Annotated in this window: 108 protein-coding genes, 3 tRNA genes and 2 riboswitches (2 of these 113 only partly in view); of the genes, 58 read left to right on the top strand and 53 right to left on the bottom strand. The window is 60.0% G+C overall.

From position 1 onward, the window contains the following. The 7 genes from DSM14862_RS01350 to DSM14862_RS01320 all read right to left on the bottom strand — a co-directional run. On the bottom strand, positions 1-503 hold the 5' portion of the coding sequence (locus DSM14862_RS01350; RefSeq protein ID WP_007118605.1) for a hypothetical protein. Its footprint begins 223 nt before the window's first position; the window shows 503 of its 726 coding nt (coding positions 1-503); it begins with the start codon at positions 501-503; its stop codon lies beyond the left edge, outside the window. A 732-nt stretch (positions 504-1,235) separates the two neighbouring features. Continuing rightward, positions 1,236-1,919 (bottom strand): recombination protein NinG, encoded by a 684-nt coding sequence (locus DSM14862_RS01345; RefSeq protein ID WP_040700426.1) that lies wholly within the window; start codon positions 1,917-1,919, stop codon positions 1,236-1,238. Positions 1,920-2,281: 362 nt separating this feature from the next. Further along, complete coding sequence (locus tag DSM14862_RS01340; protein ID WP_007118602.1) at positions 2,282-2,920, bottom strand: recombinase family protein; 639 nt, start codon at positions 2,918-2,920, stop codon at positions 2,282-2,284. Between the two features lie 1,545 nt (positions 2,921-4,465). Then, positions 4,466-4,873, bottom strand: coding sequence for a hypothetical protein (locus DSM14862_RS01335; RefSeq protein ID WP_007118600.1), 408 nt, complete (start codon positions 4,871-4,873; stop codon positions 4,466-4,468). Then, positions 4,860-5,375: a hypothetical protein gene (locus DSM14862_RS01330; RefSeq protein ID WP_007118599.1), complete on the bottom strand. Its 516-nt coding sequence runs from the start codon at positions 5,373-5,375 to the stop codon at positions 4,860-4,862. Before DSM14862_RS01330 ends, DSM14862_RS01335 begins: the two co-directional genes overlap by 14 nt. A 100-nt stretch (positions 5,376-5,475) precedes the next feature. After that, positions 5,476-6,837, bottom strand: coding sequence for a tyrosine-type recombinase/integrase (locus DSM14862_RS01325; RefSeq protein ID WP_007118598.1), 1,362 nt, complete (start codon positions 6,835-6,837; stop codon positions 5,476-5,478). A gap of 97 nt (positions 6,838-6,934) precedes the next feature. Next, positions 6,935-7,011 (bottom strand) — tRNA-Arg (locus DSM14862_RS01320). A gap of 146 nt (positions 7,012-7,157) precedes the next feature. Here DSM14862_RS01320 and DSM14862_RS01315 point away from each other — a divergent pair. Further along, positions 7,158-8,195 carry a LacI family DNA-binding transcriptional regulator gene (locus DSM14862_RS01315; RefSeq protein ID WP_007118597.1) on the top strand — a complete coding sequence of 346 codons (1,038 nt, stop codon included), beginning with the start codon at positions 7,158-7,160 and terminating at the stop codon, positions 8,193-8,195. Then, a complete protein-coding gene (locus DSM14862_RS01310) occupies positions 8,192-9,406 on the top strand; it encodes a winged helix-turn-helix domain-containing protein (protein WP_007118596.1) in 1,215 nt (404 codons plus the stop codon). Before DSM14862_RS01315 ends, DSM14862_RS01310 begins: the two co-directional genes overlap by 4 nt. On the opposite strand, the gene DSM14862_RS01305 is transcribed toward DSM14862_RS01310, so the two are convergent. Then, positions 9,403-10,098: an aspartate/glutamate racemase family protein gene (locus DSM14862_RS01305; protein ID WP_007118595.1), complete on the bottom strand. Its 696-nt coding sequence runs from the start codon at positions 10,096-10,098 to the stop codon at positions 9,403-9,405. The two genes, DSM14862_RS01310 and DSM14862_RS01305, sit on opposite strands and share 4 nt — an antisense overlap. A 163-nt stretch (positions 10,099-10,261) precedes the next feature. Here DSM14862_RS01305 and DSM14862_RS01300 point away from each other — a divergent pair, with 163 nt between their 5' ends. From DSM14862_RS01300 to DSM14862_RS01265, 8 genes are all read left to right on the top strand, one after another. Continuing rightward, the gene (locus DSM14862_RS01300; protein ID WP_007118593.1) at positions 10,262-11,500 is read left to right on the top strand and encodes an NAD(P)/FAD-dependent oxidoreductase; all 1,239 of its coding nucleotides are present in this window, start codon (positions 10,262-10,264) and stop codon (positions 11,498-11,500) included. A 41-nt stretch (positions 11,501-11,541) separates the two neighbouring features. Further along, on the top strand, positions 11,542-12,531 hold the full coding sequence (locus DSM14862_RS01295; RefSeq protein ID WP_083804536.1) for a TRAP transporter substrate-binding protein: 990 nt from the start codon (positions 11,542-11,544) through the stop codon (positions 12,529-12,531). A gap of 71 nt (positions 12,532-12,602) precedes the next feature. Next, positions 12,603-13,127: a TRAP transporter small permease gene (locus tag DSM14862_RS01290; protein ID WP_007118591.1), complete on the top strand. Its 525-nt coding sequence runs from the start codon at positions 12,603-12,605 to the stop codon at positions 13,125-13,127. Between the two features lie 4 nt (positions 13,128-13,131). Next, positions 13,132-14,442, top strand: coding sequence for a TRAP transporter large permease (locus tag DSM14862_RS01285; RefSeq protein WP_007118590.1), 1,311 nt, complete (start codon positions 13,132-13,134; stop codon positions 14,440-14,442). A gap of 12 nt (positions 14,443-14,454) precedes the next feature. After that, complete coding sequence (locus DSM14862_RS01280) at positions 14,455-15,387, top strand: hypothetical protein (RefSeq protein WP_007118589.1); 933 nt, start codon at positions 14,455-14,457, stop codon at positions 15,385-15,387. Next, complete coding sequence (locus DSM14862_RS01275) at positions 15,380-16,108, top strand: 5-oxoprolinase subunit B family protein (protein WP_007118588.1); 729 nt, start codon at positions 15,380-15,382, stop codon at positions 16,106-16,108. The genes DSM14862_RS01280 and DSM14862_RS01275 overlap by 8 nt, the downstream gene beginning before the upstream one ends. Beyond that, positions 16,105-17,136, top strand: coding sequence for a 5-oxoprolinase subunit C family protein (locus DSM14862_RS01270; RefSeq protein ID WP_007118587.1), 1,032 nt, complete (start codon positions 16,105-16,107; stop codon positions 17,134-17,136). The genes DSM14862_RS01275 and DSM14862_RS01270 overlap by 4 nt, the downstream gene beginning before the upstream one ends. Continuing rightward, positions 17,133-17,900, top strand: a complete 768-nt coding sequence (locus DSM14862_RS01265) for a LamB/YcsF family protein (RefSeq protein ID WP_007118586.1) — start codon at positions 17,133-17,135, stop codon at positions 17,898-17,900. Before DSM14862_RS01270 ends, DSM14862_RS01265 begins: the two co-directional genes overlap by 4 nt. Here DSM14862_RS01265 and DSM14862_RS01260 read toward each other — a convergent pair. Beyond that, positions 17,897-18,766, bottom strand: a complete 870-nt coding sequence (locus DSM14862_RS01260; RefSeq protein WP_007118585.1) for a branched-chain amino acid aminotransferase — start codon at positions 18,764-18,766, stop codon at positions 17,897-17,899. The genes DSM14862_RS01265 and DSM14862_RS01260 overlap by 4 nt on opposite strands. Positions 18,767-18,937: 171 nt before the next feature. Between DSM14862_RS01260 and DSM14862_RS01255 the strand changes: the two genes are divergently transcribed. The 5 genes from DSM14862_RS01255 (at position 18,938) to dxs (ending at position 23,361) form a co-directional block, all read left to right on the top strand. Continuing rightward, positions 18,938-19,450, top strand: coding sequence for a MarR family winged helix-turn-helix transcriptional regulator (locus tag DSM14862_RS01255; protein ID WP_007118584.1), 513 nt, complete (start codon positions 18,938-18,940; stop codon positions 19,448-19,450). Next, complete coding sequence (locus DSM14862_RS01250; protein WP_007118583.1) at positions 19,447-20,148, top strand: response regulator; 702 nt, start codon at positions 19,447-19,449, stop codon at positions 20,146-20,148. The genes DSM14862_RS01255 and DSM14862_RS01250 overlap by 4 nt, the downstream gene beginning before the upstream one ends. Positions 20,149-20,255: 107 nt before the next feature. Then, complete coding sequence (locus DSM14862_RS01245) at positions 20,256-20,498, top strand: exodeoxyribonuclease VII small subunit (protein ID WP_007118582.1); 243 nt, start codon at positions 20,256-20,258, stop codon at positions 20,496-20,498. 8 nt (positions 20,499-20,506) lie between these two features. Then, entirely contained in the window at positions 20,507-21,391 is an 885-nt protein-coding gene (locus tag DSM14862_RS01240; RefSeq protein ID WP_007118581.1) for a polyprenyl synthetase family protein, read from the top strand. 41 nt (positions 21,392-21,432) lie between these two features. Continuing rightward, positions 21,433-23,361 carry a 1-deoxy-D-xylulose-5-phosphate synthase gene (gene dxs / locus DSM14862_RS01235; protein WP_007118580.1) on the top strand — a complete coding sequence of 643 codons (1,929 nt, stop codon included), beginning with the start codon at positions 21,433-21,435 and terminating at the stop codon, positions 23,359-23,361. Here dxs and DSM14862_RS01230 read toward each other — a convergent pair. The 6 genes from DSM14862_RS01230 to DSM14862_RS01205 form a co-directional block, all read right to left on the bottom strand. Next, on the bottom strand, positions 23,358-23,951 hold the full coding sequence (locus DSM14862_RS01230; protein WP_007118579.1) for an exopolysaccharide biosynthesis protein: 594 nt from the start codon (positions 23,949-23,951) through the stop codon (positions 23,358-23,360). The genes dxs and DSM14862_RS01230 overlap by 4 nt on opposite strands. Before the next feature lie 14 nt (positions 23,952-23,965). Continuing rightward, positions 23,966-24,820, bottom strand: a complete 855-nt coding sequence (locus DSM14862_RS01225) for an SDR family oxidoreductase (RefSeq protein ID WP_040700801.1) — start codon at positions 24,818-24,820, stop codon at positions 23,966-23,968. A gap of 51 nt (positions 24,821-24,871) precedes the next feature. Continuing rightward, positions 24,872-25,030 (bottom strand): YjbH domain-containing protein, encoded by a 159-nt coding sequence (locus DSM14862_RS01220; protein ID WP_007118577.1) that lies wholly within the window; start codon positions 25,028-25,030, stop codon positions 24,872-24,874. A 262-nt stretch (positions 25,031-25,292) separates the two neighbouring features. Next, the gene (locus tag DSM14862_RS01215; RefSeq protein ID WP_007118576.1) at positions 25,293-27,176 is read right to left on the bottom strand and encodes a polysaccharide biosynthesis protein; all 1,884 of its coding nucleotides are present in this window, start codon (positions 27,174-27,176) and stop codon (positions 25,293-25,295) included. Positions 27,177-27,420: 244 nt separating this feature from the next. Then, a complete protein-coding gene (locus DSM14862_RS01210) occupies positions 27,421-28,032 on the bottom strand; it encodes a sugar transferase (protein ID WP_007118575.1) in 612 nt (203 codons plus the stop codon). 10 nt (positions 28,033-28,042) lie between these two features. Then, a complete protein-coding gene (locus DSM14862_RS01205; protein ID WP_050770329.1) occupies positions 28,043-28,936 on the bottom strand; it encodes an NAD-dependent epimerase/dehydratase family protein in 894 nt (297 codons plus the stop codon). Between the two features lie 143 nt (positions 28,937-29,079). Here DSM14862_RS01205 and DSM14862_RS01200 point away from each other — a divergent pair, with 143 nt between their 5' ends. Then, positions 29,080-30,192, top strand: a complete 1,113-nt coding sequence (locus DSM14862_RS01200) for a polysaccharide biosynthesis/export family protein (protein WP_007118573.1) — start codon at positions 29,080-29,082, stop codon at positions 30,190-30,192. Positions 30,193-30,201: 9 nt separating this feature from the next. On the opposite strand, the gene DSM14862_RS01195 is transcribed toward DSM14862_RS01200, so the two are convergent. Continuing rightward, entirely contained in the window at positions 30,202-31,446 is a 1,245-nt protein-coding gene (locus DSM14862_RS01195) for a glycosyltransferase family 4 protein (RefSeq protein WP_007118572.1), read from the bottom strand. A 123-nt stretch (positions 31,447-31,569) separates the two neighbouring features. Between DSM14862_RS01195 and ade the strand changes: the two genes are divergently transcribed. The 6 genes from ade (at position 31,570) to msrA (ending at position 37,629) form a co-directional block, all read left to right on the top strand. After that, on the top strand, positions 31,570-33,372 hold the full coding sequence (ade, locus tag DSM14862_RS01190; protein ID WP_040700797.1) for an adenine deaminase: 1,803 nt from the start codon (positions 31,570-31,572) through the stop codon (positions 33,370-33,372). Continuing rightward, positions 33,369-34,832 (top strand): AMP nucleosidase, encoded by a 1,464-nt coding sequence (locus tag DSM14862_RS01185; RefSeq protein WP_007118570.1) that lies wholly within the window; start codon positions 33,369-33,371, stop codon positions 34,830-34,832. The genes ade and DSM14862_RS01185 overlap by 4 nt, the downstream gene beginning before the upstream one ends. A 127-nt stretch (positions 34,833-34,959) precedes the next feature. Continuing rightward, on the top strand, positions 34,960-35,247 hold the full coding sequence (locus tag DSM14862_RS01180; RefSeq protein WP_007118569.1) for an HU family DNA-binding protein: 288 nt from the start codon (positions 34,960-34,962) through the stop codon (positions 35,245-35,247). A 477-nt stretch (positions 35,248-35,724) separates the two neighbouring features. Next, a complete protein-coding gene (locus DSM14862_RS01175; protein ID WP_007118568.1) occupies positions 35,725-36,594 on the top strand; it encodes a DMT family transporter in 870 nt (289 codons plus the stop codon). A 79-nt stretch (positions 36,595-36,673) separates the two neighbouring features. After that, on the top strand, positions 36,674-37,123 hold the full coding sequence (gene msrB / locus DSM14862_RS01170) for a peptide-methionine (R)-S-oxide reductase MsrB (RefSeq protein ID WP_007118567.1): 450 nt from the start codon (positions 36,674-36,676) through the stop codon (positions 37,121-37,123). After that, complete coding sequence (gene msrA / locus DSM14862_RS01165; RefSeq protein WP_007118566.1) at positions 37,120-37,629, top strand: peptide-methionine (S)-S-oxide reductase MsrA; 510 nt, start codon at positions 37,120-37,122, stop codon at positions 37,627-37,629. The genes msrB and msrA overlap by 4 nt, the downstream gene beginning before the upstream one ends. Positions 37,630-37,658: 29 nt before the next feature. Here msrA and DSM14862_RS01160 read toward each other — a convergent pair whose 3' ends face one another. The 11 genes from DSM14862_RS01160 to DSM14862_RS01110 form a co-directional block, all read right to left on the bottom strand. Continuing rightward, positions 37,659-39,665: a hydantoinase/oxoprolinase N-terminal domain-containing protein gene (locus DSM14862_RS01160; RefSeq protein WP_007118565.1), complete on the bottom strand. Its 2,007-nt coding sequence runs from the start codon at positions 39,663-39,665 to the stop codon at positions 37,659-37,661. 11 nt (positions 39,666-39,676) lie between these two features. Further along, complete coding sequence (queG, locus tag DSM14862_RS01155; RefSeq protein WP_007118564.1) at positions 39,677-40,723, bottom strand: tRNA epoxyqueuosine(34) reductase QueG; 1,047 nt, start codon at positions 40,721-40,723, stop codon at positions 39,677-39,679. Between the two features lie 22 nt (positions 40,724-40,745). Further along, entirely contained in the window at positions 40,746-41,414 is a 669-nt protein-coding gene (gene fzlA / locus DSM14862_RS01150; protein WP_040700419.1) for an FtsZ-binding protein FzlA, read from the bottom strand. Between the two features lie 58 nt (positions 41,415-41,472). Continuing rightward, entirely contained in the window at positions 41,473-42,201 is a 729-nt protein-coding gene (mtgA, locus tag DSM14862_RS01145) for a monofunctional biosynthetic peptidoglycan transglycosylase (RefSeq protein WP_040700417.1), read from the bottom strand. Between the two features lie 7 nt (positions 42,202-42,208). Then, positions 42,209-42,913 carry an SGNH/GDSL hydrolase family protein gene (locus DSM14862_RS01140; RefSeq protein WP_007118561.1) on the bottom strand — a complete coding sequence of 235 codons (705 nt, stop codon included), beginning with the start codon at positions 42,911-42,913 and terminating at the stop codon, positions 42,209-42,211. A 271-nt stretch (positions 42,914-43,184) separates the two neighbouring features. Then, entirely contained in the window at positions 43,185-47,717 is a 4,533-nt protein-coding gene (gene gltB, locus DSM14862_RS01135; protein WP_007118560.1) for a glutamate synthase large subunit, read from the bottom strand. Beyond that, entirely contained in the window at positions 47,714-48,148 is a 435-nt protein-coding gene (locus DSM14862_RS01130; protein WP_040700415.1) for a GFA family protein, read from the bottom strand. The genes gltB and DSM14862_RS01130 overlap by 4 nt, the downstream gene beginning before the upstream one ends. Then, positions 48,145-48,582 (bottom strand): GFA family protein, encoded by a 438-nt coding sequence (locus DSM14862_RS01125; RefSeq protein WP_040700795.1) that lies wholly within the window; start codon positions 48,580-48,582, stop codon positions 48,145-48,147. Before DSM14862_RS01125 ends, DSM14862_RS01130 begins: the two co-directional genes overlap by 4 nt. A gap of 37 nt (positions 48,583-48,619) precedes the next feature. Then, positions 48,620-50,053 (bottom strand): NAD(P)-dependent oxidoreductase, encoded by a 1,434-nt coding sequence (locus tag DSM14862_RS01120; protein WP_007118557.1) that lies wholly within the window; start codon positions 50,051-50,053, stop codon positions 48,620-48,622. A gap of 160 nt (positions 50,054-50,213) precedes the next feature. Then, complete coding sequence (locus DSM14862_RS01115) at positions 50,214-51,020, bottom strand: undecaprenyl-diphosphate phosphatase (protein WP_007118556.1); 807 nt, start codon at positions 51,018-51,020, stop codon at positions 50,214-50,216. Further along, positions 51,020-52,006, bottom strand: a complete 987-nt coding sequence (locus DSM14862_RS01110; RefSeq protein WP_007118555.1) for a complex I NDUFA9 subunit family protein — start codon at positions 52,004-52,006, stop codon at positions 51,020-51,022. The genes DSM14862_RS01115 and DSM14862_RS01110 overlap by 1 nt, the downstream gene beginning before the upstream one ends. Before the next feature lie 168 nt (positions 52,007-52,174). Here DSM14862_RS01110 and DSM14862_RS01105 point away from each other — a divergent pair. Further along, positions 52,175-52,260 (top strand) — tRNA-Leu (locus tag DSM14862_RS01105). Between the two features lie 334 nt (positions 52,261-52,594). On the opposite strand, the gene DSM14862_RS01100 is transcribed toward DSM14862_RS01105, so the two are convergent. Next, entirely contained in the window at positions 52,595-52,873 is a 279-nt protein-coding gene (locus DSM14862_RS01100; protein WP_007118554.1) for a metal-sensitive transcriptional regulator, read from the bottom strand. Between the two features lie 199 nt (positions 52,874-53,072). Here DSM14862_RS01100 and DSM14862_RS01095 point away from each other — a divergent pair, with 199 nt between their 5' ends. From DSM14862_RS01095 to DSM14862_RS01055, 9 genes are all read left to right on the top strand, one after another. Continuing rightward, on the top strand, positions 53,073-53,975 hold the full coding sequence (locus DSM14862_RS01095) for a DUF305 domain-containing protein (RefSeq protein WP_007118553.1): 903 nt from the start codon (positions 53,073-53,075) through the stop codon (positions 53,973-53,975). 605 nt (positions 53,976-54,580) lie between these two features. Then, positions 54,581-54,874 carry a hypothetical protein gene (locus tag DSM14862_RS01090; RefSeq protein WP_007118552.1) on the top strand — a complete coding sequence of 98 codons (294 nt, stop codon included), beginning with the start codon at positions 54,581-54,583 and terminating at the stop codon, positions 54,872-54,874. Then, positions 54,874-56,337, top strand: a complete 1,464-nt coding sequence (locus DSM14862_RS01085; RefSeq protein WP_007118551.1) for a TolC family protein — start codon at positions 54,874-54,876, stop codon at positions 56,335-56,337. The genes DSM14862_RS01090 and DSM14862_RS01085 overlap by 1 nt, the downstream gene beginning before the upstream one ends. 17 nt (positions 56,338-56,354) lie before the next feature. Continuing rightward, complete coding sequence (locus DSM14862_RS01080; RefSeq protein WP_007118550.1) at positions 56,355-57,713, top strand: multicopper oxidase family protein; 1,359 nt, start codon at positions 56,355-56,357, stop codon at positions 57,711-57,713. Positions 57,714-57,759: 46 nt separating this feature from the next. Then, positions 57,760-58,494, top strand: coding sequence for a copper-binding protein (locus DSM14862_RS01075; protein WP_007118549.1), 735 nt, complete (start codon positions 57,760-57,762; stop codon positions 58,492-58,494). Positions 58,495-58,565: 71 nt separating this feature from the next. After that, positions 58,566-59,132: a helix-turn-helix transcriptional regulator gene (locus tag DSM14862_RS01070; protein ID WP_007118548.1), complete on the top strand. Its 567-nt coding sequence runs from the start codon at positions 58,566-58,568 to the stop codon at positions 59,130-59,132. A gap of 43 nt (positions 59,133-59,175) precedes the next feature. Continuing rightward, complete coding sequence (locus tag DSM14862_RS01065; protein ID WP_007118547.1) at positions 59,176-59,625, top strand: ion channel; 450 nt, start codon at positions 59,176-59,178, stop codon at positions 59,623-59,625. 175 nt (positions 59,626-59,800) lie between these two features. Next, positions 59,801-61,099, top strand: coding sequence for a multicopper oxidase family protein (locus DSM14862_RS01060; protein WP_040700410.1), 1,299 nt, complete (start codon positions 59,801-59,803; stop codon positions 61,097-61,099). After that, on the top strand, positions 61,081-61,521 hold the full coding sequence (locus DSM14862_RS01055; protein WP_113075658.1) for a c-type cytochrome: 441 nt from the start codon (positions 61,081-61,083) through the stop codon (positions 61,519-61,521). Before DSM14862_RS01060 ends, DSM14862_RS01055 begins: the two co-directional genes overlap by 19 nt. A gap of 216 nt (positions 61,522-61,737) precedes the next feature. On the opposite strand, the gene DSM14862_RS01050 is transcribed toward DSM14862_RS01055, so the two are convergent. Further along, positions 61,738-61,917, bottom strand: coding sequence for a hypothetical protein (locus DSM14862_RS01050; RefSeq protein ID WP_007118544.1), 180 nt, complete (start codon positions 61,915-61,917; stop codon positions 61,738-61,740). A gap of 165 nt (positions 61,918-62,082) precedes the next feature. After that, complete coding sequence (locus DSM14862_RS01045) at positions 62,083-63,165, bottom strand: NAD(P)/FAD-dependent oxidoreductase (protein ID WP_007118543.1); 1,083 nt, start codon at positions 63,163-63,165, stop codon at positions 62,083-62,085. A gap of 253 nt (positions 63,166-63,418) precedes the next feature. On the opposite strand from DSM14862_RS01045, the gene DSM14862_RS01040 reads away from it, so the two are divergent. From DSM14862_RS01040 to DSM14862_RS01025, 4 genes are all read left to right on the top strand, one after another. Continuing rightward, on the top strand, positions 63,419-64,510 hold the full coding sequence (locus DSM14862_RS01040) for an ABC transporter ATP-binding protein (RefSeq protein ID WP_007118542.1): 1,092 nt from the start codon (positions 63,419-63,421) through the stop codon (positions 64,508-64,510). A gap of 60 nt (positions 64,511-64,570) precedes the next feature. Further along, a complete protein-coding gene (locus DSM14862_RS01035; RefSeq protein ID WP_007118541.1) occupies positions 64,571-65,614 on the top strand; it encodes an ABC transporter substrate-binding protein in 1,044 nt (347 codons plus the stop codon). Positions 65,615-65,675: 61 nt separating this feature from the next. Next, a complete protein-coding gene (locus tag DSM14862_RS01030) occupies positions 65,676-66,905 on the top strand; it encodes an ABC transporter permease (protein WP_007118540.1) in 1,230 nt (409 codons plus the stop codon). Positions 66,906-66,908: 3 nt separating this feature from the next. Beyond that, positions 66,909-67,757: an ABC transporter permease gene (locus DSM14862_RS01025; RefSeq protein WP_007118539.1), complete on the top strand. Its 849-nt coding sequence runs from the start codon at positions 66,909-66,911 to the stop codon at positions 67,755-67,757. Positions 67,758-67,816: 59 nt separating this feature from the next. Here DSM14862_RS01025 and DSM14862_RS01020 read toward each other — a convergent pair. Next, positions 67,817-67,892, bottom strand: a tRNA-Lys gene (locus DSM14862_RS01020). Between the two features lie 104 nt (positions 67,893-67,996). Here DSM14862_RS01020 and dapF point away from each other — a divergent pair. Next, complete coding sequence (dapF, locus tag DSM14862_RS01015) at positions 67,997-68,830, top strand: diaminopimelate epimerase (protein WP_007118538.1); 834 nt, start codon at positions 67,997-67,999, stop codon at positions 68,828-68,830. Continuing rightward, entirely contained in the window at positions 68,827-70,080 is a 1,254-nt protein-coding gene (mtaB, locus tag DSM14862_RS01010) for a tRNA (N(6)-L-threonylcarbamoyladenosine(37)-C(2))-methylthiotransferase MtaB (protein WP_007118537.1), read from the top strand. Before dapF ends, mtaB begins: the two co-directional genes overlap by 4 nt. Positions 70,081-70,416: 336 nt before the next feature. Here mtaB and DSM14862_RS01005 read toward each other — a convergent pair whose 3' ends face one another. From DSM14862_RS01005 to DSM14862_RS00985, 5 genes are all read right to left on the bottom strand, one after another. Next, positions 70,417-71,721 (bottom strand): cytochrome c1, encoded by a 1,305-nt coding sequence (locus tag DSM14862_RS01005; RefSeq protein WP_243254295.1) that lies wholly within the window; start codon positions 71,719-71,721, stop codon positions 70,417-70,419. An 11-nt stretch (positions 71,722-71,732) separates the two neighbouring features. Beyond that, positions 71,733-73,076 (bottom strand): cytochrome b, encoded by a 1,344-nt coding sequence (gene petB / locus DSM14862_RS01000; protein ID WP_007118535.1) that lies wholly within the window; start codon positions 73,074-73,076, stop codon positions 71,733-71,735. A gap of 15 nt (positions 73,077-73,091) precedes the next feature. Beyond that, positions 73,092-73,652, bottom strand: a complete 561-nt coding sequence (gene petA / locus DSM14862_RS00995) for a ubiquinol-cytochrome c reductase iron-sulfur subunit (RefSeq protein ID WP_007118534.1) — start codon at positions 73,650-73,652, stop codon at positions 73,092-73,094. Positions 73,653-73,842: 190 nt separating this feature from the next. Continuing rightward, positions 73,843-74,451 carry a glutathione S-transferase gene (locus tag DSM14862_RS00990; RefSeq protein WP_007118533.1) on the bottom strand — a complete coding sequence of 203 codons (609 nt, stop codon included), beginning with the start codon at positions 74,449-74,451 and terminating at the stop codon, positions 73,843-73,845. Between the two features lie 60 nt (positions 74,452-74,511). Then, the gene (locus tag DSM14862_RS00985) at positions 74,512-75,126 is read right to left on the bottom strand and encodes an FMN-binding negative transcriptional regulator (protein ID WP_007118532.1); all 615 of its coding nucleotides are present in this window, start codon (positions 75,124-75,126) and stop codon (positions 74,512-74,514) included. Positions 75,127-75,184: 58 nt separating this feature from the next. Then, positions 75,185-75,325, top strand: a riboswitch (FMN riboswitch). Positions 75,326-75,401: 76 nt separating this feature from the next. Here DSM14862_RS00985 and DSM14862_RS00980 point away from each other — a divergent pair. Beyond that, positions 75,402-75,884 carry a 6,7-dimethyl-8-ribityllumazine synthase gene (locus DSM14862_RS00980; protein WP_007118531.1) on the top strand — a complete coding sequence of 161 codons (483 nt, stop codon included), beginning with the start codon at positions 75,402-75,404 and terminating at the stop codon, positions 75,882-75,884. Here DSM14862_RS00980 and DSM14862_RS00975 read toward each other — a convergent pair. The 3 genes from DSM14862_RS00975 to thiB are packed head-to-tail and all read right to left on the bottom strand — an operon-like array spanning position 75,881 to position 79,069. Continuing rightward, positions 75,881-76,573, bottom strand: coding sequence for a thiamine ABC transporter ATP-binding protein (locus DSM14862_RS00975; protein ID WP_007118530.1), 693 nt, complete (start codon positions 76,571-76,573; stop codon positions 75,881-75,883). The genes DSM14862_RS00980 and DSM14862_RS00975 overlap by 4 nt on opposite strands. Further along, entirely contained in the window at positions 76,560-78,116 is a 1,557-nt protein-coding gene (locus DSM14862_RS00970; RefSeq protein WP_007118529.1) for a thiamine/thiamine pyrophosphate ABC transporter permease ThiP, read from the bottom strand. The genes DSM14862_RS00975 and DSM14862_RS00970 overlap by 14 nt, the downstream gene beginning before the upstream one ends. Beyond that, complete coding sequence (thiB, locus tag DSM14862_RS00965; RefSeq protein WP_007118528.1) at positions 78,092-79,069, bottom strand: thiamine ABC transporter substrate binding subunit; 978 nt, start codon at positions 79,067-79,069, stop codon at positions 78,092-78,094. The genes DSM14862_RS00970 and thiB overlap by 25 nt, the downstream gene beginning before the upstream one ends. Positions 79,070-79,103: 34 nt before the next feature. After that, a riboswitch (TPP riboswitch) is annotated at positions 79,104-79,205 on the bottom strand. 92 nt (positions 79,206-79,297) lie between these two features. On the opposite strand from thiB, the gene aroC reads away from it, so the two are divergent. From aroC to DSM14862_RS00875, 18 genes are all read left to right on the top strand, one after another. Beyond that, entirely contained in the window at positions 79,298-80,407 is a 1,110-nt protein-coding gene (gene aroC / locus DSM14862_RS00960; RefSeq protein WP_007118527.1) for a chorismate synthase, read from the top strand. A 24-nt stretch (positions 80,408-80,431) separates the two neighbouring features. Then, positions 80,432-81,370 (top strand): DMT family transporter, encoded by a 939-nt coding sequence (locus DSM14862_RS00955; RefSeq protein ID WP_007118526.1) that lies wholly within the window; start codon positions 80,432-80,434, stop codon positions 81,368-81,370. A gap of 70 nt (positions 81,371-81,440) precedes the next feature. Further along, positions 81,441-82,046 (top strand): cob(I)yrinic acid a,c-diamide adenosyltransferase, encoded by a 606-nt coding sequence (cobO, locus tag DSM14862_RS00950; protein ID WP_007118525.1) that lies wholly within the window; start codon positions 81,441-81,443, stop codon positions 82,044-82,046. Between the two features lie 243 nt (positions 82,047-82,289). After that, positions 82,290-83,495: a 3-oxoadipyl-CoA thiolase gene (gene pcaF, locus DSM14862_RS00945; protein ID WP_007118524.1), complete on the top strand. Its 1,206-nt coding sequence runs from the start codon at positions 82,290-82,292 to the stop codon at positions 83,493-83,495. A gap of 28 nt (positions 83,496-83,523) precedes the next feature. Continuing rightward, positions 83,524-84,516, top strand: a complete 993-nt coding sequence (paaA, locus tag DSM14862_RS00940; RefSeq protein ID WP_007118523.1) for a 1,2-phenylacetyl-CoA epoxidase subunit PaaA — start codon at positions 83,524-83,526, stop codon at positions 84,514-84,516. 252 nt (positions 84,517-84,768) lie between these two features. After that, entirely contained in the window at positions 84,769-85,113 is a 345-nt protein-coding gene (gene paaB, locus DSM14862_RS00935) for a 1,2-phenylacetyl-CoA epoxidase subunit PaaB (RefSeq protein ID WP_083804547.1), read from the top strand. Between the two features lie 35 nt (positions 85,114-85,148). Further along, on the top strand, positions 85,149-85,871 hold the full coding sequence (gene paaC, locus DSM14862_RS00930) for a 1,2-phenylacetyl-CoA epoxidase subunit PaaC (RefSeq protein WP_040700407.1): 723 nt from the start codon (positions 85,149-85,151) through the stop codon (positions 85,869-85,871). After that, positions 85,865-86,416: a 1,2-phenylacetyl-CoA epoxidase subunit PaaD gene (gene paaD / locus DSM14862_RS00925; RefSeq protein ID WP_007118520.1), complete on the top strand. Its 552-nt coding sequence runs from the start codon at positions 85,865-85,867 to the stop codon at positions 86,414-86,416. Before paaC ends, paaD begins: the two co-directional genes overlap by 7 nt. Positions 86,417-86,423: 7 nt before the next feature. Continuing rightward, the gene (locus DSM14862_RS00920) at positions 86,424-87,488 is read left to right on the top strand and encodes a 2Fe-2S iron-sulfur cluster-binding protein (protein ID WP_007118519.1); all 1,065 of its coding nucleotides are present in this window, start codon (positions 86,424-86,426) and stop codon (positions 87,486-87,488) included. A gap of 10 nt (positions 87,489-87,498) precedes the next feature. Then, on the top strand, positions 87,499-89,523 hold the full coding sequence (gene paaZ, locus DSM14862_RS00915) for a phenylacetic acid degradation bifunctional protein PaaZ (RefSeq protein WP_007118518.1): 2,025 nt from the start codon (positions 87,499-87,501) through the stop codon (positions 89,521-89,523). Beyond that, complete coding sequence (locus DSM14862_RS00910) at positions 89,513-90,304, top strand: PaaX family transcriptional regulator C-terminal domain-containing protein (RefSeq protein WP_007118517.1); 792 nt, start codon at positions 89,513-89,515, stop codon at positions 90,302-90,304. Before paaZ ends, DSM14862_RS00910 begins: the two co-directional genes overlap by 11 nt. A 54-nt stretch (positions 90,305-90,358) precedes the next feature. Continuing rightward, positions 90,359-90,973, top strand: coding sequence for a ribonuclease D (locus DSM14862_RS00905; RefSeq protein WP_007118516.1), 615 nt, complete (start codon positions 90,359-90,361; stop codon positions 90,971-90,973). Then, entirely contained in the window at positions 90,970-91,938 is a 969-nt protein-coding gene (locus tag DSM14862_RS00900) for a KpsF/GutQ family sugar-phosphate isomerase (protein ID WP_007118515.1), read from the top strand. Before DSM14862_RS00905 ends, DSM14862_RS00900 begins: the two co-directional genes overlap by 4 nt. A gap of 6 nt (positions 91,939-91,944) precedes the next feature. Further along, a complete protein-coding gene (gene lptC / locus DSM14862_RS00895; RefSeq protein WP_007118514.1) occupies positions 91,945-92,553 on the top strand; it encodes an LPS export ABC transporter periplasmic protein LptC in 609 nt (202 codons plus the stop codon). 26 nt (positions 92,554-92,579) lie between these two features. Then, positions 92,580-93,053, top strand: a complete 474-nt coding sequence (lptA, locus tag DSM14862_RS00890) for a lipopolysaccharide transport periplasmic protein LptA (RefSeq protein WP_040700780.1) — start codon at positions 92,580-92,582, stop codon at positions 93,051-93,053. Then, entirely contained in the window at positions 93,050-93,808 is a 759-nt protein-coding gene (lptB, locus tag DSM14862_RS00885; RefSeq protein WP_113075657.1) for an LPS export ABC transporter ATP-binding protein, read from the top strand. The genes lptA and lptB overlap by 4 nt, the downstream gene beginning before the upstream one ends. Before the next feature lie 308 nt (positions 93,809-94,116). Next, positions 94,117-94,683: a ribosome hibernation-promoting factor, HPF/YfiA family gene (gene hpf / locus DSM14862_RS00880; protein WP_007118511.1), complete on the top strand. Its 567-nt coding sequence runs from the start codon at positions 94,117-94,119 to the stop codon at positions 94,681-94,683. A gap of 40 nt (positions 94,684-94,723) precedes the next feature. Further along, positions 94,724-95,188: a PTS sugar transporter subunit IIA gene (locus DSM14862_RS00875; RefSeq protein ID WP_007118510.1), complete on the top strand. Its 465-nt coding sequence runs from the start codon at positions 94,724-94,726 to the stop codon at positions 95,186-95,188. Between the two features lie 7 nt (positions 95,189-95,195). Here DSM14862_RS00875 and DSM14862_RS00870 read toward each other — a convergent pair whose 3' ends face one another. From DSM14862_RS00870 to DSM14862_RS00840, 7 genes are all read right to left on the bottom strand, one after another. Beyond that, on the bottom strand, positions 95,196-98,327 hold the full coding sequence (locus DSM14862_RS00870; protein ID WP_007118509.1) for an efflux RND transporter permease subunit: 3,132 nt from the start codon (positions 98,325-98,327) through the stop codon (positions 95,196-95,198). Then, on the bottom strand, positions 98,324-99,565 hold the full coding sequence (locus DSM14862_RS00865) for an efflux RND transporter periplasmic adaptor subunit (RefSeq protein WP_007118508.1): 1,242 nt from the start codon (positions 99,563-99,565) through the stop codon (positions 98,324-98,326). Before DSM14862_RS00865 ends, DSM14862_RS00870 begins: the two co-directional genes overlap by 4 nt. A gap of 44 nt (positions 99,566-99,609) precedes the next feature. Further along, a complete protein-coding gene (locus DSM14862_RS00860) occupies positions 99,610-100,080 on the bottom strand; it encodes a GbsR/MarR family transcriptional regulator (protein ID WP_083804534.1) in 471 nt (156 codons plus the stop codon). Positions 100,081-100,208: 128 nt separating this feature from the next. Next, positions 100,209-100,775: a PqiC family protein gene (locus DSM14862_RS00855; protein WP_007118506.1), complete on the bottom strand. Its 567-nt coding sequence runs from the start codon at positions 100,773-100,775 to the stop codon at positions 100,209-100,211. A 3-nt stretch (positions 100,776-100,778) separates the two neighbouring features. Next, positions 100,779-102,863, bottom strand: coding sequence for a PqiB family protein (locus DSM14862_RS00850; RefSeq protein WP_007118505.1), 2,085 nt, complete (start codon positions 102,861-102,863; stop codon positions 100,779-100,781). Next, complete coding sequence (locus tag DSM14862_RS00845; protein WP_208855102.1) at positions 102,856-103,515, bottom strand: paraquat-inducible protein A; 660 nt, start codon at positions 103,513-103,515, stop codon at positions 102,856-102,858. The genes DSM14862_RS00850 and DSM14862_RS00845 overlap by 8 nt, the downstream gene beginning before the upstream one ends. Beyond that, on the bottom strand, positions 103,473-104,120 hold the full coding sequence (locus DSM14862_RS00840; RefSeq protein ID WP_007118503.1) for a paraquat-inducible protein A: 648 nt from the start codon (positions 104,118-104,120) through the stop codon (positions 103,473-103,475). The genes DSM14862_RS00845 and DSM14862_RS00840 overlap by 43 nt, the downstream gene beginning before the upstream one ends. Positions 104,121-104,277: 157 nt before the next feature. Here DSM14862_RS00840 and DSM14862_RS00835 point away from each other — a divergent pair, with 157 nt between their 5' ends. Next, a complete protein-coding gene (locus DSM14862_RS00835; protein WP_007118502.1) occupies positions 104,278-104,838 on the top strand; it encodes a type 1 glutamine amidotransferase domain-containing protein in 561 nt (186 codons plus the stop codon). Between the two features lie 50 nt (positions 104,839-104,888). Here DSM14862_RS00835 and DSM14862_RS00830 read toward each other — a convergent pair whose 3' ends face one another. The 7 genes from DSM14862_RS00830 to DSM14862_RS00800 all read right to left on the bottom strand — a co-directional run. Next, positions 104,889-105,992, bottom strand: coding sequence for a CaiB/BaiF CoA transferase family protein (locus DSM14862_RS00830; RefSeq protein WP_007118501.1), 1,104 nt, complete (start codon positions 105,990-105,992; stop codon positions 104,889-104,891). Further along, entirely contained in the window at positions 105,989-106,960 is a 972-nt protein-coding gene (locus tag DSM14862_RS00825) for a C45 family autoproteolytic acyltransferase/hydolase (protein WP_007118500.1), read from the bottom strand. Before DSM14862_RS00825 ends, DSM14862_RS00830 begins: the two co-directional genes overlap by 4 nt. A 17-nt stretch (positions 106,961-106,977) precedes the next feature. Further along, a complete protein-coding gene (locus tag DSM14862_RS00820) occupies positions 106,978-108,435 on the bottom strand; it encodes a biotin carboxylase (RefSeq protein ID WP_007118499.1) in 1,458 nt (485 codons plus the stop codon). A 17-nt stretch (positions 108,436-108,452) separates the two neighbouring features. After that, complete coding sequence (locus DSM14862_RS00815) at positions 108,453-111,188, bottom strand: aminotransferase class I/II-fold pyridoxal phosphate-dependent enzyme (protein ID WP_007118498.1); 2,736 nt, start codon at positions 111,186-111,188, stop codon at positions 108,453-108,455. A gap of 66 nt (positions 111,189-111,254) precedes the next feature. Beyond that, entirely contained in the window at positions 111,255-112,337 is a 1,083-nt protein-coding gene (locus tag DSM14862_RS00810; protein WP_007118497.1) for a carbon-nitrogen hydrolase family protein, read from the bottom strand. A 67-nt stretch (positions 112,338-112,404) separates the two neighbouring features. Beyond that, positions 112,405-112,836: a universal stress protein gene (locus DSM14862_RS00805; RefSeq protein ID WP_007118496.1), complete on the bottom strand. Its 432-nt coding sequence runs from the start codon at positions 112,834-112,836 to the stop codon at positions 112,405-112,407. Positions 112,837-112,848: 12 nt separating this feature from the next. Beyond that, positions 112,849-115,343, bottom strand: partial view of a TRAP transporter permease gene (locus DSM14862_RS00800; protein WP_007118495.1) — the 3' portion only. Its footprint extends 259 nt past the window's final position; only the last 2,495 of its 2,754 coding nucleotides appear in the window; its start codon lies off the right edge, out of view — the gene reads right to left on this strand; its stop codon occupies positions 112,849-112,851.

Below are 115,343 nucleotides of genomic sequence, written 5' to 3'. Positions count from 1 at the left end.
ACGTCAGGCTTCAATGTCACCCACTCCAATTCGACCAAAGGACTCTGCCAACGCCCTACTTCTAAACGTGTTGTTCCAAAATTGTCAGCGTAGAGGGGTTTTCCTGCGCTAAGCGAATAGCTGCCGTTAACCTCTTCAATACGCTGTACTCGACAGACATTTGAATAAGCTATTGCTTCTCGACCAATTAGTCCTAGGCCCTCTGCAATCCAGTCGAACTGCCTCCAAAATGGTGTACTGTACTTTTTACCAACCACGCGCTTTTGGAAGAAGCATTCCTTCCAATTAAGACGATCATTTGCCGTCTTGTTGATTTCGGCGTCGGAAAGGGACTGCCCACCTCCATAAGCCTCCGCTCCAGCGAACAAGACACGGATAGGCGAAGCAAGATATTCTGGGGGTGCGTAAATCGCTTCCGGCACAGTGATATTTTCTACTATCTCAGGGGGTAAATTCTTTGCGTCTCTAATGACGTTATTATAAGTCTCGACATAGCTATTCATTTTCTAGCACTCTTTGATTCTCCAAGAGCTATACTGAAACATTTTTTATCAGCCTCATAGGCTTGACGGACAGATACAGGCATGTGGCTGGAATTATTTCAATAATTGGGACTGCCATCAAATGAACGGCCTCAACCCCCTTCAGTCACTGATGTTCCGATGATGCCCCATGGTAGTCGTTGTGGGCCCTGTGAGTATTCTTGGTTCTCATCTAAACGTGCTTGCTATCATCTAGGGGCCGGGCAGCCCCTCGAGTCTGCTCGAATATAACGAAGTGCACTTCGCGGAATGCGCGTCGGCGATCGTGAATCGATGTTCGGTTGGTCGCCATGAATGCATCGGGAGCTTCCTATATTTTTCTGGGGATGTGGAGTGCCCCCCCCTTTTTCGGTACCGTCAGCGAAGTGCGAAAGCCGTTGATCGGGGGGGGGGCTATGCTTGGGTAGACCCAAGACGGAGGTGCCAACCTATCGGTCAACCTGAAGCTGGTGTTAGAGGCTGCCCGATGGTGAATATCTCCTTCATGGGTCTCCCAAGGCGAAGCCGAATTTAGAGTTTCCCATTCAAGTTGCCTGATGTTGAACCCTGCGAAGCAGGACTGATGATCAAGTCCTCATGAAGGTGCGGCGTTGAAAGATGATCTTGATCTTGGCACAGCCAAGACGGAGTAAAACCCTAAGGCCCCATTAAGGTGTTCTCTATTAGATATACGGAGGGACGTTCGGGGCCACTTCACGCAGCTTCAAGAAGACCTTCTGCACGAACCTGCGCATCATCCACAGCGCGCTGCACTCGTTCCATGTCGGAGGCAAGTTGCGCAGATGCTTCCGCGTTCTTGTCGTCAGACAGAGGCCGATGCCAGCATTTTGGCTTTCTGATCTTTGTCAGCATCGGCACCGCACCGAAATCCACTTTTCGGCTGACCTCGTGATATTCTTTCAGTGTCCCCGAACGGGTATCCTTGAGGTAGGTTTGGATAGAAATGCCGTGGAACTTCTGGGTGTAGGCGTTCGCTGCTTGGCTGATGGTCTTGTAGGTACCCGGTGCGCGCCGGTGAAACAAATGGGGTGTCTCTGGGGAGGCCTTGAGGAAGGTTGGGTCTGTCAATATTCGGCGCAACCCGCTGTCGTGCTCTGTTGCTGCGTCCAGCATCGCTTTCATGATGCCAAGTCGTGCAGTGACGGGGGCGGTGTAAAGCATGTCGGCGAGGTCACGGGCGCGGCAGTAGTGGATTTCATTCGTCACCTTCTGCTCTAATGATCTGCCACCCCGCGATGCATTGCGTGTCGCCGCCTTGGCGCATTTAGGTGAACAGTACTTCTTGTCTTTCCTCTTGGGGTGAAATTCTTCGTTGCACTGCGGGCAGCACAATGGGGCCGCGCTGGGCGAGCCAGCCGGTTTCTTGGTGGTCGTCATGTGGGTGGTCCTTACGATCTATGAATGATGTTACTGGGAGATGCCAAACGGGAAACCCCGCTGAAGCGTCTAGGCTGTTGACCTTGTCTCGTGAAAAGAACTGGTCGCCCTATCTCGAAGGTGCGCGCGGAACAAAGACGCCCGCACCTGACGCGATGGTCAAGGCGGGGGCAGCTTTTGGACTGAACATGATAGATGAGATGTGGCGACTGGAAGCGCGGTTGACAGAGCTATTCGTGTCGAATGCTAACGCTTCCTATGGCTAGGGGGTGGGTCAATCGATTGGGGGTGGGTTAATCCTCAGACGCCTCATTTGGGCAAGGATGCGGGCTAATCGATAGGTTGCGGGTTTATTGCTCGCCTTACATCCCCCATCGGGTCAACGTCGCGTCCACCTTCAAAGGGTCGCCTGTAATCCGAATGACTGCGTTGCGCTGTAGACCAGTTGCTTTGGCGATGGCGGACTGACCCTGTCCTGCCTGATGTAAGGCCATAACTTGGTCATACGCTGCCCTGTCGAAGGTGGGCTTGCGTCCCTTGAACTTCTCAGGGGATGCTTCTTTGTGGAACGCTATGCCTGCCTTCTGGGCCTCTTTAGTGGCTTCCGCTTGGGCCTGTGCAGTTGCGGCCATGAAGGCGATGAGAGCATCCCTGACGGCCTGCTGAGTGGGGTCTGTGGTCGAACCGTCGAAGGTCATGCGATTGATCACCGTCTTAATGATCACGCCCCGCCGCATGAACTCCCTGATGGTGTCCGTAACGTCCTGATAATTGCGCCCCAAACGATCAACCCAACGGACCACCAGAACGTCACCTTCGCGCAGCATATCAAACAACCGCTTGCCGTTGGGTCTGTCCGCCAAATTGGTGGTGACGCCTGAGGTGCCATGATCGGCAACAACTTCGTCAATATCAAACCCTGCCAACCGCGCCTGATTTTCTTGGTGGTCGCTGGTCTGTTCACTGGTGGAAACGCGGGCATAGAAGATCGTCTTGGACATGGTGCTTACCTGTTCACTTGAGTTGTGTTCAAATGAATGGGGTGTTCACAGGGATAAGTCAACCCTCTTGAACAGGTTAAACGCCTTACCCTGACGTGTTCGCCAGCCTATGCCCATGTGAACAACTGCGTAATATTGCCCACCTAAGGTTGAGACCTATCTTTGTGAGAGATTTTCACGCCGTAGAGGAGGCCACCATGAAATTCCATTTAGCATTAGTCGCAGCACTTAGTTTTTTATTGGCAGGGTGCGGGGGCACTATGCAAGGCGTAGTACGTGGAGAGGGCACACCAGTCCAAATCCATTATGAACAAGGTATTGATCGTGATACGTACCGAACTAACATCGACGGAGAGAGTTTTGCGGGGCAGGCTGTAAACGCCGGAGCGACCACCGGTGTGGGCACTGTGTTTGGAGGCGGGAACACTGCCACGGTGATTTCCTCGACTACCAGCGGGAATTTCGTAGCCGTGCTATTGGGCAATCGCGGTTCAACTATGCGCTGTCAGATGAACTACGCCGACAGCTCCGGGCTCACCTCGCTGGGCGGAGTGGGTGTATGCCACCATAGTGACGGAAGGGTTATCGACATCACTTGGTAGCAGAAGACAACAGCACGGTTTCTTTGGTCTGGAAAGGCCCCCTAGGTAGGGGGGGGTGCGCTGGTGCGGTAGTGCCTATTATGGGCTGACAGATTTTCCCGTTGAATTAAATTGCAATTACGCGGACAGTTGCACTGCTCCGATAGCATTGAACCAAGACTACCTATTCTTCGCTTTTGCAGGCCAAATAACTTAGGACTTCAGCTATGAAATGCATTGGACTTAGGGTGATTACTCTCGGATTGGTCGCCTTATCGCTTCAGCCAGCGGACGCGTCTGCCGATGTGCCAATTATTCCTGAAGGTCAGGCTTTCGTCTGCACGCCAACCCATGTTTGGGATGGTGATGGCCCTATTTGGTGCGCGGAAGGTCCAAGGGTCCGGCTGTCGGGCATCGCAGCTCGAGAAATCGACGGCTCGTGTCGGTCTGGCCACCCGTGCCCCCAGGCAGACGGTGTAGATGCTCGAGATGCACTGGTGGCATTTCTTGGGGATGCTAGAGGGGTGGGCCGTCATGGGCACATATTGGTCACCGGGCCGACAGTTCGTTGCCGTTCGGACGGTTCTGCTGGAGGCAACCGAACAGCTGCTTGGTGCAATTCGCCGGTCGTGGGCGACATCAATTGCGCGATGGTAAGAGAAGGCTGGGCACTTCGGTGGAAGCGATTTTGGCGTGACCACAACTGTTAGACAAGGTTTTTAGAGCGCTTAATGGACCATGGTGCACCATGGAAAGGAATTGTCGGCTCTAGACCGTGGGTAACTATTCAACGGCGGCTTGCTGTGAAGCTGAGAAAGGTACTATCTCGCGCATCATTTTATAAATAGTGTAGCGCGGTACCGGAGAGGGTACTGAACAAAAAATGCGCTACCTTAGTTGAAAGTGCACTGCCCTAAGTAAGGAGCTTCGAACTCTTCGCTGCAAGAAACAGAACCCCGAAACCTCATACTTCCTTTGCGAAGTCTCCAATTTCCGCGTTGCTAAACGGAATTAAGGCCTTCTCGGGTTCTTCGATCACCTCTTCAGAAGGCCCTTCGATGCCCCCCCCGATAGCCCCCCATAGGGAACTGGGATTTTTCGGAAACTTTCGCACAATCTTTCTGCCTGAATCTTTAATTTCCGAAGACTCGAGTGTGCTAATGCGGTCTTGGACGTGAGTAATAACTCCTCGCCCGATTATTTGCTCATACGCACCGAGAGATTCACCAGTGTCTGGGTCCAGAATATCTTCACCGACCCTGTAAAGTATATACTCACTCCCAATATCTACGCCGTCCTGCTCGCCGACGTTCAAAACAACCTTGTATCTGCTGACTACCTTCGCGACCTTCGCCTGCTTATTCGTCGACATCTGCTGGCATCCCTATCTTCACTCTAACTTTTGACAACTGGTCGGTTTCGCCATCGTCTAGACGTTTCCATATTTCGGCCCCTCCGGAGGCTCTTGCAAGTGTAATGAGCTGAATAAGGCCATTATTTTGCATCATCACGTATTTCGCGACACCGAGCAGTTGCTCGTAGCCGTCTTCCTGCTCCAAAACTATCGCATAACTTAGATTTTGGCTGAGCCATTTGGAGGGTTTCACTACGAAACCGCCGTTAGGAAAGTGCTCGGGAGGAATAAACCTAACGACTTTCGGTTCAGGGATTTCAACCTCTCTGGGTGCGAGATGGTGCACCAAGCCTTGACCAGTCACAATTACGGTTGAGACAAAAAATAATATCAAGAAATATTCTTTAGATAGAGAAAATTGGTTCGGTAGAATTTGGCCGAGCATCCAGACTACTGCACCTGCGAACGCCAATGCAAAGCCCCAACCTACAATTCGTGCGTGCAACAATTCTCGGTTCATTAAATTGGCTTCTTGATAATTCGATATTCTATGAAAGCAGGGTTGCTGATATATGTACAACCGTAAGCTATCTTGCCGAAGCTCACTACGCTATACTTTATTAAAAGCCTTCAAGGTGGCCCTCATGATTCAGAAGTGCTGCTACCTTTTCTTGCGCAAGAGCAAGTTCACCTTCATTCAACCCGTGATCGTATGGGTTTGACGTTCTATTGACCCCGGCCCATCCGCCAAGGTCGTGAGCATCGTCAATAGATAGCCCGGCCCTGCGTGAGATCGTCTTCCACGTATGGCGGAGTGAATGGAACGCGAGACGCTCATCAGACTCCCTGCCGAGCACCTTTCGCCGCAACCCTGTGAATGCCTTGGAAGCCGATTTGGCTGTGCCCGTCGCCGCATTGAGAGGAAATGCGTGAAATAGCCGGTCGTGGTTTCCCTCCAAGGCAGCGGCACGAAGGCGCTGAACCATTGGTTGTGCGACCTTGGGCACGGGGACCACGCGCTTCGCATTCTCGGACTTCCCACCTGCGATGAGGAATACCGAGCCATCTTCTTTGGTTTCCGAAACGGTCACTTTAGCGATCTCCGTCACCCGCGCACCGGTCACCAGACCCAACCGAAAGAGATCACCCATGCGGTCGCCCTGCGACGCCGCAGCAAGCAACCTTCGGGTCTCCTCTGGTTTGAACTGGTCCCGCTTTGGCTCATTCTGCTTCCTTACTCTCGGCACATCGTCATCGGGCCGATTAAACGGATTAATGTCTAGCTTCACTTTTCGTCTGGCCAGCGCCCAGCGCCAGAGGCCCCTAAGCATGGTGATCAGCTTCTCTGTGGTAGCTGGCGTGAGTGGCCTGCCCGTCTTCCTGGACGTCTGCGCGGGGAGGAATTCGTGCTGGAAGTCCGAGACCAGATCGGGGGTGATTTCATCGAGGAACAGAGCATCCGATGTCGTGCCCATAAAGGCGCAGAGGTAGTTCACTGCCGTTACCACCTCGTTCGCCGACGTTTTGCCAAGAGGTTTGTTCCCGTAGGAATTGCCCGGTGCCCTTGCCTCAAGATACTGCTCTTTTGCCTTAGACAACGGTAGCGTTGTCGCCGTAGCCACCTTGAGAAACGCCCTGCGGTCGCTCTCGGGTGCTCTCTCAGCTTCGTCGTAGATAAGGTCGCGCACGAAGGTGGCGTCACGGTCAGCCCGCAGCGCGTCCGCCCACAGCTCTGCCTTCTCCAGACTGAACTTTTGCCGTGCCCGATATTCGACCTCCAGCTTCCTGACCTCAGCCAAGTAGATGTCCCGTAGTCTCTTGGCGCTGGGCAGATGTCTTTCACCTGCCATAGGCCTGATGATCCACGTTCCAAAAGGCTTGCCTTCTGCCCACGGATTTGACGTGCCCCGCAAAGTCAGAGGAGTCTTCATTCTGAAGCGATAGGCAGTTCCCGGCCCCTTTGGTTGTTCGATGTATTTCATGGCAAGGCTCCGGTAGTGTCCCTTTGTGGTGTCCCTAACACCACAATCCGGTTCCCACCAGCTCTCAAGTCTACTGTTTTAATTGATTTTTAGAATGTGGCGACCCCGGCAGGATTCGAACCTGCAACCTGCCCCTTAGGAGGGGGCTGCTCTATCCAGTTGAGCCACGGGGCCGACAGGGGCGGTTTATCCCAAGCTGAGGATGATGTCATCGGCAGAATGGCAACCGTTTGGCACGGCGTCGCAGCACGGCGCCGGCAGCGCTTGATCGCGTATCCTGCTTCGCGCTAACTATAGAAAAGGCAAACAGGAACACCAAATTGACCACACCCCCAAAACGCCCGTTGACCCTGCGCGATGTTTCCGATGCTTGTGGCGTTTCCGAGATGACGGTCAGCCGTGTGCTGCGCAAGCGCGGTGACGTGTCAGAGGCCACCCGCAACCGCGTGCTCGCCGCGGCTAAGGCGCTTGGCTATGTGCCCAACCAGATCGCCGGATCGCTGGCCAGCCAGCGGGTGAACCTCGTGGCGGTGGTAATCCCTTCGCTGGGCAATATGGTGTTCCCCGAAGTGCTGAACGGCATCAATCAGGTGCTTGAAGATACACCGCTGCAGCCGGTTGTGGGGGTCACAGACTACCTCCCCGAGAAGGAAGAGCGGGTGCTCTATGAGATGCTGTCGTGGCGGCCTTCGGGCGTAATCATCGCGGGGCTTGAGCATTCCGAGGCCACCCGCGCCATGCTGCGCAATGCGGGCATTCCGGTGGTTGAGATTATGGACACCGATGGCAAACCCATCGACGCGATGGTGGGTATTTCGCACCGCCGCGCGGGGCGGGAGATGGCGCAGGCGATCCTGCGCGAAGGCTATGAGCGGATCGGTTTCATGGGCACGAAAATGCCGCTCGACCACCGCGCGCGCAAACGGTTCGAAGGCTTCACCGAAGGGCTGGCGAAAGCGGGGGTCGAGATTGAAGACCGCGCCTTTTATTCGGGCGGTTCCGCCTTAGCCAAAGGGCGCGAGATGACGCAAGAGATGCTTGAGCGCTCCCCAGACCTCGATTTCCTTTATTACTCCAATGACATGATCGGCGCGGGCGGGTTGCTGCACCTGATCGATCAGGGCATCGACATCCCTGGGCAGATCGGCCTCGCCGGGTTTAACAATGTCGAATTGCTGCAAGGTCTGCCGCGTCAATTGGCCACGATGGACGCTTGCCGGAACGAAATCGGCCAAGCCGCGGCGCGGATCATCCTGAACCAGACGATCCCTGACCCGGACCCTGAAGTGCCGTCCCAGGTTACCCTCACCCCGACCCTATCGCTGGGCGATACGCTGCGCCGCCGCCGTCCTAGGTGAGCCGCCCGACGCTCGGCAATGGCGCCGCGCGGCGGTTGTTTCTGGCGCGACACCTGCTGTCTGATCCGCCGCAGGGTCCGGCCAAAGGCGCGGCGCTGCTCAAGGTGATCCATGATCTGGGGTTCGTACAGCTCGACAGTATCAACACCGTGGCGCGGGCGCATGACCTGATCCTCTTTGCCCGCCGCCCTCGCTATCGCCCGGCGGCGCTCAAGCGGCTTTACGAAAAAGACCGCGCGCTGTTTGAGCATTGGACCCATGATGCCGCCGTCATCCCGATGCAATTCTATCCGCAGTGGCACCTGCGACGGACCCGCGATGCGGCCAAGCTTTTGAACCGCTGGAAGGATTGGCAGCGCCATGATTTCGAAGCGCAGATGCAAAGCGTGCTGGCGCAGGTCCGCGCGGAAGGCACCGTCACTTCCTCAGACGTGGGCCGGGACGAGCCGCGCAGCAGCGGGGGCTGGTGGGAATGGCATCCGTCAAAAACCGCGCTGGAGTATCTCTGGCGCAGCGGCGCGTTGGCGGTGGCCGGGCGCGAGAACTTTCGCAAACGCTATGATCTGACCGAACGGGTGGTGCCAGCGGCGTTGCACGACCCCGCCAATGCGCCGGATACCACTCAGACGATTGACTGGTGTTGCGATCAAGCACTAACGCGATTGGGCTTTGCCACCGCGGGCGAATTGGAGGCCTTTTGGGCGCATATTTCTCCCGCCGAGGCGCGGGGCTGGTGTGCTGTCGAACAGACCGCAGGACGGCTGGAAGAAATCAACATTGAGGCCGCCGACAGCAGCCTGCGGCCCGCCTTTGTCCGGCCCGGCTGGGCAAATGATCCTGCCCTCACCCGCGAGCCTCCCAAGCGTCTTCGCGTCCTCAGCCCCTTCGACCCGGCCTTGCGCGACCGCAAACGCGCCGCGCGGCTTTTCGGTTTTGACTACCGGATTGAGGTTTTCGTGCCCGAAGCGCAACGCAAATACGGCTATTATGTCTTTCCCCTGCTACAGGGCGACCGGATGGTGGGCCGCGTCGATATGAAGGCGCATCGCGATGTGGATGAGTTGCGCATCACCGCGCTTTGGCCCGAGCGTGGCACAGGTTGGGGCAAGGGGCGGCAGGCGGCGTTTGAGGCTGAGTTACAGCGGCTCTTACCGCTCGCGGGGGTGAGCCAACTGCGCTTTGTCGACGGCTGGCTGCGCGATCCGGTCTAGGCGAAACGGGGCGGCTGCAACCCTGCGTGAAACCAATTAAGATAGCTGTGGATCGAATGCACGGGCCGCCCCGTGGCCGCCGCGATATCGGGCGCATAGGGCACCATATTAGTGCATTCCAACAGGATCGCGCCAACATCCGGATTGGTGGCGACCAGTTGGTTTGCGGCCTGAACCATGTCTGCCCGCGCCTGTGCGACGTCCAGTTCAGGAGCATTTCCAAGGATCGTCTGTGCAAAACTGCTGCCCTCCAGCCCGGCCACCGGGCTGCCGTCAGGAACACCAGCCGCGCGCAGATGGGCGGGCGAAAGCGTGCCCGCTGAGATCGTCAAAATCCCCACCTTTTGCCCAGGCGGCAGACAGGCCGCGATCTGCCCCGCCTGCTCAAGCGCTGACGCGGCAACCGGAACGCCAAGCGCTTTGGCCAGTCGGGGCCGGATCAATGCTAAGAACCCGCACGTGGTAGCGATGCCGGTGCAGCCTTCCGCAACCAGCGCCCGCCCCGCCGCGATGAAGGCTACCACGAAGGGTTCGATATCATCGCAGACAATCGCTTCGGGCGTGGCGCCGGGCACAACTGCATAGCGCACCGGAAAGGGCCAACTGCCCGCATTGCCGACATCGCCCAGAATGCGGGGGAACCGCGTGTCGAGCATGAGTATCCCCAGCCGCGCGTCTGTATCTTTCACCATCTGCCCTCCATTTAGGCGCAAGGTGCCTCTGATGATCACGCAGGACAAGAGAAACGACAACGATGACATTTTATCAACATTTTATTGACGTGGTGATTTTTTATGCAAAGATGCCCGAAAGGAACCAAGCCATCATGCGACGTAAAATCGAAAGCCTCACCTCATGAGCCAGCATGTCGTTGTCATCGGCGCCGGGATCGTCGGCGTCTCTGCCGCGATCTGGCTGCGTCGCGCCGGGGCGAAGGTAACGTTGGTTGACCGGTCCGAGCCGGGCCGCGGCACGTCCCATGGTAATGGCGGTGTGCTGGCAGCATGCGGGGTGGCCCCTGTCACCGGGCCGGGCCTGCTGCGCAAAGCGCCGGGCATGTTGCGCGATCCGGAATTTCCGTTGTTCCTGCGCTGGCCCTATGTGCCACGTCTGCTGCCGTGGCTGCGCCGCTACATGAGCAACGCGAATGACACCGACACCCGCCGCATCTCTCGCGGGTTGGCGCCTATCGTCAGCGACAGTGTGGCTCAGCACAAAGCCCTTTGTGCCGATCTGGGGTTGGAAGATTGGGTTCACGACAGCGACTATTGCTTTGCCTATACAAGCCGGGCGGCCTTTGATGCCGAAGCCTATACATGGGCGCTGCGCAAAGACGCCGGTTTCGTGCCCGAGATCATCGAAGGTGGCGCGGTGCAGGAATTCGACCCCGCCTATGGCCCGCAGATTACCTGCGTTGCCCAGCTGGCCGACCACGGTTTCATCGCCGACCCCGGCGGCTATGTCCGCGCTCTGGCCAAAGCGTTCGAGGGGATGGGCGGCACGATCAAACGCGCCGAGGTTCAGGACATTACGCTCCTTGATGAAGAGGTCACTTCGGTCCTGACGGACCAAGGCCCGTTGCCCTGCGACGACGTGCTGTTGGCCACCGGCGTCTGGTCGAAACCGCTGATGCGCAAGCTGGGGATCAACGTGCCGCTGGAATCCGAACGCGGCTATCATATCGTGTTCAAAGATGCACAAGGCGGCCCGTCGCGCCCCACCATGATGGCGGCGGGCAAATTCGTCGCCACGCCGATGGCCGACGGGCTGCGCTGCGCCGGGATCGTTGAATTCGGCGGGCTCGAGGCAGGCGCGTCTAAAGCACCGCTCGCCCTGCTGCGCCGCCAAGCCAAAGCCGCTTTTCCCGGCCTCACCGCCGAAGATGAGATCGAATGGCTGGGGCACCGACCCGCCCCCAGCGACTCGCTGCCCCTGATTGGGCAGATTGGGACGAGCCGGGTCTATACTGCCTTCGGGCATCACCACATCGGGTTGACGGGCGGGCCAAAAACGGGCCGACTGATCGCCGGATTGATCACGGGGCAGCCGCCAAACACGGATCTTGCCCCGTATCACCCCCAGCGCTTCGACTGATAACGCCAAGCGCGACTATGAAAAAACTAGGGAGAAACCACATGACACTTACAGCAAGACTGATGGCCGGCGCGGCGATGACCGCCCTGACACTGGGCACCGCCATGCCCGCTTTCGCCGCCGAGAAATGGGACATGCCGATGGCCTATTCGGCGTCGAACTTCCACTCCGAGAACGGCGTGCAATTCGCTGAATGCGTGACCGAAGCGACCGGCGGCGAGATCGAGATCACCGTGCATCCGGGCGGCGCGCTCTTTGCCGGGGCCGATATCAAACGCGCCATCCAGACCGGTCAGGTCCAGCTGGGCGAGCGTCTGCTTTCCGGCCACCAGAACGAGAACGCAGTCTTCGGGTTCGACTCCATCCCGTTCCTCGCCCCATCTTTCGAAGCCAGCGCGAAACTGTGGGAAGCCGCCAAGCCCAAGGTCGAAGCCGTGCTCGAAGAGCAAAACCTCGTCCTGCTTTATAACGTGCCATGGCCGCCCCAGGGTCTCTACTTCAAGAAAGAGGTCGGCTCGGTCGAAGACATGAAGGGCGTGAAGTTCCGCTCCTACAACAACACCACCGCGCGTTTGGCCGAACTGACCGGCATGTCGCCCGTCACCATTGAGGCCGCTGAAGTCAGCCAAGCCTTTGCTACCGGCGTGGCGGAATCGATGATCTCCTCAGGGGCCACCGGTTATGACCAGAAAGTCTGGGAAAGCCTGACGCATTTCTACGAAGTCGACGCATGGCTGCCGCGCAACTACGTGATGGTGAACGCTGACGTTTGGGCAGATGTCTCTGACGCCAACAAAGAAGCGGTCACCACCTGCGCGACCGAAGCCGAAGAGCGCGGCCTTCAAGCGGCCAAGGACTACACCCAGTTCACCTATGACGGGTTGCGCGAAGGCGGCATGAACGTTGAACCTGCGAGCGAAGAGCTGATGTCCGGCTTGCGCGAAGTGGGTGAGACAATGACGCAAGAGTGGCTTGAAGCCGCTGGCGAAGACGGCGCAGCAATCGTCGATGACTATAAGGCGATGCAATAATCGCACAACTTGCGGCGGCCCTGTTTCGGGGCCGCCGTTCTCATGCCGGGGCATGAACTAGGGAGGGTCGGATGAAGACGCTGCGCAATATATTGGACGGGCTTTACACCGGGGCGGGGGCGCTGGCGGCGGTCTGTCTTGTCGCCATCCTAACGCTGATCGTTGCCCAAATGGTCGCCCGCTGGACCGGCAATGTCTTTCCGGGCGCTGCCAGCTATGCGGGCTATGCCATGGCCGGGGCCAGTTTCCTTGCCTTTGCAAACGCGCTCAACCGTGGCTCACATATCCGCGTGTCGATCCTTGTGAATGCGCTCAGCGATAAGGGCCGTCGGCTGCTGGATATCTGGTGTTTCGCCGTGGCCGCTGCGGTGGCTTGGTACTTCACCTATTACGCCTATTGGTTCGTCTACTGGTCGTGGAAGTTCAACGAGGTCAGCCAAGACCAAGACGCCACTGCGCTGTGGATGCCGCAATCCGTCATGGTGATCGGCGGCGGGATTCTGGCCATCGCACTGACAGACAACCTTTTGCATCTCATCTTTAAGGGCGACCACCGCGTCACCCGTGATCTTGTCGATCAAAGCTTCGGGGAATGACGCCATGACCGAGATTTACGCCATCGCCCTATTTCTGATCGTCCTGTTTTTCCTGCTCGGCACTGGTGTCTGGGTCGGGCTGGCCCTGATGGGCGTTGCTTGGGTCGGGATGGAATTGTTCACCACGCGCCCTGTTGGCGACGCGATGATCACCACCATCTGGGCCAGCTCGTCTAGCTGGACCCTGACCGCATTGCCGCTTTTTGTCTGGATGGGTGAAATCCTCTACCGCACGCGCCTATCGCAAGACATGTTTCGCGGACTGTCGCCGTGGCTGGCCAAGCTGCCGGGCGGCTTGGTGCATACCAATATCGTCGGCTGCACGGTCTTTGCTGCTGTCTCTGGCTCCTCCGCCGCGACGCTGACAACGGTGGGCAAGATGTCGATCCCTGAACTTCGGGCGCGCAACTATCCTGAGAAGATGATCATCGGTACGCTGGCGGGCGCCGCCACGCTGGGCCTGATGATCCCGCCTTCGCTGGCGCTGATCGTCTATGGCGTCACGGTGAACGAAAGCATCACCAAGCTGTTCTTTGCAGGTGTCATGCCCGGCTTGCTGCTGGCGCTGATGTTCATGGGCTATGTCGCGATCACCAGCATGCTGTCGAAAGACTGGAACCCCGACGTTGAGACAGACATGACCTTTGCCGAGAAGCTCCGCAATTCGCGCTTCCTGCTGCCGGTCTTTGCGCTGATCTCGGTCGTGATCGGGTCGATGTATCTGGGTTTCGCCACCGCAACCGAGGCCGCCGCCATTGGCGTGATCGGCTCACTGACGCTGGCGCTGTTCCAAGGGTCGCTGAATTGGTACAGCTTCCGCGAGAGCCTCATGGGCGCGATGCGCACCTCTGCGATGATCGCGTTGATCCTTGCGGGGGCGGCTTTCCTGAAACTGTCGATGGGCTTTACCGGCCTGCCCCGCGCGCTGGCGGATGGGATCGCAGCGATGGAGCTTTCGCGGTTTGAACTGCTGATGGCGCTCTTGGTCTTCTACATCGTGCTGGGCATGTTCCTTGATGGTATCTCTTCGGTCGTGCTGACCATGGCCGTGGTTGAGCCGATGGTGCGCGGGGCCGGGATTGATCTGATCTGGTTCGGTATCTTCGTGGTCGTCGTGGTTGAGATGGCCCAGATCACGCCGCCAATTGGCTTCAACCTCTTTGTGTTGCAGGGCATGACCAATCACGAGATGGGCTATATCACCAAGGCCGCGCTGCCGATGTTTGCGATCATGGTCTTTATGGTCTTCGTGCTGATCTGGTTCCCCGAAGTGGCCACATGGCTGCCCGAGAACCTGCGCAGCGCGCCCGTTTAGCGGTGACAGCCCATGTATCTCCTGAGGGTGGCGTCGCGCCATGCGCGGGCCTGTCTGATCGTCGGGCTGCTGGCTGGCTTGACCCTGCCCAGCCTCGCGGCGGCGCTGGCGGACTGGCTGCCGCAGATGGTGGCAGCACTGCTGACGATCACCGCGCTCAGGATCGGGCACCGCGCCGCAACCGGTGCGGCGCGCGATTTGCGGTGGGGGTTGGCGTCGGTGCTGGCGCTGCAGACGGCGCTGCCGCTGATGCTGCTTGGGGGCTTTGCGCTGGCTGGGCTGGGCCAAACGCCCGCCGCGCTGGCGGTGACACTGGCCTCAGCCGCGCCGGCGCTGACGGGCAGCGTCAACCTCGCCCTGTTGCTGCGGCTCGATGCTGGGCGCATGATGCAATTGATGGTCTTGGGCACCGCCGCCTTTCCGCTGACCGTGTTACCAGTGCTGGCCCTTTTGCCGCAACTTGGCCCCACGTCCGAAGTCGCCTTGGCCGCGCTGCGCCTGCTGGCCGTAATCCTTGCTGCGACGGGGCTGGGCTTTGTCCTGCGTCACGTTCTGCTGCCGCGCCCCACGGCACGCCAGATCGAAGCGCTCGACGGGGCGTCGGTGCTGGCGTTTTGTATCATCGTTGTTGGGTTGATGGCCGCGCTGAACCCGGCGCTGCGCAGCGATCCTTGGGCCGTGGCGGTCTGGACGGTGCTGGCCTTCGCCCTAAGCTATCTGTTGCAGGCCGCAGCGCTTTTATTGCTGCGCCGTGGCCCGCTGCATGCCGTGGCCGGGCCGCTGGCGATCGGCGCGGGCAACCGCAACATCGCGCTTTTCCTCGTCGCACTCCCGCCCGAGGTTCTGGCCCCGCTGATGGTCTTTATCGGCTGCTGGCAACTGCCGATGTACCTGACCCCGGTGCTGCTACCGCGCCTCTACGAAAGGATGCTTTGCAATGACTGACTGGCCCCGCATCCGCAGCGTTGGCCTCTCTGGCCTGCTGATCACCTTTGCTGAAAGGATGTCCGAACCCGCCAACCGCGCCGCGCTGGCATTTCGCGCGGCGGTAGAGGAACAGGGTTGGCCCGAAGTGACCGAGACCAGCACCTCGCTCGTGTCGACCTTTGTGCAGTTCGAAGTCTCCCAAGACGCCATTGCAAAGATGACCAACCGGCTGCGTGATCTGCTCCAAACACGCGATTGGTTCGCCGAAGCCCTCCCCGCCGGGCGCAGCTTGTGGCATGTGCCTACCGTCTATGGTACCGACCTCGCCCCCCAGCTGGAGGAAGCAGCCGACGCGGCTGGCCTCGATCCTGACGCGGCAATCGCAGAGCTGTCGCAGTCCCGCGTGCGCGTGCTCACCATCGGCTTCGCCCCCGGCCAGCCCTATATGGGTGAACTGGCCCCGCATTGGGATATCCCCCGCCAGCAGGGGCTGACAAAATCCGTGCCGCCGGGGTCACTGGTCATGGCGATCCGGCAGTTGATCATTTTCACCAATGCCTCCCCCACCGGCTGGCGGCACATCGGCCAGACGGCCTTTCGCACCTTCCGCCCCGGCAGCGAGATGCCCTTCCCGCTGTCCCCCGGTGATGAGCTGGTTTTCCCGTCGATCACACGACAAGAATTCGACCGCATCGCCCGTGATCCCACCGGCGGTGCCGAGCGGGAGGCGCTGACATGAGTGCCGCGCTGACCATCCTTCAAGCAGGGCCCGCCATGACCATCCAAGACCTTGGCCGTCCCGGCTACCGCGCCTTGGGTCTGACCCATGGCGGCGCTGCGGACCCGACCGCCCTGCACGAAGGGGCAGCCCTGCTGGGCCAAGACCCAAACTGTGCCGCGTTGGAAATGGCGGGCAGTGGCGGCAGCTTTGAAGCCGATCAAGACATCCGTATCGCCCTCACCGGCGCGCAGATGCAGGTCAACATCGACGGAGAGCCGATTGCGTGGAACGCCAGTCACCTATTGCCTGCCGGGGCCAAACTCACCATCGGCGGCGCTCGGGACGGGGCATATGGCTACCTCCATGTGGGGGGCGGCTTTGATGTTAAGCCGGTGATGGAGTCGCGTTCAAGCCATCTTGCCGCTGGCATCGGCGCTTTGCTTCAAAGCGGAGAGACCCTGCCGCTGGGGACGGATAAGGGCGGCGAGACGAACCTCACCCTGCCCCGCGACAGCCGTTTCGGCGCGGAGCGGGTGCGCATCGTGGCGTCCATGCAGACCGACGCATTTGACGATGCAACCCGCGCGCGCTTTACCGAAACCACCTTCCGCCGCGATGCCCGCGCCAACCGCATGGGCGCGCGGATGGACCATGACGGCGAGGGTTTCGCGACCGGCGGGCAACTCACCATCGTCTCCGAAGTCATTACCCCCGGCGACATCCAGATCACCGGCGATGGCGCGCCCTTCGTGCTGATGTGCGAATGCCAGACCACTGGCGGCTACCCCCGTATCGGGACCGTGATCCCCTGCGACCTGCCCATCGTGGCGCAGGCCCAACCCGGTGCGGCGCTGCAATTCGAATTCATCGACCTTGACGAAGCCCTCGCGGCCGAAACCCGCCACCGCGACACCCTCGCCGCCCTGCCAAAACAACGCCAGCCGCTGCTGCGCGATCCCGCACGCATCCGCGACTTGCTGGCCTATCAACTGATCTCCGGCGTGGTTTCGGCCACCGCTGACCCTTTTAAGGAGGACAAGACATGACCACCGTCGATCTCAACGCCGACATGGGCGAAAGCTTTGGGCCATGGAAAATGGGCGACGACGCGGCGCTGTTGAAGGTCGTAACCTCGGCCAATATCGCCTGCGGTGGCCATGCGGGCGACGCGGATGTGATGGCAGCCACCATGCGCATGGCGCATGACAATGGTGTCGGCATCGGCGCGCATCCGGGGTTCATGGATTTGGCTGGGTTTGGCCGCAACCGTATGGCGCTGCCGCGCGGGACGTTGCAGAACCAGATCCGCTATCAGGTCGCGGCAAGCGTCGGCATGGCGCGCAGCGTCGGCGCGGAGGTGCGGCATCTGAAACTGCATGGGGCGCTGGCGAATATGGCGTCCGAAGATGAGGGCTTGGCTCGTGATCTTTATGAGGCGGCGCTCAGCGTCGCCCCTGACCTCATCGTTATGGTTCTGGCCGCCACGGCGCAGGAACGGGCAGTGAAATCACTGGGCTGCAAATGGGCCGGAGAAATCTTCGCCGACCGCGCCTATAACGACGACGCCACTCTGGTCGATCGCAGCAAACCGGGTGCTGTAATCCATGACGCCGATCACGCCGCCGCGCGGATGGTCGAGATGGTCAAAGCCGGGGCAATCATCACCGAAAGCGGCAAACATATCCCCACGCGGATCGACACGATCTGCCTACATGGTGACACCGCAGAGGCCGTTCAAATTGCAACCGCCGTCCGCAAGGGTTTGCAGGACGGCGGCGTGACTTTGGCAAAGTTCAGCGGCAGCGTTTAGCTGCGCACCAGCTTTTCATAGTCGGTGGCGATCTCGCGGGTCAGCGCGCCGACCTCAAACTTCCAGTCGCCGATCTGGCCCACCGGGGTCACTTCGGCGGCGGTGCCGGTCAGCCAGCACTGCTCAAAACCTTCGAGTTCTTCGGGCATGATGTGACGCTCGTGGACGGTGATGCCCTTGTCTTTCAACATGCCGATCACGGTCTGACGGGTGATGCCGTTGAGGAAGCAATCGGGCGTCGGCGTGTGCACTTCGCCATCTTTGACGAAGAAGATATTGGCACCCGTCGCCTCGGCCACATAGCCGCGATAGTCGTACATCATGGCGTCGGAACAGCCTTTGGCTTCAGCCGCATGCTTGGACATGGTGCAGATCATATAAAGACCGGCGGCTTTGGCGTGGCTTGGGATCGTCTCAGGGCTGGGGCGCTTCCACTTGGAGATGTCGAGCTTGGCGCCCTTCATCTTGGCGTCACCGTAATAGGCACCCCATTCCCATGCCGCGATGGCCAAGCGCACCGGGTTGCGGGCAGAGGCGACGCCCATGTCTTCGCCCACACCGCGCCAAGCAACTGCGCGCACATAGGCGTCTTGCAAACCAGATGCGGCGAGAACTTCGGCCTTGGCGGCTTCGATCTCGTCAATCGTGTAGGGGATCTCAAAGTCGATCATTTCAGCCGAACGCTTCAGACGCTCAGAATGCTCGCGGCTTTTGAAGATCTTGCCGTTGTAGGCGCGTTCGCCCTCGAAAACCGAAGACGCATAATGCATCGCGTGGGTCAGGATATGGACATTGGCCTCGCGCCAATCCACCATTTTGCCATCCATCCAGATGTGCCCATCTCGGTTGTCATATCCGCCTGCCATGGTATTTCCCTCCCAAATGACGCGCTATCTTTTCAAAAATTGCGCAAAAATCGGCAAATGCAGACATTTAATTGCGCAAAACACGAGATTCGATAGCCTTTCACTATTGGAATGTCAACAAGGCTGACGTAAACTGATCCTCAACAGGCCCGAGAGAGATTGAGACATACTATGGCTGACGGGCGGATGATGGCCCCTAGCAGCGGCGACAGCCTGCTGTTTTTGACCGATGAACAACTGCGGCAGGGGATCGAGGCGATGTTCTTTGCCTATCGCGGTTTCACGGCCGATCCCGACCGGATTCTGGCCGATATGGCCTATGGCCGCGCGCATCACCGCGCCATCCACTTTATCAACCGCGCACCGGGCACGACCGTGAACAACCTGCTCAACATCCTTGGGGTCACGAAACAATCGCTCAACCGTGTCTTGCGCACGCTGATCGCCGATGGTCTGGTGCAAAGCAAGGTTGGCCGCAATGACAAGCGCGAGCGCCATTTGTTCCTGACCGACGCAGGCCGGGCACTGGAACAGGAGCTTTCAGACGCGCAGCGCGCGCGCATGCGGCTGGCCTTTCGCACCGCCGGACCCGAAGCTGTGGCCGGTTTCAGAACGGTATTGGAGGCCATGATGGATCCCGAAATGCGCCAAAGCTTTGACCGGCTCCGCGAAAGCGCTTCATGAACGAGTTGGACGCTCACCTGCTGGTCGTTGATGATGACGAGCGGATTCGCAGCCTGCTGCGCAAATTTCTGATGCGGCACGGTTTTCTGGTCAGCACCGCACGCGATGCCGCCCATGCGCGGCGGGTGCTGGCGGGGTTGGAATTCGATCTCATTGTACTCGACGTGATGATGCCCGGCGAAGACGGCATGGAACTGACCCGATCGTTGCGCGAAACCCTGCAAACGCCGATTCTGCTGCTGACCGCCAAGGGCGAGACCGATAACCGCATCGAAGGGCTTGAGGCCGGGGCGGACGACTATCTGCCCAAACCCTTCGAGCCTAAGGAGCTGCTGCTGCGCATCAACGCGATCCTGCGCCGTATGCCTGACACCTCTGCCGCCGATACCGCGCCAAAAGTGCTGTCGCTCGGCGTGATCCGCTATGACATGGAGCGCGGCGAGATGTGGCAGGGCGACGAACTGGTGCGCCTCACCGCCACCGAAGTGCACCTGATGAAGATTTTCTCTGCCCAACCCGGAGTCGCGCTCAGCCGTGCGAAACTGGTCGAAGAACTGGGCCGCGACCGGGGCCAAGCGCAGGAACGCGCGGTGGATGTGCAGATTACCCGGTTAAGACGCAAGATCGAGAGCGATCCGAAACAGCCGCAATACCTGCAAACCGTGCGCGGTGCGGGCTATATGCTGGCTCCGGACTGACCCGCCCGTCTGCGGAACAGATAGGTAAAATTCATGAGGCCAGCCCGCTGGCAAAGCGCGGCGCGAAGTTCTATTGTCGCGCGAAATTCTGACACATGAGGCGCGCAATGTCTGACACACCCGTAGAAGAGATGAATTTTGAGACCGCCATGGCCGAGCTTGAAAAAGTGCTGAGCCAGCTCGAAAACGGCAATGTCGCGCTCGACGAAAGCATCGCGCTTTATGAGCGGGGGGCCAAGCTGAAGGCGCGCTGCGAGGCCAAGCTGAAAGAGGCCGAAGAAAAGGTCGCCGCGATCACCCTTGATGGCGATGGCAACCCAAATGGGCTGAAACCCGTCGAAGGACTTTGACAGCCCGCATGACCTTACAGTCCACCCCCCGTCCCTTGGCCGAGGCACTGACCCACGCCCGCGACCTCGCTCAGGCGCAGATCGAAGCGGCGCTGAGCGCGCATAAAGGCCCGGTGGCCGAGGCGATGCGCTATGCCTGCACAGGCGGCAAAGGACTGCGTGGCTTTCTGGTGATCGAATCCGCTCGGCTCCACGGTATCGCCCCCGGCATGGCCGCCCCGGCAGCGGGCGCGATCGAGGCGCTGCACGCCTATTCGCTGGTGCATGACGATCTGCCCTGTATGGACGACGACGACCTGCGCCGCGGCCAGCCGACGGTGCACCGCAAATGGGACGAGGCGACCGCCGTGTTGGCGGGAGACGCATTGCAGACTTTGACTTTCGAACTGATCGGGCATCTGCCTTGCTCCGCCGAAGCGCGCCTGAGCCTGATGACCAGCCTTGCCGGGGCCGCAGGGGTTGGCGGTATGGTTGGCGGCCAAGCGCTCGACATTGCTGCGGAAACTGCGCCCGCGCCGCTGTCGCTGGCCGAGATTACGGCGCTTCAAGCCGGCAAAACCGGCGCGCTGATCGAATGGTCCGCCATGGCCGGGCCGCGCATGGCCGGGGCAGATGCCACGGCGCTTGGCCAATATGCCAAACACCTTGGCCTCGCCTTTCAGATTGCTGATGATATTCTCGATGTCGAAGGCGACGCAGAAACCGTTGGCAAGGCCGTGGGCAAAGACGATGCAGCGGGCAAAGCGACTTTCGTGTCCCTCCTCGGGCTGGATGGGGCCAAGACCCGCGCCGCCGAATTGGTGGACATGGCCTGTGACGCCCTATCTGATTATGGACAAGAGGCGCAGAGCTTGCGAGCCGCTGCCGCCTTCGTTATTGCCCGCGACAGCTAGCCGGGCGGCACATGCGCCAATGCGGCACCAGAGAGGCCCCGATGAGTGACACAACCGCCACCCCCCTGCTTGATCAGGTCACCCGCCCCGCGGACCTGAAACACCTGTCCGATGCCCAGCTGACCCAAGTCGCCCGTGAATTGCGGACCGAGACGATCTCGGCCGTGTCGGAAACGGGCGGGCATCTGGGCGCGGGCCTTGGCGTGGTGGAACTGACCGTGGCGCTGCATGCGGTCTTTGACACCCCGCGCGACAAGATCATCTGGGACGTCAGCCACCAGTGCTACCCCCACAAAATCCTGACCGAACGCCGCGACCGCATCCGCAGTCTGCGCATGAAGGACGGGCTGAGCGGGTTTACCAAACGCAGCGAGTCGCCCTATGACCCGTTTGGTGCAGCGCATAGTTCGACGTCGATCTCTGCGGCTCTGGGTTTTGCCGTGGGCCGCGACCTCGGCGGCGTAATCCCCGAAGGTTTGGGCGATGCGATTGCCGTGATCGGTGATGGCGCGATGAGCGCGGGCATGGCCTATGAAGCGCTCAACAATGCGGGCGACCTCAAAAAGCGTCTGATCGTGATCCTCAACGATAATGAGATGTCCATCGCTCCGCCTGTTGGCGCGATGTCGAGCTACCTCAGCCGCCTCTACGCCGAAGCGCCGTTCCAAGATTTCAAAGCCGCCGCCAAAGGCGCGGTGAGCCTGCTGCCCGAACCCTTCCGCGAAGGCGCGAAACGCGCCAAAGACATGCTTAAAGGCATGGCCGTTGGCGGCACGCTGTTTGAGAACCTTGGGTTTTCCTATCTCGGGCCAATCAACGGCCATGACATGGACCAGCTTCTGCCGGTGCTGCGCACTGTCCAACAACGCGCCACTGGGCCGATCTTGATCCACATCCAGACTCAAAAGGGCAAGGGCTATGGCCCCGCCGAAGCGGCACGCGACCGGGGCCATGCCACGGCCAAGTTCAACGTCGTGACGGGCGAGCAAAAGAAATCGCCCTCCAACGCGCCCAGCTACACCCGCGTTTTCGCCGACAGCCTGCTGACTGAGGCCGCCGAGGACGACAAAATCTGCGCCGTGACCGCCGCGATGCCCGACGGCACTGGGCTCGACCTTTTTGCCGAACGCTACCCCAGCCGCTGCTTTGACGTGGGCATCGCCGAGCAGCACGGCGTGACCTTCTGCGCGGGGCTTGCGGCGGCGGGGATGAAACCCTTCTGCGCGATGTATTCGACCTTCCTGCAGCGCGGCTATGACCAAGTCGTGCATGACGTCGCGATCCAGCGCCTCCCGGTGCGCTTCGCCATCGACCGCGCCGGATTGGTCGGCGCTGACGGGCCAACCCACGCAGGCGCATTTGATGTGGCTTTCCTCGCCAACTTGCCCGGTTTCGTGGTCATGGCCGCCGCCGATGAGGCCGAGTTGCGCCACATGGTCGCCACCGCCGCTGCGCATGACGAGGGTCCCATCGCCTTCCGCTATCCGCGTGGCGAAGGTCGGGGTGTTGAGATGCCTGAGCGCGGCACGCCGCTGGAAATCGGCAAGGGCCGGATCATCCGTGAGGGCAGCAAGGTCGCGCTTCTGTCTTTCGGCACACGGTTAGAGGAAGTCGAAAAAGCCGCCGAAGCCCTCAGCGCCAAAGGTATCACCCCCACCATCGCTGACGCCCGTTTCGCCAAGCCGTTGGACCGGGACATGATCCTGAAACTGGCCGAGGATCACGAAGCGCTGATCACCATCGAAGAGGGCGCCGTGGGCGGCTTTGGCAGCCATGTGGCGCAACTGCTTGCCGATGAGGCCGTCTTTGATAAGGGTCTTAAATTCCGCTCCATGGTGTTGCCTGACATCTTTATTGATCAGGCCAATCCGGCGGATATGTACGCGGTTGCGGGCATGAACGCGGAACAGATCACCGCCAAGGTGCTGGACGTGCTCGGCATCGGGGATCTGGACGCGCAGCGTGCCTAACTGGTTGCGGTCATCACCAGCAGGCCGCCCGCGATCAGTGTGATTGCCACACAGAGATAGCCCAAAAGCACAAACAGCCCATCGCGGGTGAATAGGCCGAAGACCAGCAGCGCCACGGTGGCAGCGCCGATGGACGACACCATCGGCAGCACCTCCATGAAGGGCCAGCCGAGCGGAATGATCGTGACGACGAGGAGGGTGATGAAACGCATCGGGCCGGTGGTGAGAACCTGAAGACGCGGCTTGCAGCGCCCATCGACAAAGGCGCAAGGACGTCGAAGAAAACGCACGCAACCGTTCAACCGGTGACCCGCCACCTCACGGCGCAAAAGAAACTGCGGCAGCCAAAGCCTGCGCTGACCCGTGACAGCCTGCACCGCCAGTAGGATGATCGTCACCGCCGCGAGTGTCGAGACTCCGGGAATGCCCGACAGGGGCGAGACCAGCAGAAGCGCAACGATGAGGATCAGCGGTGTGACGGAGCGATCGCCAATCTCATGAAGCACATCATTGACCGACACGGCTTCATTCTCTGCTGCGCGATCCATACTATCCAACAGATAGGCCAACGTGTGTTCGTCTTGACGCATGAATGGCCTCGGGTTCAGTCTTCTGACCTCAAGAGAGCGGCCAGACCAGAGCGGTAGACGGGATAGATCGGTTGCCAGCCCAACGCAGCCTTAGCGTGATCGTTCCGCACCTTCTTGCTCTCCGCATAAAAGCTGCGCGCCATAGGGGTCATCTCAGCCTCGTTAAAATCAACAGCCGGAGGCAACGGCAGGCCCAAAAGTTCGGCGGCATGGCCGATCACGTCCTGCGGTGGGGCGGGATCATCATCACAGAGGTTATAAATCGCGCCCGGTTGCGGTGTGGCCAGTGACAGTTCCAACGCCTGCGCGATGTCCTCCACATGGATGCGCGAAAAGACTTGGCCCTCTTTGATAATCCGCCGCGCCGTGCCTTTGCGAACCTTGGCAAAGGGCCCGCGCCCGGGGCCGTAGATGCCCGCCAGACGAAAGATGTGCAGTGGCAAATTCGGGATTGCGGCCCATGCAGCCTCGGCCTGTACCCGCGCTGCACCGCGCCGGGTCGAGGGCGCGAGTGGCGTGGTTTCATCCACCCAATCGCCACCGTGATCGCCGTAGACCCCGGTGGTCGACAGATAGCCGACCCACCGCAGATGCGGCGCGGCGGCGGCAATCTCATCCTGCAACTCCAGTAGAACCGGGTCACCCTCCTGCCCCGGCCCGGCAGAGACCAATAGGTTGGGCACCTCTCGCAAAAGCTGCGTCAAATCATCCCCGGGCCAGAGCAGCGGCTCAACCCCCGTCGCGGCGATCTCGGCCAGTTTATCGGGGCTGCGGGTGGTGCCAATGATGCGCCAGCCTTGCGGGATCAGCCGCGTGGCCAGCGCGCGGGCGCTATAGCCGTGGCCAAGTGAAAGAAGCGTTTTATCCATGCCGCCAAAGTGACCCGCGCAGGCTTCGATCACAAGCACCAAGCGGTGAATTTAGTCGTACCAATCACGCACCCCAACATACCGAAAGCTTGCCGACATGCGCGGCGTTGCTTGAAAGGTGATCGTGTTCCGGATCATGCCAGCAAAGTTCGATACGCCAATCGCAATCTGCCCATCCTTCAGCGCATGGGCGGCGGGCATGTCGAGCATGCCCGGCGAGCCTTAAAAGCTCAATGACGGTCGGTCGGGGGTTTCAAAGATGTGGTAGCTTGGGTCGGCCGATGCAACGCCGGGCAGTGCCGCCCCCCGCCATCAGTAACGGTACCACAGGGCCATTGCGCGGCTTACGTATTAACGTTTTCGTCCGCTGATCCACGAGCCGTCCTTCGCCTGCAATAGTGACAATCTCTGCCTTAATGCTGATCTGCCACATCTTAGAACAGCGGCAATATCGTGACATTTAGCCGCTCGGTCAGGAGGATTTCCTCAGCACCTCTGGCGCTGCGAAGCCTTCGACCCAGCGATAGACCACCTGACGGGCAAGACCCTCGTCATTGGCGACAAGCGCCTCGCGTAGCTCCCGCAGAACCGACGCAATCTCAAGTTCGGTCAACCCATCCTCTCGGGCAGAGTAAATCTTCGGATGAGCCGTACTGATAAGCACACCGCTCAGCGTCAATTCTTCGATCATCTTCTCGCCGGGGCGCAGGCCGGTGATCTCAATCTCGATATCGCCATCGGGGTTGTCTTCATCCCGCACGGTGTATCCGGCAGTTTCGATCACCTGCCGCGCCAGCTTGAGGATGGGCACAGGTTTGCCCATGTCCAAGACAAAGACCTCCCCCCCCTGCGCCAACGATCCGGCCTGCAACACCAGACGCACAGCCTCTTCGACGGTCATAAAGTATCGCGCCACGCCACGGTCTGTGACAGTCAATGGCCCCCCACGGCTGACCTGCTCTTGAAACAGTGGCACGACAGACCCGGAAGAGCCCAGCACATTGCCAAAGCGCACCATGGAAAAGATAACACCGCCCTCACCGCCATATTTCCGCGCCATATCCTGAATGACGAGTTCGGCAAGCCGCTTGGACCCACCCATGATATTGGTCGGGCGCACGGCCTTGTCAGTAGAGATAAAGATGAAGCGCTCAACCCCCGCGCGGGCGGCCTGTTCGGCCAAAGCCTGCGTGCCTAGCACATTGTTCACCAATCCCGAAAGCGGGTTCGCCTCGACCAGTGGGACATGTTTATAGGCTGCCGCATGGAGGATCACGTTGACCTTATGATGCGACAACACTTTGCGCAGTTGTCGGGTATCCGTTACGGTGCCCAAAACCGATACGATTTCAATATCGCTGCCCTCAGCGAGCTGACGGATCTCCATGTCGGCGTTATACAGCGCCAGCTCGCTCAGCTCAAAAAGCACCAGTTTGGTCGGACGGCAGAGCAGCACCTGACGGCAGAGTTCAGACCCGATCGATCCGCCCGCGCCAGAGACGAAAACCACCTTATCAGCATAGCTGACCACCCCATCACCGATCCGGGGGGCGATTTCATCCCTGTTCAAGAAGCGGCGCGGTGACACGGGCGAAAGTTTATCGACCAAGGCCTCTTCGCCGATCAACTGGGCAAATGAAGGAAGGGTCTGCACTTCAAGCCCCAGTTTTTCCAACCGCCGGGCAATCTGCGCCTGTTTTGGGGTGCTCAGCGAGGGCACGGCCAGCAAAACGCGGTCAATTTGCTTTTCGATGACCAGCTCAGCAATCCCCAATGGAGAATAAACCGGAAGCTTTGAAACGTTGAGGCCCTGTAGGGCGATATTGTCATCGACAAAGGCAATCGGCTCAATAAATTCATGCCCACGCAGCGCTGAGACCAACTGCGTGCCCGTGGTGCCCGCGCCGTAGATCAAGACCCGACAGCGCGCGTCACCCAAGCGATAAATCTGCAGCACAACGTACAGCAAGATCACCCGCGAAAGCACCACCAGTGAGAAGAATATCGCCCCGAACATGAAATGCACGCCGATTGGAAAATCAAGCGTCAATAGGGACGCTGTAAGCAGTGAAACGGCAGACAGGATGGCCGCCAATATCGCCGTACTACCGACTGCCGCGGTCTCATAAGCGTTCAACTGCGTGCTACAGACACCCAGCCGGATCGACACGAATACACCGGCAATCAGCGTAGCCGGCAAAATCGGAGCATAGCTGACCAAGGTATCGAGGAAATGTTCGGGCAGTCCGCGCACCACAAGGGCAAAGATCGCTGCCAAAATAATAAGGAGGGAATCCAGCGTCAGCATGATCACGCGCTTTTGCCGTTTGGTCAGCGACTTGATAATGCTCAACATGCGCCGTTCCCTTGATTGCGACTATTTCAGCAAGCGCACAGCGCTCTGAGCGCGCATCGATTGTCTGGCGTCCATGCAGCCCTCAACGCATCGCTGTAAGCACCAAAAGCACCAGCTGTGCGCAACATAGATGCCAACCAATCTTTCACTGCTTAATCATGCAGCACACAGTGCCATGGATTCCTTGAAAAAACCATTTATTTAACTTTTGTGGCCAAAGACGCGGCAAATTCTTACCATGGCGTCATCCCCGCTTGAACAAATTTCCAACTGTCTGAAACACCAGATCAAAGTCGTAACAGGCGCTTTGGTTGCGTTGGTAGATCAGATCAAGCTTGGCCTTGCGTGGCACGCAGACAAGGCTATAGACCCGATCCGTCTCCTCCGGCGTTTCGCAGCGCGAAAGAAGCCGCTCTTCATGTTTATGAAAACGGATCGTTGCCAGCCCGGTGACACCGGGTCGGGATTTTAGGACTTCGGCATAGATGTCGGGGAAACGTTCCACATATTCGCGTAGCGGCGGACGGGGCCCTACAAAGCTGAGATCGCCGCGCAGGATGTTCCAAATCTGCGGAAACTCATCCAAACGCCGCGCCCGCAGCCATGCGCCGGTGGGGGTAATCCGCGCGCTTTTGTTTCCACCCGACACGCCTTGATCTTCCTCCACCACGGTCATCGTCCGCAGCTTCCACAGGTCAAAGCTCTGCTCAGGCGTTTTCATCCGCTCAGCCACATGGAACAAAGGTCGCCCTTCTTTCACCATGAGCCAAACCAGCAACCCCAACAGGATTGGCGCAACGACGATTAGAAGCAGGCTCGCAAAGAACAGATCGAAGATGCGTTTGCGCCACGTCATAGAACGGTCTTCATTGTTTGTTCATATCCTGCTGCCATTCACTTACCAGCCCGACGGGGGTTTGATTTTCTGGCGCAAAATCGAAACGGCATTCAAGTGCATTCGTATCAAGCCGCACTTCCGAAATGGCGGCGATGGATGCCGGTTTGGGCTGCCAGTCCAACCCCGCCGCATCAAGCAGCGCCCCCATCTGCACCGCGCCGGGGGCCGCAATGTTTAGAATTGGCGGGAGATCGCCCCCCGTACACAGCTGATGCAACACGCGCGCCAAGGTGACCGGCCCAATATAGCTGCGGCTTGGCGTGCAGCCATCTGGGAACTGATCAATCTGCATGTCCGGGTGCCAGTCGCCAAGGATCGCGTCGGCCCCGGCGACATTGCCAATCCGCAGCACGGTTACGGCCGCTTCAGCGCGCACTTGAAGCACCGCCTGCTCCATGGCAAGTTTTTGTCGACCGTAGTCTGAGAGCGGCGTGCAGGTCACATCTTCGGTAAGCGAGCCTTGGCCCGCGCCATAGACCGCCGCTGATGAGACCGCGAAAAAACGGGGGACAGCAGCAGCCTCCGCCAATCGCAAGCCGGCGAGGGCGAGGTCAACGTTATCACGCATTGCGGCCCCAGTCCCCGCCGCCCGCGCCGGGGTCACCCCTGCCAAACAGATGATCGCCCGCGCCCCTTGGGCGGCAGCAACAGCAGCATCACAGGGCCGCTCCCCAATGACTGGCAGATCAAATTGACTAAATTCTGGACGGGGCTGTCGCGATTGGCTGCGCAGCATTTTCGGCACGGGCCAATGACGGCGCAATATACCGCCCAACCGGCCCGTCGCGCCGAGCAGCAGAACCCCGTCAAATTCCCAAGCGCCATTCGGAATCACACTGCCATTTGATAATATTGACGCCATGGGTTCAGTCATTATCCTGCAGGACTAGATTTTCGGATGGGGGCCGGGGGTACAACATCCTTTGCAACACGCCAATTTCCGCTGCATATAGGTATAGGTACCCCGGATCACCGGCGAAACACCAAAAGGCGATTGCGCACCTTATGAAGCACCTGAGCAAGCTTTTCCTTTCGGCCCTGATGGCACTATCGCTCGCGGCTTGTAGCAATCTGCCCCGCGGCGCGGCGATCCAGAAAGAGGTCACCAAGGAGGCGGCCGCGCCAGATGCGGATATTGCTGTTTATCCAGTCACCAGTGCTTTCTTGCCGAGCATTGCCCAATGGCCCCGTAACGGCGAGACGCGTTATGGCTGGATCGGTGCCAGCCAAGGTTCAAACGCCCAAGTTATCCGCCCCGGCGACCGACTGGACGTACTGGTATGGGACAGCGGTGACAACTCGCTGCTGACGTCGCCGGCGCAGCAGGTAGCCACATTGCCAGGGCTTCGCGTCTCTGAAAGTGGGACGATCTTTGTGCCTTATATTGGCAAGATTCAGGTGTCTGGCCGGACCCCAGACTCAGCTCGTCAACTGCTTCAGCGACGGCTTGAGACGATTGTCCCTTCGGCCCAGGTCCAACTGGCCATGACCGAAGGCCGTGGCAACTCAATTGACCTTGTCGGTGGCGTAAACACCCCCGGCAACATCCTAATGCCGGACAATAACTTTTCGGTCCTCTCGGCAATCTCCGCAGGCGGCGGGGTGCAAAGCAGCATCGAGAATCCACAGGTCAAATTGGTCCGTGGTGCCAATATCTATACCACCTCAATCGACCGACTTTACGAGAACCCAAGCCTCGACACCCGTCTGATCGGCGGTGACAAGCTTATCATTGAAAAAGATCGCCGCTATTTCTTGTCTTTGGGTGCAGCTGGACGCGAAGCGCAGTTTCCTTTCAACCGCGACGACGTTTCGGCCTTGGATGCGCTGGCGATCATCGGCGGGGTGAACGAGAAGCGCGCCGACCCAGAGGGCATTTTGATCCTGCGCGAATATCCGGCAAGCGCGGTCAGCGCCGGTGTGCGCGGCCCACGCCGCACGCGGGTGGTCTTCACATTGGATCTGACCACCTCTGACGGGCTTTTCTCAGCGCGGAATTTCCATATACAATCTGGCGATCTGGTGCTCGCGACCGAAAGCCCGCTGTCGGACACACGCACCATCCTCGGCCTTGTTGGATCGATCTTCGGCCTTGTGAGGTCCGCTGGAAGCCTCTGAAACTGAGCTTTAGCTGAGCCGCTTACTCTCGGGCACGAGCGCATTAATCCGTGCGAGGTGCTCGGGCAGGCAACGTGTCAGAAAGTCGTAGTTTTCGACCACATGCGCTCGGGCCGCGGGGCCAAGATGCGCGTGGTCCTGCGGATTGGCCAGAACCTCAACCACTTGAGCAGCCAGCGCATCAGGGTCAAAGAAATCCACCAGCAGCCCGGTCTCTCCATGGGTCACCGCTTCGCGGACCGGGGCCACATCGGACGCCACGATCGTTGCCTGCATCGACATGGCTTCGAGCAGCGACCACGACAGAACAAAGGGCATTGTCAGGTAGATGTGACAGCGGCTGATCTGGACGAGTTTCTTGAAATCGGGGTAAGGCACTTTGCCGACAAAATGCACCCGCTCCCAATCAACCCTATCGCCCAATTCCGCCGACATTTCCCCCCGCAGCCCGCCGGGATGGTCGCTTTGCTTGCCGTAGGACACGTCATCGCCGCCGACGATCACCACCCGCGCCTTGGGCCGCTCGGCCAGGATACGTGGCAAGGCGCGCATCATCGTGTGAAAGCCCCGCGTCTTCTCCAAATTGCGCGCCACATAGGTCACAATCTCATCCTCGCGCGTGACGGGGTGCGCCAAGCGGCCTAACTGCAGGCTGACCTTCGGGTCCGGTAGCAGTTGATCGGTGCGGATACCGTCGTGGCAGACGTAAAGCTTGCGGTGAAAGCTTTCGGGGAAACGGTCGCGCTGCCAATAGGTCGGGCAATGTCCAAGATCAACGGTTTCGATATTCGCCAGCGGCACAAGATTGCGCGCGTGGTTCAGATAGGGCGCATGGGCCGTGATTTTCTCGGCAGGGTCAAACCCCACCATGCCGCCGGTCATATTATAGTAATATTCGAAATAGCCGATGATCGGCACGTCGGGCCAAAGCTGTTTGAAGAAACTAAGCTCCCCCCAACCAACGTGGCCGATGATAATATCGGGGCGAAAGCCTTCTTTCTTTTCGATCTGCTGCGCGGCAGCGACGGCCCCAAATCCACTGCCTGCGGCCTCTTCCCAAACGCTGGACAGGCCATAAGCTTTGGCGTCGGGCCGGTGATGAGGACGGTAGACGCGGGTTTCGACCCCCGGCAGTTTCGGCGCGTTTTGACGTTGGGTGATGAAATAGATCCGATGCCCGCCCGCTTTGGCCAACCATTGCACCAGCTCCCGGTACTGGCCGGGCATGTTCTGATGCACAAAGAGAAAATTCATCCGACAGTCCCGTCATTGCCTTGGCCCACAGTTAGCCGCAAGCGGCGCGCTCTGGCAACATCCTGCGCCTTTTCATGGCACCCGCCCGCTTGAACCTCCCCGGCCCCTATGGCACCTTTGGCCATGACAGATAAAACATTCCCCTCTTGGCCCGATGTGGCCACACAATTGGTCGATGTCGCCGCCGGACGGCGCGCTGCTGACACGATCATCACCGGCGGCATCTGGGTTAATGTGCACACCCGCGAATGCCTGCCCGCCCATGACATCGCCATCGCTGCCGGACGCATCGCCTTTGTTGGGCCGGATGCCAGTCATTGCCGGGGTGATAGCACCCAGATCATCGAAGCGAACGGTCGCTATATGATCCCCGGTCTCTGCGATGGGCATATGCATATTGAATCGACCATGCTTACCCCCGCGGAATTCGCCCGCGCGGTGATACCGCACGGCACGACATCGGCCTTCACCGATCCGCATGAGATCGCAAATGTGCTGGGGCTAAACGGCGTGCGGATGATGCATGACGAAGCGCTGATGCAGCCCATCAATATCTTCACACAAATGCCCTCCTGTGCGCCTTCGGCACCGGGGCTGGAAACGACGGGTTTCGAGATCAGCGCCGAGGATGTGGCCGAGGCGATGGCATGGCCCGGCATTATCGGTTTGGGCGAGATGATGAATTTTCCGGGCGTCAGCAACGCCGACCCGCAGATGCTGGCCGAGATCGCGGCGACACAACGCGCGAACAAGACGGTGGGGGGCCACTACGCCTCTCCCGACCTTGGCCCCGCCTTTGCCGCCTATGTCGCTGGTGGCCCAGCAGATGACCACGAGGGCACCTGCGAGGCCGACGCCGTGGCGCGGATGCGGCAGGGGATGCGCTCGATGATCCGGTTAGGGTCCGCGTGGTATGACGTGAAAACCCAGATCACCTCGATCACCGAAAAGGGGCTCGATCCGCGCAATATGATCCTGTGTACGGATGACAGCCATTCAGGCACCATCACGAACGAGGGGCATATGAACCGCGTGGTGCGTCATGCCATTGACTGCGATTGTGATCCGTTGATTGCTTTACAAATGGCGACGATCAACACCGCAACGCATTTCGGGTTAGAGCGTGAGATTGGTTCGCTGACACCGGGCCGCCGCGCCGATGTGATCCTGTCGTCCGACCTCAAGACCCTGCCCGTCGAGATGGTCATTGCCCGTGGCGCGGTTGTCGCAGAAGACGGCAAATGTCTCGTCGACTGCCCGCATTTCGACTGGCCCGATATGGCACGCAGCACCGTCAATATGGCACGCGATCTGGCCGCCGATGATTTCGACATCGCGGCCCCCGAAGGCGCCAATGCCGTCACCGCGAATGTCATCGGCGTGGTCGAAAACCAAGCGCCCACACGTGCGCTGAAGTTCGAACTTCCGGTCACCGAAGGCCGCGTGCAGGCCACAGGCGAAGTCTGCCAGATCGCGCTGGTCGAGCGCCACCGCGCGATGGGTACGGTGACCAACGCTTTCGTCTCTGGCTTTGGCTATGAAGGCCGCATGGCGATGGCCTCCACCGTGGCGCATGACAGCCATCATATGATTGTCGTCGGTACCGATGCCGAGCAGATGGCGCTGGCCGCGAACCGCCTGCGCGAGGTCGGGGGTGGCATCACCATCTTCCGCGACGGCGAAGAACTGGCGCTTGTCGCCTTGCCTATCGCCGGGCTGATGTCCGACCGCCCCGCGGCGCAGGTCGCTGCCGATGCTGATGCCCTCGTGCAAGCGATGGTCGACTGTGGCTGCAAGTTGAACAACGCCTATATGCAGCACTCGCTGCTGGCCCTCGTGGTGATCCCTGAACTGCGGATCTCGGACCTTGGGCTGGTCGATGTGCAGAAGTTTGAAATCATTCCATTGTTAGAGCCGCAAACATGACCACGATCCTCACGCCAGATACCCCGAACCCAGAAAGCTTCCGCGATGCGACGGCTGCAGTGGACCGGCTGACCGAACTTTATCAGCAAGCGACCACCTTTCTGCATGACGCATTTGCCAAGGCGATGGAAACTTCGGCCCCTGATGCCCGCGTGCGCGCCTTTTATCCCGAACTGCGGTTTCGTACGTCGTCTTATGCCCATGTCGATACGCGGCTGTCTTTCGGCCATGTGTCTTCGCCCGGTACGTTCGCGGCGACGATCACCCGGCCTGACCTCTTTCGGAACTATCTGATCCAGCAGATCGGCCTGCTGATTGAAAACCATGACCAGCCGGTGATCGTTGGCCCCTCCACCACGCCGATTCCGGTGCATTTCGCCATGTCGGGTGATAATGCGCTGAACGTGCCCCAAGAAGGGGCCGCCGATTTCACCCTGCGCGATGTTTTCGACGTGCCAGACCTCAGCACCACCAACGATGATATCGTCAACGGCACCTATGTGCCTGTGGACGACGTGCGCCCGCTCGCGCCCTTCACCGCCCAGCGGGTCGATTACTCCCTCGCCCGGCTGGCGCATTACACGGCCACGGACCCCGAGCACTTTCAGACCCATGTGCTGTTCACGAATTACCAGTTCTATGTGACCGAATTCGAACAATACGCCCGCGAGGTGCTGCGCGACCCTGAAAGCGGCTATACCGCCTTTGTCTCAACCGGCAATGCCGAGATCACCGACCCCGATGCGCCTTTGGCGGAGACGCTGAAGACCCCGCAGATGCCGACCTATCACCTCAAACGCGCCGATGGTTCAGGCATCACGCTGGTAAATATCGGCGTCGGCCCGTCGAACGCAAAAACCGCGACCGATCACATCGCCGTGCTGCGCCCTCATGCGTGGCTGATGGTTGGTCACTGTGCCGGGCTGCGCAATACGCAGGCGTTGGGCGATTTCGTTCTGGCCCATGGATACCTGCGCGAAGACCATGTGCTCGACGACGACCTGCCGGTCTGGGTGCCGATCCCGGCGCTGGCCGAAATTCAGATCGCGCTAGAGCAATCGGTGGCGCAGGTCACGCAGCTTGAAGGCTATGAGCTGAAACGCATCATGCGTACCGGCACCGTCGCCACCATCGACAACCGCAACTGGGAGCTGCGCGATCAGAGTGGCCCTGTGCAGCGGCTGAGCCAATCGCGCGCCGTGGCGCTGGATATGGAAAGCGCCACAATCGCCGCCAATGGCTACCGTTTCCGGGTGCCCTATGGCACGCTGCTTTGTGTGTCAGACAAACCGCTGCACGGAGAGTTGAAACTGCCCGGCATGGCCTCGGACTTCTACAAAACCCAAGTTGCGCGCCATCTGATGATCGGCATTCGCGCCATGGAACTGCTGCGGCGGATGCCGCTCGAGCGGATCCACAGCCGGAAATTGCGCTCCTTTGACGAAACCGCGTTCCTGTAGGGGTAAAAACAGCGGAAAATCGCATGTTTTCACGTTTAGGGCGCCACAATTCGTTGTGTTATCCCACAACATACCGTTACATTCCGGCCATGAGGCCCTAAAAAGCGGGCAGTCTAAGGAGAATAAAATGGCAAAACCGATGACCAAGACCCAGCTCGTCGCCGCACTGGCAGAAGAGATGGACACAGACAAGAAATCCGCAGGCGCAGCGCTCGACGCCGTTTGCAACCTGATCACCCGTGAAGTGTCCGCCGGCGGTGCCGTGACCCTGCCGGGCGTTGGCAAAATCTATTGCCGTGAGCGCCCCGAGCGGATGGTCCGCAACCCCGCCACGGGCGAGCAGTTCAAGAAAGACGCCGACAAAGTGGTCAAGATGACCATCGCGAAGGCGCTGAAGGACAGCGTAAACGAGTGAGCCACTGGCTGAATGTTTGCGAAAGGGTCGCCCTTGGGCGGCCCTTTTTCGTTGGAGAGAAATGAGGGAAAGCGCCTACGACTTGATACCCAACTCAGCTGCGGCCATAACCAACGCGCTGCATTGCTCTGAGCCTGTGAATTTGTGACCCGAGGGCCATCGCCTGCCCGCGGGTCGGCGATCCGACATCGCTTCGTACCACTTTATGGTGCAGCCATGATGTGACTTCGCGAAGTTCCACCCAGCCTTACTAAATCGCCTACCCGGTCGCACCAAAGGTGCGCCAGAATAATATCGGCACGCCTTTGGCGTGACGGGCGGGCAGGCGATGGCCCGGCGCCTGCGGCTTGATTCCGGGTCGGGGTGGTTTGCTTGAGGGTCGGGCATTCCTGCCCTCTATGATAGCCCACCAAACCCATCTTGTCCTTCCCCCGCAAACCAGCCATTGCTTAGCAAGTTCAGTACAGGGGGCATCTCATGGACATACGCGCAATTCTCATGGGTCTGGCCTTTGCCGTCATGTGGTCCTCGGCCTTCACCTCGGCGCGGATCATCGTGATGGATGCATCGCCCCTGCTGGCCCTCTCGCTGCGCTACCTGATCTCTGGCCTCATCGGCGTCGGCATCGCGCTGGCTTTGGGGCAAAGCTGGCGACTCACCCCCGCCCAATGGCGCGCGACGATCATCTTTGGCGTGTTGCAAAACGCGGTCTACCTCGGGCTGAACTTCATCGCCATGCAAACCATTGAGGCCTCCCTCGCTGCGATCATCGCCTCAACCATGCCGTTGCTCGTTGGTTTTGCCGCTTGGGCTTTCCTCGGTGAAAAGCTCCGGCCCCTCGGGGTGGCCGGGCTGCTGGCGGGTGTTGTCGGCGTGGCGATTATCATGGGTGCACGGCTCGGCGGCGAGGTTGACCTTTTTGGCCTCATCCTCTGCGCCATCGGCGTGGTGGCCCTCACCGCCGCAACCCTGCTTGTGCGCGGCGCCACATCGGGCGGGAATTTCCTCATGATCGTCGGCCTGCAAATGCTCGTCGGCTGCGTCGCCCTAACCATCGCGACCCTTTTGTTCGAAACACCGCGCATCGACCCCAGCCTGCGCCTAACGCTCGCCTTCGCCTATACCTGCCTGGTCCCGGGCCTTGCCGCCACCGTGGTTTGGTTCTGGCTCGTGAACCGCATCGGCGCCACCCGGGCGGCGACCTTCCACTTCCTCAACCCGTTCTTCGGCGTGGCCATTGCGGCTCTGTTACTGGGCGAAACCCTCGGGCCCCGTGACATCCTTGGCGTGGCGATCATCGCGGGCGGCATCCTTGCCGTCCAAGTCTCTCGCCAGCGCAAGACGTAACGCCAGTGTGAGCCTCAAACCCTTTGAATTTCGCGGCCACACCCCATCTAATAGGCCAAGCCCATAACTGGAGGACGCCATGCCCCATTACGAGAAAACCACCGCCGCGATCGACGCCCTCAGCGCCGAAGAGTTCCACGTCACGCAGCGCAGCGGCACTGAACGCCCCGGCACCGGCAAATACCTGAGCAACAAAGAGCCGGGCATTTATGTCGACATCGTCTCGGGCGAGCCACTGTTTGCCAGCGGTGACAAATACGAGAGCGGCTGTGGTTGGCCGAGCTTCACCAAGCCCATCGAGCCTGCCTATGTCGAAGAGCTGCAAGACGCCACGCTCGGCATGGTCCGAACCGAAGTGCGCAGCAAACACGGCGACAGCCACCTCGGCCACGTCTTCCCCGATGGCCCGCCGGACCGGGGCGGGCTGCGCTATTGCATCAACTCCGCCTCCCTACGCTTCATCCACCGCGACGACATGGAAGCCGAAGGCTATGGCGAGTACCTTAACCAAGTGGAGAATGTGACATGACAACCGAACGCGCAGTACTGGCCGGTGGCTGTTTCTGGGGCATGCAGGATTTGATCCGTCGCCGTCTTGGCGTCGTCTCAACCCGGGTGGGTTATACAGGCGGTGACGTGCCCAATGCGACCTACCGCAATCACGGCACCCATGCCGAAGCGATCGAGATCACCTTCGACCCCGAAAAGACCTCCTACCGCGAGTTGCTGGAGTTCTTCTTCCAGATCCACGACCCCACCACGACGAACCGCCAAGGCAATGACGTTGGCATGAGCTATCGTTCGGCGATCTACTATGTCGATGATGAGCAAAAAGCGGTCGCTGAAGACACCATAGCCGACGTTGAGGCTTCGGGTCTGTGGCCCGGTAAAGTGGTAACCGAAGTCGAACCGGTCGGTGATTTCTGGGAAGCAGAGTCAGAGCATCAGGATTATCTAGAACGTCTGCCCAACGGATATACCTGTCACTTCCCCCGTGCTGATTGGGTTCTGCCCAAGCGCGAAGCGGCTGAATAATTTTGCTGCCCCCGGCGCTTCGCCGGGGGTTAGCCTACCGCCACGCGCGGCCGTCCTGAGGCTTCGACGGTAAGCTCCGCCTCAACGAAAACCTCCCGCCCCTCCACACCTGCCGTGCGGATATCACGCGTCACCTGACACTCAATCTGTGCGGCCCCGGCTGCATGGGCGCGCGCACGGGCAGTTTCGGTCAAAGCTGTCTCTAACAAAGTCAAAGCACTCTGCGCATCGGGGAAATCTTGAGGTCCATCGGTAAGGTGCGCACGGAAAGTCCCCTCACGCGGGACAGTGATGGTGCCGCTTTCACGCATGATCACCCGCCCCACCACCGCACCGATGGCATTTGCGACATGCGCATGTTCCGGCAAGATCATATTTGTGCCCAGCACCTTTCCAACGGCCGGATAATAGGTGGCCGCTGAGGCTCCCAAGCCGACAACAGGTAGGTTTAGACCTGCATCGATACGCACCACGCCACGGTGGCCAGACAGACCACGTTGCATCAAAACATGGCGCGCTAAGGTCTCTGGCGGCAGGCCGAATGCGGGGTCTTCTTCGCTGAATGCAGTCTCTAAGAGGGCCAAACTGGTCTGATAGGTCAACCGGTCGATAATGATCGCGGCAAGTGCATCGGGATCGGGGCAAAATCTCATTCCCGACCCACCGCGTTTGCGCCCAAACAATGCCAACGCCTTGCGCGCTGCACTGCCGTCCCATGCCGTCAAATGCCCCGCAACATGGCTGGCATCGGATGGCGTGACGCCCGCCATCTGCACCAGCCCCCGGGCCACCAACCGTGCCAAAGCGCCTTGCTCAACCCGGTTCTGCAGGACATCCCCCAACGGCCAAGTCGCATCACCTATCCGGTTTAGCAGCGCTAGTTCGCGCGCGCTCAGCCCTTCGGTTTCCTGCCCCGGCACGGACCGGACAAAACGGCCATCATGTTCTCCGGGTATGTTTCGCCTGACTTGCGCGTCTAATGCACGCAGCACAACTTCGGGCGCCTCTTTGGCGAGCAGGGACACAGGCAACAGCCGCCTTGGCCCGAGGGTGACGCCCGCTGTTAGCCCTTCTGAGACAAAGTGCACCTCACTGTCGCCACCCAAACCGTGGGTGCGCATCGCCACGGCCTCAACCATCGTGCGATAGGGTCCGACTTGGGCACCTGCCGGGTCAATGGCTGGGCGCCCGTCTCGCAGCAATGCGATATCCGTCGTGGTCCCGCCGATATCTGACACCAGCGCCGTTTCAGCCCCCGTGAGCCAACGTGCGCCCACCAATGACGCCGCAGGACCGCTGAGAATGGTCTCAATCGGGCGCTGGCGCGCCTGTGCGCTCGACATCAGCGCGCCGTCGCCGCGCACGACCATCATCGGGGCGTCGATGCCCAAGGCGCGCAACTGTGCCTCTGCCCGTCCGATTAGGCGGTCGATCATGCCGATCAGCCGTGCGTTTAACAGCGCCGTAAGTGCGCGTTTCGGGCCGTTTAGCTTGGCCGATAAGCTATGAGAGGCAGATACGGGACGTCCGGTGATCTGCGCCACCAGCTCCGCGACCCGAAGCTCATGGGCGGGGTTGCGGGTTGCGAATTGGCTGGCCACAGCAAAGCCGCTCACGTCTTTTTTATGTGTCTCTAAAAAGGCCGTTAGGGCTGTTTCATCCAGCGCCGCGACCTCCGCCCCCGCGTGATCATGGCCTCCGGTGAGCAGCAGGCAGGGATCATCGCGCAGCGCCTCGGACAGCCCATGTGCCTCAAGATCACGCGCGCGAAAGCCGACATAGATCAAAGCCACGCGCCCGCCCTGCCCTTCGACCAGCGCATTGGTCGCCAAGGTGGTCGAGAGAGACGCCATAGCAATATCTTGTGGCGCTACACCCGACTGCGTCAGTACCGCACTCACCGCATTGCCAACGCCTATCGCCAAATCATGACGCGTTGTCAGCGCCTTGGCCGAGGCCATTACTTCGGTCTCATCCCGGATCAGCACCGCATCCGTATAGGTGCCGCCCGTGTCCACGCCCAATAAAATCGCCACCGGCGCGCCTCCTATGCCAACCGCTCTGCCGCCCAACGCGCCGCCTCGGCCACGGTCGGATCAGCATCTTCGGTCAAAGATTGCGCCACGTCGCGCAGCGGTGCCAGCCCAGAATTGCCGATGGCATAGAGCACGTTACGCACAAAGCGGTCCCGCCCAATCCGCTTGATCGGAGACCCGGAATAACGCGCGCGAAAGGCGGAATCGTCCAGCGCTGCAAGCTCGGCCAAATCGGCGGGCTGCACGGCAGGCCCGTGATAGCGCATATCACTCGCTGTCACGGCAAATTTGTTCCACGGGCAGGCAGCGAGGCAATCGTCACACCCATAGATTCGGTTGCCCATCTTTTCGCGCAGTTCCAAATCGATTGGGCCTTTATGCTCAATCGTAAGATAGGAAATGCAGCGCCGTGCATCGAGTTGATAGGGACCGGGAAAGGCATCTGTCGGGCAGACATCAAGGCAGGCGCGACAAGAACCGCAGTGGTCCACCTCTGGCGCGTCGGGGGCAAGGTCAAGCGTGGTGAAAACAGAGCCTAAAAAGGCCCAATTGCCGAACTTTCGGCTCAGCAGATTTGTGTGCTTGCCTTGCCAGCCCAGCCCTGCCGCCTGCGCCAGCGCCTTTTCCGGCACCGGCGCAGTATCGACAAACACCTTCACCTCAGGCGCCGCTGCGCGGGCCTCTTCCATCAGCCAGCGGGCCAATCGCTTGAGCCGCTTCTTAACGATATCGTGGTAGTCGCGCCCCTGCGCATAGACGGAAATCGCGCCCTTCTCGGGATGCTCCAACACCGCGCGGGGGTCATGTTCGGGGGTATAGCTTTCGGCCAGCATGATCACCGACCGCGCCTCGGGCCAAAGCGCTGCAGGATTGCCGCGCCAATGCATCCGGTCTTCCATCCAGCCCATCTGCCCGTGATATCCGGCTTCGACAAAACGGGCGAGGCGTTCGGGCACTTCGGGCACATCGGCGGGACGGCAGATACGGCAGGCCACAAAGCCCTCCTCCAACGCACGTGCGACCACGCGCGCCTTTAGGTCGTCGCTGTCCCCGGTCACCCTTTTGGCGCCTCGGACGCCATCAGAAATCCAGATTGTTGTATTGTCTGGGCGGCGGGAAACCCGGCACTTGATCGGCAAGGATCGACCGGAAAGCCGGGCGCGATTTGATCTTGGCGTACCAGTCTTTAACCACGTCCGACCGGTTCCAATCGACATCCGAGATATAGTCGAGCGAGGACAGATGTGCAGCAGCCGCAAAATCGGCCAGTGTCATAACGTCGCCCGCCAACCAGCGGCGGTGATCCAAAAGCCATGTCATGTAATCAAGGTGATATTTGATCGCCTTGGCCCCGGCCTTGACGTTTTTGCTGTCTGGGTAGCCCTGTTTGGTGACCTTCTTGTTCACCCGCTCATAAAGCAGTTTCGAAGTCACCTCGTGGTGGAACTTGTCGTCAAACCAGCTCACCAGCCTGCGCACTTCAAGCCGCTGCACCGGATCGCTGGGCAGCAACGACGCCTCGGGCCGGGTCTCTTCGATATATTCGCAGATCGCGGCGCTTTCAGACATTATTATGCCGTCAAGCCGCAGCACAGGGACCTTGCCCGCCGGGTTTCGGCGCAGGAAATCCGGGTCTTGCTCCCAATAGCGCTCTTCGACGAGTTCCACCTCAATCTTCTTCTCCCCAAGGCTAAGCCGCACCTTGCGACAGAAGGGGGACAAAGGAACGTGAAACAAGCGAGCCGTCATATAAAGTCCGTGTGTTTAAAGGGATTGCACTCTTCCATGCCTGCTGGCGTAGGGATTTTCAACTCTCGAAACAGGCAGCACGACCGTCCGCGCGGATGGTCGCCGCCCCGTCCATGATCTGCGCGGTGCGCTTGCGGGTAAAATCACCGGGGCGCGAGGCGGAACGCTCTTTCGGGTCGGGCAAGATTGCCGCGAGCCGGGCGGCCTGCGTGGCGCTTAGGTCTGCGGCAGCGACGCCAAAGTAATGCGGGGCCGCAGCGCCGACGCCAAAGACACCCTCATCGAACTCTGCAACATTGAGATAGACCTCAATGATCCGGCGCTTGGGCCAAAGCGTCTCAACCAGCGGGGTCATCCCGGCCTCTAGCGCTTTGCGCAGCCACGACCGGCCATGCCAGAGGTACACATTTTTGACGGTCTGCTGGCTGATCGTCGATGCCCCACGCGCCGAGCCGTTTTCAATCGCGGTGCGGATCGCCTGCATGTCAAAGCCCCAGTGATTGCAAAAATTCGCATCTTCTGCCGCCACGGCAGCACGGGCCATCACAGGGGCGATCTGTTCCAGCGGCACCCAGTCGCGTTGCACCCCGCCCAAACGACGCGATTCCGAGAGCATGTAGAAACCGGTTGGCGGATTGACGAAGCGAAACAGCAGCACCAGTAGCACCGCCAACAGAGAAGCCAGCGCAACCGCGCGTAACGCCCAACGGCCCGCGCGCTTTTTCAACGGAGGGCTTGCATTGCTCGATTTCTTGCCCTTGGGGGCGGTCTTTTTACGTGTCGCCATGACTTAGCTATAGGCCGCCCGCGCGGGTTTGTGAACGGTTCTCGCGCGCTGTGATCTCGGCGGCAAGGTACGCCCCGATCTGCGCCGAGCCTCGGGCGGAGGGATGTACGTTGTCCCCAGAAAACAGCCCACGGTCCGCCCGGTCGATCACGTCTTCGGAATCGACAAAATGGATGCCGGGGCGGTTTGCGGCGAAGGTGGCGATCCGGGATTCAATCTCTACCAGATCATCGCGGCAGCCGGCAAAGGAACCGGAGCCAGAACCGGCGTAATACCCCATCCACATTACCTGCGCGCCGGTCTGGGCGCGAAGTTTCTGCAAGAACGCTGGGATGCTGCCGCTTTGGCTATCCGGTCCGATCAGTGCATTCGCGGATGCCCCGCAGGCACCGCAACCGCAATCGGCGCTCAGATCATTGGCACCGCCATTGACCACCACCCAGTTCCAGCGCCCGCCGGGGAACTGCTGTTGGATGTCAAAGCCAACGGCGGAGGCGATGGTGGAAGAGTTATCGAACTGCGCCCCCGGCACCGCGCGGCTGACCACGCTTCGGCCTGTTTGGCTTGCGATAACATCGGGGATCGCGGCGCTGCCGTTCCACGCCATGATGGAATCGCCGAGGACGAGGATATCTCCGCCGCCGCGTGGGGCAGAGTCTGTGCAGGCGGTGAGGCCTGTGATTAACAGCAATACTGGCAGAATCTTTCGCATGGACCGCCTCCCTTGGGGAAAGCAGAGGTAGGTCAGGTGGCTAGTTCTGCCACCCCAGCCCGGAATCAAGCCGCAGGCGCCGGGCCATCGCCTGCCCGCCCGTCACGCCAGAGGCGTGCCTATTTAGTTTGGGCGCACCTTTGGTGCGACCGGGGGGGCGATTTGGTGAGCCTTGGCGTAACTCTGCGAAGTCACGCCAAGGCCGCACCATAAAGTGGCACGAAGGGCCGTCCCAATCGCCACCCCACGGGCAGTCGACGGCCCTCCTAGCTCACTCCGCCGGAACAGCCGTCTCTTCCACCGTCAGCGGCGCAGGTAGATGCACCAGCATCTCCTTCGGGCAGACCTGCAAGAAGTTGTGCTTCTCACTCTCCCAATGCTGGAGGATATCTGCGCCCTTGCGGCTGTTCGTCTCTGCCACATGGCGCTCGATCAATCCGTGCAACTGATCCAGCCAATGATCCACGGTCACCGCGCAGGTCACAATGGTTTCGGCATTCATCAGCTTGGGTGCCAGCCCGTCGGGATCATAGAGATAGGCCATCCCCCCGGTCATCCCGGCGGCAAAGTTCGCGCCGATCTCCCCAAGGATCACCGCCACACCGCCGGTCATATATTCACAACCGTTGCTGCCACAGCCCTCGATCACCACATGCGCGCCCGAGTTGCGCACCGCAAAACGCTCGCCCGCGCGGCCCGCTGCGAACAAATAGCCTGCCGTCGCGCCATAAAGCACCGTGTTGCCGATGATCGTGTTCTCGGACGCCACCACCGGGCTGGCCATCGAAGGCCGCACCACAATCGTACCGCCTGACAGACCCTTGCCGACGTAATCATTGGCATCGCCTGAGACTTCGAGCTTCAGCCCCGGTGCCGCAAAGGCACCAAGCGATTGCCCGGCACTCCCGGTCAGCTTCACCGTCAGGTGATCCGGTTGCAACGAATTGCGCATCCCAAACCGCTTGACGATATGGCTGCTGACCCGCGTGCCCACGGTCCGGTGCGTGTTCTGCACCGCGTATGACAGTTGCATCTTCTCACCATCCTCCAAGAACCGCGCCGCATCGCGCACGATCTGGGAATCCAGCGTATCCAGCACCACCTGACGCGGCTTGTCGCGGTCATAGACGTTCTCATGCGCGCCATCGACGGTGATGAGCAGCGGGTTCAAATCGAGGTCATCCAGATGCGCCGAGCCTCGGCTGACCTGCGTCAACAGGTCCGCACGGCCAATAACTTCATCAAGGCTCCGCGCCCCGATACTGGCCAAGATCTCACGCACTTCAGTGGCGTAGAAGGTGATGAGGTTCACCACCTTATCCGCGTTGCCGGTGAACTTGCCGCGCAGAGCTTCGTCTTGCGTACACACGCCCACGGGGCAGGTGTTAGACTGGCACTGGCGCACCATGATGCAGCCCATCGCGATCAGTGCCGCGGTGCCGATGCCGTATTCCTCAGCCCCCATCATCGCCGCCATGACAATGTCACGCCCCGTGCGCAGACCACCATCGGTGCGCAATGTCACCCGGTCACGCAGGTTGTTCATCGACAGGACCTGATGCGCCTCGGTCAGGCCCATCTCCCACGGCAGACCTGCATATTTGATCGAGGTCGCAGGCGATGCCCCGGTGCCGCCGTTATGGCCCGAGATCAGGATGATATCCGCCTTGGCCTTGGCCACCCCGGCGGCAATCGTGCCAACGCCCGAAGACGCCACCAGCTTGACTGTCACCTTACAGCGCGGGTTGATCTGCTTGAGGTCATAGATCAGCTGCGCGAGGTCTTCGATCGAGTAGATATCGTGGTGCGGCGGGGGCGAGATCAGCGTCACGCCCTTGGTCGAGTGCCGCAGCCGCGCGATCAGGTCGGTGACCTTCATGCCCGGAAGCTGGCCACCCTCGCCGGGCTTGGCACCCTGCGCGACCTTGATCTCCAGCTCTTCACACTGGTTAAGATACTCTGCCGTCACGCCAAAGCGTCCCGAGGCGACCTGTTTGATCTTTGCTGACGGGTTATCGCCATTGGCCTCTGGCACGAAATGCGCCGGATCTTCGCCGCCCTCACCGCTGTCAGACTTGGCACCAATGCGGTTCATCGCCACGTTCAGCGTCTTATGCGCCTCGGGGGACAGCGCGCCCAGCGACATCCCCGGCGTCACGAAGCGCTTGCGGATGGAGGTGATGCTCTCGACCTCTTCCAACGGCACAGGATTGCCCCGTGGTTTGATGTCCAAGAGATCGCGCAGATGGATCGGCGGGTTGCTCTGCATCTTCTTCGAGTACTGCTGCCACATCTGATAAGACGCCTTGTTACAGGCCATCTGCAGCATATGCATGCTGGTGGCTTCCCATGCATGTTTCTCACCCGACTTGCGCTGCTTGTAGAAGCCGCCGATGGGCATGATGACGTCATCTGCCCGCCAGCCACGCGCGTGGACTTCCTCAGCCTTGCGCTGGATACCCACCACGCCAATGCCGCTGATGCGGCTGGTCATGCCGGGGAAATATTCCGCACACATGGCGCGCGACAGGCCCACGGCCTCAAAGTTCAGACCACCACGGTAGGACGAGATCACCGAGATCCCCATCTTCGCCATGATCTTGAGCAAGCCTTGGTCAATCGCCTCACGGTATTTGCCGATCGCCTGCGTCAGCGTCATATCCAACAGCCCACGCCCGATCCGATCCGCCAAGGAATCCTCGGCCAGATAGGCGTTTACCACGGTCGCGCCACAGCCCACCAGAACGGCAAAGTAATGCGGATCGACGCATTCTGCCGCCCGGACGTTGAGCGAGGTAAACGTCCGCAACCCTTTGCGCACCAGGTGGCTGTGCACCGCGCTGGTGGCGAGGATCATCGGCATCGCGACCCGGTCGGCCCCACTGTACTGATCCGTCAGCACCAGATGGCCCGCGCCGGAACGTACGGCGTCTTCCGCCTCGGCCCGAATGCGCGCCAGCCCGGCGCTGAGGTTGCTGCTGCCCGCTTCAAAGGTACAGTCGATAGTGACGGTATGCACCTTGAACTGCGCCAACAGTTCTTCGAACTGCGCATTACCGACAAAGGGGCTGTCGAGTACGAGGATCTCGGTCTGGCTGCTGTCTTCGTCCAGCACGTTCTTAAGATTGCCAAAGCGGGTCTTGAGGCTCATCACCCGGAACTCGCGCAGACTATCGATCGGCGGGTTGGTGACCTGGCTAAAGTTCTGGCGGAAGAAGTGGCTCAGCGGGCGGTATTGACCGCTGAGGACAGCCGATGGCGTGTCATCGCCCATCGAGGCCAGCGTTTCTTTCCCGTCCTCGGCCATGGGGGCGAGGATCTGCTCAAGCTCTTCAATGGTATAGCCCGCGGCCACCTGACGGCGGCGCAGTTCGGCCCCCTCAAACAGCGGCTTCTCGGTGACGCCAGCAAGGACATCGTCCATCTCGGTGATCTTGCCGACCCATTCGCCAAAGGGCTGGTTGGCCGCCAATTTGTCTTTGATCTCAGTGTCGTGGAAGAGCTTACCCTCATCCATATCGACCGCGATGATCTGGCCGGGGCCAAGCGCGCCTTTGCGCACCACGCGGGCCTCATCCAGCGGCACCATCCCGGCTTCTGAGCCAGCGATCAGCATGCCATCGGATGTCACCACATAGCGCATCGGGCGCAAGCCGTTGCGGTCAAGCCCGGCGCAAACCCAGCGACCATCGGTCATCGCGAGCGCAGCGGGACCGTCCCATGGCTCCATGACGGAGTTGCAGTAGGAGTACATGTCGCGCCATGCCTGCGGCAATTCCACGGCCTGCTTCGACCACGACTCCGGCACCAGCATCGTCTTGGCCATCGGCGCAGAACGGCCTGCGCGGACCAGCACTTCAAACACCGAATCCAACGCAGCAGAGTCGCTCGACCCGGCGGCGACGATTGGTTTGATGTCTTCGGCCATGTCCCCGAAGGTGGCGGAGGCCATGCGAATCTCGTGGCTCTTCATCCAGTTCATGTTGCCCTTGAGCGTGTTGATCTCGCCGTTATGGGCCAACATGCGGAAGGGCTGCGCCAGCCACCACTGCGGGAAGGTGTTAGTGGAATAGCGCTGGTGGTAGATCGCGAAGGCACTGATGAACTGGTCATCCTTCAGGTCGGGATAAAACTCGGCCACCTGCTCGGCCAGCATCATCCCCTTGTAGATGATGCTGCGGCAGGACATCGAGGCGATGTACATCTGCGGCACCTGCGCGGCGATGGCGGCTTTCTCAATCCGGCGGCGGATCACATACAGCTCACGCTCGAATGTCTCTTCGTCGACGCCCTTGGCGTTGGAGATCAGGATCTGCTCAATCTCAGGCCGGGTTGCGTTGGCCTTGTCGCCCAGCACCGAGATATCAACCGGCACATGGCGCCAGCCGTAGATGTAATAGCCCATGCGGAGCACTTCGGTTTCCACGATGGTCCGGCAGGTCTCTTGTGCGGCGAAATTGGTGCGCGGCAGGAAGACTTGGCCGACGGCGATCAGCTCGTTCTCGCGCGGGGTGTGGCCGGTGCGGCGGACCTGCTCATAGAAGAAGGGCACGGGGATCTGCACGTGAATGCCCGCGCCATCGCCGGTCATCCCATCGGCGTCGACCGCACCGCGGTGCCAAATCGCCTTCAGCGCGTTGATCCCGTTAAGCACAACCTCGCGGGTCTTTTCGCCGTTGATGTTGACCACAAGGCCCACGCCACAAGAGGAATGCTCTTCTTCGAAGCTATACATGCCCTTTTCGGCCATCATCGCGCGTTTGGCTTCTTCGCGGGCCACCCAGGCGTCATCATATTTGGTCATGGCTTGGTTCCTTCCACAAACGCCGCAAATCCTGCTTCGACTTCGGCCTTGGTTTTGATTTCGTGGTCCCCGGCAAAGGCATAGCCTGCAGGCTTCACGTCTATGTAAATCTCGGTCTTGAGCGGCAGGCCGCCCGCATTCTCCACCAATCCGGCAGAGAGTGAGTAATAGTCATGCCCCGGCAGCGTGAGGTGATACCAAAGGGTGCTGCCGCAACTGTCGCACCATGCCCGCTCTGCCCAGTCAGAGGAGGCATAGGATTTCACCGGGCCGTCATAGGTCAGGCTGCCCGGTTTCGCGTCAATCTCAAGGAACGCGCTGCCGGTCCAACGGCGGCACATCTCGCAGTGACACGCGCCAAGCCCGTCTTTCAACGGCTCAAAGCTGACCGTGACCGCCCCGCAGAGGCAATGACCGCTCAACGGGCTCATCGCTGGTCCTCCACATGCAAGGCGCAGGCCTCGTAATCGGCTTTGCTCACGCGCTCCAGATCCCCGGCCAAGGCAAGATTGCTTGGGGCGCGGTCGGCATAGACCACGCGCGCCAGCTTTGCGCCGCCGAACCCGTCGAACAAACCCGGAGCCAGTTCCAGCAGACCCGCGTTCTCGCCTTTGGTATCGGCAAACCAAACCGCCGTGCCGCAAGTCTCGCACCACGCCCGCTCGGCAAAGGACGAGGAAGCATAGGTCCGGATCGGCCCTTCGCAGGAAACCCGCGCGCGGGGCACTTCGATCCCCATTTGGACAGAGCCGCTCCACCGGGTGCAGAGGTCGCAGTGACAGGCCGAAATCGCAGCCAACGGCCCGGTCACATCCACCGTGACCGCGCCGCACAGACAATGGCCATGGTGATGTTCGTCACCCATGGCGTTATCCGCTATGATGGCAGCCCCAGCACTCATTTCATTCCGCAGCGATGCGCTGCGCCCCATTGAAATCATTCAGGATCGCTTCGGCACAGTCGCGGCCGTCTTTGATCGCCCAGACCACAAGGCTCGCGCCGCGCACGATGTCACCGACTGCGTAAACGCCATCAAGTACCGTGGCCCCGGTGACGTAATCGGCCTTGATCGTGCCCCAACGGTTCACCGGCAACTCCGGCTCATTCCACAGGGTCGGCAGGTCTTCGGGCTCAAAGCCCAGAGCCATGATCACCAGATCGGCGTCTTCGACGTAATCCGCGCCTTCGATCACCTCGGGTGCTTGACGGCCCGTCACATCCGGTGCGCCAAGGCGCATCTTCTGTACCATCACGCCGGTCACGGGATCGCCGACAAAACCCTTGGGCGCACTGAGCCACTCAAAAATCACGCCTTCTTCTTCGGCGTTTTGCACTTCGCGCTGGCTGCCCGGCATGTTGGCCCGGTCTCGGCGATAAAGGCATTTGACGCTCTCCGCGCCCTGCCGGATCGAGGTGCGCACACAGTCCATCGCCGTGTCACCGCCGCCGATCACAACGACCTTCTTGCCAGCGGCATTCAAACGGCCATTCTCAAATTCCTCAACCGTGTCACCAAAGCTTTTGCGGTTGCTAGCTGTCAGGAAATCAATCGCCCGCTCGACCCCAAAGCCACCCACACCGGGGGCTTCGATCTCGCGCGTCTTATAGACACCAGTGGCGATGATCACCGCGTCATGCTTGCCCCGGATCGCCCCAAAGCTGAGGTCTACGCCAACATCGCAGTTCAATTCAAAGGTTACGCCGCCTTCGACCAGTTGCGCATTGCGCCGCTCGACCACGTCTTTTTCCAGCTTGAAACCGGGGATGCCGTAGGTCAGCAAGCCACCTGCACGGTCATAGCGGTCATAGATGGTGACCTGCACGCCTGCGCGCCGCAGCATGTCCGCCGCCGCCAGCCCACCGGGGCCCGCGCCGATGATGCCAACGCTCTCGTGCCGCTCTTCGCGGGGGGCGGGCGGCTTGACCCAGCCCTGCTCCCATGCGGTATCGGTGATGTATTTCTCGATCGAGCCGATGGTCACAGTGCCGTGGCCCGACTGTTCGATCACGCAGTTGCCTTCGCACAGACGGTCCTGCGGGCAGATGCGGCCACAGATCTCGGGGAAGGTATTGGTCGCCTGACTGATCTCATAGGCTTCTTGCAAACGGCCTTCGGCAGTTAGGCGCAGCCAGTCGGGGATGTTGTTATGCAACGGGCAATGGGTCTGGCAGTAAGGCACGCCACATTGGCTACAACGGCTCGATTGCTCCGCGGCCTTGCGGTCAGCGTATTCCGCGTAAATCTCATCGAAATCCGTGCGGCGCAAATCAGGTGGGCGCTTTTCGGGCATATCCCGCGCGACGTCTGTAAATTTCAGCATGACCTGCTTCGCCATATACCCGTTCCTTCGACAAATTCCGTCAGAAGGCTCGAATACAAGACCGGCAAGGTAAATAAAAGACAGCAGTGCTGACCTATTTACCTGTTTCCGGGCGTTTGCTGCGCCCGGACATCATTTTTATGCATCAATTAAGGTCCGACTCGGACCTATTCGGTCAATACCCCGCCCAGAGCGCCACGATAACCACGCTGCCAACCAAGATTCGCCACCAGCCGAACAGCGCGTATCCATAGCGGCTCACGTAATCGAGCACCCAACGGACCACAAAGACGGCTGAGATAAAGGCCATGGCAAAGCCCACGGCGATCTCTCCCATGGCGGAGGCATCCAGCACATCGCGGTTCTTGTAGATGTCATAGGCAAAGGCACCCGCCATGGTCGGCATCGACAGGAAGAATGAAAACTCCGCCGCTGCACGCTTGCTGGCACCCAACATCAGCGCCCCGACAATCGTTGCACCCGAACGCGAGGTGCCGGGCACCATGGCAAGACATTGGATCACCCCAATTTTAAAGGCCATCGAAAGCGGGAATTTGGTTGCGTCAGAATAGGTCGGAGCAGGCGCGATGCGGTCAACAACCAAAAGCACCACCCCACCAAGCACCAGCATGATGGCAATCAGCAGCGGCGTCTCAAATAGGACCGTTTTGATGAAGTCATGTGCCATGACGCCAATCACGACAGCAGGCAGAAAGGCCAGAAGCACCGACCAGATGAACCGCCGCGCCTGCGGATCATGCGGCGCGGCAGAGAAAACCGCCCAAAGCCGTGCTGAATATACTGTCAGGATCGCCAGCACCGCGCCCAGTTGGATCACGACCTCAAAGGTGCGCCCGGCGCTTTCAAAGCCCAAGAAATGCCCGGCCAACAATAGATGCCCGGTCGAGGATACGGGGATGAACTCAGTCAGCCCCTCTAGCAAACCCAGAAAGGCGGCGATCAGAGTGGTCGAGTTTTCCATTATCCCTGCCGCAGGTTCCGCGCCGAAGCTTTGATTGCATCATATTGCCCCGAGGGCCGGAAGCGCCACAGGTAGTCAGGAAGCACCGCATCCATCGCGGTTGGGGTGATGCCCAACTCGGTAAAGCCGCGCGCACCGTCGGCCACGACGTTGTCATTGCGCAGGTTCTTGACCTGATCGCGCGTCAGCATCTTGTTGGTGAAAAGCCCGAAGGTGATTGCTTGTAGCATGTCAAACCCAAAGGCCACCATCTTGGCAACGAACCACGGCATGTTCAGCACCAAGCGGCGGCGATGGATCACGTGAAGCATGCGTTGCATCAAGCCACGGAACGTGTCCACATCCGGGCCGCCAAGCTCATACACGCCCGATGCGGCGCGCCCTTCCAATGCCGTTTCAGCCGCTTTGGCAACATCGTCGACAAAGACCGGCTGAAAGCGGGTCGCGGCCCCGGCGACTGGCAAGATCGGCCCCGTACGGGTCATACCGGCAAACCGGTTAAAGAACTCATCCTCGGCCCCGAACATGATCGAGGGGCGCAGGATCACGGCATGGGGCATATGCTTGAGCACTGCCGCTTCGCCTTCGCCTTTGGTGCGGGCATAGTCACTGTCAGATTCCATGTCCGCGCCGATGGCAGAAACTTGGACAAAGCGATCAACGCCCTCACCCGCGGCCATGCGCGCAATACGCTCGGCCCCTCCGGACTGCACCGCGTCAAAACCGTTCTTCCCGGTCTCAACCAGAATGCCCACGCAGTTCACCACCGCATCCGCACCGCGCAGCGCATCGCGCACCGAACCGTCGTCGCGAATGTTGCACAAAACCGGCTCAACTTGGCCAACCACGCCATAGGTCCGCACAAAGAGCGCTTCGTTGGGATGACGCACCGCCACCCGCACCCGCCAGCCAGCTCTGGCCATGCGATACGCGATATAGCGTCCGACAAACCCCGAACCGCCATAAATCGTGACCAGCTTAGACATTCTGCCGCTCCTGTAGATAAATTCTTTCTCAGGATGTACCCGCGCGCCGCCCCTGTCACAAGGCCAAACCCCCGGTTGCAACGGGTCAGTGACTGGATTTTCTGATTTTCGCCCGAATTGCGATTGACAGTCACTCAGACGAGCCTTAGAGCACCCCACACGATACGTGCCCAGGTGGCGGAATGGTAGACGCGCTAGCTTCAGGTGCTAGTACTGGCAACGGTGTGGAGGTTCGAGTCCTCTCCTGGGCACCAATTTCGAACAAAAAACCCCTTGAAAACTTCGGTTTTCGAGGGGTTTTTGTTTTTGCGGCCGTAACTATCTGCCAGCTTTAGAATGCCCCGCGACAGGTCGAGGCCCTCCAGCCCTTAGCGCGACTGCTTCAAATTGGCCGCGGGCGTATGACCATGAGTAGGACGGCCCGGTCTCTGACGGGTACGCTATAAAACCAAGTCATTCCGGCAGCGCCAACGCCAGAGGCGGTATCAAGCCCTTGCCTATCCGCCTTCACCGACGCATAGCACGCGCGATTCACAGCGATCTCGGGAACGCGCATTTTCGTAATCATACCGCATAAAGCCGCTCTCCTCAGTCGCGCGCCTTTTCCAACAGGGCGACCAATTCACGGAACTTTTCACGCTGTTCATCACGGTCGCCCGACAAGATCGCCTCTTCCATACAGTGTTTGGCGTGATCCTCGATCACCAGTCGCTCAACTGCTCGCAACGCCGATCGAACGGCTGCGGTCTGCACCAGAACATCTACGCAATAGCGGTTCTCGTCCACCATTCGCGTCACACCACGAAGTTGCCCCTCCAACCGCGCCAAGCGCTTCAGGATTGCTGCCTTGTTCTGCTTTGCTTCCACGGTTTGCGCCTCCACGCTTTGGAACTAAGGCGTCAGCGGCTGGTTAACATACCACAGGGGGGTATCGGGACCGCCGAATTCGCACACGACATGAGCCGTTGAACAGCTCACGACGGCACGAAAGATCATATGGTGCCCTGCCCTTAATTGCCACGGCGCGAAGGACCATCGCGCTTAGATATGATAAAGGAGACTACCCATGTCCTACTGGCGCTTCGCCGCGATGATCGCGACCTCTACCATCGTGATGTTCGGTCTAATGTACATTAACACATACGCATTCGAACATGTCTTCTTTAGCGAGACGCGGACTTATATGGCGCTGCTGATGGGTGCCGTTATGGCCGTCATCATGCTCAGCTTTATGTTGTCGATGTATTCGAACAAAGCCATCAATATCGCTATTTATGTAGGATCCATTGTGGTATTCGCTCTGACCCTTTGGTTGGTGCGCAGCCAGGTCACCGTGGGCGATACCAGCTACATGCGCGCCATGATCCCGCACCACTCCATCGCAATTATGACGTCTGAGCGGGCGGAGCTGTCAGACCCACGGGTGCGAAAGATGGCCGATGGCATCATCGCCGCACAGCGCAAAGAGATTGCAGAGATGCGCAGCCTGATCGCCGATATCGAAGAGAATGGCGATGCGGTTGATCCGGAACTGGGCGAGGCCGAGAGCCAGCCTCAAGTCGGTACCATAGATGAAGCACTCTCGTCCGCAGAGGTTGCCAAGGTCGATCCGGCTGGGCTGACCCCTGAGAATGTTGAGAGCCTGCTGGGCACCACGGCCACCTGCCAGTTCAGCCGGACCAACGAAGGCGAGCCGAGCCTTGTCATGGCCGAAAACGCGGGCGGCATCAAACTGTCGGGCACCTTGATTGAGCTACAGTCCGACGAGACCATCGACCAAGCCGCACTTGCCGATGGGGCCCAGTTCACCGCCGAGGGCGTTGAGGTCACAGTCACACCCATTGCAGGCGCTGATTGGGCCGACACAGAAGACAATCTGCGCCGCTCGGAGGCCGAACTGAAGTTCCACCTCGACCGCGGCCTGACCGTTGGCTATCGCGGCTTCTTGGACTGCGAAAACGAACTGTAATTTTCCCTATGGGGAGGGGCGCCTAAGGGGTGCGCCTCCCCCTCGTTCTCAGTGTTCTGATGTAATAGCGTCAAAATTTAATTGCTATCCTTCCAGCGCTGGACGCGTTGACAGGACGTGCGGGTTACGACACTGCTAGACCCCATGCGTTCGTTGGCAAACATATCAAACCTCTACCGCGCTCTTCTTGGCGTGGTTTTGGCATGTAGCCTATTGCTGCTTCCGCCGTCTTCGGTTCATGCGCAAAGCGGTATGCACGAGGGCGCCCAAGAGGCACATCACGCCGTTCACCAAATGACTGCCGCGCCTGAACTTCAACTGGATGCAGCAGCTTTGCCCGGCCAGACCGATGTACCGGACAGTTTTGAAGGTGAACCCTGCTGTGGCGGTATCTGTCTTACGGCGGCGCTGACCACATCTCAGGACGCAAAAGCGACGGCTGTGCACTCCGTCGAATATATTCGCGTGTCTCAGTCTGTGACATCTGCCCAGCCCGCAGACCAATTGCGCCCACCTCGAGCCTGAGTTGATCCCGGCCGCTTAACGGCCCTTGTATCTGCGGCCTCTGGCTGCGGCTAAGATCCTCTCATTCAGGCAAAAAACCAATGAAATTACCGCTGATTGCAGGGGCGATGTCCCTGACCCTAGGGGCCTGCGCCACCGCGCTCCCCCCGTTTCCCGACGTGACTACCGCCTACGTGCAGCAACCCACCCCTCTGCCCGAAGTGGCCGCGATGACCGCCGCTGACAACAGCACGCGTGGCAGCGCTGCGACCGCCGAAGAACAGCCCTTTGCAGGCTACCGCCGCCGGGGCGTGGTGGAGCCGCTCGATTGGCGGCGGCTGAATGCCGAACAGGCACCTAAGCAGGGGATGGATATGCAGGGGATGAACCACTGATGCGTTGGAAACTGAAAACCGCCGCCGTCATTACGCCTCTGATCTTGGGCGCCTGCACGACCACGGACCTGCCGGTGAGCTTCTCAGCCCGCGATGCTGGCTTTGCCACCGTTGAAGCGCGCACCTCCAAGGCCATCGGCAAGCGTACCGTCTGGGCACAGTCACAGGCCGAGACCGTCGCGGCCTCCAAACAGGTCCGCGCCATGGTGCAGGGCAAGACGATCAATGCCGAGACCGCGGTGCAGGTCGCGCTTTTGAACAACAAGGGGCTTCAGGCATCCTACGCGCAGATCGGTCTGTCGGCAGCGGAAGCATGGCAACAGTCCACGCCAGAGAACCCCGTCGTCTCCATCGGTCTTCTGGGCATCGGCGCGCCTGAGGTCGGGCTTTACCGTGCCTTGGAAAGCATGATCGCCGTGAACTTGCTGGATGCCCGCACCCGCAAACAGCGCATCGCCGCTGCTGAGGCGGAGTTCCAGCACGCGCAGATGCAAGCGGTCAGCGACACGCTGGCGCTGGCCAATGAAACGCGCGAGGCATGGGTTAACGCGGTCGCCGCCTTTGAGACGGTGAGCTACCTTAAACGTGCCGCCGTCACCACCGATGCAGCGGCGGAACTGGCGCAGCAGCTGGGCAAGACCGGCGCGCTCAACAAAGCCGCACAGGCCCGCGAGCAGGCGTTCAATGCCGAGATGGCCGGACAGCTGGCGCAGGCGCGGCTGGATGCGCAATTGGCTAAGGAACAGTTGACTCGGCTTATGGGTCTCTGGGGGCAGGACGTTGCCTATTACGTCCCCGACGCCCTGCCGCGCGTGCCGAATACGGTCAGCGGCCACAGGGGCATAGAACGGCTGGCGCTCGCCAATCGTGTGGATCTGGAAGTCGCCCGGCTGGGGTTGGCAGCAACGGCGAAAGCCTACGGCCTGACCGATGCCACCCGCACCCTGACCGACCTCGAAGTCATCGCCGGTGCCGAGATTGAGCGCGAGGAAGAGGACGGAGAAGTCGAGACCAGCATCTCGCCGCAGATCGAGTTCGAGTTCGTTATCCCAATCTTCGACAGCGGCAAGGCGCGGCTGCGCAAGGCCGAACTTAGCTATCTGCAAGCGGCCAATGTGCTGGCCGAACGGGCGGTGAACGTCCGCTCCGAAGCCCGTGCTGCGGCCACGGCCTACCGCTCAAGCCACCAGATCGCACGGCACTACTCGGACGTGGTGCTGCCCCTGCGGCGCACCATCGATGAGGAGGCACTGCTGAGCAACAACGGCATGATCACCAGCACCTTCGACCTGCTGAACGACGCCCGCGAAAGGATCGGGAGCCAGCTTGAAGCGGCCAATGCCAAGCGTGAGTTCTGGCTGGCTTCTGCCGGTCTGACTGCTGCGATCTATGGCGGTGGCAGCGGCGGCGGTGGTGCCGGTGGAGAGACACAAATCGCCGCTGGTGGCGGCGGCGGACATTGAGACAAGGAAGCAATCACATGATGAACAGACGTCAATTGCTGGGGGCCGGTGCTGCAGGTGCAACGCTCGTGTCCTCCAAAGCATGGGGCCAGACCATGAACATGGGCCTGCCCGAAGCAGCGGTGATGGACAGCGCCCTCACCCAATCGCCAACCCGCCCCACCAGCGGGCCGGATTACAATCCCGTGGTCACGCTCAACGGCTGGACCCTGCCGCACCGGATGAACAACGGCGTGAAGGAATTTCACCTCGTTGCCGAGCCCGTCGAGCGTGAGCTGGCCGATGGTATGGTCGCACGCCTTTGGGGCTACAACGGCCAGTCCACCGGTCCGACTATCGAAGCGGTTGAAGGCGACCGGGTGCGCATCTATGTCACCAACCGCCTGCCCGAGCATACCACCGTGCACTGGCACGGGCTGATCCTGCCCTCGGGCATGGACGGCGTCGGTGGCCTCAGCCACCCCGGCATCCCGCCGGGCAAGACTTTTGTCTATGAGTTCGACCTGACCAAATCCGGCACGTTCATGTACCACCCGCATGGGGATGAGATGGTGCAGATGGCGATGGGCATGATGGGCATGTTCGTGGTCCACTCCAAGGATCCGGACTTCATGCGCGTCGATCGGGATTTCCTGATCATGCTGAACGCTTTTGATATTGATCCGGGCACCTACATACCCCGCATCATGACGATGACGGATTTCAACCTGTGGACATGGAACAGCCGCATCTTCCCCGACATTGACCCGCTGGTGGTCAACCAAGGGGACAAGGTGCGCGTACGCGTCGGCAACCTGACGATGACCAACCACCCGATCCACATGCATGGCTATGACTTCAAGGTCACCTGCACCGATGGCGGCTGGGTGCCGGAATCGGCGCAATGGCCCGAGGTTTCCATCGACATCCCCGTGGGCGCCATGCGGGCCTATGAGTTCACCGCCGACCATCTGGGCGACTGGGCGATCCATTGTCACAAGTCGCACCACACGATGAACGCCATGGGTCATGACGTGCCGACGCTCATTGGCACCAGCAGTTCCAACATGACCCGTCAGGTTCGCCGCGTGCAGCCAGAGTTTATGCCCATGGGCACAGCGGGCATGGCGGATATGGGCGAAATGTCGATGCCGCTGCCCGACAACACCGTGTCGATGATGGCCGGTTGGGGGCCGCATGGTCCGCTGGAAATGGGCGGCATGTTTTCGGTCGTGAAGGTGCGCGAAGGCATCGACGCGGACGATTACGAAGATCCCGGCTGGTATGAAAACCCTCCGGGCACCGAGGCGTATGAATGGACGGGCGAGCTGCCAGAGTTCGCGCAGAACCACAGCCCGAAAACCCAGATCACGCCAAAACCAACCTCCAAGGGCTAAGCGGCCCTTGGACCATAATCACCTCAAAAACCATACAGGAAACACAATGAATAAACTTCTTCTCTCGACCGCCCTCAGCCTTCTCATCACCGCCCCGGCCTTTGCCGCGGGCACCCATGGCGGCGGCCACGGCGATGACGGCCACGGCGACATGCACAAGGAAATGGCCATCGGCATGCCCGGCAAGGCCGAGGCCGTTGACCGCACCATCGACGTCATCATGCGCGAAACCGACGACGGCGAGATGATCTTTGAGCCCGCCGAGTTCGACATCAAGAAGGGCGAGACCATCCGCTTCAACGTCGTCAACAAAGGCGAGATCGAGCATGAGTTCGTGATCGACACGATGGAAGGCAACGCCGAGCACAAGGAAGCTATGGCAAAGATGGACATGGAGCATGACGACCCGAACTCGGTCCGTCTTGATTCCGGCATGGAGGGCGAGGTGATCTGGACCTTCGCCAACGAAGGCTCCTTCGAGTTCGCTTGCCTGATCCCCGGCCACTACGAATCCGGCATGCATGGCCCGATCACCGTGGAGCAGTCTGAAGAGGCGCCCGCGGCGCCCGCCGTCTACTCAACCGGCAAGATCAAGAAAGTCGACGCCAAGGGTAAGAAAGTGACCATCATTCACGGCCCACTCGAAAACCTCGACATGCCGTCGATGACCATGGTGTTCAAAGCCGATGAAGCGCTCATCACCAAGATGAAAGAAGGCCAAGACATCGAGTTCGTCGCGGACCGCGTGAAAGGCAAGCTCACCGTCATAGCGATGAAGTAAGCACCAATTGCGGGGCCGGTTGAACGGACTGGCCCCGCATTTTCCACCACAATAACAAGGCACTTCGAGCTATGAAAACGCGTGGAACCGTCGCCCTTTGGGCCATCGCTGCACTACAGGCTGTTGTGGCGATCTTCTTTACTGTTTGCTTCCTGCTGGACGCCATGGGAATGGAGCCTGACTTTCTGGTTTGGCAAAGCCATGAGTATCAGCAGACCGTGCTGGCCATCGGCCTGAACCTCGGTGTGGCGCTTGGCTGGATCGCCCTCAGAACCAGTCTGCAACGGGCCCGGCTGGCCGAAGAGAAGATGCGCCGATGCACCTCGGAGTTCTCGATGGTGATGACGCAGCACTTCACGGATTGGCGTCTGACCCCCGCAGAGCGGGATGTCGCGGTCTTTTTGGTCAAAGGCCTGAGCACCCGCGACATTGCGGAGCTGCGGGGCACCTCTGAGGGGACGATCAAGGCGCAGACAAACGCGATCTATCGCAAGGCCGCCGTCACCGGGCGCACACAGTTGCTCAGCACATTCATTGAGGATTTAATGGATGATGCTTGGGTGCCAGCAGACGCCCCGCAAACTGCGGCTGAGCGTTCGCATGTGGCTGCACCCAGATCAACGGCCGCCCCGGCATAACCGCCTGAGGGGAAGCCCCCGCAAACAAGACAGGTAGCCCCTCATGATCCAAGCAATACTTCTATCAATTCTGGTTGTCGGCATCTGCACGACAATCCATTATTTCGTCCTTAAATGGGTGTCGGATACCATCGCGCAACGCAAAAGCACTGCGCATGGCCAGAACCTTGGCTTGGCGGTCGGCGCCATTACTTTTGCCCATGTTATTGAGGCTTTGATCTATACGCTGTTCTTCCTCTGGGCGGTGCAAGGTTTGCAGATTGGCGCGCTAAACGCCTCCGGCCCAACGGATGAGCCGATCACGATGATGGACTATTTCTATTTCTCACTGGTCAACTTCACCACCTTGGGACGCGGCGACCTGACCCCCTTGGGGCACCTGCGTTTCCTCACCGGGATCGAGGCGTTTCACGGCTTTCTCATGATCACGGCGTCAGGAAGCTTTGTGCTACAGGTCATGGGCGGAGGCGCCCCACTGTCAAAGAAAGGATGACCCGAATGGTTCACCGTGATTTTTTGCCTAAAAGAGGGCGCATATGCGCGCGCCTTTCCAATCGGTCACTGGCAGTTGAAATCGGCCCCTGCTGTTAACACCTTTACCCCACGGAGGGCGGCGCGCTTCGTCCCTGTGGCAGTATCAATCTCAATCGATCCCGATAAGGCATGACATGAATAGAAGACAATTCCTCGCCAGTGCCTCCGCGTTGGCAATCCTGCCGCTACAGGCTTCTGCCGCTGCGGATCCGCTGAAGCTGACGGCTGAGGCTGTCACCCGACAGCTTCTTCCCAAAAGCGAAGGCACCACCGCGATGCTGGGTTTCAATGGGTCGATGCCCGGACCAGAACTCAGGTTAAAACGGGGGGAGCAAATCTCGATTGATGTCGAGAATAGGCTGGAGGAAGGCACCGCCGTCCATTGGCACGGCATTCGGCTTGAAAACCGAATGGACGGAGTACCGGTGCTGACACAGGACCTTATCAACCCCGGCGACAGCAAAACCTATAGCTTTGCGCCACCCGATGCGGGGACCTATTGGTACCACTCGCACTACATTTCGCAGGAACAGGTTGCGCGGGGCATGATGGGGCCGCTTATTGTCGAAGACGATATGCCCCCCGATGTGGATCACGACATCACAGTCGTGCTGTCGGATTGGATTATCAACGAGGACGGCAGCCTCTCTGACGATTTCACCGACATGCACAGCGTCGCGCACGCCGGCTATATGGGCAACTTTGCCCGCGCATTCTTGTCGCAGGCCGAAGTGAAGGAAGGTGACCGGGTCCGGTTCCGCATCATCAACGCGGCCACCAATCGCATTTTCCCTCTCACCGTTGCAGGCGTTGCTGGGTCTGTCGTTGCGCTGGACGGCATGGCATTGGGCCAGCCGCGCGGGTTGTCTGACCTAACCCTAGCGCCCGCCCAAAGGGCAGATTTGATCGTCGATATCACTGGGCCAGTGAGCTTTGACATGCACTCTCGTCAGGGGAGCTACCGACTTGCGGATGTGGCGGTTTCCGGCAGCAATACGGATCGGAAACCAGAACCCATAGCACCGTTGGCAGCGCCAAACTTGCCAGTGCCGGGCGACCCCACGCAGCACCTGACGCTGACGATGATGGGGGGTGCTATGGGCGGTCGACACGGCGGGGCCAATATCTGGTCTTTCAATGATGTCTCGGACCTGCCGGACGCGCCATTCGCCTCCATGAAACGGGGCGAAACTGTACGCATCACCCTCGCCAATGATACCGCTTTCCCGCATGGCATTCACCTACACGGTCACCACTTCTATGAACTGGCTGCCGACGGCAGTCTCGGCGACCTCCGCGATACGACTTTAGTTGCCGCGGGTGAAAGCCGTGATGTTCTTTGCGTGTTTGACAATCCGGGCCGTTGGTTGATCCACTGTCATATGCTGAGCCACGCCATCGGAGGGATGCGGACATGGGTAGATGTAGCATGATAAGGTTGGCTTTCCTGATCCTCGCCTCTGCAACCACAGCGCACGCAGACCACGAACTTGAGGGCCGCGATATCGTCGCTGGGCGCGCCCTCTATGCTGAGACCTGTGCGGCTTGTCACGGCACTGACCTCGAAGGCCAACCCGACTGGCGGACGCCCGATGAGGCCGGAGTTCTGCCTGCCCCTCCGCATGATGCAACGGGCCATACCTGGCATCACGATAATGCCTTGCTGTTCGAATATACCAAACTCGGGGGCAAAGCTGCATTGGCGGCGCGCGGCATCGATGATTTCAACAGCGGAATGCCAGCTTTTGGCGAGGCGCTCTCAGACGAAGATATTTGGGACATCCTCGCTTATATCAGATCGACTTGGCCGCCCCGCGAACAGGCCTCTCAGGCAAGCCGCAATCGACCGCATTGAAGGCCGTTGGGCAACACCGCAGCCTGCGCATGCAGCTTCGAGGAATGGGCCATTCTTGGCTTTCGCGCCAAGCATTGACACATGGATATCTTTTGGCGTTTGAAACCGCCGCGCCACTTCACGTGTGGTAGAATTGCACCCTGCTGAACAGCGGTCCTCGCCGCTCTCATAGGCTGCTGCACCGTCGCCAAAGTGCGGGCAGGGTGTCGCTAACCTTCAGATGCGTTTGCCGACAAACATCGATGAAGAGGCCCGCACGCAGGCGATGTCGCCCTTTTGCCAGATAAGCTCCCCCTGCGCGGTGGCGTATTTGCCCAGACTGACGCAGGCAGTAATTGGCGTGATCTTTGCGGCGTTCTGGATGGCCTCTCGCGTGCTGCTGAACTGAATGGACATGGCTTGTGCTCCTGAGTTGACTTCAATCAACCTTCACACAAATCGCCAACCAATGCCTGCTGGCTTAGGGATAATGGGCCTACCCTTCGGTATATTCGCGGTGCCAGAAAGATCTGCGTGCGGCCCGCAGCCCCCAATAAGCCGCAAGGGTCACCGCCCTTTCCGTCAGGGGCGATTGAGCAGCTTTTGGTACTTCGACACAAAAAGATGCGCGCCTTTCATTTTTTGAGTGATCCAATCTCCCACGGTGAACAGCATCAAAAAACTATTGCCGCGCTCGGGCCCTAAGGGCAGCAGGATCGGCGCTTCGGGGCCCCACGGGCGATAGGTCTTCATATCCGTCAGCTTCCGGCCCGTGATCAGCCCGGTCAGCGTCTTTTTCAGCCACGGCAACTGACGGCTGACCGCAACGATGGTCATGTTGTCGCCAGGATCGGCCACATCCCCGGCGGCAAAGACATTGGGCAGGCTCGAGGGGCGCATATATCCGTCGGTTTTGATCCGCTCAGCGGCAGTTACCTCTGCGCCGGGCAGGTTTTTCAGCAGATCAGAGCAAGGCTGCGCACCAAGGACGGGAAAGATCAGGTCAAACGCCCGTTGCGTCCCATCTCCGAGGGTCACACTGCCCGCATGCGGTTCTGTTTTTGATGCAAGACCTTCGGCCTTTTCGCCAAGAATGATCTCCACGCCGCTGGATTTCAATTTCTTGCTAAGCGACGCCCCAAGGCTGTCAGGCTTCGCCGCAAAAAGCTTGTCGTCCATCGTGATCAGGGTGATTTTTTTGTCTGGCATGGCATAGGCAATCTCGCCTGCAAGCTCGACACCCACTGCGCCGGCGCCGATGATGCCGATGGTTTTGGCCGATACCAGTTTTTCGCGCGCTGCTTGATTTGCTGTGCGCAGCCCGTCGATGTCAGCGCCTTTAGGTTTGAACGGGGCCGCGTATTCTGAGCCTGTGGCGACAACGATATAATCCGCGTCAATCCGCGCACCGTCATCTAGGGTGACACCACCCCCATCAATCTGCGTTGCCCGCGCCGCGACCACCCGGCCACGCTTTAGCAAACGATCGTAGGGGATCAGCGATTCCTCAACCAGGCTGGGCTGAACCAAAGCACGGATCATCGCTGGCGCATGCACGAAATGGCTGCGCTGTTCGATCAAAGTGACATCGGCAATGTCATCCATCGTCTTGGCGAGCTCAGCGCCTACATATCCGCCACCTACGATTGCGATACGTTTGCCCATCGATGCTGTCTCCTTCTGGTCAACTCTAATCTGAGGGGTGCGCCCCTATGCATTCAGCTACCGACATAGGTACTCTTTCAAAGATTTCCCGTTTGGACGGCGCAATTACCATTCCCCCTGCCACAAAAGCAGTCACATGCCCGCCCGATAAGCGCCAAGGATGCGGTGGCGATTCTCTTAAGCGATACAACATATTGTTTAGAATCATCGCCTCTGCTTAACTCCCCCCAGCGACAGGGAGAGCCGCGGCACAATGAAAGACACCAAAGCAGAGACTTTTCTGCGTTTTGATAACGTCAAGAAGAGCTACGATCAGGAAAACCTCGTCGTCAAAGGGTTCGACATGGACGTGCAGGAGGGGGAATTTATCACCCTTCTTGGCCCCTCCGGGTCGGGCAAGACTACCGTTTTGATGATGCTGGCAGGGTTTGAGAGCGTCACCTCGGGCGATATCGCGATCAACGGCCGCTCGATCAACAAGACCGCGCCGAACAAGCGCAACATCGGCATGGTGTTTCAGAACTACGCCCTGTTTCCGCATATGACGGTGGCTGAAAACCTCGCCTATCCGCTTAGCGTGCGCAAAATGTCTAAGGCCGATATTAAAGAGCGCGTGGCGGAATATCTGGCATTAGTGGAATTGTCGGCCTTCGGCGACCGCCGTCCCGGTCAGCTTTCGGGTGGCCAGCGGCAGCGTGTGGCGCTGGCGCGTGCGATGATCTTTCAGCCGACGCTGATCCTGATGGACGAACCTTTGGGCGCACTTGACAAAAACCTGCGCGAACAGATGCAGTTTGAGATCACCCGCCTGCACAAACAGATCGGCTTTACTGTCATCTATGTGACGCATGATCAGACCGAAGCGCTGTCGATGTCGGACCGGATCGCCGTTTTCAATGATGGCGTGGTGCAGCAATGTGCGCCCCCGGCGGAGCTTTACGAGCGCCCGGTAAATGCCTTCGTCGCTGAGTTCATCGGGGAAAACAACTTCGTGCAGGGCAAGGTCAGCAAGATCGAAGGCGACCTTGCCAAGGTCGAGACGGACACTGGCACCATCACCACGCAAACCTCCGCAGGGCTGACCGAAGGTGCCGCCTGCCGCGTCTCAATCCGCCCCGAGAAGCTGTTCATTCACCCCACAACCCACGCCCATGACAACGCTCTGACGGCGACCTTCATCACGCGCATCTATGTGGGCGATTTCATCCGCTATTATTTCCGCCTGCCCGACGGCACCGACATTATCGTCAAAGTGCTCAACGATCTGTCCGCGCCAGAATTCGAAGACGGCGCGACGGCGCAGCTGTTGTCCCTGACGAAAGATTGCATCGCCTTTGCCAATTAAAGGCGACCGAGGGCAAACCGGGGCCCCGCAAAAGACCTGGACACAACAAGGAGAGACCCGATGAAGAAACATCTGACGTATCTGGCCACGACGGCGCTGCTTGCCAGCCCCGTTCTGGCCGAAGATTTGACGGTGACGTCCTTCGGCGGCGCTTATGGCGCGGCGCAGATGGAGCACATGATTGAGCCCTACATGAAAGAATCCGGCACCAACGTCCTGTTCGAAGACTACGGCGGCGGCGTGGCCGAGATGAAGGCGCAGGTCGAAGCCGGGAACATCCTGTGGGATGTGGTCGACATCGAAGTGATCGACCTCGAGCGCGCCTGCGCCGAAGGTTATCTGGAAGTGATCGACCAATCCGTCCTGCCCGATGGGGACGATGGTACCGCAGCGGCGGATGACTTCATCGAAGACGCGCTGGCCAATGAATGTGGCGTCGGCAACATCGTGTGGTCCGTCGTCTTTGCGGTGAACACCGAAAATGGCGAAGGCCCCAAGACCATCGCGGATTTCTTCGACACCGAAGCCTTCCCCGGCAAACGTGGTCTGCGCAAGCGTCCGCAGGTGAACATGGAATGGGCCCTGCTGGCTGACGGCGTGCCGAAGGAAGAAATCTATGAGGTGCTGGCCACCGAAGAAGGCCAAAAACGGGCCTTTGCCAAGCTCGACACCATCAAAGACGACATCACTTGGTATGACAGCTGGTCTCAGGCCCCCGTTCTGCTGAACGACGGCGGCGCCACCATGGTGCAATCCGCCAACGGTCGTATCTTTGCCGCGATCAAAGACGATGGCGCACCGTTCGAGATCGTCTGGGACAGCCATGTCTATGACCTTGATGTCTGGGCGATCATGAAGGGCACCAAGAAGAAAGACCTCGCGATGGAGTTCATCAAGTTCGCCACCGGCACCGTGCCGCTGTCGGGCATGCAGGACGTGGCCTATGGCCCCACCCGCAACTCCGCTCAGGCGCTGCTGCCGGATGAGGTCAAGCAAGACCTGCCCACAGCGCACCTTGATGAGGGCGTGAAGGCCGACGGTATCTTCTGGGCCGACTATGGCGAAAGCCTTGGCGAGAAGTTCAACGAATGGCTGCTGCAATAAGCATCCCTGCCCCGCGCCTTAATTGGCGCGGGGATTTCCCCCATTAAAGACGAGACCCAGTGTGCCCAGCCTGAACACCCAAGACGCCGCCAACGCCCGTCGCCAATTGCGCCGCCGCCGCACGCAGGCGTTTCTTTTCGTGGTCCCGCTGCTGGTCTTTATCCTTTTCGCCTTTGTGGCCCCGATCACCACGATGCTGTTCCGCAGTGTCTATAATCCCACTGTCGCCGAACTGGTGCCCGAAACGTTGGAGATGCTCGAAGACTGGGAAGGCGAGACCCTGCCCGAACCGGCTGTTGTGACGCAAATGGCCATCGACATGAAGCGCATGGCCAACAACCGTACCTCCGGCAAATTTGCCGACGAGATCAACCGCGCCCTGCCGGGCATGTCGAGCGTGATCAAATCTACCGCTCGCGGGTTGCGCCGCGTGGATGATGCTGAACTTGCCGCCAATGGCGCCGAGATGCTGCTGGCCGAGAATGACCGTTGGGCTAAACCCGTCACATGGCGCGCGATCCGCAGCGCCGGGCAAGTCTATACCTCAAGCTATTACCTCACCGCCGTCGATCTAGAATATGACGCCGAGGGTGAGATCATCATGCGCGATACACAGATCTACAAACAACTCTATGGCAAGACGCTGAAGATGGCGCTGATCATCACCGGACTGACCATGCTGCTGGGCTATCCGCTGGCCTTTTATATGTCGCAAGCCTCGCCGGCGATGGCGAACTTCCTCATGGTTTTTGTCCTGCTGCCATTCTGGACCTCCCTGCTGGTGCGTACCACCGCATGGATCGCTCTGCTGCAAGCGGGCGGCGTGGTGAACTCCACCCTGATCTGGGCCGGGTTGATCAATGAGCCGATTGAACTGCTCTACAACGAATTTTCCACCATCCTCGCCATGACCCACATCCTGCTGCCCTTCATGGTGCTGCCGCTCTATGCGGTGATGCGCGGGATTGATGCGAGCTTCATGCGTGCCGCAATCTCGATGGGCAGTAACCCGATTGGCGCGTGGTATAAAATCTATCTGCCGATGAGCCTGCCGGGCCTCTCGGCCGGGGCGCTTTTGGTCTTCATCATCTCTGTCGGCTATTACATCACGCCCGCGCTGGTCGGCGGCACCGATGGTCAGATGATTTCCAACATCATCGCCTTCCACATGCAGGTGTCCAACAATTGGGAACTGGCGGCGGCCTTGGGCTCGCTTCTGCTGATCCTGATCCTTGTCCTCTACTGGCTGTTCGACCGTTTCGTCGGCACCGACAACCTCAAGCTGGGATAGACTATGACCCGACTGCCCGCATACTACACGATCTGGCACAAAGCAGGCCACTACGGCCTGCGTATCATGGCCGCGCTGGTGCTGGTCTTCCTGATGCTGCCGATCCTTGTGATCATGCCACTGTCGTTCAACGCCGAGCCGTTCTTTACCTTTACACAAGGGATGCTCTCGCTCGATCCAGATGCATATTCGATGCGCTGGTATCAGGAGATTGTCGACGATCAAAAATGGCGCATTGCGATCCGCAACAGCTTCCTTGTGGGCATCGCTGCGGCCAGTATTGCGACAGTGCTCGGCACACTGGCGGCGGTTGGCCTGTCCTCGCCCTTCATGCCCTACAAACGCGTCATCACGGCGCTGCTGCTGTCGCCGATGATCGTGCCGCTGATCATCATCGCGGCGGGCATGTTCTTTTTCTACACCCAGTTCAACTTGGTCGGCACCTTCACGGGCCTCATCATCGCCCACGCCGCCCTTGGCGTGCCTTTTGTCATCATCACCGTGACCGCCACGCTCAGCGGCTTTGACCGGTCGCTCTTTATTGCAGGCCTCAGCCTTGGGGCCTCACCGCTCAAAGTGTTCTGGGACGTGGTGATACCGCTCATTCGCCCTGGCGTGATCTCGGGCGGGCTTTTCGCCTTTGTGACGTCCTTCGATGAGGTGGTGCTGGTGCTGTTCCTCGCCGGTCCCGAACAACGCACGATTCCCCGGCAAATGTTCTCGGGCCTGCGCGAACAAATCAACCCGACGATTCTCGCGGTGGCGACGCTGCTGGTGGTGCTGTCGGCGACGATGCTTTTCGTGCTCGAAGCGCTGCGGCGTCGTTCGGCACGGCTGCGCGGGCAGGAATAGGCGAAACCGCTTTCACGGCACCAAACACCTGATCTTCAACACTAAGAAGGGAGGGTGAGTGGTGAGCCGTGATGGGTTCGAACCATCGACCTACTGATTAAAAGTCAGTTGCTCTACCAACTGAGCTAACGGCCCACTAGGCGGGTAACTAGAAATTTGGGGCGGCAGGGTCAAGCCCTTAATCGCGAAAATATTGCGAGATGCTGGATTAGTTTTGATGCCGGGGTTATATGCGCCGAATGTATAGCGCTCAGACCCCCGGATTGCCCTTCATGAAGATGCATGGGCTAGGCAATGACTTCGTCGTGCTTGATGCACGCGCGGAGGCGATCAACGTGAGCCCCGCCATGGCGCAGGCGATCGGCCATCGGCAATTTGGTGTGGGTTTTGATCAGCTTGCGGTCATCACGCAGGGCGCGGGCGATGCGCAACTGACGTTTTACAATTCCGATGGTTCGCTCTCCGCCGCCTGTGGCAACGCCACGCGCTGCATCGCGCGATTCCTGATGGATGAGACGGGCCGCGATTCGCTGCACCTGACCACCGCGCGCGGCGATCTGGCGGCCAAGGACGCGGGCAACGGGCTAACCTCGGTCAATATGGGCCACCCGCAGCTAAAATGGGACGAAGTGCCGCTGGCGCGCGAGATGGACACGCTGCATCTGCCGATTGAGGGCGATCCTGTCGCCGCCGGCATGGGCAACCCGCATTGCACCTTCTTTGTTAAGGATGTCGAGGCTGTGGACCTCTCTGACATCGGCCCCCGCGCCGAGCATGATCCGCTGTTCCCTGAGCGCACCAATGTGCAGGTCGCGCAGATCGTTGGACCCAACCACATCCGCATGCGGGTCTGGGAACGCGGCGTGGGCGTGACGCTGGCTTCGGGTTCGTCGTCCTGCGCAACTGCCGTTGCTGCCGCGCGCCGGGGCCTCACAGGCCGCGCCGTACGCATCGACCTTGACGGCGGCACGCTGCATATCGATTGGCGAGACGACGGTGTCTGGATGACCGGACCTACAATGCACGTTTTCTCCGGCACCTTTACCGCAGATTTTCTGGAGAGCCTGACATGAGCGCCCCCGTTTTCAGCACCATGGGCTGCCGTCTGAATGCCTATGAGACCGAGGCGATGAAGGAACTGGCCGAGCAAGCCGGGTTGCAGAACGCCGTTGTCGTCAACACCTGCGCCGTCACCGCCGAAGCCGTCCGCAAAGCCCGCCAAGACATCCGCAAGCTGCGCAAGGCGCACCCAGAGGCGCGGTTGATTGTCACCGGCTGCGCGGCACAGACCGAGCCAGAAACCTTCAACGCCATGCCCGAGGTTGATGTCGTGATCGGCAACACCGAGAAGATGCAGGGCGCGACGTGGCAGGGCATGGCCGCTGATTTCATTGGTGAGACTGAGACGGTGCAAGTCGACGACATCATGTCGGTGACGGAAACCGCGGGCCATCTGATCGACGGGTTTGGCACCCGCAGCCGCGCCTATGTACAGGTCCAGAATGGCTGCGACCATCGCTGCACCTTCTGCATCATCCCCTATGGCCGTGGCAATTCGCGCTCGGTCCCTGCGGGCGTTGTGGTGGATCAGATCAAGCGGTTGGTCGATAAGGGCTTTAACGAAGTGGTGCTCACCGGGGTCGACCTGACCTCTTGGGGCGCGGACCTGCCTGCCACACCGAAACTGGGCGATCTGGTCATGCGCATCCTGCGGTTGGTGCCCGATCTGCCGCGCTTGCGGATTTCCTCGATCGACTCGATTGAGGTGGACGAGAACCTGATGCAGGCCATCGCCACCGAACCGCGCCTGATGCCGCATCTGCACCTGTCGTTGCAGCATGGCGACGATATGATTCTGAAGCGCATGAAGCGCCGCCACCTGCGCGATGATGCGATCCGCTTCGCCCAAGAGGCCCGCGCTCTGCGGCCTGACATGACCTTTGGCGCGGACATTATCGCCGGTTTCCCGACTGAAACCGAGGCGATGTTTGAAAACTCGATGAAGCTCGTCGAGGAATGCGACCTGACGTGGCTGCATGTCTTTCCCTATTCAGCACGCCCCGGCACGCCTGCCGCGCGAATGCCTGCGGTGAACGGTGCGGCAATCAAGGAACGGGCAGCCCGGCTGCGCGCGGCTGGGGAGCGGCAGGTGCAGCGTCATCTGGAGGCGCAGGCTGGGCAGATGCACGCTGTGCTGATGGAGAACCCCCATATGGGCCGTACGGCGCAGTTCACCGAAGTGACCTTTGCCGTGCCGCAGGTCGAAGGCGATATCGTGCAGACCAGAATCACCGGGATTTCAGGCACACAGTTGACCGCCTAGCAGCGGTTGAAGTGCAGCGCTAAGGGTATCGCCCTCCCTTGGGGGCGATGGCGCTTTTGCGGTACCCACACGGCCTGCCTTAGCTGCAACGATCCCGTATCGTAAGTCGCTTTGAAATCGCCCGCTGCATGTGTGCCACTGGGCCGGGCATCTGTTGTAGGCAAATCGTGACCGTAGCTGGGGGCATTGAGAGATATAGCCGCACAGCTTGTACCACTTGCACCCGCTGGACGCACTTTGAGCCGGGCACCAACCCGCAGCCATCAAGCCCACCAACGCGAAAGGGGCGCCGGTTTCCCGACGCCCCCTCATGCATTCTCTCAAGCCGTGGCCCGATTAGTCGTCCTTGCGGCGATTCTTGATCGGCGCCCAGAGCTTCTTGTTGGTCAGATAGAGCAGCACCGAGAGCAAGCCCAGCAGCGCGACACCCGCAAAACCGGCCTGCTTACGCGCGCCCAACTTAGGCTCGGCGGTCCACATCAGGAAGGCAGAGACATCCTCGGCCAAGTGCTGCACGTCATTGGCATGTTCATCTGCGAACTCGACCAGCTCATCCGACAGGGGCGGCGCCATGGCGATCCAACCACCGGGGAAGACGGTGTTTTCATAAAGAACGGTGCCCGCCTGCTCTTTCTCTTCGCCAGTATAACCGGTCAGCAGCGCGGTGATATACTCCGGCCCGCCAATCCCTTTGAGGAACTGGTTGATGCCCAAACCGTAAGGGCCATGGAACGCGGCGCGTTTCTTGGCCATCAGCGACAGGTCAGGTGCATTAGACAGGTTAGAGCCGGGGAAGTGATCGACCGGGGTGCCGGGACGGGTGTCGTCCAGCTCGGCGTCATAGATGTCATAGCCCTTGGCGTATTCGATCACCTGATCGTTGGGCATGTTCGGACCGGTTTCGTCCGACAATGTCCGCATCGCGACATATTCCAGACCGTGGCAGGCGGCGCAAACCTCGGTATAGATCTGCAGACCGCGCTGAAGCTGGTTTACGTCATAGCCGCCGAAGGGACCATCGAAGGAGAAATCGATGTTTTCGATATGCGGCGTGGCGTGGGAATCGTCACCGTGATCGTCGTCACCGGCATGATCGTCAGAGGCAGTTTCCTCGCCGTGGTCATCCGCTTCCATAACGCCCACTTCGGGGTCATCGCTATGCGCCTGACCGGCAACGTCATCTTCGGCAATGACATCGGCATCGGCGTTTTCTTCGGCAGTGGACTGCTCTTCACCAGTGGCTTCGGCTTCCTCGGCAGGTGCCTCTTCAACAGGCGCTTCCTCGGTTGCTTCTGCTTCAGCTGGCGCTTCCTCAGCCACAGGTTCCTCTGCAGGAGCCTCTTCTGTGGCGGCTTCCTCGGCAGGTGCTTCCTCAGCCGCAGGCTCCTCGGAAGGAGCGGGTGCGACTTCGGGTGCGTCGGCAGCTTCGTCAGCCGGGACTGCGTCGACTGTCGGCTCTTCAACCGGGGCTTCTTCTGCGGCTGGCGCTTCAGCCGGTGCAGTCTCGGCTTCGGCCTCCGGCGTTTCCGCCGGAGTTGTTAGCAGTTCTTCTTCTGTCGCTGTGTCTTGCGCCAGCACTGCCGTTCCCGGCAGGGCAAGGCCCAAAGATACCACGGCAGAAAGGAGGTTGGTCTTCATCATGGTCATGATCCTTATTTCGCCGGGTTCACAAGCGTCTTGGTGCCGCCAGCCTTGGGCGCGTAATGCGCGTCAAAGTCGGCTTCGATGGTCTCCGGCTGCGCCAGCGGCTTCTCGATCACACCCAAGAGAGGCAGGATCACGAGGAAGTAGGCGAACCAGTAGGCCGAAGCGATCAGTGAGAAGCTCGCGTAGGGCTCTTCCGCTGGCATCGCGCCCAGCCACATCAGGGCGAAGAAGTCGATCACCAGCAGGGCGAACCACCATTTGAACATCGGACGGTAACGGCCCGAACGTACAGAGGATGTGTCCAGCCAAGGCACCAGCGCCATAACCGCAATCGCACCAAACATCGCCAACACGCCGAAGAACTTGGCGTCGATGATGCCACCGGTCACGAAGGACGCGATTTGGACAACCCAAACTTCAGAAGTGAAGGCCCGCAGGATCGCGTAGAAGGGCAGGAAGTACCATTCCGGCACGATGTGCGCAGGCGTCGCCAGAGCGTTCGCTTCGATGTAGTTGTCCGGGTGGCCAAGGTAGTTCGGCATGAAGCCAACAACCGCGAAGAACAGCGTCAGGATCACCGCCAGCGCGAACAAGTCCTTGATCACGAAGTAGGGCCAGAACGGCAGCGTGTCTTTCTTGGCGTCTTCTTTGGAGGTGCGGCGCACTTCGACCCCGGTGGGGTTGTTGTTGCCAGTCGTGTGGAAGGCCCAGATGTGGAGAACCACAAGACCCGCAATCACAAACGGCAGCAGATAGTGCAACGAGAAGAAGCGGTTCAGCGTCGCGTTATCAACGGCAGGTCCACCCAGCAGGAAGGTCTGCAGACCTTCGCCGATGAACGGGATCGCGCCAAAGAGGCCGGTGATCACGGTCGCGCCCCAGAAGGACATCTGACCCCAAGGCAGAACGTAGCCCATGAAACCTGTGGCCATCATCAGCAGGTAGATCAACATGCCGATGATCCATGTGATCTCACGCGGGGCTTTATACGACCCGTAGTAAAGACCGCGGAAAATGTGGGCATAGACCGCGATGAAGAACAACGACGCGCCGTTCATATGCAGATAGCGGATCATATAGCCGCCGTTCACGTTGCGCATAATATGCTCAACCGACGAAAAGGCCATGTCGACATGCGGCGTGTAGTGCATCACCAAAACGATGCCGGTGATAATTTGCAGTGCCAGACAGAAAGTCAGCACGATGCCCCAGATCCACATCCAGTTCAGGTTCTTGGGCGTGGGGATCATCAATGTGTCGTACAAAAGGCCAACGATGGGAAGGCGGCGGTGCAGCCACTTTTCGCCGTTCGAATTCGGCTCGTAATGGTCGTGAGGAATTCCAGACATCTTTCTTCCGCTCCCTTAACCCAGTTTAATCGTGGACTCGTCCACGAATTCGGCGACAGGCACCGGCAAGTTGCGTGGGGCCGGCCCTTTACGGATGCGGCCTGCGGTGTCGTAGTGCGACCCGTGGCAGGGGCAGAACCAGCCGCCAAAGTCACCCGCATCACCCAAAGGCACACAGCCAAGGTGCGTACAAACGCCCATCTGAACCAGCCATTCGCCAGTTTCATCCAACGCGCGGTTCTCGTCCGTGGCAGGCACGTCGCCGCTGAGGTTCTCGTTCTGCGCGATCGGATCGGGCAGCGTCGATACATCGACGGCTTTCGCCTCTTCGATCTCGGCTTCGGTGCGGCGGCGAATGAACACCGGCTTGCCCAGCCACTTCACAGTCAGCTGCGTCCCGACTTCAACGCCGGACACATCCACACGGATGGACGACAGCGCCTTTACGTCGGCAGAGGGGTTCATCTGGTTGACCAGCGGCCAGACGGCGGCACCAACGGCGACGGCACCTGTACCGGCTGTCGCGTAATACAGGAAATCCCTCCGGGTGCCTGCGTGTTCTTCTGCTTGGGACACGGGTTTACTCCAATTCTTGGCCAAATTTGGCCGTCAGACATAGGGGTGGCGTCACCTTGCCACCTGACTTCTCGCCGCTATCTACCGGGATGGACCGCGCCCGTCCAGATGCCAAAGCCGCGCATCTTGGGTCAAGCCCGCCACAACGCGGCAAAAATACCGCGATTGTGGCAATATCATTACGGCGTGATTACTGCGGCGGCGCTGTATGCGTCATCGCGGGGCGCGAATCAAAATTGTCGAACCATGCCGCCAGATCAGGATTTCCAGCACGCCAATCCCGCGCGCCATGGCGAAAATCGACATAGCCCAATGCGCAGCCAAGGGCGATTTGCCCCATATCCAATGGCCCCGCCAGATGCGCGACCCATCTTGCGTTCAACGTCGTGCAGGCGCGGGCAACCTTGCACCACTGAGCCTCGACCCACTCTGACATGCGCTTTTCGTCGGGGCGCAGTTTGCCTTCGTAGACCATCGCCAAAGCGGCATCGAGCATGCCATCCGCCGTGGCTTCCAGCGTCAATGTGTCCCACCTTGCGACCCCGCTGGGGTAAAGCTTGCCGCCCGCGCGGTCGTCCAGATACGCGCAGATCACCCGGCTGTCATAGAGCGTGCAGCCATCGGCCCGCTCCAATGCAGGCACCTTGGTAAGAGGGTTCTTTTCGACAAGGCCCGTGGCAGGTGCCAGCGGCGTGCCCGAGGTCGGCTCCAGTGTGACATCGTCGAGTTGGCCAGTTTCATGCAGCAACACCATGACCTTGCGGACATAGGGTGAGGTTGGAGAATAGAATAGTTTCACGTGAAGTCCCCCCTTGGTTGGCCGCACTATTCAACGCCGCACGGTCAGACGCAACGGCGATCACACGCCGCGCATCAATGCAGCCATCACCGCCGGCTCCGTGCCAAACCCATGCGCTGCCATCTGATCCGCTGCCGCCAGACGCACGGCGTCATCCTTGTTCTGGCCCAGCTTCCATGTGCCGTCGATCCCGGTGACACGGATCTGACAAGGCACGATCATGCGCAGCATCTTGCCCCGCGCTTCGGGCGTCATCTTGTCCATTTTCCATGGGGTCTTGGGCGCCAGCCGCGCCTCATAGACCGCCGATTGCTGCGCCAGTAGGTCGGGCAGTTCCTCTGCCGGGCGCATCTCGAGCACTCCCGTCAGGTGCACGGCGACGTAGTTCCATGTCGGCACCTGATCTTCGATCCCGTACCAATCAGGCGAGACATAGCTGTCGGCCCCAGTGACCGCCAAACGCACCGGTTGCGGGGTCTTCAGCGCCCGCGCGATGGGGTTTGAGCGCACCAGGTGCAGTTCCGCCAGATCCCCGGCATCGTTCAGAATGAAAGGCACATGTGCCATCAACGGCCCGTCGTCGGCGTTCATCGCCAGCACGCCAAAGCCAACGTCACGGGCGAAACTCAGATTCCGGTCACGGGATTCATCGCGGTAGATCGGATTGGGATGCATGGCGGCTCCTGCACGTTTCTTTTGGTATTGCAGAGCCTTCCCCAACTTGGCAACCTGACATCATTCTCAGGGCGGGGCGAAATTCCCCACCGGCGGTAAGCGGTCCTCCGCAAGCCCGCGAGCGGCCTCTTTGGAGGTGTCAGCAGATCTGGTGCGATTCCAGAGCCGACGGTCACAGTCCGGATGGAAGAGAATGCGAACACAGGCGCGGCTTTGGCCCGGTCTGTGCGCGTGATCGCCTTGGGTGGACGTGTCTGAACCTAAAGGAGATCACAATGACACAAGAACGTTCCGCCCGTTTCGCCTTTGTGCGTGCAAGCTGGCATGCGGATATCGTTGACCGCGCCTATGACGGATTTACCGAAATCATTGATGCCACGCAGGTAGACAGCTTTGCCGTTCCCGGCGCGTTTGAACTGCCGCTTATGGCGCAGCGTTTGGCCAAGACGGGGCGCTATGACGCCGTAATCTGCGCGGCCTTTGTGGTGGATGGCGGCATCTACCGCCATGACTTCGTGGCGCAGACCGTGGTCGATGGGCTGATGCGCGTGGGGTTGGATTGCGACCTGCCGGTGCTGTCGGTCTCGCTGACCCCGCATCATTATCAGGAAACTGAACACCACAATGCCATCTACCGCGATCACTTCGTGACCAAAGGGCGCGAGGCGGCTCAGGCCGCGCTTGGCATGACGCAAGCACTAGACACGTTTTCTTCAAAAGAAAACGTCCCGGAAATTTCAAAAATTTCCGCCGCTTAACCCAGATAGGCGCGCAGGGCCGGGGGCGGGTTGTCCAAAAGCTCCGCCGCCGGCCCCGGCGCATGGGCACGACCGCCTTCAACAAAGATCACCTCATCCGCGATGCGCCGCACGTCATCGGGCGCATGGGTCACCATGATCAGCCCCGCCCCGGTCTCGCGGGCGAGGTCTTGGACCAGATCTAGCATCTCAACCCTCAGCGCCGGGCCGAGGGCGGCAAAGGGTTCATCCAACAGCACCCAAGGCCGCGCCTGCACCAGCACCCGCGCCAGCGCCACGCGGCTTTGCTGTCCGCCTGACAATGCGCCCGGGCGTTTGGCGGCATGGTCGCTCAGCCCCACTCGCGCGAGGGCGGCATCGATCCGCACTTGATCCGCCGCCTTCAACCGCAGGTCGGGGCGCAGACCAAGGCCTACATTCTGCCGCACAGTGAGATGGGGAAACAGATTATTATCCTGAAACAGCATCGTCATGCCGCGCTGGCCCGGATGCTGGTCGGTGATGTCCGCGCCATCCCGCAACAACCGCCCTGCCGCCACAGGCACAAAGCCACAGATCGCCGCAAGCAAGGTCGACTTGCCCGAACCAGAGGGGCCGATTACCGCGTAGCTGCGCCCCTGCGCGAGCGTCATATCGGCAGAGAGGCTAAAGTCGCCCCGCTCAATGCGCATCTCTTCAAGCGTCAGCATGCCAGCGCCCCCATTTGTCGCAGATGAAAAACACCGCCAGCGCCAAGATCAACAGCAGCAGCGCCGCGCCCGCAGCGGCCTCCATCCGGTAAGCCCCCATCAGACGGTACATCTGCAAGGGCAGCGTCGCACGGTCTTGATCCGCGAACAGCGCGATGACGCCGAGGTCACCCACCGACAACGCCCCCGTCAACCCGGCAGCAAAGCCCAGTTGCGGACGCAAGCGCGGCAGGACCAGCAGACGCCACAGCGTCCAGCCACCCATGCCGAGGGTCTGCGTCAGCGGGCCAAAATCCTGCAACGTCTCGCGAAGGCGCGGCACCAGGATACGCAGCACGAAGGGCAGCGCCATCAGCGCGTTCACCAAGGCCGTGACCGGCAAGCTCAGCCGTGCGGGATCCAGCACTGGGTTGATCATGATGAACCATCCCGTGCCGATCATCAGCGGTGAGGCGGCGAGGCCCATCAAGCCAATCGCCTCCACCCCGCCGCGCCGCCGGGTGGCGATCCACCCCGCCATCGGCAGGGCCAACACGGCAAGCACCAGCACACTTAGGCCCGCTACCAGAATGCTGTTCAGCGCGGCCTGCCAAACCGAGGGTGGCAGCTGCCCTACCCCCGCCAAACCACGCAGCACCACGGCCCCCAGTGGCAGCAGCAAAAACAGCGCGGCAAGCATAATCACGGTGATGTCGAGCAACCGCTGTCCTCCGCCCAGCGCATCCCACCGGCGCAGAGGGCGGTCCAACCCGCCGCCCAAGCTGATCGGCGGGATCAGCCAAAGTGCCGCGACCGCCGCTGCGCCAGCCAACGCGAGCTGCACCACCGATAAAAGCGCGGCGCGGCCCAGATCAAAATCAAACCGAAACGCCTGATAGATCGCCAGTTCGATCGTCGTCGCACGAGGTCCGCCGCCCAGCGTCAACGCCACGGCAAAACTCGTCAGGCAAATCACGAAAATCAGCGCCGCCACCCCAGGTAACACCTGCCGCAGCATCGGCCACTCTAGCGCCAGAAACACCGCACGGGGCGTCATCTGCAGCTGCCCGGCCAGCCGAAACCGCTCGGACGGGATGCTCTGCCAGCCTTGCAGCAAAAGCCGGGTCGCCAGCGGAAGATTAAAGAAAACATGCGCCAGAACCACGCCATGCAGCCCGTAGATCGACACGGGCGGGAGGCCAAGCGCCCCACCAAATTGGTTCAGCAGGCCCGAGCGGCCAAAGACCGTCAGCAACCCCAACACCGCAACGATGACTGGCAGAATAAAGGGCGCGCCGAGCAGCGTAATCAACGCCCCACGCCCCCAAAACCGCCGCCGTGCCAAGGCGCGGGCGACCGGTACCGCGAGCAGCACAGACAGCACCGCCGACCACACCGCCTGCGTGACAGTAAAACGCACCGCCGCCCAGTCCGCCGCGCCGAGCCCTGCCGCCACATCGGCCGCCATGAAAACGGCGACCAAGGCGGCAAGGATCAGGCCCGCGACCAGAACGGCGGCGAAAAGCCCCGTCTTGCTGCTTAGCGCGACAGCGCGGTCAGCCATTCGTTCAAGGCCTCTTCACGGAGCGCGGGTACATCGGCATTGGGCACCAACAGCGCCTTGCCGGGTTGGATCATCCCTTTGAACCCTTCGGGCAGACCACCCTCAGGCGTTACGGCAGGATACATCCAGTTGGTCGTCGGCAGCACCGATTGCGCCGCGTTGGACACGAGGTACTGCAGGAACTGATCCGCCAGTTCGGGCTGATCTGATCCCGCGAGCTTTCCCGCCACTTCGATCTGCATGTAGTGGCCTTCGTCAAAGAGGGCGGCAGTTTTGCTGTCATCCTCTTCCGCGATCAGGTGATAGGCGGGCGAGGTCGTGTAGCTCAGCACCATGTCGGCTTCGCCTTCGAGGAACAGACCGTAAGCTTCGGACCAGCCTTTGGTGACCGTCACGATATTATCCGCCAGCCCTGCCCAGACCTCGGGGGCCTCATCGCCATAGGCCGCTTTGACCCACATCAACAGACCCAGACCGGGGGTCGATGAACGGGGGTCTTGGATCACGATCTTCAAATCACTCTCGGCGAGCGCTTTGAAATCTGCAGGAGCGTCAAGATCGGTGCCATGAACAAAGGCGAAGTAGCCCCAGTCATAGGGGACGAAGACTTTATCTTCCCAAGCGATCGGCAGGTCATATTCTGCCTGCAACTCGCTCGGCGCGAAAAGCTCAGTCTCCTTCGCTGCCGCGACAAGGCTGGTGTCGAGCCCCAGCACGATATCCGCGTCAGAGCGGGCGCCCTCAAGCTTAAGCCGCGCCAGAAGTGCCGCGCCATCGCCCATGCCGACGAATTTCAAATCGCAGCCGCACTGCGCCTCAAAACCCTCTTCGATGGCCGGGCCGGGGCCCCATTCGGTGACGAAACTGTCGTAGGTATAGACTGTCAATTCAGGCGTTTCCGCCCATGCAGCCGATGCGCCCAAGACGCCCGCAGCAAGTGTAAGATACTTCATTGCATCCTCCTTTTGCGGCGAAAGGTAAAAGGTGGATGTCTGTCCGGACCTTCCCTCCGCCGGTGTTAACCGGTTCAGGTTCAACGGGTCCGCACAACACGTACATCTCAGCCCAAAGGCCCCCCGAGGTAGCGTCAGGGGTAGATCGGACCTGTACAATTGGCAAGGCAAATCCCCTTGAGGCAGGGCGCTGCCCCGGCTAAGGGTTTGACAACAGGAGGTCCGCCCATGTCGATCAACAGCTTTGGCCATCTTTACCGGGTCACCACATGGGGCGAGAGCCACGGGCCCGCCCTTGGCGCCACGATTGATGGCTGCCCCCCCGGTGTGCCGATTGACGAAGCAATGATCCAGCAGTGGTTGGACAAGCGCAAACCCGGCCAGAACAAATACACCACCCAGCGGCGCGAGGCCGATGAGGTGCGGATACTCTCGGGCACCTTCGAAGGGGTGACCACAGGCACGCCGATCCAGCTGATGATCGAGAACACAGATCAACGCTCCAAAGACTACGGCGACATCAAGGACAAGTTCCGCCCCGGCCACGCCGACATCACCTATTTCCAAAAATACGGCATCCGCGACTATCGCGGTGGTGGCCGTTCCTCGGCGCGCGAAACGGCGGCGCGGGTGGCGGCGGGTGGCTTGGCGCGCGAGGCGATCAAGGCACTGGCCCCGAACCTACAAATCACCGGCTATATGGTGCAGATGGGCCCTCATAAAATCGACCGCGAAGCGTTCGACTGGGATCAGATCGACCAGAACCCCTTTTGGGTGCCCGACGCCAAGGCGGCAGGCGACTGGGCCGATTACCTCGACGGGCTGCGCAAATCGGGCAGCAGCGTGGGTGCGATCATCGAATTGACTGCGCGCGGCGTGCCTGCGGGGCTCGGCGCACCGGTCTATGGCAAGCTCGACACCGATCTGGCCGCCGCGATGATGAGCATCAATGCCGTCAAAGGCGTGGAGATCGGCGAGGGCATGTCAGCCGCGATGCTGACGGGCGAGTTGAACGCGGATGAGATCACCATGGGGCCGGAGGGGCCGGAGTATTCCTCTAACCACGCGGGCGGTATCTTGGGCGGTATCAGCACCGGACAGGACGTGGTCGTGCGTTTTGCGGTCAAACCGACCTCCAGCATCCTGACCACGCGGCGCACCATCACCAAACAGGGCGAAGAGACCGAGATCATCACCAAGGGCCGCCATGACCCCTGCGTCGGTATCCGCGCCGTGCCGGTGGGCGAGGCGATGATGGCCTGCGTGGTGCTAGATCACCTGCTGCTACATCGCGGGCAGATCGGCACCAACCGCGGACGGATCGGCCCCGAAGCATAGGGGTGCAGGCATGAGGACCAGAGTATGAAAGTCGATGATTTCTCCGCCCGCCCTGCCCTTGGCGTCGGACTGAAGATCACGGCGATCCTGCTCTTTACCTGCATGTCGGCAATCATCAAATCGCTGGCCGACGACGTCCCGGCGGGTGAGTCGGTCTTCTTCCGCTCCTTCTTTGCCATTCCGGTGATCCTGATTTGGTTGGCGCAACGCGGCAAACTGAAAAGCGGGCTCAAGACCAAGAACGCGATGGGCCATGTCTGGCGCGGGCTGTTTGGCACCACGGCGATGGGGCTGACCTTTACCGGCCTTGGCCTGCTGCCCCTGCCCGAGGTCACCGCCATCGGTTTCGCCACGCCGATCTTTACTGTGATCCTTGCCGCCGTGCTGCTGGGCGAGCAAATCCGTCTGATCCGCGTGACCGCCGTGGCCATCGGGCTGGTGGGCGTGATGATCATCCTCTGGCCGCGTTTCAGCAATATTGGCACGATGGAGCAGACGGCCACCATTGGCGCACTGTTGATCCTGATGGCGACGATGGTGCGCAGCCTTGTGCAGATCCACATTCGTCAATTGGTGCAGAACGAAGACACCGCCGCGATCGTGTTCTACTTCTCCTGCACCGCGTCTTTGCTGGCGCTTTGCACCCTGCCCTTTGGCTGGGTATTGCCCGATCTGCAGACTTTCGGCCTGCTGGTGCTTGCCGGGTTGATCGGCGGGGTGGCGCAAATTCTCATCACCTCGGCCTATCGTTTTGGCTCGGCTTCAATGCTGGCACCCTATGACTATACCTCGATGCTTTTTGCCATCGTGCTGGGCTATGTCTTCTTTGCCGAACTGCCGACGATGATGATGCTGGCAGGCGCAGCCCTAGTGATCAGCGCGGGCGCACTGGTGATTTGGCGAGAGCGGCAATTGGGGATGGAGCGTGGCAAGGCGCGGTCTGTCACCGATCCCAAAGCGTGATTCATTGCGGGCTTTCGCCTGACCAATCCTCTGCCTATGGTGCCCCGAAACCGGATAGAGGAGATGACCGATGAGCGACGCGGATCCGCAAGACCACAAGGAAAAGATGCAGCAGCGTCAGGCCGAGCAACGCGCCAAGGTGGCTGAATTGCAAGACCCGGAAAAGGGTCTGGTGCTGGTCCATACCGGGCCGGGCAAGGGCAAATCCTCCTCTGCTTTCGGCGTTGTCGTACGCGCGCTTGGCTGGAAACAGCGCGTGGGTGTGGTGCAGTTCATCAAGGGCAAATGGAAGACCGGCGAACGGCTGTTCTTTGAACAGCTTGATGAGGTGACATGGCACACGATGGGCGAAGGTTTCACCTGGGACACGCAAGACCGCAACCGTGACATTGCCGCCGCCGAAGCCGCATTCGGCAAAGCGCGCGAAATGATGGCGAGCGGCGAATATGACCTTGTGGTGATGGACGAAATCAACATCGCCATCCGCTATGAATACCTCAAGATCGAAGACGTCATCGCCGGACTTGAGAGCCGCGACAAGCGCACCGCCGTGGTTTTGACTGGCCGCGATGCCCGGCCCGAGCTTTGCGACTATGCCGATCTGGTGACCGAGATGTCAGAGGTTAAACACCCGTTCAAAGCAGGCATCAAAGCGCAGCGCGGTGTGGACTACTAAGCCCCCTAGCTTTGCTTCTTTAAAGGTACCAAAGGCCGTCCTTCCGCAAGGGCGGCCTTTTTCAATTCTATCGCAATGCATCATCTCATCCCCGCACCATGCGGCGCGGGCTCTGAGCCACAGCATGCCCCTCTGCCCGGTGACGTGTTACCGAAATCTAATCCACAGACACATTCCGTAACATTTAGATTGAAACGAATCGCCGCGATGTGTAGATTGCAGGGCAACAACAGGAGTACCCCCATGCAGGCATTCATCTGCGACGCGCAGCGCACCCCCATTGGCCGTTACGGCGGTGCCCTCTCTTCGGTTCGCGCCGATGATCTGGCCGCAATCCCGCTGAAAGCGCTGATGGAGCGGAACCCGTCGGTGGATTGGGCGCGTGTCGATGATGTCATCATGGGTTGTGCCAACCAAGCGGGCGAAGACAACCGCAACGTCGCGCGCATGGCCGCACTTCTGGCCGGTCTGCCTGTCGATGTACCGGGCGCCACGATCAACCGGCTCTGCGCCAGCGGCATGGATGCCGTGGGTGCCGCCGCCCGTGCGATCCGCGCTGGTGACATGGATCTCGCCATTGCTGGCGGGATTGAGAGCATGTCCCGCGCGCCCTTCGTGATGCCCAAGGCCGAAACCGCCTTTTCGCGCAGCAATGCGGTCTATGACACCACCATCGGCTGGCGCTTTGTGAACCCTAAGATGAAGGCGCAGTTCGGCGTGGATTCCATGCCCGAAACCGCTGACAACGTCGCCGCCGACCATGATGTGTCGCGCGAAGATCAAGACGCTTTCGCCGCCCGCAGCCAGCAACGCTGGGCCGAGGCGGATGAAAAGGGCATCTTTGCCGAGGAAATTACCCCCGTCACGATCCCGCAGCGCAAAGGCGATGATGTGATAGTCGACCGCGACGAACACCCCCGCCCCGGCACCTCGCCCGATAAACTCGCCAAGCTGCGCGGCATCAATGGCGCTGACCTGACTGTAACTGCTGGCAACGCCTCCGGCGTGAATGATGGCGCGGCGGCGATGTTGCTCGCCTCGGAAGCAGGCGTAAAAGACCACGGCCTCACCCCCATCGCCCGCGTCGTCGCTATGTCCGCCGCAGGTGTCGAGCCCCGCGTCATGGGCATCGGCCCGATCCCCGCCGTGCGCAAGGTGTTGGACCGCGCCGGGCTGACCATCGAGCAGATGGACGTGATCGAACTCAATGAGGCTTTCGCGAGCCAAGGCCTCGCCACCCTGCGCGCCTTGGGCGTGGCAGACGATGCGCCCCATGTGAATGCCAACGGCGGCGCCATCGCCATCGGCCACCCCTTGGGCATGTCCGGCGCGCGTTTGGTGATGACGGCGGCGCTGCAACTCAAGCGGACGGGTGGCAAATACGCGCTATGTACAATGTGTGTGGGCGTGGGACAGGGCGTCGCCCTGATCCTCGAAAACGCAGGCTGAGACTTCTTTCCGAGAAAGGAACAGAACGATGTATGCACAGATGATCAAATCCACCGGCAAGGGCATCAAGTCCCTTGACGAGATGGAGCCCGAAGAGCGCGCCTTTCAGGAGCGCATCGACGCGGGCGGCAAGATCGAACCCAAAGACTGGATGCCCGACGGGTACCGCAAAAACCTGATCCGTCAGATCGGCCAACACGCGCATAGCGAAATCGTCGGCCAGCTGCCCGAGGGCAACTGGATCACCCGCGCGCCCACGCTGGAGCGCAAGGCGATCCTGCTGGCCAAGGTGCAAGACGAGGCGGGCCACGGTCTCTACCTCTACTGCGCGGCCGAGACACTGGGCGTCACCCGCGACCAAATGACCCGCGACCTGCTGTCAGGCAAGATGAAGTACTCCTCGATCTTCAACTATCCGACCCTAACATGGGCCGATATGGGCGCTGTCGGCTGGCTGGTCGATGGGGCCGCGATCATGAACCAAGTGCCGCTGCAACGGACCTCTTACGGACCTTACGCCCGCGCCATGGTGCGTATCTGCAAGGAAGAGAGCTTCCACCAGCGCCAGGGCTTCGACATCATGATGAAGATGGCCAACGGCACAGAAGCGCAGCGCAAAATGGCCCAAGACGCGCTGAACCGTTTCTGGTTCCCGGCGCTGATGATGTTTGGCCCCTCGGACAAGGACTCGGTCCATTCCGCGCAGTCGATGGCATGGAAGATCAAGATGAACACCAACGATGAGCTGCGCCAAAAGTTCGTCGATGAGACGGTGCCGCAGGCGGAATACCTCGGCCTGACCATCCCCGACGAGACCCTCAAGTTCAACGAGGACACCGGCCATTACGACTTTACCGAGCCGGATTGGGAAGAGTTCTTTCAGGTGCTCAAGGGCAATGGCCCCTGCAACACCGAACGGCTGGCGGCGCGCAACAAGGCATGGGACGAAGGCCGTTGGGTGCGCGAAGGGCTTCTGGCCCACGCCGAGAAAAAGCGCAGCAGAAAAATGGCAGCGGAGTAAGCAACATGAGCAGCGGTGATAAGATAATGTATAGCTGTGATGTCTGTGGTTCTCGCCATCAGATGGGTCCAGGCCGGTACGATGGAAAGTTTATCCCGGCCTACAAAATGCAGGTCTGTATGCCTTGTTTTAAGATGAACTGGGATGGTTGGGCTCCGATCCACGAACCCAAAGTCATTACACATCTCAATGAGAAAAATATCCCTATTCCAGCTCGAAATGCAGCTGGTTGGCTTCCAAGAGGAATGTGAAATGAGCAGCCCTGAATCCAGTGAATACGACGGCACCGAAGCAGCACCGCACGGCAAGGCACGGTCCACCGAATGGCCCCTGTGGGAGGTCTTCATCCGCGGCCAGCACGGGCTAAGCCACCGCCACGTTGGCAGCCTGCATGCAGCAGACGCGGAGATGGCGATCAAGAACGCCCGCGATGTCTATACCCGCCGCAACGAAGGCGTGAGCATCTGGGCGGTCGAGGCCAGCGCCATCGCGGCTTCCTCGCCTGAGGAAAAAGGCGCGCTTTATGAGCCCGCCAACGACAAGGTCTACCGCCACCCGACCTTTTTCGACATTCCCGACGAAGTGGGGGCGATGTGAGCACGGTTAATCCCAAGTTCGAATTCCTCTGCCGCATGGGCGACAACGCCTTGGTGCTGGGCCATCGCGTCTCTGAATGGTGCGGCGTGGCGCCGGTGCTGGAGGAAGACATCGCGCTCGCCAATGTGGCGCTTGATTTGATCGGCCAGACGCAGCTTTGGCTGGGCCTTGCTGGCGAAGTCGAAGGTGAGGGGCGTGACGCCGACAAGCTCGCCTTTCACCGCGACGTTTGGGATTTCCGCAATGTGCTGCTGGCGGAGCAGCCCAACGGCGATTTCGGCCAGACCATGATGCGGCAGTTCTTGTTTGACGCGTGGCATCTGGCGCAACTGACCGCGCTGGTCGATTCCAGCGACAAGGAGATCGCCGCGATTGCCGAGAAATCCGCCAAGGAAGTGACCTACCACCTCGAGCGCTCCTCTGACACGGTGATTGGCCTTGGCGACGGGACAGAGGAAAGCCACCGCCGGATGCAAGCGGCGCTTGATCTGCTTTGGCCCTATGTCGGCGAGATGTTTCTTGGTGATGACGTCGACGCGGCGATGGTTGAGGCGGGCATCGCGCCCGAACCAGAAAGCCTGCGCGCCGGCTATGACCAGTTGGTCGGCGACACGCTGGCGGCCGCGACACTCAGCAAGCCCGAAGATGACTTTGCCCATCGGGGCGGGAAAAGTGGCGCGCGGCACAGCGAACATCTGGGCCATATGCTGACCCAAATGCAGTGGTTGCAGCGCGCCTACCCGGATGCCTCATGGTAAGATCCGCCCCCAGCACCCGGCCCGCCCCCGCGCCGGTGCCCGGGGTGGTCCGCGACAGGTCGCCGCGCGGCCCTGTCCGCGGCGGCAAAAAGCCCAGTTTAGAGACTGTTTGGGCGTGGCTATCCGCCATTCCCGACCCGGAAATCCCGGCCATCTCACTAACCGATCTGGGCATCATCCGTGATGTGCAGTGGCAGGATCAGACGCTGGTCGTAACCATCACGCCGACCTATTCCGGCTGTCCCGCCACCAGCATTATCAACCTTGATATCGAAATGGCCCTGCGCGACCACGGCATCGAGAACCTGTCCCTGCAACGGCAGCTCTCCCCGCCTTGGACCACCGACTGGATGACCGATACCGGCCGCGCCAAGCTGGAAGCCTACGGTATCGCGCCACCCCGCCCCGCCGGCGGCCCGCAGCATTGCCCGCATTGCAAAAGCCAAGCGGTGGAGCGGATCAGCCAGTTCGGCTCGACCCCCTGCAAGGCGCAATGGCGGTGCCAAGACTGCCTTGAACCCTTTGACTATTTCAAATGTATCTGAGGCCCCAATGAGCCAGTTTCACCCCCTGTTAGTGACTGATATTCACCACACCATCCGCGATGCGGTGGTGCTGACGCTGAAGCCAGAAAACCCTGACGCATTCGCCTTTACCCAAGGCCAGTACCTGACCTTCAAGCAGGATTTCGACGGCACCGAATTGCGGCGCAACTATTCGATTTGCGCGGGGCTGGATGATGGCGAATTGAAAGTCGGCATCAAACGCGTCGATGGCGGGGCGTTTTCGACCTATGCCAATACCGAGTTGAAGGTCGGCGACACGCTGCACGCCATGCCGCCGCAGGGCAAGTTCTTCACCGAGATTGAGCCGGAGGTGGCCAAAAACTACCTCGGTTTTGCGGGTGGCTCAGGCATCACTCCGGTACTGTCGATCCTCAAAACGGTGCTGAAACGCGAGCCTAATTCGACCTTCACGCTGGTCTATGCCAACCGCGCCGTGAACACGATCATGTTCCGCGAGGAGCTTGAGGACCTCAAGAACCACTACATGGGTCGGCTGACGATCATCCATATCCTCGAATCCGGGCAGGATATGGAGTTGTTCGAAGGCCGCGTCGATCAGGCTAAATGCGACGCGCTGTTCAAACATTGGATCCAGATCGACAATATCGACACCGCCTTTATCTGCGGGCCAGAGCCGATGATGCTGGCGATTGCTGAGGCGCTGAAGACCAACGGTCTCGGCGACGATCAGATCAAATTCGAACTCTTCAGCGAAAGCCAGCAGGGCCGTCTGGCCAAACAGGAAATGGCCAAGCGCAGCGAAGGCCAAAGCGGCACCGAAGTCACCGTCATCATCGACGGCGCACGGCGCAGCTTTACCATGCAGAAGGGCCAGTCCGTGCTCGAAGCCGCACTGGAGAACGGGCAGGAAGCGCCGTTTGCCTGCAAGGCCGGGGTCTGCTCGACCTGCATGGGCAAGGTGCTCGACGGTGAGGTTGAAATGCTCTCGAACCATGCGCTTGAGGACTATGAGGTCGAGCGCGGCTATGTGCTGACCTGCCAGAGCTACCCGCTCAGCGACACGCTCACCATCGACTACGACACGCATTAAAGGAGCCGACATGCGCGATATTCAAAGCTTTGCCGCAGGCGAATGGCTGGCCCCGGGCGCGGGCGCCCGCAACATCGCCAGCGCCATCACCGGTGATGTGATCGCCCAAGCCGGCAACGATGCGCTGGACGTGCAGGCGATGCTGGGCTTTGCCCGCGACCACGGCGGCCCCGCCCTGCGCGCGATGACATTCCACGACCGCGCGCGGATGCTGAAAGCGCTGGCGTTGCATCTGATGGAGCACAAACAGGCGCTCTATGATCTGAGTTACGACACCGGTGCGACCCTGTCGGACCACAAGATCGACGTCGACGGCGGCATTGGCACGATGCTCGTCTTTGCCTCTAAGGGTCGGCGCGAGATGCCGGATGCGCATGTCTATCTCGACGGTGCGCCTGAGCAATTGGGCCGCGAAGGGCAGTTCATGGGGCGGCACATCTGCACGCCCTTGCAAGGCGTCGCGGTGCATATCAATGCCTTCAACTTCCCCGTTTGGGGCATGTTGGAGAAGCTCGCCCCTACCCTGCTGGCGGGCGTTCCGGCCATCGTGAAACCTGCCACCGCGACCTGCTATGTGACCGAACACTGCGTGCGGCTGATGCTGGATAGCGGGCTACTGCCGAAGGGCGCGTTGCAGCTGGTCAGCGGTGGCTTGGGCGATATGCTCGACCATCTCGACTGTCAGGATGCCGTGGCCTTTACCGGCTCTGCCGATACAGCGTTGAAACTACGCAGTAACCCCGTGCTGTTGCAAAACTCCGTGCGCTTCACCTCGGAGCAAGACAGTCTCAACGCGTCTGTCCTTGGCCCCGATGCCACCCCTGGCACGCCGGAGTTCGATCTTTTTGTCAAGGAAGTGCAGCGGGAGATGACTGCGAAAGCGGGGCAAAAATGCACCGCGATCCGCCGGATCATGGTCCCGCAGGCACAGATCGACGCTGTGATTGCAGCCCTGTCTGAGCGTTTGGCAAAAACCACCATCGGCGATCCCCGCGATGAGTCTACCCGCATGGGCGCGTTGGTCTCGAACAGCCAAAAACGCGACGTGCTGGAGAAAGTTGCTCTGCTGAGCGCCGAGGCCGAGCGCGTCTTTGGCGATCCCGACAACTTCACCGTCAAAGGCGCTGACAAAGACAAAGGCGCCTTCCTGCCGCCGATGCTGTTCCATTGCGCCGACCCAGACAAGGCCGAGCGCGTGCATGACACCGAGGCTTTCGGCCCGGTTTCGACCCTCATGCCTTACCGCGACCTGCCCCATGCGAGTGCGCTTTTGAATCGCGGCCAAGGGTCGCTCGTCGCCTCCATCATCACCAACGATGGTGAGGTGGCGCGTGAGTTGACCATAGGTTCGGCAGCCTTCCACGGACGGCTCTATTTCAACAACCGCACGTCGATGAAAGAAGCGACGGGCCACGGCTCCCCGCTGCCGCATATGGTCCATGGCGGCCCGGGCCGTGCGGGCGGCGGCGAAGAACTGGGCGGCATTCGGGGCGTGATGCACTATATGCAGCGCACCGCAGTGCAGGGCAGCCCCGACATCCTCACCGCCATTGGCAAACAATGGGTGCCGGGCGCTCAGGAGATCACCGACCGCGATCACCCTTTCACCCGGCGTTTCACCGAGTTGGATTTAGGCGAAACCTTCTATTCCAAGTCCCGCGAAATCTCGCTCGACGATATTGAGACCTTCGCCAATTTCACCGGCGACACTTTCTATGCGCATATGGACGACGAAGCCGCCGCGGCGAACCCGTTCTTTCCGGGGCGCGTGGCGCACGGCTACCTGCTCCTAAGCTTTGCTGCCGGGCTTTTCGTGCAGCCCGATCCGGGGCCGGTGCTGGCCAACACCGGGCTCGACAATCTCCGCTTTCTCGAGCCCGTCTCTGCCGGGGACAGCATGAAAGTGCGGTTAACGGTTAAGCACAAGACCCCGCGTAACGAGGAATACGGCGAGGTGCGTTGGCATGTGACCCTGACCAACCAACGGGAGGAAGCGGTCGCGGAATACGATCTGCTGACGATGAATGCTCTCTGAGCAACCCGCCCCCCTCGTTGCCGCCTTTGCGGGTTTGGGTGGTCAGCGCGTCTGGTCGTTGATGATCAGCCTGTTCGGTGATCTGGCCCAGGGCAATGGCGACGCGATAGACGGGCCGGTTTTATCCACCATAATGGCAGCACTTGATGTGCGGCCTGAGGCGAGCCGCGTGGCCCTGCACCGGTTGCGCAATGATGGTTGGTTGCAGTCACGCAAGGTGGGGCGGATCAGCCAGCACAGTCTGACCGCGCAGGGCCGCGCGGAAAGTGCGGCAGCCAGCCCCCGTATCTATGCCGCCCCGCCGGATCTGTCGGAGCCATGGCAGATGGTGATGACTGAGGAAAACGGCCGCGAGATTGACGCCACCCTGCGCGCAGAAGGCTTCATCCCAGTCATGCCACGCGTCTATGTCGGTCGGAGTGAGAGCACTGCCCCCAAAGGGAGCCTGCCCCTCCGAGGGGAAACCCCGCCCGACTGGCTGCGCCGCGCCGTGGAGCCGACTGCGTTGGAACCGGAATATGACGCACTGCTACACGCGCTGTCTACGCTGCGAGGAACGCTGGCCTGTGACAGCCACATGAACGCGCTCGAGATTGCCGTCCTGCGCTGTCTTATCGTGCACAACTGGCGGCGGCTTGCGTTGAAACATCCTGCTCTGCCCGGCGGCCTTATCCGTTCCGACTGGTCGGGCTACCAATGCCACCTGCTGGTCGACCAATTGCTAAACCGCCACCCCCGGCCCGCCTTGCAAGATTTAGCCGCTGCTTCGGCGGCGGGCTGACCGCCGGCAAAGCGCTGCTTTCCCATGCCGTGCAAGCGCGGTATAGACGACCTCATGACAAATTTCCTCTATCAGAACGACCTGCCGGATGACCTCGACCTCGGGCCGATGGTTGCCATTGACTGCGAAACGATGGGGCTGCATCCGCACCGTGATCGGCTGTGCGTTGTGCAGCTGTCGGGCGGCGATGGTCATGCGCATCTCGTGCAGATTGCCAAAGGCCAGACCGAAGCGCCGAACCTCTGCGCGCTGTTGGAAAATCCACATGTGCTGAAGCTGTTTCATTATGGCCGTTTTGACATTGCCGCGATGCTGAACGCCTTTGGCGCCACCGCAGCACCAGTCTATTGCACCAAGATCGCCAGCCGTTTGATCCGTACCTATACGGATCGGCACGGGCTGGCGAAGCTCTGTCAGGAACTACTGAGCGTGGATATCTCCAAACAGCAACAATCCAGCGACTGGGGGGCCAAAGAGCTGACCCAAGCGCAGATCGACTATGCCGCGTCAGATGTGCTTTACCTGCACCGTCTGCGCGATGAACTTAACAAACGCCTGATACGCGAAGGCCGGATGGACATGGCGCAGGCCTGTTTCGATTTCCTGCCGATGCGCGCCCGGCTTGATCTGGAGGGATGGCCGGACACGGACATCTTCGCACACGCATGAACACACCTTTTCTTGATACCGCCCGTCGCGTGATCCGCTGCGAATCTGACGCGCTGATCCAGCTTGCCGACAGCCTTGATGACCGTTTCCGCGGTGCCGTGGACCTGATGCGCGCGTGCAAGGGCCGCATCATCGTCACCGGCATCGGTAAATCGGGCCATATCGGCAACAAAATCGCAGCGACGCTGGCCTCCACCGGGACCCCTGCCCAATTTGTGCATCCGGCCGAGGCAAGCCACGGCGACTTGGGCATGATCACCGCAGCTGACGTGGTGCTGGCGATCTCCAACTCCGGCGAAGCGCCGGAATTGGCCAACCTCATCGCCTACTCGCGCCGCTATGCGATCCCGCTCATCGGGATCACCAGCCGCCCTGACAGCAGCTTGGGCCGCCACAGCGATGTGGTGCTGGAACTGCCCCGCATTGCCGAGGCTTGCGGCACAGGCGTTGTGCCGACCACCTCAACCACGCTGACGCTGGCAATGGGCGATGCCGTGGCCGTGGCCCTGATGGAGAACCGCGCCTTCACCGCTGAGCATTTCCGCGACTTCCACCCTGGCGGCAAACTGGGCGCGCGGCTGAGCCGTGTGGCAGACTTAATGCATGTGGGCGATGCGCTGCCATTGGTCTCTGCCGATGCGCCAATGGCCGACGCGTTGAGCGAGATCAGCCGCAAGGGTTTTGGCGTGGTCTGCGTGGTGAATGACGCGGGCACGCTTGAAGGTATCATCACCATGGGCGACCTCGCGCGTCACTTAGATGGGCTGATGACCATGACCGCGCGTGAGGTCATGACCCCCGCACCCGTCACCATCAGCCCCGACGAACTGGCCGAAAAAGCCGTGGGCGTGATGAACAACCGCAAGATCACCTGCCTGATCGTCACAGATCCAGCGCAGAACGACGGCAAATCGCCCGTGGGGCTGCTGCATATCCACGACTGTCTGCGCGTCGGGCTGGGGTAACGCGGGATGAAGGGCGACCGCCACTCACGTGTTGTCTCTTGGCTGAAAGTGCTCTTTCCGCTGATTGCGCTGGCACTGCTGTCGACCCTGTTCCTGTTGTCGCGCGCGATAGAACCGCAGGCGGTGATCCCTTTTGCGGATAAAGAAGTACAGGATCGGCTGCGCGACCAGCAGATCACCGGCCCCTTCTACTCCGGCACCACGGCGGACGGCGATCTGATCTCATTCTCCGCCGAAAAGTTGACAACCCCCGGCGGCGAGACCGGCACCAATGAGGCCGAAGATATCGAGGCCACCCTAGATCTACAGGATGGTGCGAAAATCATACTGCAATCCAGCAGCGGCAGGTTTGACACCGGTGCGGAGGAAGCGGAACTGGCGGGCGATGTGCGCGTCAGCACCTCAACCGGCTACCAGATTCTATCTGAGCGGATGACAACCAACCTAACCACACTAGATCTTCTTTCACCCGGCCCGGTCGAAGCCACCAGTCCGGCAGGCAAGATCACCGCCGGAAGCATGGCAATCACCAATCGGCAGAACAGCGCCGGCTCGCAATTGCTTTTCACAAAAGGTGTGAAACTGATATACACGCCGCAAGCAACGAAAGAGTAACTGCCTTGAAACACTTGTTTATTTTGATGCTGCCGCTGCTTTTCGCGCTGCAGGCCGCCCCTGTCACTGCACAATCGGCCAATGTGGCCTTTGGCGCGCTAGAGCAAGACACCAGCCTGCCTGTCGAAGTGACCGCCGATAATCTGTCGGTCGATAACGCTTCGGGCACGGCTATTTTTACTGGTAACGTATTGATCTCTCAGGGTGAAATGACGCTTTCTGCGGGCAAGGTGCAAGTGATCTACCGCGCGGAAGATCAGGGCATTGCCAAGCTTGAGGCGACCGGCGGCGTTGTACTGGTCGCTGGCGAAGACGCCGCTGAATCGCAGCGCGCCGACTATGATATCGACGCGGGCACCTTGGTGATGAGCGGCGATGTCCTGATGACCCAAGGGCCAAGTGCGCTGAGCGCGCAGGAAATGACGGTGAACCTGAACGACGGCACGGCGCAGATGTCAGGCGGCGTGAAGACCATTTTGCAGCCCGGCAGCGGCAACTGATGCCCCCCGAGCTCAAGGTTGCCGGGGGCGACTCCGGCCTGCGCATTCAGCATTTGCGCAAATCTTATCGCAAGAAAGCGGTGATCCGCGACTTCTCAATGGAGCTTGACCGCGGCGAGGTTGTTGCCCTCTTAGGGCCAAACGGTTCGGGCAAGACGACGACCTTCTACGCCGTGGCTGGACTTGTCACGCCCGAGGGGGGGCGTGTGACCGTGGATGGCAAGGATGTCACCACCCTGCCGATGTACCGCCGCGCGCAGCTTGGCATTGGCTATCTGCCGCAGGAAATGAGCATCTTTCGCGGGCTGTCGGTACAAGACAACATCAGCGCGATCCTCGATATCCGGGTCAAACACCGCCACCAGCGGCGCGAGCGGCTTGAAGAGCTGCTGACCGAGTTTTCCATCGAACACCTGCGCCGCGCCCCTGCGCTGGCGCTGTCGGGGGGGGAGCGTCGCCGCGTCGAAATCGCCCGTTGTCTGGCCGCCAATCCCAGCTATCTGCTGCTTGACGAACCCTTTGCCGGGGTCGATCCGATTTCCGTTGGGGACATCCGGCAATTGGTTGCCGACCTCAAGAAGCGTGGCATCGGCGTGCTGATCACTGACCACAATGTCCGCGAAACACTAGAGATCGTCGACCGCGCCTATATCCTGCATGAGGGCAAAGTTCTGATGTCCGGAACGCCCGAGGAAGTTGTGCAAAACGAGAATGTGCGCCGCGTCTATCTTGGCGATAATTTCCGTATTTCCTAGGACTTAGCGTGTTTTATTGGCTTGGCCAGTCTTTGGCATAGCATTGCTTAGCCTTTGTTGAAAATCGCTCTGATTGTAGTCATTAAACGGCGCCGAGCGCATCGGCGCCATTGACTTTCAAACCGAAACGCGGCCTCATTGATATATGGTGAAATCGCGTTCCTGTTTGATCCTGCAGTGCCCTTCCCGCGAAGGAACGGTCAAAATCATTCTGGTCGCGGCACCATTCCTCCATATCTGATAATTGCCCCGCTCCACGCTCGTGGACCGTTTGGCGATGTTCGGAACAAGAAAGACAAGGAGACGATATGCGGTATCAGATCAGTGGCAAACAGATCGACATTGGCGATGCGCTTCGGACACATGTCCGGACGGAACTGGACGAGGCGGTAGGCAAATATGCCGAACGCCCGACCGATGCCCTGGTGGTGTTTTCCAAAACGGGTCACGAATTTGCCTGTGAGGCAACGGTGCATCTTTCTACCGGTCTCACCGCTTCGGCCAAGGCCAAGGCGACGGAAATCTATGCTGCTTTCGATAGTTGCTGCGCGAAGATGGAAAAACAACTGCGCCGTTACAAGCGCCGCTTGAAGGACCATCACAAAGATCGTGCCGAACCGGTTGAACTTTTGGGGGCGTCCTCCTATATCCTCGCGTCAGACAGCGATTCAGACGCGCAGGAACCTGATACCCTCCAACCCATGATCATTGCCGAGATGCAGATGAAGGTGCCAACTTTGTCTGTCGGTGAAGCGGTCATGCAGATGGAATTGTCGGGCGATCCGGTGCTGCTGTTTCGCAAGGAAGGCCAGGAAGGGATGAATGTCGTGTACCGTCGTGAGGACGGGAACATCGGCTGGATCGACCCTTCGTAACCCACGGCGGTAATATCCGCCACAGAGCAGGGCGAGCGGTATGGATTTCGGCAAACTCCTCAAGCCAGAGGCCGTAAAGGTTTTGACTTCGGCTTCTAGCAAGAAGCGGCTGATGCAGGATATCGGCGAACTCGCCCAGCATGCCTATGGGCTGCCGGCTGGCCAAGTGGTGGATGCGCTGATGACGCGCGAAACCCTTGGCCCGACCGGTGTGGGCCACGGCGTCGCCCTGCCCCACGCGCGCATGAATGGCATCGACCGCGTGGTCGGTGCTTTCGTGCTGCTGGACAAACCAATCGATTTTTCGTCGGTCGACCGTCAACCTGTCGATGTGGCCTTTGCCCTGTTCGCCCCCGAAGACGCAGGGGTTGAGCACCTCAAAGCGCTGGCGCTGGTGGCCCGCACATTGCGAGACACCAGCATCTGCACCAAGCTGCGGTCGAACCCAGACCCGGCCACGCTTTATACCATTCTGACCGAGGACAAGGCCGACAAGGCCGCCTAACATCGGCTCACACCGCTGCGGGCTCGGCCTCTTGCGGGGTGGGCGCGCCGCGTGTCGCTTTTTTCTCGCCCAACATCAACATTGCTGGTGTCACCACCAGTGTCAGCACGGTCGCGACCACCAGGCCACCTGCAATGGCCGAACTCAACTCGGTCCACCACTGTGTCGACGGCGCGCCATAGACAATCTCACGGGTGAAGAAGTTGATGTTGAGCCCGATCACCATGGGCATCAGGCCAAGCGCAGTCGTAACGGAGGTCAGCACCACTGGCCGCAGACGTTGTGCCCCGGTGCGCAACGCGGCTTCTAGCGGTGAAAGCCCGGTTTTCTTAAGATCGTTATAAGTGTCGATCAGAACGATATTGTTGTTCACCACGATCCCCGCCAGCGCGATCACCCCGATGCCGCCCATGACGACGCCAAAGGGCCGCCCGGTGACGAGCAGACCAAAAAGTACGCCTGCAATGGAAAAGACAATGGCCGACATGACGACAAAGGCTTGGTAGAACGTGTTGAACTGGATCACGAGGATCACGAACATCAGGAAGATCGCGGTGATAAACGCCCCTGCGAGGAAGATCATCGATTCCTGCTGGTCTTCCGCTTCGCCCGCAAAGGAGGCTTCGACCCCCGGGGGCAGGTCCATTGCGTCAATCGCGCTGCGCAGAGCAACCGTTTGATCGTTCACCAAGACGCCGGGTGCGACGTTCGCTTCGACCGTCACCACGCGTTCTTGATCAACGCGCGTGATCGTGCCGGTGCGCGGGCTTGGCTCGAACGTCACGAAGTTCGAGATCGGCACCAGCCCTGCAGAGGTCGGCACGCGCAGCGATTGAAGCTCTTCCAGCGTGCGTTCATCAGACGGAAAGCGGACGTTAATGTCGATGGAACCTTCGGCATCGTCGGGGCGGTAATCCGCCACGGTGATGCCGCGCGTCAGCAGTTGCACCGCTTGACCCAAGGTGGAGATATCGGCCCCGAACCGTGCTGCTTCGGAACGGTTAACTGCGATGCGCCACTCCACCCCCGGCAGGGGGCGCGAATCCGTCACATCGGTGAAACCGCCGATATCCGACATCTTCTCACGGATTTGGTTAACAACCTGCTGCTGCACTTCACTGTCATGTGCCTTGATCCGCAGATTGACGGGCTTTCCGCCAGTGGGTCCGTTTGAGGCCGTCTGAACCTGCACATCGATGCCCGGAATGGCCGCCATCTCGGTGCGGATATCCTCGCCGATCATCGCGGCGGTCCGGCGTTCGTCCCATTCGGTAAATTCCACCTGAACAGTGCCAATCAAATCGGCGCTGTCACGGTTGCCGCCGCCGGTGCGCGCATAGACACTGGCAATCTCATCATACTCGAACAACCGCTGCTCAACCTGCCGTACCAGTTCGTCTTGTTCGTAGATTGAGAAATTGTCCCGCGCGCGGACCTGTACCTGCGCGAAATCAGGCTCTACTTCGGGGAAAAAGGTGATGCCGTTGCCGAACTGCGCATAGGCAGTAAAGCCCCCCATCAGCATAGAAATCGCTAGTATCAATGTCATCCAAGGCCGCAGAATGGCGAATTGCAGCAGTTTGACATAGCCGCCGGTAAAGCCCTTCAGATCACGCGGATCACCCTGTTCAGCGGCATAAAGCGTGGCCTTATCCTTGGCCGATTGCGGGGGGCGTTTGCCGATGATCCCGCCAACCACGGGGATAAAAACCAATGCCATGAAAAGCGAGGCCGTCAGGGTCAAAATAACCGTAATCGGCAGGAATTTCATGAACTCCCCCACTGTGCCGGTCCAGAACAGCAGCGGGAAGAACACGCTCAACGTCGTGGCAGTTGAGGCGATGATCGGCCATGACATACGCTTCGCCGCATGGGCATAGGCCGCACGGGGGGAATGCCCCTCCTGCAGGCGGCGATCGGCCAGTTCGGTGGTTACGATGGCGCCGTCCACCAGCATGCCCACCACGAGGATCAGCGAGAAAAGCACCACGAGGTTCATCGTATAGCCCATCACCCAAAGCGCGGTGACACCGGCCAGAAACGCCCCCGGAATCGCCAGCCCCACCAGCAGAGCCGAGCGGACGCCCAAGGCCCAGACGATCACGATCATCACAAGGATCACGGCCGCAATAACATTCGCTTCCAGATCGCTGAGCATGCTTTGGACCTGCTCAGATTCGTCTTGGGTGTATTTGACGGTGATGCTGTCAGGCCATTCCGTCCGCATTTCATCAATCAGCTCGCGCACGGCGGCAACCGTTTCAATGATGTTCGCGCCCGAGCGTTTCTTGATCTCCAACGCCAGTGCCGGTTGCCCATCAATGCGCGCAAAGCCGGTGGGATCTTTGAAGGTGCGGCGGATCGTGGCGACATCAGCGAAGGTCACCACAGTATCGCCGCGCACCTTGATTGGCAGAGACATGACGTCTTCGACGTCTTCGATCAGCCCCGGCACCTTGAGCACCAGCCGCCCCGCGCCGCTTTCAATCGCGCCTGCAGCAATCAGGCGGTTGTTGCGGTTGATCTGACTGATCAGCTCTTCGAACGAGATGTTGTAGGTCTCAAACACCGTGGGGTCGATTAAGACCTCCAAAAGCTCTGTGCGCTCTCCGCCAACGTCGACTTCGAGCACGCCAGACAGCCCTTCAATCGCGTCCTTCAGTTCCTCGGAAATACGGTTAAGCGTGCGCTCTGGCACCGGCCCGGACAGGATCGCGGTCAGGATCGGGAACAGCGCTGTGTTGATCTCGGTCACAACCGGGTCGGTGGCGTCTTCGGGCAGGTCAGACTTAGCCCGGTCAACGCCTTCGCGCACCTTGTCGAGCGCTTCATCAGAGTCGAACCCCGGCTCAAACTCCAGTTGCACAGAGGCATGGCCTTCGGCCCCGTTTGAGGTGATCTGCTTTAGCCCGGTGATCGCGCTAAGCTCTGTCTCAAGCGGCTCGACCAACAGCCGTTCACTGTCTTCGGGTGAGATACCTTCGAGCGTGGTGGAGACATAGAGCGTCGGAATAGGGATCTCGGGCGAGCTTTCCTTGGGAATACCGACATAGGCATAGGCCCCGACGAGCAGGATCATGACCAGACCTAGGATTACCACACGGCCGCGGCTAAAGGCGGCGTCGATCAGGGCGTTCATTCCACGCGCTCCGGCTGGGCGGCTTCGGCGCTGCCGGTGATCTGGCCTGCACCAGCGGCGGTGTCCTCCAGTTCATCAATCTCTGGCACGCCCGTCATAGGTTGCTCTTTGGGGGCGTCTTCAGTGCTGGTTTCGGCCTGCGGATTGACAGTTTCGCCGTCGTTCACGAAACCCTGCCCGATGGTGATGATCTCGGCCTCATCCGGCAGGCCCCCGATCCAGATGCCATCCGTTTGAGCGCGGACAATCGCAATCTTATTGAAAACGACTTTGTTTTCGTCATTCACCGTCTTCACACCCAAAGTGCCATTGGTGTCCAAAGACAGGATCGCCGGAGAGACGAAATGCGCGCGGGTCTCGCCCGTGGGGATGCGCACGCGGGCGGATATACCGGCAGGGATCGCACCCTCGGTGTTCTCGACCCTAATCTCGGCGGTAAAGGTCCGGGTTTCGGCGCTGGCGCTGCTCGATACGAATTGCACTTCGCCCTGTGCTTCGGCCCCGGTGATAAACGTCACGTCGGCTTCCTGCCCTTCCTTGACGTCTTTCAGCGCTTGCTGGGGCACCTGCACTTGGATGGTCAGCGGCGTGTTATCCACCAACCGGGCAATGTCATCGCCGGTGGAGACGAATTCGCCCGCAGAGATATCCAACATCTCAAGCCGCCCCGGAAAAGGTGCACGGATTTCGGTATTGTTCAGCGCCTCTTCGGCAGTCGTGACAGATGCCTGCGCAGAGGCCAGGGTTGCGCGCGCTTGGCTGACGCGGTCAACGGTAGAGACACCACGCTCCAGCAGTGCTTCGGCATTGTCATATTCGCGTTGCGCGCGGTTCAGCTCTTCCCGCGCGCGGGCCAGGTCAGAGTCGCGCGCCGTGGTGCTAAGCCGGGCAATCAAATCGCCCGCCTCCAGAACAGCGCCTTTGGCGACCAGCACTTCGGCGATCTCGCCCCCGGATTCTGCACGCACCATCGTATCGCGGTCTGGCAACGCTTGGCCTTCGGCCACGAAAACTTGGGTCACATTGTCCGCCTGAGAACGACGCACCGCAACTGTGACCGCCTTAGGTGAGATTGGTGCGGGTGCGGCTGCTTCGGTTTCTTCGGATGGGATGATATAGCCACTGCCCATCCAAAGGCCGATCAGCACCGCAATGCCCCCCGCGATGAACTTCGACCGTTTCGAGCCGGCATCGCTATCAAAGGAGAGCGTCTTGCGCTCTTGGGATGTGTCACTCATTGGTAGAACTCCATCGCTGCAACCATGTGTCTTTAGGTCACGCGTCAAATCTTGGGCTTGCTTACCCGGGTGGCGACATCGTCAAGCGCTTCACTGATCGTGTCGTAGAACGCCGCAAAAGAATCGAGCCTCGCGCGCACCCCATCGGCATCTTCGGGAAGCTTGCTCATGGTGTCATTGATCTCGGCCTTGGCGTGGCGCGTGCCAGCAAGTGCGTATTTTGTCATCGCGGCATAGGCGTCATCGGCAAGTTGGAAGTAATCTTGCCGGTCACCCGTTTTATTGACGCGCCGGATCAGGCCGCGCTCTTCGAGCAGGCGGATAGAAGTGCTGATCGTGGCACGGCTGACGGACAGACGGCGCGATAGCGCGCCAAAGGCAATCGCCTCGCCTTCGAAAACGAGCATGGCAAATATCTGACCCGACATGCGGGGCAGCCCTTCGCCCATCGCGATCACGCCCATCCGCGTAATAAAGTCGTCACGAACTCGGTCTATTTGTTCAGTGGTATTCATCTGTTCCCCGTCAACGACAGCCTGCGTTGACGGTAAATAGACAGACTTCGGCACAAATCAAGTCTATTCAGAATTATCTGAACAGTCTGAACTATGCGCGCCGTTAAGTCATTTTCGGGTGGAAGCGCTTACTTCAGCCCGTTCTGCGCAATATAGCGGGCCAGATCGAGGACAAGCTGACCGCGTGCGGTTGCGATGGCATTGATCCCCCCTTCGCCGTTGAACGGCACGCTTAGGTCAAACAGACCCGAACGCTCCCGACGGTCATCCGAGACGGCGACGAAGTACTGACCCGACGCGCGGAACTGACCTGTTTCGGTCGCCACGAATTCTGCAAAGCGTACTTCGAGACGGGCATCGGGGAAGGCTTCGAACGGCCAAGGCTCAGACGCAACGCGGCGCCCGGTCATGCGTGCAAGGTTCTGGCTTAACTCAAGCGCCACGGCGCGCTCGGGCGCATCGGCCCACAACACGTCCGACGAACTGATAAGGCTACCATCCGCCATCTGCAGCGAGATTTCTTCGGCCGCGGCGTAGGTCGGCAATGACACATCGCGGACTTCAACCGAGGTGAACGCGATCGAGGTTTTCTCCGTTATCGCTGGGGCGCGCACGGTAAAACGCTCGGTCGTGCCACCGCATGCGGCCAAAGCGACCAGCAGACCGAGGGTGATTAGGGGTTTTGCAATGTTCATGCTTTACCGTCCCAGCAATAGAGAATTGGGGTTACGTTCAATGGTCCGCGCCAAAGATGCAAGTGCTTCGGCGGCTTTCTGGATGTCACGCAGGGTGCGCTCGGCGCTGCGGCTAAGCTGTTCACCTTTGTTATAGCCTTCGATCGTGCTGCTGGCCTGTGCGAACAGCGCGGTCAAACGCGCTACCACCTGCGGCAGGTCACGCGCCGAGACTGCGATATTGTCGGCGGCATTGCGTGCCGACGCCAAGGTGCGGTTCACGTTTTCAATAGCACCGCCTTCACGCAGCTCTTCGAGTGTGGCGTTCACCTCGTCCAGTGCACGTTTCAGCGCGCCCGGCAGGGCAACCGCATCGTCGGTGCCAATCACGGCATCCGCAGATTCAGTAAGCTCTGTGAGTGCGACCACCAGCTCTTCGACCTCTAGCGTTTCAGCCTTGGCAGCGACTGCTTGGATGCTTTCCACCAGTTCTGGCACGCCCTCGACCGAGGACGAAACTGAACTCGCTGCTTCCGAGGCGCTTTCCAACGCAGTGGAAAGCCGTTCAACAACGCGCTCTTCTTCGAGTTTAGCAACCAACTGTTCGATCCGCACCAGCGTCCCGTTCAGCGCCACAGGCACATTCTTGACCTCTTCAGAAGAGACAAGCCCCGTCAGTTCGCCCAACAGGGCGCGCACATCTTGTGGGGTTTCACGCAGGTCTTCATCAGAAACAAAGGCCTCTGCGGAATTCAGGAACGAAATCGCGCTGCTGAGCAGCTCTTCGATGGGCAGGCTGTTGATACGTGTGAATACGCCCTCGACCGTGGCGGCGGCGTCAGAGACATCGCTTTCGGTGGTTGGCATCAACGCGAGATTGTTGTCGGTCTCATTGAGAGACGCCTCGGGCGCGTCTTCGACCATCACCATCTCAACCTTCAGCCCGCCGGTGAGCAGGCTGGCCGAAGCAAGCCGCGCGCGCAGGCCATCCTCAACACGCTCGGAGAGGAACGCCAGCGCTGCATCAGCCGTCACATCGCCCTGCAACCCCAGATGTGCGGGCTGGATCGACAGGATCGCGTTCAACCGAACACGGCTGTCGCCAAAGCGTTCGAAATCTACAAGACCCGAGAGCGTTTCTACTTCACCGATCTCAAGCCCGCTCATCTCGACCGGGGCCCCGACGATCAAACCTGAGATATTGTCGTCGAATACAACGCTCATTTTAAGCGGATCAACTTCGGACGCGTTAAAGACGGAATTCCGCGCGGTTTCTTTGTCGGGATAGATTTCAAATACTGTGCCGTCGGACACCTGCGCGCCACCCGACACGAAGGTATCAAAAGTCACGCCGCCGCCCACAAGGGTTGCCAGCGAGGAAAAATCGATCTCAGCCCCGGCAGGACCGATATTCACGCTAAAGCCGGAGGCATCCCAAAAACGGGTAGATTCATTGATAAGCTGGCGATGCTCCTCGAAAATCAGCGCTTCGACGATGGCGAAGTTGCCACGCGGGGCGATTTTGGCATAGCCAACCCGACCGACTTCGATACCTTTGTAAAGTATCGGCACATTGTCCGTTAGCTGACCATTGGCGGTCGAGCGGAACGCGATCTCAAGCCCATTCTGACCACCGCGGATCAGCGGCTGGGTCGAAGACCCTTGGAAACGTTGCGCTGGCGGTCCGACCTGCTGATCCCATGACCCTTCGATGTAGACACCGCTTAGCACAGTGCTTAGCCCCGTGATGCCCTGCGCGGTGACTTCGGGCTGTACGACCCAAAAAACCGCCCCGCTGTCGATGTAGGGGGCCACATCTTTGTCAATGCGGATATGTGCCGTCACTTTTTCAAGGTCAGAGGTAAAGCCGACTTTTTCGACCACCCCGACCGTTACATCGCGAAAGCGCAATTCGGTCTCTCCGGCAGAGATGCCGGCGCCCGCTTCGAATTCAACGACGATCAACGGGCCGCGTTCTGCATAGGAACGGTAAGCGACGAAAAGTGCGACGATCAAGGCAAGGATTGGGATAATCCAGATCACCGACGCCCCGCTGAGGAACATCTTGCGCGTGGGCGAAATGGGCACGTCGGTTGGCGTTTTAGTCATCGGTTTTCGGGCCCTCGTCCTTGGTCTGAGCGTCCCAGATCATACGGGTATCAAACGCTTGTGCTGCCAACATGGTAAAGATCACAGAGAGGGCAAAAAAGATGCTCGCAACTCCCGGATTAATAGCGGCCAGTGTCTTGAGTTGCACCAGAGACGACAAAATCGCAACCACAAAGATGTCAATCATTGACCAGCGACCGATATACTCGACCAGCTCATATAAATAATGCCGCTGCCGCTGAGACGTAACAGAACGCCGTTTAACGCTGATCGCCAGAAAGGCCACGGCCATGAATTTTGCGAGCGGAATGACGACAGATGCAAAAAGGATGATAAGCGCGATCCCCCAGTTGCCATACTGCGCCAACTCGACCGCCCCGCCGATGATTGTGCTTTCCTCGACCTGAAACAGCGTTCGGGTCTTAAGCATCGGATAGGTATTCGCGGGGATGTAGCACATCAGCCCGACCGTCCAATACGCCCAAACCCGTTGAAGGCTCAGACGGTCGCGCGACACCAGCCGGTGCCCGCAACGGCTACAGGTCGGCGTGCCCATTGGCGCGGGCTTGCTACACCGGGTGCAGGCGACGATGCCCAGCTCCCGTGCGCTCAGGATTTCTTGGGATGTTCCAGAGAGTTCCATACGGACCATTTGCATAAAAATCTGTCCTGCGCGATGACAAGCACTACCAACGCCCCGAACATGTAAAAGGCCGGCCCAAAGCCGACATCGGCCAGATCGGCCACCTTGACCAGCGCCACGGCACAGCCAATCGCAAAGATTTCAGCCATCGACCAGGGCCGCAGTTCTTCTGACAGACGAAAGGCCGCGACCGCATGGCGCGCTGCAGGGCGGTCCAATACCACGGGGATCAGCACATAAAGCGTCAGCATTACCCGCAAAAGCGGTATGAAAAAGATCAGCGCCGCAGTGGCCAACGACAGCAGGATCATCGGCCCGCCCGAAAAAGCCAGCGCCGCATCCAGCACCGACACCGCATTGCTGGTGCCTGCCGCATCGATGGTAAGGAAAGGAAAGACCGCCGCGCCGATGATTAGCACCATAACCGCCACCGCGACTGCGATGATTTGCAAACCGGCATTTTGGCGCGGTGTGATCAGCGCCGTATGGCACCGCTCACAGGCCGCACGTTCCCCATGGGCGGGACGCCGCAGCCTGTAGATTGCATCGCATTGCGGACAGACGATCAGCTCGTCCATCGGCAAGTCGGCAAGGGGTGTGTCGGGGTGATCCATTCTGAGTGGATATATGATGCCGCCCCCCGCCGTATCAACAAATATTCCAGGCCTTGTGACGTATCTGCACCGGCGGAACATCGCGCTCTCACGAATGTGAGCGGAACAGGCCGCTGCGCACCTCGTTGGTCCAACAGAAATCATAAAGGAGAAAGCAATGACCGACATTAACAATGCAAAGATCCTGATCCTCGCAACCGACGGGTTCGAGCAGTCCGAACTGGAAAAGCCCCTGAACGACCTTCGTGCGCGCGGCGCAACCGTCCATGTGGCCACTCCCGACGGCAATGGCATCAAGGGCTGGGACGAAGACGATTGGGGCGACACCACCCCTGCCGATCTGGCGCTGAAAGACGTAGTGGTGGATGACTACCACGGCATCGTTCTACCCGGCGGCCAGATCAACCCCGACCTGCTGCGCGCTAACAAAGACGCCGTGGCGCTGATCCGCAAGTTCCACGACAGCGGCAAGACCGTCGCCGCCATCTGCCATGCCCCGTGGCTGCTGATTGAGGCAGGCATTATCAAGGGCCGCAAAGCAACCTGCTATGCGTCTATCGCAACAGACGTGAAGAACGCCGGTGCGCATTACGAAGACAGCGAAGTGGTGGCTGACCAAGGCATCGTTACCAGCCGGTCGCCCGAAGATCTGGATGCATTCGTGGCCAAGATCGTCGAGGAGATCGAAGAAGGCAAGCATGAGCGTAAGGCGGCTTAAGTCGCGTATAACGATTTACGATTTACCCCCGGTCATTTGGCCGGGGTTTTTTATGCGCGGTCCAAGGTGACGCCCAGTTCCTTTAACACCGCGTCCGTATCTGCGCCGATAGCACGCGGTGGGCTGGGCATTTCCGGTGCCCCCGCCCCAAATCGCGGCGCGTGGCCTGATTGCAGCACGCCATCCACGCGCAGCACATTGCCCCGCGCCGCCATCTGGGGATGATCCGGCGCTTCGGAAAAGCGCAGCACCGGGGCGACACAGGCGTCGGAACCATCGAAATGCGCAGCCCAGTCGTCGCGGCTGCGCGTGGCAAAGATCGCGGCGAATTCAGTGGTCCGCGCGGGCCATGTGGCGGTGTCGTTTTGGGTGGTCGCATACTCTGCGGGCAGGTCTAGCTTGTCTAAAAGGATCGCGTAGAACTGAGGCTCTAAAGCGCCCACAGCGAGAAACTTGCCATCCGCACAGGTGTAGCATCGATAGAAAGGTGCGGCCCCGTCCAGCCAATTTGCGGCGCGCTCTTCCGTCCACTTGTTTTGAGCCAACATGCCGTGGATCAGCCCCATCATCGCCGGCACCCCATCGACCATGGCCGCATCGACCACTTGGCCTTTGCCTGTCACACCGCGCTCGATCACTGCCGAGAGGATGCCTAACAGCAGAAACATCGTCCCGCCGCCGTAGTCTGCGACCATATTCAGCGGCGGCACAGGGGGCGCATCCGCGCTGCCCATGGCGTGTAAAGCCCCTGTTAGAGCCAGATAGTTGATGTCATGCCCCGCCGTTTGCGCCCATGGGCCAGTCTGGCCCCAACCGGTCATGCGGCCATAGATCAGTATCTCAGGGCAACTCTCAGGTCCGAGGCCCAAACGCTCCATCACGCCGGGGCGAAACCCCTCGATCAGCACATCGGCGGAAGCGATCAGCGCCCGCGCCGCCGCGATGCCTTCGGATTTTTTCAGGTTCAACACCACCGAACGCTTGCCGCGCCGGTTAATGTCCGACGGGTCCGCCGGGGCGGCTTTGCGGTCGACCGTAATGACATCCGCCCCAAGATCGGCCAGCAACTGCCCAGCAAGCGGCGCAGGCCCCAGCCCAGAAAACTCCACCACCCTTAACGAGGCCAGCGGCCCTGTACGTTCCGCCATGCTCATGCCGCCCCCGGCACCAGCACCTGCCGCGCGCCTTCGGTGAAATCGCTCAAGGAAAGCGCCCATGTTGTGCCGGGCCAACGCAGTTCCATCTGGCGCTTTCGCGGTCGGTAAACAGCAGTATAGAGCGTGCCAAACCCCGCATTAAACGCCGTGGAATAAAGCGGCGGCTTCAGAAACGCGCCGATAAACTTCTCTTCGGGGTCACGGTGCAGCCGCAGACGCTGCAAGAGATAGCGTTCACGCTCCACAGTGGCAGTGAACCGTGCATGGCTGATCCACTCAACGCTTTCTTGATGGTTCGTCGCCACCGCCGCGCGGGTGATGACCGCCGGGCGGTCAGGGGCCATCATCGCAGTCAGATAGTTGCGTTTCCGGTCCAGCACGGTGACGTTATAGCTCATATGCGTCGGCACCCGCGACAGCACCTCGCCCGCCTCTTGCGCAGTTTCGCAGGTTTGCAGCACATAGCGCAGGATCAGTGGCACGCCGAAGCCCTCGCCCACCACGCGCCGCCCGCCAAAGGTCAGCGAGATCGACAGCCCTGCGTCGTTCACCCCATCGACCAGCCCCCAAAGCCCGTCTGAGGTGCCCATGACCTGCCGTCCTTGCCAACCCGTGCGCAGCACCATCGCGTCAAAAGCATTGGGGTTATAATCGTAGTTGCGCACCATGACCGGCTCTTTCCCGGCCCAGATCGCTTGGGAGCAGGCTGAGAGATAAGGTGGCGGGCAATAGAAGCTGAGGAACCGCGCGGCGTGATCGCCGCCGCCTGCAAGGGTGCAAAGCTCGTCATAGAGCGGCAGCATTTCCGGCATGTGTTTGGCCAAGGCGCGGCGGCATTGGGCGTAGGTGGGGCGCGCGGCCTCACCCTCCTTCAGCCACCACGCATGGTAGTCAGGCCAATAGGCCGCGAAGAGTCCGGCCCACTTGGGGCCGGGCTGGTCTTCGGACAGTGCGCGCCAGTACATCGCGGCCTTTCATTTCGTTACAGGATCTTGAACGCCGGGTCAGAAAACTCCGGACCAGCAGAAGCGGAGGGGATGGGTTTACCGTCCACCGCACGTTTGATCCCGTGAATCCACTTTTTCGCGCGCTCATTCAACTGGAAAGACTTGGTCATCGATCGACCCCGCGTCACAAGGATGCCAATGTCGGCCCCTTCATAGCGGTAATCACCCGGTTGCAAGATGCGCAGGAAGAAGGCCTCGCTCTCACTCTCCACCGCACGGCGGTGATAATCGAAGCGGTCAAAGACCACGCTGCCGTCTTCTTTCATCTTATAGATGCCGGTCTCTGGCGCATCGGTGCAGATGTCGACGCTGTCGTCGGTGTGCTTGATCACCATCTGGCTCCAACCGTCGATCATCTCAGGGTCGGCCCAGCGGGCGTTCAGTTCATCCACGTCCAGATCGAATTTCTTTTTCGAGAACTCCAGAAGGTGGAACAGGAAAAGCGGCGCATCGGCATGAGCAAAGGCCGCGTGGTTGGTCATCGACGATGCGCCGGTGATGCGTGGGTTCAATTCACCCAGCCACAGGTCGCCGGTCTTCTTGTCGATCAAGAAATCCAATTCGAAATAACCGCGATAGCCTTCTTTGCGCAGCTGTTCGCCAAACTTGAAGGTCAGATCGCGCGCTTTTTCGCGGACTTTCGGCGGGAAGGCGGTGGCAAGGATCTCGTTGCCGCACCAGCCGCCGCGATAGGGGGTCAGTTCTTTGAAGCCGACCAGTTCAGTCATCAGCGGGCCGACAATCGTGCCTTCCTTGGTGGCGCAGGCCTCAATCGCCGCACCTCGGCAATCGATGCGCTTCATGATCTTGATCTCACCCTCGCCGATGATCTCGCTCTCATGGCGGCGGAAGTCAGCTTCGGATTTGATAAAGAACGTCGTGTGCCCGCTGTCGCCATAGGCCGATTGCAACACCAGATCATTGCCAATCCCGGCCTTCTCGCAGGTCTTTTTCAGATCGTCATAAGACTTCACCTCGGCCAGAACGTTCGGCACCGAGGGCACGCCTGCCTTGTTGCCGATACGCACGGTTTCGATCTTGTTGTCCATCGATTGGCGCAGCTTGGCCTTGGGGAACCAGACATCTGCGCCCAGCTCTTTTGAGAGACGCTCAGTCTCTTCGTCGAACATCAAGAAGACAAACTTGGGCTTGCCGCCACGGCGCTTGATGAAGTCGATGACCTCCTTGTGCTGCAGCAGATAGTTGTTGATGTCCTCAATGCTCTGGAATTCCGCATGAGGCTGCTCCGAGGGGCAGAAGACGTTGGGATGCTTGCCGCCGTAGCAGTCGATGTAGCAGATGTATTTGAAGTTCTTCACCCACTCATCCAACCCCAACAGGTTAAAGTTTGTGGCCGAAATAAAATAAACAGGGTCTTCGTTTCGGTGAAAGAACCGGCGGATTTCAGAGATATTTTTAAGTACTGTTGCCATGTCGTTGGTCCTTTTGGTCAAACGGGTGAAGAAGAAAGGTCTTTGCGGCGCACGCGGTTGAGCGCTTCGGTGGTAAAGACGCGCAGGCCCAGATCAGGCCGGTATCCGTGGATTTCGCTGACATCCAGCGCACGCATGAAAGCGAGAATTTCCTGACTGACGACTTGCCCGGGGACTAGGATCGGAAAGCCGGGCGGATAAGGGATGATGAAACTGGCCGAGACAACGGTCTCGCCCGCATCCATCGCCTCTTGAAGCGTGCCGTTCAGGTCAAGGTAGTCACAGTTTTTCTCGTCATAGGCGAGGAAGAACGGCGTGCGAATGTCGCCCTCGGGCGTGTCATTGGCGCGAAAAGCATCGTGGAATTTGCTGAAGTCCGGCAGCGGCGGGTAGTTCTCCATCAGGTTGGTGACGCGTCGATCGAACGACAGACGCTCCATCCGGCTGGCGTCATCCAGCAGATCGTCGAGCGATTTGGCGATCTCGACCAGCACTTCGATCAGATAGGCCACCGAAGAACGCGTGGTGCCGATGTTGGTCATGAACAACACGGTATTGCGCGAGGTTTTGTTGATCTGGATGCCGTATTTATCCATCAGGATCTGTGTCTTGAAGGTATCGCCATCCCAACCCGTGCCGCCCACCGCGAGGGTCACGCGGGTGGCATCGAGCACGAATTCGTCCTGCTCCCAGCAATCCCACATGTCGGTCCAGCCCTGTTCGGTATCGTAATAGCTGGTGACCCCGCTTTCGCGATGCGCCTCAGGGATCATGTCTCCGGCGGTCAGTACCTTGAAATACTTGCGCAGCAAGGCGTGTTCGCTGATCGCGCGGCGCATGGACATGGCCGCTTCGACCTGCCTTTGCACAAACTCGAACCCTTCGAGTTCGACCTGTCGGCGGCCCACATCGAGCGAGGCAATGATCTGGTAGTTCGGTGAGGTCGAGGTGTGGGTCATGTAAGCTTCATGGAAGCTCTGCTCGACTTCGCCTTTGAAGTCCTGATCGTTGACGTGGATCATCGAACCCTGACGCAGCGAGGTCAGCGTTTTGTGGGTCGATTGCGTGGCATAGGCACGCACCCGCGCCTGCGGCGGTGGGATCAGCCGGGTGCTCAGCAGGGTCTCGTCGTCCGCGTCTTTCAGCGTCTTTTGCTGTGCCTCATAGGCGTTAGCATGGGCGTCAGACTTGAACTTTTCGCGCAGGGTGTTGGCTGCATTCATCGCCGTGCGCTGGCGATATGTGGGACTAAACCGGGCGAAAGCGAACCACGCCTCGTCCCAGAGGAAGATGAGATCGGGCTTAATGGCCAGACATTCCTCCATCACCCGTTCGACGTTATAGACCAGCCCGTCAAAGGTGCAGTTGGTCAGAAGCAGCATCCGCACCCGGTCAAGCTTGCCGGCGGCCTTCAGCTCCAGAAGGCGTTCCTTGATCTCGCGCAGCGGCACCGCGCCATACATCGAATATTCATTCAGCGGATAGCTGTCGAGGTAGCTCACCTGCGCGCCCGCAAGCACCATGCCATAGTGGTGCGACTTGTGGCAGTCGCGGTCGACCAGCACGATGTCACCGGGCCGCACAAGCGCCTGCACCACGATCTTGTTACAGGTCGAAGTGCCGTTGGTTGCGAAAAACGTCTGTTTAGAGCCGAAAGCCCGGCTGGCCAGCTCCTGCGCCTCTTTGATCGGGCCGTGCGGTTCCAGCAAACTATCCAGCCCGCCTGAGGTGGCCGAGGTCTCTGCTAGGAAGATGTTAGGGCCGTAAAACGCCCCCATGTCCTGAATCCAATGGCTACGGGTGATCGACTTGCCGCGGCTGATCGGCATGGCATGGAAAACACCTGTCGGCTGTTTGGAATACTCCACCAGCGCGGTGAAGAAGGGCGATTTGTTGCGCGCCTGCACCCCACGCAGGATGTTGAGGTGCAGTTCCATGAAGTCTTCTTGGTTGTAGAAAACCCGGCGGCAGATACCTAGATCAAGCCCGGCGATATCCTCAACCGAGCGTTCGGTCACCAGATAGGCGTCTAACTCGGGCCGCACTTTGGCAATCATTCGGCAAAGCTCAGGGCCGTAGTTTTCAGGCTCTAGCGCGTCGATCTCATCTTGCCCTCCCGCGCGGGCGAGGTAGCGGGTCAGAATCTGCTGATCCACCTTGGATTTCAGGGTCAGACCGGGCCGCACCACGATCGCTTGAATGTTGTGGTTGAACATCACCGCAATCAGCGCGTCTTCAAGGCTGGGCACCACAACCGCCTCATAGATGAACGGGTCTTCGGTGCGGCGCATGCGGGTGACATTGCTGCGCAGCCAGCGCTCCTGCTGTTCGCTCACACTGTCGACGATCAGCACTTCGAAATAGGGCTTTGCCAGCGCCCGTGCCTCGGGCGGCAGCATGGCCTCGTCGTCGTGCTCGTCTTGATCCAGACTATCACGTTCCAGCGGGATCGTGCGGCGGCGGTAGGCGCCGGTGGTCAACGCACGGGTCACGCGGTTTACGGCGAAAGCCAGATCCTCGAAATTCCCATGAGCGAACTGGCGGCGCATGTGGTCGAAGGCGGACATGCCCGGAAAGGCCCAATAGGGCTCGATCAGGGCAAGTGAGTCGAACAGCGCCTCGATTTCCTTGCGCCCCTGCGACGCGCCTTTGCCCTTTGGGTCGCGCGACATGGCGGCGGCGGCGGCGCGCAGGGCGCTCCACCGATCCGACCGCAGTTGAATGGCCGAGGAATAGTCGTTCATAGAATGCATCAGTCGTCCTCTGCTGGAGGGCCGACCGATGCATCAGGTCACGCTTTGCGCGAACCTCGCCCCGGCCTAGCCGCTGGTATTTTCGTTGTGCCCGGGTGTTTCGAGCGTTGTCTGTGGATCGGGCATCGCCGCAGCGGGTGCTGCGGGGACCGGTGCTTGGGCCACTTCCGGCGCAGTGCCGGCGGTGGGGCTGGCAAGCGGCTCGGGTGGGAAGCCGTTCTTGCCCTTGTAAGCGGGAATTTCAGCCGGAACCTGTTGGCCCGGCACATCGACGTGCAGCCCCGCGCGGGTGCCCTGCTGTGGAATCTCAAGCGGGCCGAGGGTGTGCAGGAACGCATCCGCGCCGCTTTCGCGGTCATAGACCGGGAAGTCTGTCGGGCGATCACGGAAGGACTTAAGCAGTTGGCCCAAGCCCTTCATGCCCGTCTCGCGCTGGCGGCGCACCATGTTGAGGTCAATCTCAATCGGGAACATGTCTTCTTGGCCCGCCGACTGGTGCAAAACCATTGAGGTCGGATCGACCACGCATGATTTGCCCACACCGCCCGCGCCAAGGCCGTTCACGTCGAAAATGTAACACTGAAACTGCGCCGCCGTGGCGCGCGCAATGGCAAGCTCCGCGTCGCGGTCGGTGGTGCCGGTCAGGACGGGGTGCAACAGCACTTCGACACCCTGAGAGGTCAGCTGGCGCGTCGTCTCGGGGAACCACATGTCATAGCAGATCGACAGACCGAAGCGGCCCACTTCCGGCACGTCGAAGATGCAGAACTCATTGCCCGCCGCGATCCCGGCCTCATAGGGGCGGAATGGGAACATCTTGGCATAGCGGCGCACCACTTCACCCTCGGGGTTGATGACGACGGAGGTGTTATAGACCCGGCCATCTTCGGGGTGCTTAAGGAACATCGAGCCGGGGATCAGCCAGATCCGGTGACGCCGCGCAGCGGCCTGAAACTGCTCAATCGTCTCGTTCTCAGGCGGCAGAGCAAACCGGTCAAGCGGGCCAAAGGGCGCCAGTTCGGAGAACAACACCATCTGCGTCCAAGGGAACCGCGCCATCAAGATGTCGAGCCGCTGGATCATGCCGTCGACATTGGGCTGCAAGGCATTGACGTACATCTGCACGCCGGCAATCGCGAAAGGGGTCATGCGTGAATACTCCGACCAACGCGGCGCAATGGACCATTTCCTTGCCTATCTCCGCGAAGCACCTGTCTTACGCCCTCACGACCAGAACGGAAACAGGTGAACGGCGCACAATGCGGTCTGCGTTAGACCCAACAAGGAACTCGCGCAGGCTGTCAGGGTGTTCGGACCCCATGACAACCAGATCGGCGTTTGATTTCTTTATCGTTTTCAGCGCTTCGCGGTGGATCTTACCGAACTTAAGGTGCTGCTTCACCTTTACGTCATCAGGCACTTCACGCTCGACTAGCTTTTCAAGCGCTTTGGCCGCGCGGCCTGTGGCCTGTTTTTCGTAATCAGCAGGGAAAAACCCCTCGACCAGCGGCGTGCCCATATCCGGCACGACCGAAAGGATATGCAAGGTGCCCTTGGACAAGCGGATCATGTCTATCGCCTGTGGCAATGCATTTTCCCAAGACTTGGGGTCGCCAAGGTCAACGGTCAGTAGGATATTATCAAACATGGCGTGCCCTCCTCAGGCTGTCGCGGGCTTGCGCGTTTCGCGCGCAGCACGGCCCCGTTGCAGGAAAACAACCAGCGCCAGCAGCAAGAGCGCAGGGATGAACATCCAATACTTGCTGGGCTGCGGCACCGGTTTCAGCACGCGCAGCACCTCTTGATCCCAGTCCAGACCAGCCGATTGGGCGGGGCTATCGTAGATCACATCGTCGATGATCATCTTATCGCCATCCTCGCGGAACATCAGGCCCGAAGCCTCCAGCTTCTCTGCCCCCGTCTCGCCCGCGCCGATGGGCAGCAGCGCTACAAATTCCAGCGGATCGCCCAGATCGTTCACGCCCGAAACCCGCAACCGCAGCCGTTCGCCCGCAGGGGTTTCCTCGGCCGCCTGCACGATTTCAGCCGGGGCTTCTTCGCTATAGGGCGGATAGACCATGTCCATCCAGAACCCCGGACGGAACAACGTAAAGGCAATCAGCAGCAGCGCGATGGACTCGTAGAAACGGTTGCGGGCCAAAAACCAACCTTGGGTCGCAGCGGCAAAGAGCAGCATCGCCACCGTTGCCACCACAAAGATGAACAGCCCCTGCCCCCATGTCACACCAATCAACAGCAATTCCGTGTTGAAGATAAACAGGAACGGCAGCGCCGCGGTGCGCAGGGAATAGAAGAAGGCAACCAAGCCGGTGCGGATCGGATCACCGCCCGAAACGGCGGCGGCGGCGAAACTCGCCAAACCCACCGGCGGGGTCACATCGGCCATGATGCCAAAGTAGAACACAAAGAGGTGCACAGCGATCAGCGGCACGATCAACCCGTTCTGCTGGCCCAATGTCACGATCACTGGTGCAAGCAGCGCCGAGACGACGATATAGTTCGCCGTGGTGGGCAAGCCCATGCCGAGGATCAGCGACAGCACCGCCGTCAGGAAGAGGATGGCAAGGATATTGCCGCCCGAAAGCACCTCAACCACATCCGCCAGCGCCGAGCCGACGCCTGTCTGGCTGACTGCGCCCACGATGATACCCGCTGTCGCCGTGGCGATACCGATACCGATCATATTGCGCGCACCGGTGACGAGACCGTCGATCAGATCGAAAACACCCGCTTTCACATCGTTCAAGAACTTGCTCTCGCCCCGGAACATCGCCATCAAGGGGCGCTGTGTCAGCAGAATGAAGATCATGTAAGACGCCGCCCAGAAGGCCGAGAGGCCCGGTGACAGGCGATCGACCATCAGCGCCCAGACCAGCACGACCACCGGCAAGATGAAATGCAAACCAGACCGCGCCGTCGGGCCGGGCATCGGCAGCGATGTCACTTCGGCATTGGGATCATCCAGTTTCAGCGGTTCTTCCTTGCTCGCCACATAGAGCAGGCCGACATAGACCGCCGTAAGGAAGACAAAGATGATATAGCCCGCAGTTTCTGGGAAGGTCGGACGGATCCAGCCCATCAGGTAGTACACAGCGAAAGACAACGCGCAAATCGCGATGATCGCAAAGGCGATACCGATCAGCTGCTGCACCAGCGGCTTGGGCGTATAGGCGCGCGGCAAGCCCTGCATCCCGGCCTTCATCGCCTCAAGATGCACGATATAGACCAGCGCGATGTAGGAGATTACCGCGGGCAGAAAGGCGTGTTTGACCACGTCGAAATAGGGGATGCCGACATACTCAACCATGAGGAAGGCCGCGGCCCCCATCACGGGCGGCATGATCTGTCCGTTGACCGAGGAGGCCACCTCGACCGCGCCCGCTTTTTCGGAGCTAAAGCCCACCTTCTTCATCAACGGAATGGTGAATGTGCCGGTGGTCACCACATTGGCGATGGAAGAGCCGGAAATCAGGCCGGTCATGGCCGATGCCACAACAGCCGCTTTCGCCGGGCCGCCGCGCATGTGGCCCATGAGGCTAAACGCGACTTGAATGAAATAGTTGCCCGCGCCTGCACGGTCCAAAAGTGAACCGAACAGCACGAAGAGGAACACGAAGGAGGTCGAAACCCCAAGTGCGATGCCAAAGACGCCTTCGGTGGTGATCCACTGGTGGTTCACGATCTCCGACAGGCTGTTGCCCTTATGCGCGATGATGCTGGGCATAGATGGGCCAAGCACGGTGTAGAAGAGAAAAATGCTCGCCACGATCATCAACGCAGGCCCAAGGGCGCGGCGGGTGGCTTCGAGCAGGATTAACAGTCCGGTAACACCTGCAATATAGTCTGGCAGGATCGGCGCGCCGACGCGGTTGGCGATTTCACGGTAGAAGATAAAGAGGTAAAGCGCGCAAAAGGTGCCAACAATCGCCAATGCCCATTCCCAGATCGGAATGCGGTTTTTGGGGGAGCCAAGGAGCACTGTGGCAATGACAAAAGCCGCTGGGATCGGGATCCACCAGACGGCGGTCGAATCTTTGGTGCTGACCATAAAGAGCGCGGCAAGAACGGCAGGAACGATAACGCCAAGCGCCACCTGAAAACTGGTACGTGTGGCCGGGAACACCATAATGCCAA

The organism is Sulfitobacter indolifex, assembly GCF_022788655.1.
Taxonomy (GTDB): domain Bacteria; phylum Pseudomonadota; class Alphaproteobacteria; order Rhodobacterales; family Rhodobacteraceae; genus Sulfitobacter; species Sulfitobacter indolifex.
The sequence above is the reverse complement of the archived record's forward strand: the minus strand, read 5'-3'. Positions and strand labels throughout refer to the sequence as shown.

Bases quoted from the DNA above. Each gene is read 5' to 3' on its own strand.
- DSM14862_RS01055 (WP_113075658.1), top strand. From the start codon at position 61,081: ATGGGTAGATGTAGCATGATAAGGTTGGCTTTCCTGATCCTCGCCTCT.
- DSM14862_RS01005 (WP_243254295.1), bottom strand. From the start codon at position 71,721: ATGATGAAGACCAACCTCCTTTCTGCCGTGGTATCTTTGGGCCTTGCC.
- DSM14862_RS01025 (WP_007118539.1), top strand. From the start codon at position 66,909: ATGACCCGACTGCCCGCATACTACACGATCTGGCACAAAGCAGGCCAC.
- DSM14862_RS01285 (WP_007118590.1), top strand. From the start codon at position 13,132: ATGACCGAGATTTACGCCATCGCCCTATTTCTGATCGTCCTGTTTTTC.
- DSM14862_RS00870 (WP_007118509.1), bottom strand. From the start codon at position 98,327: ATGAACGCCCTGATCGACGCCGCCTTTAGCCGCGGCCGTGTGGTAATC.
- DSM14862_RS01245 (WP_007118582.1), top strand. From the start codon at position 20,256: ATGTCTGACACACCCGTAGAAGAGATGAATTTTGAGACCGCCATGGCC.
- pcaF (WP_007118524.1), top strand. From the start codon at position 82,290: ATGCAGGCATTCATCTGCGACGCGCAGCGCACCCCCATTGGCCGTTAC.
- DSM14862_RS01205 (WP_050770329.1), bottom strand. From the start codon at position 28,936: ATGGCGTCAATATTATCAAATGGCAGTGTGATTCCGAATGGCGCTTGG.
- DSM14862_RS00910 (WP_007118517.1), top strand. From the start codon at position 89,513: ATGCTCTCTGAGCAACCCGCCCCCCTCGTTGCCGCCTTTGCGGGTTTG.
- DSM14862_RS01275 (WP_007118588.1), top strand. From the start codon at position 15,380: ATGACTGACTGGCCCCGCATCCGCAGCGTTGGCCTCTCTGGCCTGCTG.
- thiB (WP_007118528.1), bottom strand. From the start codon at position 79,069: ATGAAGTATCTTACACTTGCTGCGGGCGTCTTGGGCGCATCGGCTGCA.
- dapF (WP_007118538.1), top strand. From the start codon at position 67,997: ATGTATAGCGCTCAGACCCCCGGATTGCCCTTCATGAAGATGCATGGG.
- DSM14862_RS00875 (WP_007118510.1), top strand. From the start codon at position 94,724: ATGGATTTCGGCAAACTCCTCAAGCCAGAGGCCGTAAAGGTTTTGACT.
- dxs (WP_007118580.1), top strand. From the start codon at position 21,433: ATGAGTGACACAACCGCCACCCCCCTGCTTGATCAGGTCACCCGCCCC.
- DSM14862_RS01115 (WP_007118556.1), bottom strand. From the start codon at position 51,020: ATGGAAAACTCGACCACTCTGATCGCCGCCTTTCTGGGTTTGCTAGAG.
- DSM14862_RS00920 (WP_007118519.1), top strand. From the start codon at position 86,424: ATGAGCCAGTTTCACCCCCTGTTAGTGACTGATATTCACCACACCATC.
- hpf (WP_007118511.1), top strand. From the start codon at position 94,117: ATGCGGTATCAGATCAGTGGCAAACAGATCGACATTGGCGATGCGCTT.
- paaD (WP_007118520.1), top strand. From the start codon at position 85,865: ATGGTAAGATCCGCCCCCAGCACCCGGCCCGCCCCCGCGCCGGTGCCC.
- DSM14862_RS00900 (WP_007118515.1), top strand. From the start codon at position 90,970: ATGAACACACCTTTTCTTGATACCGCCCGTCGCGTGATCCGCTGCGAA.
- DSM14862_RS00830 (WP_007118501.1), bottom strand. From the start codon at position 105,992: ATGAGCATGGCGGAACGTACAGGGCCGCTGGCCTCGTTAAGGGTGGTG.
- DSM14862_RS01085 (WP_007118551.1), top strand. From the start codon at position 54,874: ATGCGTTGGAAACTGAAAACCGCCGCCGTCATTACGCCTCTGATCTTG.
- DSM14862_RS01050 (WP_007118544.1), bottom strand. From the start codon at position 61,917: ATGTCCATTCAGTTCAGCAGCACGCGAGAGGCCATCCAGAACGCCGCA.
- DSM14862_RS01280 (WP_007118589.1), top strand. From the start codon at position 14,455: ATGTATCTCCTGAGGGTGGCGTCGCGCCATGCGCGGGCCTGTCTGATC.
- DSM14862_RS01095 (WP_007118553.1), top strand. From the start codon at position 53,073: ATGTCCTACTGGCGCTTCGCCGCGATGATCGCGACCTCTACCATCGTG.
- DSM14862_RS01220 (WP_007118577.1), bottom strand. From the start codon at position 25,030: ATGCTCGACATGCCCGCCGCCCATGCGCTGAAGGATGGGCAGATTGCG.
- DSM14862_RS01175 (WP_007118568.1), top strand. From the start codon at position 35,725: ATGGACATACGCGCAATTCTCATGGGTCTGGCCTTTGCCGTCATGTGG.
- DSM14862_RS00835 (WP_007118502.1), top strand. From the start codon at position 104,278: ATGACCGACATTAACAATGCAAAGATCCTGATCCTCGCAACCGACGGG.
- DSM14862_RS00975 (WP_007118530.1), bottom strand. From the start codon at position 76,573: ATGCTGACGCTTGAAGAGATGCGCATTGAGCGGGGCGACTTTAGCCTC.
- paaA (WP_007118523.1), top strand. From the start codon at position 83,524: ATGTATGCACAGATGATCAAATCCACCGGCAAGGGCATCAAGTCCCTT.
- DSM14862_RS01300 (WP_007118593.1), top strand. From the start codon at position 10,262: ATGAGCCAGCATGTCGTTGTCATCGGCGCCGGGATCGTCGGCGTCTCT.
- DSM14862_RS01125 (WP_040700795.1), bottom strand. From the start codon at position 48,582: ATGGGTGACGAACATCACCATGGCCATTGTCTGTGCGGCGCGGTCACG.
- DSM14862_RS01045 (WP_007118543.1), bottom strand. From the start codon at position 63,165: ATGGGCAAACGTATCGCAATCGTAGGTGGCGGATATGTAGGCGCTGAG.
- DSM14862_RS00980 (WP_007118531.1), top strand. From the start codon at position 75,402: ATGACACAAGAACGTTCCGCCCGTTTCGCCTTTGTGCGTGCAAGCTGG.
- DSM14862_RS00970 (WP_007118529.1), bottom strand. From the start codon at position 78,116: ATGGCTGACCGCGCTGTCGCGCTAAGCAGCAAGACGGGGCTTTTCGCC.
- DSM14862_RS00855 (WP_007118506.1), bottom strand. From the start codon at position 100,775: ATGAACATTGCAAAACCCCTAATCACCCTCGGTCTGCTGGTCGCTTTG.
- DSM14862_RS00820 (WP_007118499.1), bottom strand. From the start codon at position 108,435: ATGGCAACAGTACTTAAAAATATCTCTGAAATCCGCCGGTTCTTTCAC.
- msrB (WP_007118567.1), top strand. From the start codon at position 36,674: ATGCCCCATTACGAGAAAACCACCGCCGCGATCGACGCCCTCAGCGCC.
- DSM14862_RS01330 (WP_007118599.1), bottom strand. From the start codon at position 5,375: ATGAACCGAGAATTGTTGCACGCACGAATTGTAGGTTGGGGCTTTGCA.
- cobO (WP_007118525.1), top strand. From the start codon at position 81,441: ATGAGCGACGCGGATCCGCAAGACCACAAGGAAAAGATGCAGCAGCGT.
- DSM14862_RS01180 (WP_007118569.1), top strand. From the start codon at position 34,960: ATGGCAAAACCGATGACCAAGACCCAGCTCGTCGCCGCACTGGCAGAA.
- DSM14862_RS01335 (WP_007118600.1), bottom strand. From the start codon at position 4,873: ATGTCGACGAATAAGCAGGCGAAGGTCGCGAAGGTAGTCAGCAGATAC.
- DSM14862_RS00905 (WP_007118516.1), top strand. From the start codon at position 90,359: ATGACAAATTTCCTCTATCAGAACGACCTGCCGGATGACCTCGACCTC.
- DSM14862_RS00985 (WP_007118532.1), bottom strand. From the start codon at position 75,126: ATGCATCCCAATCCGATCTACCGCGATGAATCCCGTGACCGGAATCTG.
- DSM14862_RS01230 (WP_007118579.1), bottom strand. From the start codon at position 23,951: ATGCGTCAAGACGAACACACGTTGGCCTATCTGTTGGATAGTATGGAT.
- DSM14862_RS01345 (WP_040700426.1), bottom strand. From the start codon at position 1,919: ATGACGACCACCAAGAAACCGGCTGGCTCGCCCAGCGCGGCCCCATTG.
- ade (WP_040700797.1), top strand. From the start codon at position 31,570: ATGACAGATAAAACATTCCCCTCTTGGCCCGATGTGGCCACACAATTG.
- DSM14862_RS01075 (WP_007118549.1), top strand. From the start codon at position 57,760: ATGAATAAACTTCTTCTCTCGACCGCCCTCAGCCTTCTCATCACCGCC.
- DSM14862_RS01120 (WP_007118557.1), bottom strand. From the start codon at position 50,053: ATGGCGAAGCAGGTCATGCTGAAATTTACAGACGTCGCGCGGGATATG.
- DSM14862_RS01035 (WP_007118541.1), top strand. From the start codon at position 64,571: ATGAAGAAACATCTGACGTATCTGGCCACGACGGCGCTGCTTGCCAGC.
- DSM14862_RS01265 (WP_007118586.1), top strand. From the start codon at position 17,133: ATGACCACCGTCGATCTCAACGCCGACATGGGCGAAAGCTTTGGGCCA.
- DSM14862_RS01250 (WP_007118583.1), top strand. From the start codon at position 19,447: ATGAACGAGTTGGACGCTCACCTGCTGGTCGTTGATGATGACGAGCGG.
- petB (WP_007118535.1), bottom strand. From the start codon at position 73,076: ATGTCTGGAATTCCTCACGACCATTACGAGCCGAATTCGAACGGCGAA.
- DSM14862_RS00825 (WP_007118500.1), bottom strand. From the start codon at position 106,960: ATGTACTGGCGCGCACTGTCCGAAGACCAGCCCGGCCCCAAGTGGGCC.
- DSM14862_RS00805 (WP_007118496.1), bottom strand. From the start codon at position 112,836: ATGTTTGATAATATCCTACTGACCGTTGACCTTGGCGACCCCAAGTCT.
- fzlA (WP_040700419.1), bottom strand. From the start codon at position 41,414: ATGACGGCTCGCTTGTTTCACGTTCCTTTGTCCCCCTTCTGTCGCAAG.
- DSM14862_RS01325 (WP_007118598.1), bottom strand. From the start codon at position 6,837: ATGAAATACATCGAACAACCAAAGGGGCCGGGAACTGCCTATCGCTTC.
- gltB (WP_007118560.1), bottom strand. From the start codon at position 47,717: ATGACCAAATATGATGACGCCTGGGTGGCCCGCGAAGAAGCCAAACGC.
- DSM14862_RS01070 (WP_007118548.1), top strand. From the start codon at position 58,566: ATGAAAACGCGTGGAACCGTCGCCCTTTGGGCCATCGCTGCACTACAG.
- DSM14862_RS01260 (WP_007118585.1), bottom strand. From the start codon at position 18,766: ATGGCAGGCGGATATGACAACCGAGATGGGCACATCTGGATGGATGGC.
- DSM14862_RS01130 (WP_040700415.1), bottom strand. From the start codon at position 48,148: ATGAGCCCGTTGAGCGGTCATTGCCTCTGCGGGGCGGTCACGGTCAGC.
- lptC (WP_007118514.1), top strand. From the start codon at position 91,945: ATGAAGGGCGACCGCCACTCACGTGTTGTCTCTTGGCTGAAAGTGCTC.
- DSM14862_RS01210 (WP_007118575.1), bottom strand. From the start codon at position 28,032: ATGACGTGGCGCAAACGCATCTTCGATCTGTTCTTTGCGAGCCTGCTT.
- mtgA (WP_040700417.1), bottom strand. From the start codon at position 42,201: ATGGCGACACGTAAAAAGACCGCCCCCAAGGGCAAGAAATCGAGCAAT.
- DSM14862_RS00955 (WP_007118526.1), top strand. From the start codon at position 80,432: ATGAAAGTCGATGATTTCTCCGCCCGCCCTGCCCTTGGCGTCGGACTG.
- DSM14862_RS01200 (WP_007118573.1), top strand. From the start codon at position 29,080: ATGAAGCACCTGAGCAAGCTTTTCCTTTCGGCCCTGATGGCACTATCG.
- DSM14862_RS01290 (WP_007118591.1), top strand. From the start codon at position 12,603: ATGAAGACGCTGCGCAATATATTGGACGGGCTTTACACCGGGGCGGGG.
- DSM14862_RS00845 (WP_208855102.1), bottom strand. From the start codon at position 103,515: ATGGTCCGTATGGAACTCTCTGGAACATCCCAAGAAATCCTGAGCGCA.
- DSM14862_RS01080 (WP_007118550.1), top strand. From the start codon at position 56,355: ATGATGAACAGACGTCAATTGCTGGGGGCCGGTGCTGCAGGTGCAACG.
- DSM14862_RS01110 (WP_007118555.1), bottom strand. From the start codon at position 52,006: ATGTCTAAGCTGGTCACGATTTATGGCGGTTCGGGGTTTGTCGGACGC.
- DSM14862_RS01295 (WP_083804536.1), top strand. From the start codon at position 11,542: ATGACACTTACAGCAAGACTGATGGCCGGCGCGGCGATGACCGCCCTG.
- DSM14862_RS00840 (WP_007118503.1), bottom strand. From the start codon at position 104,120: ATGGATCACCCCGACACACCCCTTGCCGACTTGCCGATGGACGAGCTG.
- DSM14862_RS00865 (WP_007118508.1), bottom strand. From the start codon at position 99,565: ATGAGTGACACATCCCAAGAGCGCAAGACGCTCTCCTTTGATAGCGAT.
- DSM14862_RS01255 (WP_007118584.1), top strand. From the start codon at position 18,938: ATGGCTGACGGGCGGATGATGGCCCCTAGCAGCGGCGACAGCCTGCTG.
- paaB (WP_083804547.1), top strand. From the start codon at position 84,769: ATGAGCAGCCCTGAATCCAGTGAATACGACGGCACCGAAGCAGCACCG.
- DSM14862_RS00860 (WP_083804534.1), bottom strand. From the start codon at position 100,080: ATGAATACCACTGAACAAATAGACCGAGTTCGTGACGACTTTATTACG.
- DSM14862_RS01305 (WP_007118595.1), bottom strand. From the start codon at position 10,098: ATGGTGAAAGATACAGACGCGCGGCTGGGGATACTCATGCTCGACACG.
- msrA (WP_007118566.1), top strand. From the start codon at position 37,120: ATGACAACCGAACGCGCAGTACTGGCCGGTGGCTGTTTCTGGGGCATG.
- DSM14862_RS01195 (WP_007118572.1), bottom strand. From the start codon at position 31,446: ATGAATTTTCTCTTTGTGCATCAGAACATGCCCGGCCAGTACCGGGAG.
- DSM14862_RS01225 (WP_040700801.1), bottom strand. From the start codon at position 24,820: ATGGATAAAACGCTTCTTTCACTTGGCCACGGCTATAGCGCCCGCGCG.
- DSM14862_RS01040 (WP_007118542.1), top strand. From the start codon at position 63,419: ATGAAAGACACCAAAGCAGAGACTTTTCTGCGTTTTGATAACGTCAAG.
- DSM14862_RS01215 (WP_007118576.1), bottom strand. From the start codon at position 27,176: ATGTTGAGCATTATCAAGTCGCTGACCAAACGGCAAAAGCGCGTGATC.
- DSM14862_RS01340 (WP_007118602.1), bottom strand. From the start codon at position 2,920: ATGTCCAAGACGATCTTCTATGCCCGCGTTTCCACCAGTGAACAGACC.
- DSM14862_RS01090 (WP_007118552.1), top strand. From the start codon at position 54,581: ATGAAATTACCGCTGATTGCAGGGGCGATGTCCCTGACCCTAGGGGCC.
- aroC (WP_007118527.1), top strand. From the start codon at position 79,298: ATGTCGATCAACAGCTTTGGCCATCTTTACCGGGTCACCACATGGGGC.
- DSM14862_RS00810 (WP_007118497.1), bottom strand. From the start codon at position 112,337: ATGACCCCTTTCGCGATTGCCGGCGTGCAGATGTACGTCAATGCCTTG.
- DSM14862_RS01240 (WP_007118581.1), top strand. From the start codon at position 20,507: ATGACCTTACAGTCCACCCCCCGTCCCTTGGCCGAGGCACTGACCCAC.
- DSM14862_RS01270 (WP_007118587.1), top strand. From the start codon at position 16,105: ATGAGTGCCGCGCTGACCATCCTTCAAGCAGGGCCCGCCATGACCATC.
- DSM14862_RS01140 (WP_007118561.1), bottom strand. From the start codon at position 42,913: ATGCGAAAGATTCTGCCAGTATTGCTGTTAATCACAGGCCTCACCGCC.
- DSM14862_RS00815 (WP_007118498.1), bottom strand. From the start codon at position 111,188: ATGCATTCTATGAACGACTATTCCTCGGCCATTCAACTGCGGTCGGAT.
- paaZ (WP_007118518.1), top strand. From the start codon at position 87,499: ATGCGCGATATTCAAAGCTTTGCCGCAGGCGAATGGCTGGCCCCGGGC.
- paaC (WP_040700407.1), top strand. From the start codon at position 85,149: ATGGGCGACAACGCCTTGGTGCTGGGCCATCGCGTCTCTGAATGGTGC.
- lptA (WP_040700780.1), top strand. From the start codon at position 92,580: ATGCTGCCGCTGCTTTTCGCGCTGCAGGCCGCCCCTGTCACTGCACAA.
- DSM14862_RS01185 (WP_007118570.1), top strand. From the start codon at position 33,369: ATGACCACGATCCTCACGCCAGATACCCCGAACCCAGAAAGCTTCCGC.
- mtaB (WP_007118537.1), top strand. From the start codon at position 68,827: ATGAGCGCCCCCGTTTTCAGCACCATGGGCTGCCGTCTGAATGCCTAT.
- DSM14862_RS01065 (WP_007118547.1), top strand. From the start codon at position 59,176: ATGATCCAAGCAATACTTCTATCAATTCTGGTTGTCGGCATCTGCACG.
- DSM14862_RS01060 (WP_040700410.1), top strand. From the start codon at position 59,801: ATGAATAGAAGACAATTCCTCGCCAGTGCCTCCGCGTTGGCAATCCTG.
- DSM14862_RS00850 (WP_007118505.1), bottom strand. From the start codon at position 102,863: ATGACTAAAACGCCAACCGACGTGCCCATTTCGCCCACGCGCAAGATG.